The 113,831-nt window shown below is 70.5% G+C and carries 99 protein-coding genes and 3 pseudogenes; 44 read left to right on the forward strand and 58 right to left on the reverse strand.

Annotation, left to right across the window (positions count from 1 at the left end):
- Positions 1-207: 207 nt before the first annotated feature.
- The 3 genes from ACIBK0_RS34820 to ACIBK0_RS34830 all read right to left on the reverse strand — a co-directional run bounded on the left by ACIBK0_RS34820 (position 208) and on the right by ACIBK0_RS34830 (position 3,304).
- Positions 208-801: a TetR/AcrR family transcriptional regulator gene (locus tag ACIBK0_RS34820; RefSeq protein ID WP_327427538.1), complete on the reverse strand. Its 594-nt coding sequence runs from the start codon at positions 799-801 to the stop codon at positions 208-210.
- Between the two features lie 80 nt (positions 802-881).
- Positions 882-2,543, reverse strand: coding sequence for a class I adenylate-forming enzyme family protein (locus ACIBK0_RS34825; RefSeq protein ID WP_399088659.1), 1,662 nt, complete (start codon positions 2,541-2,543; stop codon positions 882-884).
- The gene (locus tag ACIBK0_RS34830) at positions 2,540-3,304 is read right to left on the reverse strand and encodes an SDR family oxidoreductase (protein ID WP_399088661.1); all 765 of its coding nucleotides are present in this window, start codon (positions 3,302-3,304) and stop codon (positions 2,540-2,542) included. Before ACIBK0_RS34830 ends, ACIBK0_RS34825 begins: the two co-directional genes overlap by 4 nt.
- Before the next feature lie 216 nt (positions 3,305-3,520).
- Between ACIBK0_RS34830 and ACIBK0_RS34835 the strand changes: the two genes are divergently transcribed.
- Together ACIBK0_RS34835 and ACIBK0_RS34840 are read left to right on the forward strand one after the other, a co-directional pair.
- On the forward strand, positions 3,521-4,759 hold the full coding sequence (locus tag ACIBK0_RS34835) for an exo-beta-N-acetylmuramidase NamZ domain-containing protein (RefSeq protein WP_399088663.1): 1,239 nt from the start codon (positions 3,521-3,523) through the stop codon (positions 4,757-4,759).
- Positions 4,760-4,852: 93 nt separating this feature from the next.
- A complete protein-coding gene (locus ACIBK0_RS34840) occupies positions 4,853-6,175 on the forward strand; it encodes a serine-threonine protein kinase (protein ID WP_399088665.1) in 1,323 nt (440 codons plus the stop codon).
- 248 nt (positions 6,176-6,423) lie between these two features.
- Here the strand turns inward: ACIBK0_RS34840 and ACIBK0_RS34845 are convergent, their stop codons facing one another.
- A complete protein-coding gene (locus ACIBK0_RS34845; RefSeq protein WP_399088668.1) occupies positions 6,424-9,210 on the reverse strand; it encodes a penicillin acylase family protein in 2,787 nt (928 codons plus the stop codon).
- A gap of 288 nt (positions 9,211-9,498) precedes the next feature.
- Here ACIBK0_RS34845 and ACIBK0_RS34850 point away from each other — a divergent pair, with 288 nt between their 5' ends.
- The 3 genes from ACIBK0_RS34850 to ACIBK0_RS34860 all read left to right on the forward strand — a co-directional run bounded on the left by ACIBK0_RS34850 (position 9,499) and on the right by ACIBK0_RS34860 (position 12,160).
- A complete protein-coding gene (locus tag ACIBK0_RS34850) occupies positions 9,499-10,101 on the forward strand; it encodes a hypothetical protein (protein WP_399088670.1) in 603 nt (200 codons plus the stop codon).
- 136 nt (positions 10,102-10,237) lie between these two features.
- Positions 10,238-10,966, forward strand: coding sequence for a 3-keto-5-aminohexanoate cleavage protein (locus tag ACIBK0_RS34855; RefSeq protein ID WP_399088672.1), 729 nt, complete (start codon positions 10,238-10,240; stop codon positions 10,964-10,966).
- A gap of 126 nt (positions 10,967-11,092) precedes the next feature.
- A complete protein-coding gene (locus ACIBK0_RS34860) occupies positions 11,093-12,160 on the forward strand; it encodes an RNA ligase (ATP) (protein ID WP_399088674.1) in 1,068 nt (355 codons plus the stop codon).
- Positions 12,161-12,236: 76 nt separating this feature from the next.
- Here the strand turns inward: ACIBK0_RS34860 and soxR are convergent, their stop codons facing one another.
- The gene (soxR, locus tag ACIBK0_RS34865; protein WP_399088676.1) at positions 12,237-12,746 is read right to left on the reverse strand and encodes a redox-sensitive transcriptional activator SoxR; all 510 of its coding nucleotides are present in this window, start codon (positions 12,744-12,746) and stop codon (positions 12,237-12,239) included.
- A 107-nt stretch (positions 12,747-12,853) separates the two neighbouring features.
- Between soxR and ACIBK0_RS34870 the strand changes: the two genes are divergently transcribed.
- On the forward strand, positions 12,854-13,315 hold the full coding sequence (locus ACIBK0_RS34870) for a MaoC family dehydratase (RefSeq protein WP_399088678.1): 462 nt from the start codon (positions 12,854-12,856) through the stop codon (positions 13,313-13,315).
- A gap of 88 nt (positions 13,316-13,403) precedes the next feature.
- Here ACIBK0_RS34870 and ACIBK0_RS34875 read toward each other — a convergent pair whose 3' ends face one another.
- From ACIBK0_RS34875 to ACIBK0_RS34885, 3 genes and pseudogenes are all read right to left on the reverse strand, one after another.
- A complete protein-coding gene (locus ACIBK0_RS34875; protein ID WP_399088903.1) occupies positions 13,404-14,030 on the reverse strand; it encodes a TetR/AcrR family transcriptional regulator in 627 nt (208 codons plus the stop codon).
- Positions 14,031-14,113: 83 nt separating this feature from the next.
- A pseudogene (locus ACIBK0_RS34880) lies at positions 14,114-14,323 on the reverse strand (YiaA/YiaB family inner membrane protein); the annotation flags it as partial.
- Between the two features lie 102 nt (positions 14,324-14,425).
- Positions 14,426-15,577: an acyl-CoA dehydrogenase family protein gene (locus ACIBK0_RS34885; protein ID WP_399088680.1), complete on the reverse strand. Its 1,152-nt coding sequence runs from the start codon at positions 15,575-15,577 to the stop codon at positions 14,426-14,428.
- 111 nt (positions 15,578-15,688) lie between these two features.
- Between ACIBK0_RS34885 and ACIBK0_RS34890 the strand changes: the two genes are divergently transcribed.
- The 3 genes from ACIBK0_RS34890 (at position 15,689) to ACIBK0_RS34900 (ending at position 18,373) form a co-directional block, all read left to right on the forward strand.
- On the forward strand, positions 15,689-16,330 hold the full coding sequence (locus tag ACIBK0_RS34890) for a TetR/AcrR family transcriptional regulator (RefSeq protein ID WP_399088682.1): 642 nt from the start codon (positions 15,689-15,691) through the stop codon (positions 16,328-16,330).
- 199 nt (positions 16,331-16,529) lie between these two features.
- Positions 16,530-17,255, forward strand: a complete 726-nt coding sequence (locus tag ACIBK0_RS34895; protein WP_399088684.1) for an ArsR/SmtB family transcription factor — start codon at positions 16,530-16,532, stop codon at positions 17,253-17,255.
- Between the two features lie 152 nt (positions 17,256-17,407).
- A complete protein-coding gene (locus ACIBK0_RS34900) occupies positions 17,408-18,373 on the forward strand; it encodes a DMT family transporter (RefSeq protein ID WP_399088686.1) in 966 nt (321 codons plus the stop codon).
- 23 nt (positions 18,374-18,396) lie between these two features.
- Here the strand turns inward: ACIBK0_RS34900 and ACIBK0_RS34905 are convergent, their stop codons facing one another.
- The 12 genes from ACIBK0_RS34905 to ACIBK0_RS34960 form a co-directional block, all read right to left on the reverse strand.
- Positions 18,397-19,773: an MFS transporter gene (locus ACIBK0_RS34905; RefSeq protein WP_399088688.1), complete on the reverse strand. Its 1,377-nt coding sequence runs from the start codon at positions 19,771-19,773 to the stop codon at positions 18,397-18,399.
- A gap of 194 nt (positions 19,774-19,967) precedes the next feature.
- On the reverse strand, positions 19,968-21,050 hold the full coding sequence (locus ACIBK0_RS34910) for a Zn-dependent alcohol dehydrogenase (protein WP_399088691.1): 1,083 nt from the start codon (positions 21,048-21,050) through the stop codon (positions 19,968-19,970).
- A 15-nt stretch (positions 21,051-21,065) separates the two neighbouring features.
- On the reverse strand, positions 21,066-22,454 hold the full coding sequence (locus tag ACIBK0_RS34915) for an aldehyde dehydrogenase family protein (RefSeq protein ID WP_399088693.1): 1,389 nt from the start codon (positions 22,452-22,454) through the stop codon (positions 21,066-21,068).
- Between the two features lie 125 nt (positions 22,455-22,579).
- Complete coding sequence (locus ACIBK0_RS34920) at positions 22,580-23,035, reverse strand: DUF3574 domain-containing protein (protein ID WP_399088695.1); 456 nt, start codon at positions 23,033-23,035, stop codon at positions 22,580-22,582.
- A 19-nt stretch (positions 23,036-23,054) separates the two neighbouring features.
- Entirely contained in the window at positions 23,055-24,398 is a 1,344-nt protein-coding gene (locus ACIBK0_RS34925) for an ABC transporter ATP-binding protein (protein ID WP_399088697.1), read from the reverse strand.
- Between the two features lie 273 nt (positions 24,399-24,671).
- Complete coding sequence (locus tag ACIBK0_RS34930) at positions 24,672-25,439, reverse strand: class F sortase (protein ID WP_399088699.1); 768 nt, start codon at positions 25,437-25,439, stop codon at positions 24,672-24,674.
- Positions 25,426-26,049: a hypothetical protein gene (locus ACIBK0_RS34935; RefSeq protein ID WP_399088701.1), complete on the reverse strand. Its 624-nt coding sequence runs from the start codon at positions 26,047-26,049 to the stop codon at positions 25,426-25,428. The genes ACIBK0_RS34930 and ACIBK0_RS34935 overlap by 14 nt, the downstream gene beginning before the upstream one ends.
- A gap of 102 nt (positions 26,050-26,151) precedes the next feature.
- Positions 26,152-27,381 carry an MFS transporter gene (locus tag ACIBK0_RS34940; RefSeq protein WP_399088703.1) on the reverse strand — a complete coding sequence of 410 codons (1,230 nt, stop codon included), beginning with the start codon at positions 27,379-27,381 and terminating at the stop codon, positions 26,152-26,154.
- A gap of 99 nt (positions 27,382-27,480) precedes the next feature.
- Entirely contained in the window at positions 27,481-28,902 is a 1,422-nt protein-coding gene (locus ACIBK0_RS34945; protein WP_399088705.1) for a CitMHS family transporter, read from the reverse strand.
- Positions 28,903-29,024: 122 nt separating this feature from the next.
- Positions 29,025-31,292 (reverse strand): molybdopterin oxidoreductase family protein, encoded by a 2,268-nt coding sequence (locus ACIBK0_RS34950; protein WP_399088707.1) that lies wholly within the window; start codon positions 31,290-31,292, stop codon positions 29,025-29,027.
- 134 nt (positions 31,293-31,426) lie between these two features.
- Positions 31,427-32,044: a TetR family transcriptional regulator gene (locus tag ACIBK0_RS34955; protein ID WP_399088709.1), complete on the reverse strand. Its 618-nt coding sequence runs from the start codon at positions 32,042-32,044 to the stop codon at positions 31,427-31,429.
- Positions 32,041-32,640 (reverse strand): hypothetical protein, encoded by a 600-nt coding sequence (locus ACIBK0_RS34960; protein ID WP_399088711.1) that lies wholly within the window; start codon positions 32,638-32,640, stop codon positions 32,041-32,043. The genes ACIBK0_RS34955 and ACIBK0_RS34960 overlap by 4 nt, the downstream gene beginning before the upstream one ends.
- A 217-nt stretch (positions 32,641-32,857) precedes the next feature.
- Between ACIBK0_RS34960 and hmgA the strand changes: the two genes are divergently transcribed.
- The 3 genes from hmgA to ACIBK0_RS34975 are packed head-to-tail and all read left to right on the forward strand — an operon-like array spanning position 32,858 to position 36,182.
- On the forward strand, positions 32,858-34,186 hold the full coding sequence (hmgA, locus tag ACIBK0_RS34965; protein WP_399088713.1) for a homogentisate 1,2-dioxygenase: 1,329 nt from the start codon (positions 32,858-32,860) through the stop codon (positions 34,184-34,186).
- A 49-nt stretch (positions 34,187-34,235) separates the two neighbouring features.
- Positions 34,236-34,985: a GntR family transcriptional regulator gene (locus ACIBK0_RS34970; protein ID WP_399088715.1), complete on the forward strand. Its 750-nt coding sequence runs from the start codon at positions 34,236-34,238 to the stop codon at positions 34,983-34,985.
- Between the two features lie 12 nt (positions 34,986-34,997).
- Positions 34,998-36,182, forward strand: coding sequence for a type ISP restriction/modification enzyme (locus ACIBK0_RS34975; RefSeq protein WP_399088717.1), 1,185 nt, complete (start codon positions 34,998-35,000; stop codon positions 36,180-36,182).
- A 22-nt stretch (positions 36,183-36,204) separates the two neighbouring features.
- Here ACIBK0_RS34975 and ACIBK0_RS34980 read toward each other — a convergent pair whose 3' ends face one another.
- The gene (locus ACIBK0_RS34980) at positions 36,205-36,918 is read right to left on the reverse strand and encodes a TetR/AcrR family transcriptional regulator (protein WP_399088719.1); all 714 of its coding nucleotides are present in this window, start codon (positions 36,916-36,918) and stop codon (positions 36,205-36,207) included.
- A 63-nt stretch (positions 36,919-36,981) separates the two neighbouring features.
- Between ACIBK0_RS34980 and ACIBK0_RS34985 the strand changes: the two genes are divergently transcribed.
- The gene (locus ACIBK0_RS34985) at positions 36,982-37,950 is read left to right on the forward strand and encodes an ATP-binding cassette domain-containing protein (protein WP_399088721.1); all 969 of its coding nucleotides are present in this window, start codon (positions 36,982-36,984) and stop codon (positions 37,948-37,950) included.
- Positions 37,947-38,729: an ABC transporter permease gene (locus ACIBK0_RS34990; RefSeq protein WP_399088723.1), complete on the forward strand. Its 783-nt coding sequence runs from the start codon at positions 37,947-37,949 to the stop codon at positions 38,727-38,729. Before ACIBK0_RS34985 ends, ACIBK0_RS34990 begins: the two co-directional genes overlap by 4 nt.
- A 58-nt stretch (positions 38,730-38,787) precedes the next feature.
- Here the strand turns inward: ACIBK0_RS34990 and ACIBK0_RS34995 are convergent, their stop codons facing one another.
- Positions 38,788-39,183: a hypothetical protein gene (locus ACIBK0_RS34995; protein WP_399088725.1), complete on the reverse strand. Its 396-nt coding sequence runs from the start codon at positions 39,181-39,183 to the stop codon at positions 38,788-38,790.
- A gap of 253 nt (positions 39,184-39,436) precedes the next feature.
- Between ACIBK0_RS34995 and ACIBK0_RS35000 the strand changes: the two genes are divergently transcribed.
- The gene (locus ACIBK0_RS35000) at positions 39,437-40,645 is read left to right on the forward strand and encodes a CaiB/BaiF CoA transferase family protein (protein WP_399088727.1); all 1,209 of its coding nucleotides are present in this window, start codon (positions 39,437-39,439) and stop codon (positions 40,643-40,645) included.
- Positions 40,646-40,813: 168 nt separating this feature from the next.
- Here the strand turns inward: ACIBK0_RS35000 and ACIBK0_RS35005 are convergent, their stop codons facing one another.
- From ACIBK0_RS35005 to ACIBK0_RS35020, 4 genes are all read right to left on the reverse strand, one after another.
- On the reverse strand, positions 40,814-41,083 hold the full coding sequence (locus tag ACIBK0_RS35005; RefSeq protein WP_399088729.1) for a hypothetical protein: 270 nt from the start codon (positions 41,081-41,083) through the stop codon (positions 40,814-40,816).
- 115 nt (positions 41,084-41,198) lie between these two features.
- Entirely contained in the window at positions 41,199-41,987 is a 789-nt protein-coding gene (locus ACIBK0_RS35010; RefSeq protein WP_399088731.1) for an anti-sigma factor domain-containing protein, read from the reverse strand.
- Entirely contained in the window at positions 41,984-42,208 is a 225-nt protein-coding gene (locus ACIBK0_RS35015; protein WP_399088733.1) for a hypothetical protein, read from the reverse strand. The genes ACIBK0_RS35010 and ACIBK0_RS35015 overlap by 4 nt, the downstream gene beginning before the upstream one ends.
- A complete protein-coding gene (locus ACIBK0_RS35020; RefSeq protein ID WP_189191544.1) occupies positions 42,205-42,747 on the reverse strand; it encodes a sigma-70 family RNA polymerase sigma factor in 543 nt (180 codons plus the stop codon). The genes ACIBK0_RS35015 and ACIBK0_RS35020 overlap by 4 nt, the downstream gene beginning before the upstream one ends.
- 289 nt (positions 42,748-43,036) lie before the next feature.
- On the opposite strand from ACIBK0_RS35020, the gene ACIBK0_RS35025 reads away from it, so the two are divergent.
- The 4 genes from ACIBK0_RS35025 to ACIBK0_RS35040 all read left to right on the forward strand — a co-directional run bounded on the left by ACIBK0_RS35025 (position 43,037) and on the right by ACIBK0_RS35040 (position 49,668).
- A complete protein-coding gene (locus tag ACIBK0_RS35025) occupies positions 43,037-44,575 on the forward strand; it encodes a DUF4331 domain-containing protein (protein ID WP_399088735.1) in 1,539 nt (512 codons plus the stop codon).
- Positions 44,576-44,710: 135 nt separating this feature from the next.
- Positions 44,711-46,270, forward strand: coding sequence for a tetratricopeptide repeat protein (locus ACIBK0_RS35030; RefSeq protein ID WP_399088737.1), 1,560 nt, complete (start codon positions 44,711-44,713; stop codon positions 46,268-46,270).
- Positions 46,267-47,979: a nickel transporter gene (locus tag ACIBK0_RS35035; protein WP_399088739.1), complete on the forward strand. Its 1,713-nt coding sequence runs from the start codon at positions 46,267-46,269 to the stop codon at positions 47,977-47,979. Before ACIBK0_RS35030 ends, ACIBK0_RS35035 begins: the two co-directional genes overlap by 4 nt.
- Before the next feature lie 45 nt (positions 47,980-48,024).
- The gene (locus ACIBK0_RS35040) at positions 48,025-49,668 is read left to right on the forward strand and encodes a serine/threonine-protein kinase (protein ID WP_399088741.1); all 1,644 of its coding nucleotides are present in this window, start codon (positions 48,025-48,027) and stop codon (positions 49,666-49,668) included.
- 8 nt (positions 49,669-49,676) lie between these two features.
- Here the strand turns inward: ACIBK0_RS35040 and ACIBK0_RS35045 are convergent, their stop codons facing one another.
- Positions 49,677-50,486 (reverse strand): SGNH/GDSL hydrolase family protein, encoded by an 810-nt coding sequence (locus ACIBK0_RS35045; protein WP_399088743.1) that lies wholly within the window; start codon positions 50,484-50,486, stop codon positions 49,677-49,679.
- A gap of 190 nt (positions 50,487-50,676) precedes the next feature.
- On the opposite strand from ACIBK0_RS35045, the pseudogene ACIBK0_RS35050 reads away from it, so the two are divergent.
- From ACIBK0_RS35050 to ACIBK0_RS35080, 7 genes and pseudogenes are all read left to right on the forward strand, one after another.
- Positions 50,677-50,859 (forward strand): annotated as a pseudogene (locus ACIBK0_RS35050) (S8 family peptidase); the annotation flags it as partial.
- A gap of 175 nt (positions 50,860-51,034) precedes the next feature.
- Positions 51,035-51,460 (forward strand): hypothetical protein, encoded by a 426-nt coding sequence (locus tag ACIBK0_RS35055; RefSeq protein ID WP_399088745.1) that lies wholly within the window; start codon positions 51,035-51,037, stop codon positions 51,458-51,460.
- Between the two features lies 1 nt (position 51,461).
- Positions 51,462-52,556 carry a GNAT family N-acetyltransferase gene (locus ACIBK0_RS35060; RefSeq protein ID WP_399088747.1) on the forward strand — a complete coding sequence of 365 codons (1,095 nt, stop codon included), beginning with the start codon at positions 51,462-51,464 and terminating at the stop codon, positions 52,554-52,556.
- A 373-nt stretch (positions 52,557-52,929) separates the two neighbouring features.
- A complete protein-coding gene (locus ACIBK0_RS35065; protein ID WP_399088749.1) occupies positions 52,930-53,748 on the forward strand; it encodes a glycosyltransferase family 2 protein in 819 nt (272 codons plus the stop codon).
- Complete coding sequence (locus ACIBK0_RS35070; RefSeq protein WP_399088751.1) at positions 53,745-54,758, forward strand: glycosyltransferase family 2 protein; 1,014 nt, start codon at positions 53,745-53,747, stop codon at positions 54,756-54,758. The genes ACIBK0_RS35065 and ACIBK0_RS35070 overlap by 4 nt, the downstream gene beginning before the upstream one ends.
- Positions 54,755-55,552: a polysaccharide deacetylase family protein gene (locus tag ACIBK0_RS35075; RefSeq protein ID WP_399088753.1), complete on the forward strand. Its 798-nt coding sequence runs from the start codon at positions 54,755-54,757 to the stop codon at positions 55,550-55,552. Before ACIBK0_RS35070 ends, ACIBK0_RS35075 begins: the two co-directional genes overlap by 4 nt.
- Entirely contained in the window at positions 55,545-59,381 is a 3,837-nt protein-coding gene (locus ACIBK0_RS35080) for a lipopolysaccharide biosynthesis protein (protein WP_399088755.1), read from the forward strand. The genes ACIBK0_RS35075 and ACIBK0_RS35080 overlap by 8 nt, the downstream gene beginning before the upstream one ends.
- 50 nt (positions 59,382-59,431) lie before the next feature.
- On the opposite strand, the gene ACIBK0_RS35085 is transcribed toward ACIBK0_RS35080, so the two are convergent.
- Positions 59,432-60,847: a xylan 1,4-beta-xylosidase gene (locus ACIBK0_RS35085; RefSeq protein ID WP_399088905.1), complete on the reverse strand. Its 1,416-nt coding sequence runs from the start codon at positions 60,845-60,847 to the stop codon at positions 59,432-59,434.
- Positions 60,848-61,015: 168 nt separating this feature from the next.
- Here ACIBK0_RS35085 and ACIBK0_RS35090 point away from each other — a divergent pair, with 168 nt between their 5' ends.
- Both ACIBK0_RS35090 and ACIBK0_RS35095 read left to right on the forward strand, forming a co-directional pair.
- Positions 61,016-62,110 (forward strand): DUF5925 domain-containing protein, encoded by a 1,095-nt coding sequence (locus ACIBK0_RS35090; protein ID WP_399088757.1) that lies wholly within the window; start codon positions 61,016-61,018, stop codon positions 62,108-62,110.
- Positions 62,111-62,166: 56 nt separating this feature from the next.
- Entirely contained in the window at positions 62,167-62,937 is a 771-nt protein-coding gene (locus ACIBK0_RS35095; RefSeq protein WP_399088759.1) for a DUF72 domain-containing protein, read from the forward strand.
- Between the two features lie 192 nt (positions 62,938-63,129).
- Here ACIBK0_RS35095 and ACIBK0_RS35100 read toward each other — a convergent pair whose 3' ends face one another.
- Positions 63,130-63,498 (reverse strand): GntR family transcriptional regulator, encoded by a 369-nt coding sequence (locus ACIBK0_RS35100; RefSeq protein WP_369245504.1) that lies wholly within the window; start codon positions 63,496-63,498, stop codon positions 63,130-63,132.
- A 71-nt stretch (positions 63,499-63,569) separates the two neighbouring features.
- Between ACIBK0_RS35100 and ACIBK0_RS35105 the strand changes: the two genes are divergently transcribed.
- Together ACIBK0_RS35105 and ACIBK0_RS35110 are read left to right on the forward strand one after the other, a co-directional pair.
- Complete coding sequence (locus ACIBK0_RS35105) at positions 63,570-64,499, forward strand: GNAT family N-acetyltransferase (protein ID WP_399088761.1); 930 nt, start codon at positions 63,570-63,572, stop codon at positions 64,497-64,499.
- Positions 64,480-64,980, forward strand: a complete 501-nt coding sequence (locus ACIBK0_RS35110) for a DUF402 domain-containing protein (RefSeq protein WP_399088763.1) — start codon at positions 64,480-64,482, stop codon at positions 64,978-64,980. Before ACIBK0_RS35105 ends, ACIBK0_RS35110 begins: the two co-directional genes overlap by 20 nt.
- Before the next feature lie 74 nt (positions 64,981-65,054).
- Here ACIBK0_RS35110 and ACIBK0_RS35115 read toward each other — a convergent pair whose 3' ends face one another.
- Complete coding sequence (locus ACIBK0_RS35115; RefSeq protein ID WP_399088765.1) at positions 65,055-65,672, reverse strand: class I SAM-dependent methyltransferase; 618 nt, start codon at positions 65,670-65,672, stop codon at positions 65,055-65,057.
- A 136-nt stretch (positions 65,673-65,808) separates the two neighbouring features.
- On the opposite strand from ACIBK0_RS35115, the gene ACIBK0_RS35120 reads away from it, so the two are divergent.
- Positions 65,809-65,943, forward strand: a complete 135-nt coding sequence (locus ACIBK0_RS35120) for a hypothetical protein (protein WP_399088767.1) — start codon at positions 65,809-65,811, stop codon at positions 65,941-65,943.
- Between the two features lie 48 nt (positions 65,944-65,991).
- Here ACIBK0_RS35120 and ACIBK0_RS35125 read toward each other — a convergent pair whose 3' ends face one another.
- Complete coding sequence (locus tag ACIBK0_RS35125) at positions 65,992-66,441, reverse strand: GNAT family N-acetyltransferase (RefSeq protein ID WP_399088769.1); 450 nt, start codon at positions 66,439-66,441, stop codon at positions 65,992-65,994.
- A gap of 108 nt (positions 66,442-66,549) precedes the next feature.
- Entirely contained in the window at positions 66,550-67,287 is a 738-nt protein-coding gene (locus ACIBK0_RS35130; RefSeq protein WP_399088771.1) for a flavodoxin family protein, read from the reverse strand.
- 220 nt (positions 67,288-67,507) lie between these two features.
- Between ACIBK0_RS35130 and ACIBK0_RS35135 the strand changes: the two genes are divergently transcribed.
- Complete coding sequence (locus tag ACIBK0_RS35135; protein WP_399088773.1) at positions 67,508-69,199, forward strand: acetolactate synthase large subunit; 1,692 nt, start codon at positions 67,508-67,510, stop codon at positions 69,197-69,199.
- 370 nt (positions 69,200-69,569) lie between these two features.
- Positions 69,570-70,574, forward strand: coding sequence for a lytic polysaccharide monooxygenase (locus ACIBK0_RS35140; RefSeq protein WP_399088775.1), 1,005 nt, complete (start codon positions 69,570-69,572; stop codon positions 70,572-70,574).
- Positions 70,575-70,863: 289 nt separating this feature from the next.
- Here the strand turns inward: ACIBK0_RS35140 and ACIBK0_RS35145 are convergent, their stop codons facing one another.
- Together ACIBK0_RS35145 and ACIBK0_RS35150 are read right to left on the reverse strand one after the other, a co-directional pair.
- Positions 70,864-71,724 carry an esterase/lipase family protein gene (locus ACIBK0_RS35145; RefSeq protein ID WP_399088777.1) on the reverse strand — a complete coding sequence of 287 codons (861 nt, stop codon included), beginning with the start codon at positions 71,722-71,724 and terminating at the stop codon, positions 70,864-70,866.
- A gap of 170 nt (positions 71,725-71,894) precedes the next feature.
- On the reverse strand, positions 71,895-72,341 hold the full coding sequence (locus ACIBK0_RS35150) for a MarR family winged helix-turn-helix transcriptional regulator (RefSeq protein WP_399088779.1): 447 nt from the start codon (positions 72,339-72,341) through the stop codon (positions 71,895-71,897).
- Positions 72,342-72,456: 115 nt separating this feature from the next.
- Between ACIBK0_RS35150 and ACIBK0_RS35155 the strand changes: the two genes are divergently transcribed.
- Complete coding sequence (locus ACIBK0_RS35155; RefSeq protein ID WP_399088781.1) at positions 72,457-72,831, forward strand: cupin domain-containing protein; 375 nt, start codon at positions 72,457-72,459, stop codon at positions 72,829-72,831.
- Positions 72,832-72,988: 157 nt separating this feature from the next.
- Here ACIBK0_RS35155 and ACIBK0_RS35160 read toward each other — a convergent pair whose 3' ends face one another.
- The 9 genes and pseudogenes from ACIBK0_RS35160 to ACIBK0_RS35200 form a co-directional block, all read right to left on the reverse strand.
- Positions 72,989-73,963 (reverse strand): DNA polymerase thumb domain-containing protein, encoded by a 975-nt coding sequence (locus ACIBK0_RS35160; RefSeq protein WP_399088783.1) that lies wholly within the window; start codon positions 73,961-73,963, stop codon positions 72,989-72,991.
- Positions 73,960-77,385, reverse strand: a complete 3,426-nt coding sequence (locus ACIBK0_RS35165) for a DNA polymerase III subunit alpha (protein WP_399088907.1) — start codon at positions 77,383-77,385, stop codon at positions 73,960-73,962. The genes ACIBK0_RS35160 and ACIBK0_RS35165 overlap by 4 nt, the downstream gene beginning before the upstream one ends.
- Before the next feature lie 233 nt (positions 77,386-77,618).
- Positions 77,619-78,701 carry a S1 family peptidase gene (locus tag ACIBK0_RS35170; protein WP_399088785.1) on the reverse strand — a complete coding sequence of 361 codons (1,083 nt, stop codon included), beginning with the start codon at positions 78,699-78,701 and terminating at the stop codon, positions 77,619-77,621.
- A gap of 298 nt (positions 78,702-78,999) precedes the next feature.
- Complete coding sequence (locus ACIBK0_RS35175; RefSeq protein ID WP_399088909.1) at positions 79,000-79,881, reverse strand: slipin family protein; 882 nt, start codon at positions 79,879-79,881, stop codon at positions 79,000-79,002.
- 175 nt (positions 79,882-80,056) lie between these two features.
- Complete coding sequence (locus tag ACIBK0_RS35180) at positions 80,057-80,956, reverse strand: S1 family peptidase (protein ID WP_399088787.1); 900 nt, start codon at positions 80,954-80,956, stop codon at positions 80,057-80,059.
- 262 nt (positions 80,957-81,218) lie between these two features.
- Positions 81,219-82,001: a DUF1684 domain-containing protein gene (locus ACIBK0_RS35185; RefSeq protein ID WP_399088789.1), complete on the reverse strand. Its 783-nt coding sequence runs from the start codon at positions 81,999-82,001 to the stop codon at positions 81,219-81,221.
- Positions 82,002-82,005: 4 nt separating this feature from the next.
- Positions 82,006-83,114 (reverse strand): annotated as a pseudogene (locus ACIBK0_RS35190) (NtaA/DmoA family FMN-dependent monooxygenase); the annotation flags it as partial.
- Between the two features lie 342 nt (positions 83,115-83,456).
- A complete protein-coding gene (locus ACIBK0_RS35195; RefSeq protein ID WP_399088791.1) occupies positions 83,457-85,241 on the reverse strand; it encodes an FAD/NAD(P)-binding protein in 1,785 nt (594 codons plus the stop codon).
- A complete protein-coding gene (locus ACIBK0_RS35200) occupies positions 85,238-86,098 on the reverse strand; it encodes an amino acid ABC transporter permease (protein WP_399088793.1) in 861 nt (286 codons plus the stop codon). The genes ACIBK0_RS35195 and ACIBK0_RS35200 overlap by 4 nt, the downstream gene beginning before the upstream one ends.
- 398 nt (positions 86,099-86,496) lie before the next feature.
- Between ACIBK0_RS35200 and ACIBK0_RS35205 the strand changes: the two genes are divergently transcribed.
- Positions 86,497-87,450, forward strand: a complete 954-nt coding sequence (locus ACIBK0_RS35205) for an ABC transporter substrate-binding protein (RefSeq protein WP_399088795.1) — start codon at positions 86,497-86,499, stop codon at positions 87,448-87,450.
- Between the two features lie 124 nt (positions 87,451-87,574).
- Here ACIBK0_RS35205 and ACIBK0_RS35210 read toward each other — a convergent pair whose 3' ends face one another.
- Positions 87,575-88,798, reverse strand: coding sequence for a DUF5685 family protein (locus ACIBK0_RS35210; protein WP_399088797.1), 1,224 nt, complete (start codon positions 88,796-88,798; stop codon positions 87,575-87,577).
- A 290-nt stretch (positions 88,799-89,088) separates the two neighbouring features.
- On the opposite strand from ACIBK0_RS35210, the gene ACIBK0_RS35215 reads away from it, so the two are divergent.
- Complete coding sequence (locus ACIBK0_RS35215; protein ID WP_399088799.1) at positions 89,089-89,526, forward strand: cell division protein SepF; 438 nt, start codon at positions 89,089-89,091, stop codon at positions 89,524-89,526.
- A 49-nt stretch (positions 89,527-89,575) separates the two neighbouring features.
- On the opposite strand, the gene ACIBK0_RS35220 is transcribed toward ACIBK0_RS35215, so the two are convergent.
- Both ACIBK0_RS35220 and ACIBK0_RS35225 read right to left on the reverse strand, forming a co-directional pair.
- On the reverse strand, positions 89,576-90,766 hold the full coding sequence (locus ACIBK0_RS35220) for an acyl-CoA dehydrogenase family protein (RefSeq protein ID WP_399088801.1): 1,191 nt from the start codon (positions 90,764-90,766) through the stop codon (positions 89,576-89,578).
- Positions 90,767-90,945: 179 nt separating this feature from the next.
- Positions 90,946-92,550 (reverse strand): MFS transporter, encoded by a 1,605-nt coding sequence (locus ACIBK0_RS35225; RefSeq protein WP_399088803.1) that lies wholly within the window; start codon positions 92,548-92,550, stop codon positions 90,946-90,948.
- A gap of 255 nt (positions 92,551-92,805) precedes the next feature.
- On the opposite strand from ACIBK0_RS35225, the gene ACIBK0_RS35230 reads away from it, so the two are divergent.
- Positions 92,806-93,987, forward strand: a complete 1,182-nt coding sequence (locus tag ACIBK0_RS35230) for a mannosyltransferase family protein (protein WP_399088805.1) — start codon at positions 92,806-92,808, stop codon at positions 93,985-93,987.
- Between the two features lie 251 nt (positions 93,988-94,238).
- Positions 94,239-95,267, forward strand: a complete 1,029-nt coding sequence (locus ACIBK0_RS35235) for a phosphatase PAP2 family protein (RefSeq protein WP_399088807.1) — start codon at positions 94,239-94,241, stop codon at positions 95,265-95,267.
- 121 nt (positions 95,268-95,388) lie between these two features.
- On the opposite strand, the gene ACIBK0_RS35240 is transcribed toward ACIBK0_RS35235, so the two are convergent.
- The gene (locus ACIBK0_RS35240) at positions 95,389-95,604 is read right to left on the reverse strand and encodes an I78 family peptidase inhibitor (protein ID WP_399088809.1); all 216 of its coding nucleotides are present in this window, start codon (positions 95,602-95,604) and stop codon (positions 95,389-95,391) included.
- Between the two features lie 405 nt (positions 95,605-96,009).
- Between ACIBK0_RS35240 and ctaD the strand changes: the two genes are divergently transcribed.
- Positions 96,010-97,701 (forward strand): cytochrome c oxidase subunit I, encoded by a 1,692-nt coding sequence (gene ctaD, locus ACIBK0_RS35245; RefSeq protein WP_399088811.1) that lies wholly within the window; start codon positions 96,010-96,012, stop codon positions 97,699-97,701.
- Here the strand turns inward: ctaD and ACIBK0_RS35250 are convergent.
- The 3 genes from ACIBK0_RS35250 to ACIBK0_RS35260 form a co-directional block, all read right to left on the reverse strand.
- A complete protein-coding gene (locus ACIBK0_RS35250; protein WP_399088813.1) occupies positions 97,583-98,620 on the reverse strand; it encodes a helix-turn-helix transcriptional regulator in 1,038 nt (345 codons plus the stop codon). The two genes, ctaD and ACIBK0_RS35250, sit on opposite strands and share 119 nt — an antisense overlap.
- A gap of 304 nt (positions 98,621-98,924) precedes the next feature.
- Entirely contained in the window at positions 98,925-100,211 is a 1,287-nt protein-coding gene (locus ACIBK0_RS35255; protein WP_399088815.1) for an ABC transporter substrate-binding protein, read from the reverse strand.
- Complete coding sequence (locus tag ACIBK0_RS35260) at positions 100,186-100,722, reverse strand: hypothetical protein (protein WP_399088817.1); 537 nt, start codon at positions 100,720-100,722, stop codon at positions 100,186-100,188. The genes ACIBK0_RS35255 and ACIBK0_RS35260 overlap by 26 nt, the downstream gene beginning before the upstream one ends.
- 122 nt (positions 100,723-100,844) lie before the next feature.
- Between ACIBK0_RS35260 and ACIBK0_RS35265 the strand changes: the two genes are divergently transcribed.
- The 3 genes from ACIBK0_RS35265 to ACIBK0_RS35275 are packed head-to-tail and all read left to right on the forward strand — an operon-like array spanning position 100,845 to position 105,231.
- Complete coding sequence (locus ACIBK0_RS35265) at positions 100,845-101,327, forward strand: hypothetical protein (RefSeq protein WP_399088819.1); 483 nt, start codon at positions 100,845-100,847, stop codon at positions 101,325-101,327.
- The gene (locus ACIBK0_RS35270) at positions 101,327-104,506 is read left to right on the forward strand and encodes an ATP-binding cassette domain-containing protein (protein WP_399088821.1); all 3,180 of its coding nucleotides are present in this window, start codon (positions 101,327-101,329) and stop codon (positions 104,504-104,506) included. Before ACIBK0_RS35265 ends, ACIBK0_RS35270 begins: the two co-directional genes overlap by 1 nt.
- Positions 104,503-105,231: an ATP-binding cassette domain-containing protein gene (locus ACIBK0_RS35275; RefSeq protein ID WP_399088823.1), complete on the forward strand. Its 729-nt coding sequence runs from the start codon at positions 104,503-104,505 to the stop codon at positions 105,229-105,231. The genes ACIBK0_RS35270 and ACIBK0_RS35275 overlap by 4 nt, the downstream gene beginning before the upstream one ends.
- Here the strand turns inward: ACIBK0_RS35275 and ACIBK0_RS35280 are convergent.
- Positions 105,119-105,802 carry a transglycosylase family protein gene (locus ACIBK0_RS35280; protein WP_399088825.1) on the reverse strand — a complete coding sequence of 228 codons (684 nt, stop codon included), beginning with the start codon at positions 105,800-105,802 and terminating at the stop codon, positions 105,119-105,121. The two genes, ACIBK0_RS35275 and ACIBK0_RS35280, sit on opposite strands and share 113 nt — an antisense overlap.
- 119 nt (positions 105,803-105,921) lie before the next feature.
- Complete coding sequence (locus ACIBK0_RS35285) at positions 105,922-106,590, reverse strand: transglycosylase family protein (RefSeq protein WP_399088827.1); 669 nt, start codon at positions 106,588-106,590, stop codon at positions 105,922-105,924.
- Between the two features lie 537 nt (positions 106,591-107,127).
- Here ACIBK0_RS35285 and ACIBK0_RS35290 point away from each other — a divergent pair.
- Positions 107,128-107,901 (forward strand): hypothetical protein, encoded by a 774-nt coding sequence (locus ACIBK0_RS35290; RefSeq protein ID WP_399088829.1) that lies wholly within the window; start codon positions 107,128-107,130, stop codon positions 107,899-107,901.
- A 171-nt stretch (positions 107,902-108,072) separates the two neighbouring features.
- Complete coding sequence (locus tag ACIBK0_RS35295; protein WP_399088831.1) at positions 108,073-108,519, forward strand: hypothetical protein; 447 nt, start codon at positions 108,073-108,075, stop codon at positions 108,517-108,519.
- 75 nt (positions 108,520-108,594) lie between these two features.
- Here ACIBK0_RS35295 and der read toward each other — a convergent pair whose 3' ends face one another.
- From der to ACIBK0_RS35325, 6 genes are all read right to left on the reverse strand, one after another.
- Complete coding sequence (der, locus tag ACIBK0_RS35300) at positions 108,595-110,070, reverse strand: ribosome biogenesis GTPase Der (protein ID WP_399088833.1); 1,476 nt, start codon at positions 110,068-110,070, stop codon at positions 108,595-108,597.
- A gap of 78 nt (positions 110,071-110,148) precedes the next feature.
- Positions 110,149-110,862: a lysophospholipid acyltransferase family protein gene (locus tag ACIBK0_RS35305; RefSeq protein ID WP_399088835.1), complete on the reverse strand. Its 714-nt coding sequence runs from the start codon at positions 110,860-110,862 to the stop codon at positions 110,149-110,151.
- A complete protein-coding gene (gene cmk / locus ACIBK0_RS35310; RefSeq protein WP_399088837.1) occupies positions 110,820-111,512 on the reverse strand; it encodes a (d)CMP kinase in 693 nt (230 codons plus the stop codon). Before cmk ends, ACIBK0_RS35305 begins: the two co-directional genes overlap by 43 nt.
- 227 nt (positions 111,513-111,739) lie before the next feature.
- Complete coding sequence (locus tag ACIBK0_RS35315) at positions 111,740-112,825, reverse strand: prephenate dehydrogenase (RefSeq protein ID WP_399088839.1); 1,086 nt, start codon at positions 112,823-112,825, stop codon at positions 111,740-111,742.
- Complete coding sequence (aroH, locus tag ACIBK0_RS35320; RefSeq protein ID WP_399088841.1) at positions 112,822-113,184, reverse strand: chorismate mutase; 363 nt, start codon at positions 113,182-113,184, stop codon at positions 112,822-112,824. The genes ACIBK0_RS35315 and aroH overlap by 4 nt, the downstream gene beginning before the upstream one ends.
- A 118-nt stretch (positions 113,185-113,302) precedes the next feature.
- The gene (locus tag ACIBK0_RS35325; RefSeq protein WP_399088911.1) at positions 113,303-113,767 is read right to left on the reverse strand and encodes a YidB family protein; all 465 of its coding nucleotides are present in this window, start codon (positions 113,765-113,767) and stop codon (positions 113,303-113,305) included.
- Positions 113,768-113,831 lie beyond the last annotated feature (64 nt).

Raw genomic sequence — 113,831 nt, forward strand, 5'->3', positions numbered from 1 at the left:
GGGGGGGGGGGTGGATAACAGCTTTTGGGTGTGGGGGGGGGGGGGGGGGGGTTATTATTCCCCCCCGCCCTATAAAATCCGGGCCGGCCCCCCCCCCCGGGGGGGGGGGGGGGGCACCGCCGCGATCAGCCCCCACCCACCCGCAACCGAAAGGCTGACAGGGACGGGCAGGGGCGGAGGGGGCGAAAGAACTCACCCCCACCCCAGCTAGGGGCGCAGCGCTCGCAGCAGCAGGTCCGCCAGGTGGTCGGCGACCTGCTGGGGAGTGAGCGGGCCGTCGGGGCGGTACCACGTCGACAGGTGGTGCACGGAGCCGAAGTGGTAGTCGACGACCAGGTCGGCGGGGGTCGCCGTGGAGAAGACGCCCTTCTTCTGGCCCTCTTCCACGAGCGCTCGGAACCGCTCGTGGTAGCGGCGCCGCTCCGCACGCACCTGCTTGTCCTTCTCGGGGCTGAGGTGATGCATCGAGCGGAAGAAGATCGACGCGTCGTCGAGGTTGTCGATCGTGGTGACGACGACGTCGGCCGCGGCACCGCGCAACCGCTCCTCGACCGGCGCGTCGGCGTCCGCGAAAGCGTCCAGGCGCTCCTGCTGGATACGCAGCACGCGCGCGTACACCTCGTGCAGGAGGTCGTCCTTGGAGCCGAAGTAGTGGTAGAGCGCCCCCTTGGTGACACCCGCCGCCTCGACGATCTCCTGCACGGAGGTGCGGTCGTAGCCCTGCTCCGCGAAGAGCCGGGTGGCGGCGGCCAAGAGCCGCTGCGGGACGGGCGTACCGTCACCGTCCGTCGTCCTGGGCACTGCCGCCACCTGCCTTCCAAGCGTTGTCGTCCGAAACACTCCAGTGAGTCCTGGTGCGTTTCGATGCGTTCCCGAGCGTTTTACCGGGTCTCCGCGGACCGGGAACGAAGTTCCCGACGGAGGATCTTCCCACTCGCCGTCTTAGGCAAGTCGGGCAGGATCTCCACCTGCCGCGGATATTTGTAGGCGGCCAGTCTCTCCTTGCAGTACGCGGCGAGCGCGTCGGGGTCCTCTTCGGCCCCGGGGCGCAGGCTGATGTACGCCTTGACAGTCTCTCCGCGGTAGCCGTCGGGTATCCCGACCACGGCCGCCTCACGGACCGCGGGGTGCGTGTAGAGGACGTCCTCGACCTCGCGCGGCCACACCTTGAAGCCGGACGCGTTGATCATGTCCTTCTTCCGGTCGACCACGTAGAGCCAGCCGTCGGAGTCCATGAAACCGATGTCGCCGGTACGCAGCTCGCCGTCCGGGAAGGTCTCGGCGGTGGCTTCCGGGCGGCGCCAGTAGCCGGGCACCACCTGTGGCCCGCGTACGAGGATCTCGCCCTGCTCCCCGAACGGCACCTCCTGGCCCTGCTCGTCGACGATGCGTACGACCGTGTCCGGGCCCGGTACGCCGACGGCCAGCGTCCCCGAGACCGGGTCGACGGGAGCCTCCCGGCCCGGGGGCACGGAGGCGCAGGGCGCGGTGCACTCGGTGAGCCCGTATCCGTTGCGGATGTACGGACCGAAACCGGCCCGGAATTTCTCCACCAGGGCCGGCGGCAGCGGGGCTCCGCCGGAGGAGATGATCACGAAGGAGGAGAAGTGGTCCGGCGTGACCGCCGGGTGCGCGGCCAGCGCCATGAAGGCGGTCGACGGGCCCACCGTGTACGCGGGCCGATGCTCGGCGAACGCGTCGAGGACGACCCCCGCCTCGAAGCGGTACGCGAGGACCAACGTGCCCGAGCTGTTGAGGCAGGCGACGAGCTGGCAGACCATCCCGGTGATGTGGAACAGCGGCGCCATCGCGAAGTAGACGGGAGCCTCGGGCAGCCCCAGGCCCGTCCGCTGCCGCTCGGCGTTGTACATGATGTTGCCGTGCGCGTTGGTGGCCCCCTTGGGGGTTCCGCTCGTGCCGGAGGTGTAGCTGATCAGCGCGATGTCGGAGGGTCCGAGGTCGCGGCCCTCGGGGGCCTTGTGGCCCTGCCGCGCGACGGCCACGAGGTCGTCGGTGCCCTCCGCGACCGGCAGCCGCTCGAAGCTCAGTACGCGCGCGTCGTTGCGGGCCTGGAGATCCAGCTCACACGCCGTCAGCACGATGCGTACGGGTGAGTCGGCGGCCGTTTCGCGCAGATACGACTCCCATGCGCGGTCCGAGCACACCAGGGCGCTCACTTCCGCGTCGTGGAGTACGTGCCGGACCTCGCCCGACTTGTACATCGGGTTGACGGGCACGACCGTCGCGCCGGCCTTCCAGGCACCGAGCAGGGCCAGCACGAAGTGCGGGGAGTTCTGCAGCAGGATCGCGACCCGGTCGCCGCGCTCCAGGCCGCGGGCGGCGAGGTGCCCGGCGATCGAGTCGCTCAGCTCGTCCACCTCGCGGTAGCTCAGCCGCCCGTCGAAGTAGGCGAGCGCGGTGCGGTCCGGGGTGCGCCTCACGACCTCTCCGAGGGCGTGCACCAGGGTGTCGGCGGGGCTCACCGGGCCCCGCTGGGCGTCATTGAGCAGGGCCACCCAGGGCCGCTCGGCGTAGGTGGTCACCGGCCCGCCTCCCACTTCTGCTGGATGTGGTTCATGTTGGTCAGCCAGCGGTCGGGCTCCGCGGCCCGCAGCTGGTAGTACCCGGCCACCTCGGGGTGCGGCAGGATCAGGAAGCGATCCTCCTCCATCCCCTTGAAGAGCGCGTCGGCGACGTCCTCGGGCTCGATGGCGGTCGGCTGCAGGACGAGGTCGCCCGCGCTGCCGGTGGCGTCGAGCATGTCGGTGCGCACGCCCTGCGGACAGATCGCGTGCACCTTGAGGCCCCGGTGGCGGTACGTCAGCGACAGCCACTCGGCGAAGGCGTACGCGCCGTGCTTGGTGACGCTGTAGGGCGCGGCGCCGATCATGGTGAGCAGTCCGGCGGCCGAGACCGTGGAGACGAAGCGGCCGCTACCGCGCTCCAGCCAGGCCGGGAGCAGTTCCTGGGCCGCGCGGACGTGCGCCATCACATTGACGTCCCAGGCGAGCGCCCAGACGTTCTCGCCGACCGCCTCCGAGCCGCCGGAGGCGACGCCGGCGTTGGCGCAGTACACGTCGACCGTGCCGCCGAGGGCTTCCCGGGCCTCGTCCACGATCGTGGACGCGTCGCCCGGGACCGCGATGCCGCCGATCTCGTCGGCCACGGCCTTGGCCTTGGCGGCGTCCAGGTCATTGACGACGACCCTGGCCCCCTCGGCCGCGAAGCGACGGGCCAGCGCGGCCCCGATACCGCCCCCCGCTCCGGTGACGACCACTCCGGCATCCTGCACGGCTTCCACCATCGGTCTCCTTCGACGCGACGCGAATCGGCTCTGCTGCGACGCCAGACTAACCAGTCGGTATGTAACTAGGGAAGGGTGACCGTGCCCATAGCGGGAGCGCCCCGCGGGGGCACGGAGAACCGCGCGACAAGCCACGACCGACGCGCAGCCTACGAACTTCCACCGGGAGCGCCTAGCGTGCCTATGCCAACGTTCCGCGATCACGGAGGTCACACCATGCGCATGTCGAGACGCACGCTGCTCGCCGCGGGCACCGCCGCAGCGGCACTGACACCGCTGGCGGCGAAGGTGGCCGAGCAAGGCGGCCACAGCCTGCGCACCGGCTTCGAGCGCCTCCAGGCGGACGGCTACGCCACACTCCAGGGCCGACGGCTCGGCATCGTCACGAACCCCACGGGCATCACCAGAGACGTACGCCACATCGTCGACGTCATGCACGCCGACGACCGCGTGAACCTGGTCGCCGTCTTCGGCCCCGAGCACGGCTTCCGCGGCACCGCGCAGGCGGGCGGCTCGGAGGGCCGCTACGACGACCCGGCGACCGGGCTGCCCGTCTACGACACGTACCTCAAGAACGGCCGGCCGCTGGCCGACATCTTCACCGCCTCCGGCGTGGACACCGTCGTCTTCGACATCCAGGACGTGGGCGCGCGCTTCTATACGTACATCTGGACGCTGTACGACTGCATGGAGGCGGCCCAGCTCGCGGGCAAGCACTTCGTGGTGCTCGACCGGCCGAACCCGGTGACCGGGCGGGCGGCCCAAGGACCCGTTCTGCACAAGGAGTTCGCGACCTTCGTCGGGCGGCAGCCGATCGCGCAGGCGCACGGGATGACGGTGGCGGAGCTGGCGCGGCTGTTCAACGAGGAGTTCCTGGCGGCGCCGGTGGCGCTGGACACCGTACTGATGTCGGGCTGGAAGCGCTCGGACTTCTACGACGCCTCCGGGCTCCCCTGGGTGCCGCCCAGCCCGAACATGCCGACGGCGGACACCGCCCTGGTGTACTCGGGGACCTGCCTCTTCGAGGGGACGAATCTGTCCGAGGGGCGCGGCACCACCCGCCCGTTCGAGCTGCTCGGCGCGGACGGCATCGATGGACGCTGGGCCCTCGAAGCCGGTCGACTCGGCCTCCCCGGCGTGCACTTCAGGGAGGCGTACTTCGCTCCCACCTTCTCCAAGTTCCAGGGCAAGACCATCGGGGGCGTGCAGATCCATGTGCACGACCGGGCGGCGTACGACCCCGTACGCACCGGCATCGCCCTCCTCGTGACCGCCAAGAAGGTCTGGAGCGGCTTCACTTGGCGCTCCGACAACTGGATCGACAAGCTGACCGGCTCGACGCTGGTGCGCACGATGATCGACGCGGGCGCGACGGTCGACGAGATCGTGGCGGCCTGGCAGGACGAACTGAAGGCATTCCAGCGCGTACGGAAGGACTACCTCCTCTACGGATGAGGTACGGATGAGTCGTGACGTATGGCCAACCTTCGCCCCTGGTAGGACGATGCGCCCAGATCGCACCGCCCGCGGGGGACGAGGGGGCTTGTCATGGCCGATCCGGCAGTGAGTGTTTCTCCTTACTGGGAGCTCACCTTCGACGCGGACGGGGACGTCGACGGCCGGGAACGGGACCGGCTGCTGCGGGAGGTACCGCAGCGCAAGGTCCGTGACCTGGTCGTCTTCGCGCACGGCTGGAACAACGACCGCTCGGGCGCCACCCGGCTCTACAGCCACTTCTTCGAGCCCGTCCCCGGGCTCGCGCCGACCGCGCGCCTGGGATACGTGGGAGTGGTGTGGCCCTCGATGCGGTTCTCGGACGAGCCGATCCCCGACTTCCCGGCGTCGGTGGCCGCCGACATCGCTCCGACCGCGCGGCCCGTCCTCGACAAGAACACCCGGCACGCGCTTCTGGAGGTGTTCCCGGGCCGTGCGACGGTGGTCGAGCAGATCGCCCGGCTGCTGGACCAACAGCCCGACGAGGGCGCCTCGCTGGAGGAGTTCGGACGTCTCGTACGGCTGCTCGTCGAGGTCCGGCCGCAGGGGCCGCAGGCCGCCTTCACCGCGGACACGCTGGCGGAGGGAGTTCCGGAGAGCGACCCCGAGATGCTCTTCGGGGACACGGCGACGGTCTGCGGCGAGTTCGCGCAGGCACTGGCGGAGGCCGAGTCTCCCGGCGCCGCCTCGTTCGCGCTGCCACGGCTGTGGGACGGCGCGCACGAACTGCTCCGCCAGGCCACGTACTACGCGATGAAACGGCGCGCCGGCACGGTCGGTGAGCGCGGGCTCGGGCGCGCGATCGGACAACTCGCCAAGGCGGCGCCCGATGTGCGCGTGCATCTCGTCGGACACAGTTTCGGCGGGCGCCTTGTCTCCTTCGCGCTGCGCGGTCTGCCCGAGGGGGTACACACGGTGAAGTCGGTGACGCTGCTCCAAGGGGCGTTCTCGCACTACGCGTTCGCGGCGCGGCTACCCCATGACGCACGGTCGAGCGGTGTGCTGGACGGCCAGCAGAACCGCATCGACGGTCCCCTGGTGTGCTGCTACTCCCACTTCGACTCGGCGCTCGGCACGATCTATCCGCTGGCCTCGCGGATGGCGGGCGACTCCCGGACGGTCGCCGCGGGCTTCGACATCGGCCGCGCCCTGGGCGCCCAGTGGGGCGCGATGGGCCACGACGGGGTGCAGGCGGTGGCGGGCACGAAGTCGTACACGCTGGCCGACGCCCTCAGTACACGGCTGCCCACGTCGGGGTGCGTGAACATCGACGCCGCAGCGGTGGTCCGGCACGGCGGTCCCCCGTCCGGGGCGCACAGCGACATCTGCCACCGGGAACTGGCGCGGGTGGTGCTGGCGGCGGGCCGTATTCAGTGACCCGCCGCCCAGCGACGTTGGCCAACCGGTGTTGACCCACCACCGTTGGCCGGCCCGCGTAGGCCATCCGGCGTTGCCCGCCGGGCATTGCCCAATCGACGTCCGAACCTGCGTAGGCCAACTCACGTTGACCAACAGGCGTTGACCAACAGGCGTTGACCAACGGACGTGGGCCAACGGACGCCAGCCAACCACGTGGGCCAACGGACGTGGGCGAAACGCCCGTTGGCCAACACCCGTGGGCGTCGTCACCGATGCGACGTGTACTCCACCACCTGCTGATAGGTCGGCCGGTTCTGCCAGCTGATCTTGCCGTGCTTGATGCCGCCGAGCGTCCGCTGGACGATCGAGTCGGCGCACCACTGGTCGCCCGCCGAGCACTGGTCGTCACCGGGGTAGACGTCGGACGCGGTCTTGCCGGCCGCCTCCTTGAGCGTGCTGATCAGGGTGTCCCGGCAGGCGCTGAGGCTGCCGCCGCCGCAGTACTTCTGCGAGAGACCGCCCTGCACCGACTCCCCGAGGACCGCCCGGATGTCCTTGTCGACATAGCTCCACCAGCCGTACTGGAAGGAGCTTCCGGCGTGCGAGCCGGTCGGGCCGTGCGCCGCCGACGGTGACTCGTCGATGGGGAGGTTGTTGCCGAACGCGGTGTACAGGTCGCTGCCGAGCCCCGGCTCGAACTCCGCCTTCACCAGCAGCGGCCACCAGGCGTCCAGGATGCGGATCGCGTCGGCGTCGGCATAGGTGTGGGATCCGGACGACGTCTCCGTCCGCTTCGCACCCGCCGTCACCCACGCGGACAGCTTGCTGACGGCCGCCGCGGCCGTCGAGTCCGTCACCGTCGAGCTGTTGACGACCTTCAGCAGGTCAGGCAACACGTCCTCGGCCCGCAGATCGGCGAGCGCCGCGTCGGCCATGGCCTTCACCAGCGAGGACCTGGTGACACCGCCCGCCGCGACCAGTTTCTTCACCCGGTCTTCGAGCAGGTTGCCGCGGTGGACCGAGCCATCACCCCAGGAGGCCGTCGTGTAGCCCTTGGCCTGCTTGTTGTTCCAGGAGATGTAGTAGTCCTGGTCGATGGAGTTGGGGTGAGCGGAGGCCGCCGTGTAGTCGGCGGTGTTCGTCGTGGGGTTCCAGTTCTTCCACTCGTACGCCGACCGCGCCCACACCGGGAACTCGGCGTCGACACCGGTGGCCCGCACCGGGTTGTCGCCGCTGTTGTAGTACGCGGTGTGCGAGGAGTCGGCGTAGAACCAGTTGAACGTGTAGTTGATGTGCTGCACCGCGCTCTGGAAGGTGGCCGGGTTCTTGACGTAGTCCGGGTCGTTGAGCATCTGGAAGCCGATGATCGAGTCGGCCTCGTGCAGGAAGGAGGAACGCAGGGTGGTGTACGCGACCTTCTTGCCACCTATGGTCGCGCGGTACTCCACCGGGCCGTACTTGGTGCGGTAGACCTGCATCCGGTACGAGCCCGCGGCGGTGCCGTCGGCGACGGTCGGCTTCCACGAGTTGGTCTGCTCGACCTTGTCCATGGCCGTGCAGGTGCCGTGGTACAGGTAGTGGTAATCGTCCTGGCACAGCTCGACGGCGTAGGTGTCGATGATGTCCTGGCCGGAGGTCGTCGCGCTCCAGGAGTAGTCCTGGCCGCGGCCGAGTTCGACGTACATGCTCAGACCCGCGAAGGAGGCGCCACGAGCGCTGATGCCCGGGCCCTGGATCTCCTGGAGCATGAGCAGTTGTGGCGCGAAGTAGCCGGTCTGCGGGCCGAAGACGGCGATCGGGTGGCCGCCGGCCGTGTGCTTGCCGCTCACCACGAGGGCGTTGGACATACCGCGCTTGGCCGAGGTGAGGGACGTGGTGGCCGCCGTGGCCGAGGCGCTGGTGGCGGTGGAGGTGGCGGCGCTGCCCGTACGGTCGTAGACCAGCTGCTCCTGGGTCACCGAACCGGCGTCGGGCAGGGCCTCGCCCTGCGGGGAGTCGGGCTTCGCGGCGTACGGGAAGCTCTCGCCGTTGTGGACGGTGAGGACCGCTTCGGGGTCGTTGCGCTCGCGGAAGGACTCCCAGATCTTGGTGCCCTCGGTCACGCCGTACTTGGACTGGGCGGCGAGCAGCGAGAGGGCGTTGTTGACCTCGCCGCCGCCTCCGGAGCCGAAGAGGGCGCCGATGACGGAGGCCAGCGCGACCAGGTCGGTGAGCTTGAAGTGGTCGATGGTGCCGGCGTTGGTGACGGAGTCCTTGTGGCCGGTCAGGACGTACTCGCCGGGGAAGTAGCGACCGCCGTCGGAGGCGTCGATGTAGGCGTTGATGCCGTCGAGGTAGGCGTTGGCGTCGGCGAGCGCCTGCTGCCCGCGCTCGCCGTTGCCGGCGATGGCGTTGTCGATCTGGGCCTGCAGATCGGCCTCGGTGTAGGGCGCGTTGCGCCAGAACTCCTGCTCGAGGCCCTGGTTGGACGCCGCGCCGCCCGCGAAGGTGGTCAGCTGGCCGCGTCCGACGTGCCGGAAGACGTCCATCAGCCACAGCCGGTCCTGGGCGGCGGCGTACCCGGCGCCGTACTCCGTCCCGTAACGGGTGGTGCCCGTGATGTGCGGCACACCGGTCTTCTTGTCGCGGACGATCGTCACGTCGGTGCGCGGCTTCGTGGTCGAGGCGACCTGGTCCGAAGCGACCCCGAAGGACGCGTCGTTGAAGAAGGTGTTGATCTTCGCGTCGGTGAGCGTGGAGGCGCCGGAAGGCAGGTTCCCGTAGGGGGCGAGCTGGTCCTCGGCATGGTCCGGCTGGGTGCCGAAGGCCTGGTTGAGGAGGATCTGGGCGAGGGTCGCGTTGCCGTTCTCGCCGGGCGGGAGGATGTCCGAACACTGGCCGCCGCAGTAGTCGTTCGCGGCCGCCGTGGTCGACGTGTCGGCCGCCGCCGCCTGGGAAAGGGGCGACAAAAGACCGGCAATGAGGACGCATATGGATGCGGCCTTGAGGAACTTGGGGAATCTGCGGGGAGTTCTCAGTCTGTCGAGCGTGGTGCGTGGGGTGCGCCGTGGCATGGCAGCTCCTCCCGACGGGGGTGGGCCGGACGTTACCGCCGGTATCCCCGAGATTGAAGATGAACATGCGTCAGTTTTTGGGATTCATCGCGTCCGGACAGCGCCGTCGACAGGCGGCTGACAGCGGCAGGAGGTAGGCCGGGGGCAACTCGGCGGGTGGCTTATGGCGGTCATCGGAAAATGGATGGAGCCGAATCGCTTGTCGATACGTCTATTCGGCGACGTCCATACGACGACGACGCCGAAGTGACCGAAGTTCAGGTGCAGGTGTGACGGAGGTGCAGGGCGATGGCCGGTTTCCGGAGTCTGGCGAGACAGGTGCGAGATCCGAGGTGCGATCTGGCACTGCGGCGCTACTCACTGCGCAAGTGCCTTGAGAAGTTCGCCCCTTACGGGCATCGGGCGACCTGGGACCATCTGTGCTCCCGGGCCGGGTTCGGTCCCGAGGACCGGTCCCCCGATCCGGCGCGGCTCGTGGCCGCACTGGACGAGTTGGAGGAGGCCCGCTCCGTCTGGCTCGCCTACGAGGCCGAGTTCGCCCAGCGTCGCAAGAAGGAGAAGCACGACGGGCTGCGCAGCCCGGGCAGTGTGGACGACTGGCACCGGCTCACCTGGGGCGGCTTCGGGGTCGCGTGGTGCGACGACCCGAGGATCCACCCCCATGAACCACTGACCGAGGTGCTGCGCCGGCTGATCGCCGCGCTGGAGCGCGAGCCGGGCGCGGTCTGCCCGGTGTGCGCCTGGGAGCGCCTCACATGGAAGTACGACCTGGCCCACGAACCCTCGTCGGGTCCGGTGTGCGCACGGTGCGGAATCGTGGTGCCGCGCCCCGTTCTGACGCCCGAGGCGCTGGCGGAGGCCAGGCGCGGACGGATGCTCGTATCGGCGTGAGCACGACGGGGGTGCGCCGACGATGCCGCACCCCCGTGCGGGTGCCCGCGGCACCCTGACCCTGTACACCCACCCGCGCGGCCGTTCGTCCGGTCGCTCCCGCATGGTTGTCAGTGGCGCCTGGCACCATCGAGGCATGGTGCAGGTCTGTGTGAACGGAGCTCGCGGAGCGGCGGACGGCGCCGTCGTGCCGATGTCGCCCGCAGCGATGGCCCAGTCCGCGGCCGAGGCCGTCTCGGCCGGGGCGTCGGACATCCATGTCCATCCCAAGTCACCCTGTGGGCAGGACACCTTGTCGTCCAAGGCGGTCGCGGCGACTCTCGAGGCGATACGGGCGCGGGTGAGCGTCCCCGTCGGCGTGACCACCGGTGCGTGGGCCGAGTCGGATCCCGCCGCCCGCGTCGAGCGCGTGCGTTCCTGGACCGTCCTGCCCGACCACGCCTCGGTCAACTGGCATGAGCCGGGCGCCGAGGAGGTGGCGGCGGCGCTCCTCGACCGCGGGATCGGTGTGGAGGCGGGCGTCTGGTCCGACACCGAGGGCCCCGCGCGGTTCGCCGCGTCACCGCTCGCGCCCCGGGTGCTGCGGGTCCTGGCCGAGGTGATGGACACCTCCGCTGGGACGGCCCAGGAGTCGGCCCGAGCCCTCCTCGCCGACCTCGGCACACACCACGGCCGGCCCGTCCTGCTGCACGGCATGGAGGGCGGCACCTGGCCGGTGCTGCGACTCGCGGGGCGGCTGGGGCTCGCCACACGGATCGGCCTGGAGGACACCCTGGTCCTGCCGGGCGGGGAGCGGGCGATGTCCAACAGTGAGTTGGTGGCGGAGGGCTTGGTTCAGTACGAGGCGGCCCGGCGCTTGCCGTAGGAGCGGTCGACCACTTCGGCGCGGGCGGCCCGACGGTACCAGCCGCAAATCCACTCGCTCCAGCGCTTTCTCCTCCGGACAGTTGGGGGCGATGAAACCCAGCTGAGGAACCCGAGGAGTCCCGCCATGTCGACGCTGCGCGTCACCGCCGAAGTGCTGACCATCCATGAGCATCCGAACGCCGACGCGCTCGAACTGGCCCAGGTGGGCCTGTATCGAGCCGTCGTCGCCAAGGGCGCCTACCGCACCGGCGAGCGCGCCGTCTACATCCCGGAGCAGTCCGTGCTCCCGGCCGAGTTGATCGAGGAGCTGGGGCTGACCGGGCGCCTGGCGGGAAGCACATCGGACCGGGTCAGGGCCGTACGACTGCGCGGTGAGCTGTCGCAGGGGATCGTGTGCCGCCCGAAGGCACTGGCGGACGTCGACCTGGCGAAGGCCGCCGAGGAGGGGACCGACTTCGCCGAGATGCTCGGCATCGTCAAGTGGGTGGCGCCGATCCCGCCGACGATGGACGGCGAGGTCGAGTCCGCGCCCGATCTGCTGCCCTGGGTCGACATCGAGAACATCCAGCGGTACCCGGACATCTTCACCCCGGGCGAGCCCGTCGTCCTCACCGAGAAACTGCACGGTTCGGCCTGCCTGCTGACCTATGTCGCCGACGAGGGCCGCGCGCACGTCTCGTCGAAGGGCTTCGGCGCCAAGTCCCTGGCGCTGAGGGAGGACCCGCGCAATCTGTACTGGCGCGCCGTCCATGGCCACGGGGTCGCGGAGGCCGCGGCCCGGCTCGCCGAGCGGCTGGGCGCGCGCCGGGTCGGCGTCTTCGGCGAGGTGTACGGGGCGGGCGTACAGGACCTGTCGTACGGCGCAGACGGCCGCCGCGAGACGATCGGTTACGCCGTGTTCGACGTGTCCGCGGAGATCGACGGCGAGGTCCGCTGGCTGGACGCGGCGGCCCTGCTGGACGGTGAACTCCCGCTGGTGCCACGGCTGTACGAGGGCCCGTACGACATCGGGCACGTCCTGGAGGTCGCCTCGGGCCGGGAGACCGTGTCCGGGCGCGAGCTGCATCTGCGCGAGGGCGTCGTGATCCGTCCTGCCATCGAGCGGTACAGCCCGGTCACGGGCGGCCGGGCGATTGCGAAGGCGGTCAGCCCGGCGTATCTGACGCGCAAGGGCGGCACGGAGTACGAGTAGACGGTGGGCGTACGGAGCCTGTGGGGCTCCGTACGCGCGCGGTCACCGTGTCACCGTGCGGGGCCCGCCACGGCGGTCAGCGGGCGTCCTCGGGCTCCCGCTGCCTCTCCTGCTGGCTTCGCTGGGCGCCGGGGCGTTCCACCAGGAGCCGGGAGCCGGTCAAGCGCTCACCGAAGACGTCGTCCGGGTTGGAGAGCACACAGTTCTCCAACGACAGACAGCCGCAGCCGATGCAGTCCGTGAGGTGGTCCCGCAGCCGGCTCAGCTGATTGATGCGCTCGTCGAGCTCCGAGCGCCAGGCCTCCGAGAGCCGGGCCCAGTCCTCCCGCGTCGGGGTGCGCTCCTCGGGGAGTTCGGCGAGGGCCTCACGGATGGTGGCGAGCGGGATGCCGACGCGTTGCGCGGCGCGCACGAAGGCGACGCGGCGCAGCGCGTCCCGGTGGTAGCGGCGCTGGTTTCCTGTGGTGCGGCGGCTGCTGATCAGGCCCTTGGACTCATAGAAGTGCAGGGCGGAGACGGCGGCGCCGCTGCGGGCCGACAGCTGGCCGACCGTGAGTTCGTGGATCTTCTCGGGAATCTGGGGCACCCCTCGAACCTAACCCACCTCGGCACACCTGCGGTGCGTTGACAGAAGCCCCTCACCCGAGCATGCTAAGCAGTCGCTTAGACATTGCGACGCGGGAGGCCAGGGACATGGCAGAGCCGAAGATCTTCACGTCCGCCGACGAACTGAAGGCGGCTGTGGGCGAACAGTTGGGTCACAGCGACTGGCTGGAGGTCGACCAGAAGCGGATCGACCTGTTCGCGGACGCCACGGGCGACCACCAGTGGATCCATGTGGACCCGGAGAAGGCGGCCGCGGGCCCCTTCGGCACGACCATCGCGCACGGCTATCTCACGCTGTCGCTGCTGCCCGCACTGGTGCCGCAGGTGATGCGCGTCGAGGGTATGAAGATGGGCGTCAACTACGGTTCGAACAAGGTGCGTTTCCCCGCGCCGGTACCGGTGGGGTCCCGGCTGCGCGCGACCGCGGTCCTCCAGGAGGTCACCGAGGTCGGCGGCGGAGTCCAGGTCACGGCTGCGGTGACCGTGGAGCGCGAGGGCGGGGACAAGCCGGTGTGCGTGGCCGAGTCGGTGTCTCGGTACTACTTCTGAGAGCGGCGCCCACAACTGCGGGCCGTCCACGGACGGCCCGCCGTCCGCGGCTGGTCGCGCAACTCCCCGTGCCCCCTACGGGGCACGGTCACTTCTTGGCCCCGACCATCCGCAGGACCAGGTCGGCGTAGAGCGCGCCGACCTCGTCCGGGGTCCGGCGTCCATTGACGTTGAACCAGCGGGCCACGTCGATGCAGAGGGAGAGGATGGCCAGCGTGGTGCCGGGAATGTCCGGGACATCGAAGTCGCCCGCGGCCACACCCTCCTCGATGATGCCCCGCACCTCGGCGTCGACCTGGCGGCGCAGGCCGATGATCTCGGCGCGGGCATCCGGGCCGAGCGAGTCCAGTTCGTACTGCACGACCCGTGCGGTGGTGCGGCCGCCCGCGTGCCACCGAACGAAGGAGCTCACGGCGTCCGCGAGGCGCTCGGTCGCCGTGCCCTCGCCCTGGGCGGCGGTCTGCAGGATGTCGAGGGCCTTCTCGTGGCCGATCCTGCTGATGCGGTGGAGCAGCTCTTCCTTGGTCTTGTAGTGGATGTAGAGCGCGGCCGGGCTCATGCCCGCGCGGCCCGCGATGTCCCGGGTCGTCGTCGCGTGGTACCCACGTTCGGCGAAGGCCTCCACGGCGGCGACGAGCAGCCGTCGGGCCGCGTCCGGGGTGACCTCGGCCCACGGCTGCACCTCGGCGCCGGCCGTCTCCTCCGCCGTACTCATCGCTGTCCGCCCCTTCTCCACTGCCAGGGTGAACACCATACCCCTGAACCTGAGCGAGCGCTTAGTGTCCCCGTTCAGCGCACCGCTTCCTGGCGGTCCCTGATCACCTTGGCCAACGTGAAGGACGAGGTCACCAGATAGAGGACGGCGACACCCAGGAAGGAGCGTACCCAGGCGTCGGCCTCCAGCTTGAAGATGCCGATGGCGGTCGCGACGATGGCGACGGAGAACGAGGCGACCGCCTGGCCGTAGAAGGCCGCGGTCGACTGCTGCTTGACCGGTGTCCCATTCATGTTCATGCGGACCAGGGTCGGACGATGCGGCTGCCACCACATCCGTTCGGATACTCAGCCCACGTACTCAGAACGTCGAGAGCGCTGCTGCGGCGGCGCTCCTCAGAAGGCCGAGACTCCCGTCAGCGCACGCCCGACGACCAGCTTCTGGATCTGGCTCGTGCCCTCGTAGAGGGTCATCACGCGGGCGTCGCGCAGCAGCTTCCCCGCCGGGTACTCGTCGATGTAGCCGTAGCCGCCGAAGACCTGAAGGGCGTTGTTCGCGGCGCGCACGGCGGCCTCGGAGGCGAAGAGCTTGGCCTTGGAGGACTCCGTCGCGAACGGCAGGCCGCGGTCGATGAGATCCGCGACCCGCCAGGTCAGCAGGCGGGCCGCGTCCACGTCGACGGCGATGTCGCTGAGCAGTTCCTGCACGAGCTGGTGATGGGCGATGGTCTTTCCGAACTGCTCGCGCTCGGTCGCGTAGGTCACCGCCGCGTCCAGTGCCGCCTGGGCTATCCCGACGCAGCCCGCGGCCACGGACATCCGCCCCTTGGCGAGTGCGGACATGGCGACGGCGAACCCCTTGCCCTCGGGCGCGATCATGGCGCTCGCCGGCACGCGTACATCCTCGAGGACCAGCTCGGCGGTGGCCTGTCCGCGCAGACCGAGCTTGCCGTGGATGGTGCGGCGGGACAGGCCGGGCGCGTTCGTCGGCACGAGGAAGGCGGAGACACCCTTGTGGCCCGGGTCGTCGGTGGAACGGGCGAAGAGCAGCACGACGTCGGCCCAGGTGCCGTTGGTGATGAACATCTTGGTGCCGTTGATGACGTAGTCGTCCGCGTCGCGCACGGCCTTCGTCGACAGATGGCCCGCGTCCGAGCCGGTGCCGGGCTCGGTGAGCCCGAAGCAGCCGACGTACTCGCCGGAGGTGAGCCCCGGCAACCACCGCCGCTTCTGCTCTTCACTCCCCCAGTACGCGATCGACTTGGCGACCAGACCCAGCGAGACGGAGACGATTCCGCGCACCGATGAGTCGCCGCGCCCCAGCTCCTCCGTGACGAGGCAGTACGCGAGATGGTCGCCGCCGCTGCCGCCATACTCCTCATCGATGGTGAGCCCGAGGAAGCCGACCTCACCGAGCTTCTTCACGAGGGACCGGTCGACCTCTTCGGCGCGGTCCCACTCGATGACATGGGGGGCGATCTCGCGGTCCACGAAGTCCTTGGCGAGTTGCCGGACAGCGGTCTGCTCCTCGCTGAGCTCCAGGTTCATGCCGAGTCACCCCACAGATAGACGGACAGCGGCCTTCGGAAGCCATCCATTGAAAGCCGTACATTTAAATTAGCACTGCTAGTTTCCAGGTGCAGCCCTACTATGTGCGCCATGGCCCGACCGCGCAAGCCCCTGCTCAGCACCGACCGCATCGTCCAGACGGCACGGGCCCTGGTGGACGCCGAGGGCCTTGCGGCCGTCTCGACGCGCCGGCTCGCCGCCGAGCTGGGGGTGAGCGGGCCGTCGCTCTACAACCACTTCCGCACCAAGGACCAGATCCTGGAGGCGGTCGCGGACTCGGTGAGCGCGCAGGTCGACCTGTCGATGTTCGAGGACGGCCGTGAGTGGCGTACCGCCCTGCACGACTGGGCCGTCTCCTACCGGGCGGCGCTGCGCGACCACCCGAACATCGTCCCGGTCCTCGCGCGCGGGCCCGGGCGCCGGCCCGCCGGGCTCCGTCTTGCCGACGCGGTGTTCGGGGCCATGGTCGATGCGGGGTGGCCGGCGGCGCAGGCCACGTCGATCGGGGCGCTGATGCGGTACTTCATCATGGGGTCCGCGCTCGGCTCGTTCGCCGGCGGCTTCGTCGACGACGCGACCGCGTACGATCCCGCCGACTATCCCCACCTCGGGCAGGCTCATCTCCTTGCCGAGCAGCAGGAGAAGATCGACGAGCGGGCGTTCGAGACGGGACTCAGCGCGTTGCTGGACGGGCTGAGCCTGCAGTACGAGCGGGCGACTCGGGGGGACTGAGGTTTTTCGCCCCCTCCGCCCCTACCCGTCCCGTACCTGGGGGCTCCGCCCCCAGACCCCCCGTATCGCGCTGACGCGCTCGTCTTCAGGGGCTTTGGGTGGAGCCCCCAGTGACGGGATCGGACAGGGACGGAGGGGGCCGGCAAACCCCATGCCCCGGCGCCCAACCTTTCGGTCTCCGCCGAAGCGTTCATGTCGCATGCTGGGGAGCATGACGAGGCCGAAGGATCCTGTGGGCCCGGGGCTCGCGGCGCTGGCCGGGCTGATGGCGGACGAGACGCGCGCCGGGTTCCTGCTGGCGCTGCTCGACGGGCGGGCGTGGACAGCGGGTGAGCTGGCGCGGTACGCCGGAGTCGCGCCGTCGACCGCCAGCGAACACCTCGGCAAGCTGGTGACCGGCGGCCTGCTCACCGAGGAACGACAGGGCCGCCACCGCTACGTTCGGCTGGCCGACGCCCGCGTCGCGCAACTCGTCGAGGACCTCGCCGCCCACGTGAGACCACATGCGGCCGAACGCCCACGCACCCTGCGGGGGTCCAGCGCGGGCTCGGCCATGGCGCGCGGTCGCACCTGTTACGACCACCTCGCCGGACGACTCGGCATCGCCCTCACCGACGCTCTGACCGGGCGCGGACTGCTCCGCCAGGACACCGGGTTCGCGCTCACCGACGCGGGATTGCGGTGGTTCGACACCGCGGGAATCAGCCTCGACCGCACCGGCCGCCGCCCGCTCACCCGTGCCTGCCTCGACTGGACCGAGCGTCGCCCCCACCTCGCCGGTACCGCCGGCGCGGCACTGTGCCGGCACGCCCTCGACGCACAGTGGTGCGTGCGCATCGGGTCGGAACGGGCGGTCAAGGTCACCTCCGAAGGCGAACGCGCCCTCGCGGACCTGCTGGGGATCGAGCCGACGGCGCTCCACTGATCAAGCGGAACGCCCTTGTTCATGCGCCGCGATTCATGCGTCACGCAGACGTCTGATGGCGAGCGAAGACGCCCTGCCCCTGCCTGCACCTCTCACCATCGCGTCCGAAATCCGCCAGCCCCCACCCCGCGCCCCCGCCTAGCCTCAGGAGCATGATGACCACGACCCGACTCGCCCCGCACCCCCGCCGCGCGGAACTGCTCGCCGCGGGTGCGGCAACCGTCACCGTCGTCCTGTGGGCCTCGGCCTTCGTGTCGATTCGGAGCGCGGGTGCCGCGTTCTCGCCGGGCGCGCTGGCGCTGGGACGGCTGCTCGCGGGCTCCGTCGCGCTCGGGGCCGTCTGCCTCGTGCGCCGAGAGGGGTGGCCGCCGCGCACGGCCTGGCGCGGGATCGCCATATCCGGACTGCTGTGGTTCGGCTTCTACATGGTCGTCCTCAACTGGGGCGAGCAGCAGGTGGACGCCGGCACGGCGGCACTGGTGGTCAACATCGGTCCGATCCTGATCGCCCTGCTCGGCTCCCGACTGCTCGGTGACGCGATGCCACCGCGGCTGCTGGCGGGGATGGCGGTGTCGTTCGCCGGTGCGGTCGCCGTGGGGCTGTCGATGTCCGGCGAGGGCGGTTCCTCGATCCTCGGGGTCGTGCTGTGTCTGCTCGCCGCCGTGGGCTACGCGGCCGGGGTCGTCGCGCAGAAGCCGGCGCTCGGGCGGGCGAGCGCACTCCAGGTCACGGCGTTCGGCTGCCTGGTCGGGGCCGTCGCCTGTCTGCCCTTCGCCGGGCAGCTCGTCCATGAGGCCGCCGACGCGCCCGCCTCGGCCACGCTCAACATGGTCTACCTGGGCGTCTTCCCGACCGCGCTGGCCTTCACGACGTGGGCGTACGCCCTCGCCCGTACGACCGCGAGCCGCATGGGCGCGACGACGTACGCGGTACCCGCCCTCGTGGTGCTGATGTCCTGGCTGTTCCTCGACGAGGTCCCGGGGCTGCTCACCCTGGCGGGCGGGGGGCTGTGCCTGGCGGGTGTGGCGGTGTCCCGTTCCCGTCCCCGGGCGGGAAAGGCCGCGGCCCCGGAGCGCACTCCGGAACCGCGGCCCGAGCCCGAGCCGGAACAAGCCTGACGGCAGGGCTCGTCAGCCGTGGGTCAGCTCTCGCGGGCCGACACTGCAGGCACTTCCGGCCCTTCCGGCACTCGGCCTTCTCCCGCCGCCGCCCGGCCCGCGAGGATCCTGATCGAGACGAGGGCGATCGCCGCGAGCCCGATGATGTACGCGGACACGGCCATCGATGTGCCGGTCGCCTCGAGGAGCAGGACCATCACGAAGGGGGCCAGTCCGCCACCGAACACGGCCGCGATCTGGTAGCCGAGCGAGGCGCCCGTGTAGCGCATCTCGGGCGTGAACAGCTCGGCGAACAGGGCGGCTTGAGGCCCGTACATGATGCTGAGGAAACAACTGGCGACGAATGTCCCGACCGCCAGCCACACCAGCGATCCCGTGTCGATCAGCAGGAACAGCGGCACGGCCCACAGCGCGATGCCGGCCGCCCCGAGCGCGTAGATCCTGATGCGCCCGATGCGGTCGGAGAGCGCGGCAGACGCGGGGATCAGCACGAGTTGAGTGAGGCTGACGCAGAGCGAGACGGTGAGCACCGCGCTGCGTTTCATGTCGAGTTCGCGGGTGGTGTAGTCGAGGACGCCCGTGATGAGGATGTAGAAGGTCGCCGTGTTCACGGCGAAGGAGCCGCCCGCGAGGAACACCGTGCCGAGGTGCCCGCGCAGGATCGTGCGCAACGGCGAACCCTTCTCGCCCTGCTCCTTCTGTGCCAACGCCCGCTCCGCTTGGCGGAATTCGGGGGTCTCCTCGACGCGGGTGTGGATGTACCAGGCAAGTCCGAGGACGAACAGCCCGACCAGGAATGGCACGCGCCAGCCCCAGGCCGCGAACGCGCTCTCGCTGGTGGCCGCCCCGACGACGAGGAAGACCGTGTTGGCGGTCACCACGCCGATGGGGACGCCGAGTTGGACGAAGCTGCCGTACACGCCCCGCTTGCCCTCGGGGGCGTACTCGGTGGCGAGCAGCATGGCGCCGCCCCATTGCGCGCCGACGGCGATGCCCTGCACGACGCGCAGGGCGACGAGCAGGATCGGGGCGGCGATGCCGATGGTGTCGTACGTGGGGAGCAGGCCGATGCCCGTGGTGGCCAGGCCCATCAGGGTCAGGGCGAGGACCAGCATCGGTTTGCGGCCTCGCTTGTCGCCGAGGTGGCCGGCGATGACGCCGCCGAGCGGACGGGCGAGGAAGCCCACGGCGAACGTGGCGAACGCGGCGAGCACTCCGGTGGAGGAGCCGCCCGCGGGGAAGTACAGGTCGCCCAGTACGAGGGCGGCCGCGATACCGAAGACGAAGTAGTCGTACCACTCGACGGCCGACGCGAGGGCGGCCGCGGTGGCCACCTTGCGGCGGTTGCGGGTGTCGGGAGCGGAGGTCGTGGCGGGGAGAGCGGAAGGTGCCGTGTCCATGCGTGCACACTCCGGTGGGTGCGGGGACGGAACGGGGGGTGGCCGCGGTTCCGGGGAACGTACTGACCGGACGGTATGGACGTCAACGGGTCCTGCAGCAGCAGTTTTTACCTGCACATGGCAACCAGTGGCGGGGCATGGGCACGCCGAAGGCCCCGGCCGCGCAATGCGGCCGGGGTCCCGGTGGCCGCGGGCTAGAAGACGACCAGGGCGCGCCCGCCCTTGCCCGCGATCATGTTCTCGAAGGCTGCCGGAATGCCCTCGAGGGCGATGCGGTCGGTGACCAGGTCACCGAGGTCGAGGCGGCCGGCGCGGATGTGCTCCGCCAGGACCGGCAGATCCCGCGCCGGATCGCAGTTGCCGTACACGCAGCCCGAGAGCGTCCTGCCCCAGTGGAAGATCTCCAGGGCGTTGAAGGTGACCTGCTGGTCCTTGCCGCCGATGCCGACGACCGTGGTGCGGCCGCCGCGCCGGGTGGAGTCCCAGGCGGTACGGATGGTCACGGCGCGGCCCACACATTCGACGGCCACGTCGACGCCCTGCTTGCCGGTGAGGGCGCGGATCTCGCGTGCGGTGGTGTCGGAGGCGACGACGTAGTCCGTCGCGCCCGCCGCGCGCGCCAGCGACTCCTTCTCCGGCGAGACATCGACCGCGACGATCTTCGACGCGCCCGCGATCCGGGCGGCCTGAAGGGCAGCCAGCCCGACCCCACCGACCCCGAACACCGCGACGGTCTCGCCCTGTCGGACCCCGGCGGAGTGGTGGACGGCCCCGTATCCGGTGAGGACGGCGCAGCCCAGGAGGGCGGCGTCGGCGAGGGGCACGCCGTCCGGTACGGGGAGGACGCATCCGGCGGCCACGACGGTCTCCTCGGCGAATGCGGCGACGTTCAGGCCGGGGTGGAGGTCGCTCCCGTCGGAGGCGCGGCGCGCGTACACGTTCCCGGCGCCGGTCAGCGCGTTGGCGCACAGCCAGACCTCGCCCAGCGAGCAGGCGTGACAACTTCCGCAGGAAGGCGCCCAATTGAGGACGACACCATCGCCGGGGACGACATGGGTGACGCCCTCGCCGACGGAGACGACGGTGCCGGCGCCCTCGTGGCCGAGGACGGCCGGGACGGGCACCCGCATGGTGCCGTCGGACAGGGAGAGGTCGGAGTGACAGACCCCGGCGGCGGCGAGCCGGACGCGGACCTGGCCAGGGCCGGGTTCCGGCAGGTCGATCTCGGCGATCTCCAACGGAGCGCCCACGGCGGGAAGTACGGCAGCGCGAACCACGTGAATGCTCCTGGCCTAGAACTGAAGGGACTTGGACTGGAGGTACTCGGACAGTCCGTGCGATCCCAGCTCGCGCCCCACGCCCGACTGCTTGTAACCCCCGAACGGGGCTGCGGGGTTGAAGCGTCCGCCGTTGATGTCGACCTGACCGGTGTCGAGCCGCCGAGCGAAGGCGACCGCCTCGGCCTCGTCGCCCGCCCACACCGCGCCCGCGAGCCCGTACACCGTGCCGTTGGCGATCCGGAGGGCGTCCGCCTCGTCCTCGTACCGGAGGATCGACAGCACCGGTCCGAAGATCTCCTCCTGGGCGATCGTCATGTCGGGTGTGACGTCGGCGAAGACGGTCGGGCTGACGAAGTACCCCTGATCCCGGGGCGCTTCGGGGCCACCCGCGACGATCCGGGCGCCCTCGGCGACGCCTTTCTCGATGTAACCCCGCACCCGTGCCTGCTGCTTGGCGTTGACGACCGGGCCGATGCGGTCGCCGTACTTCGCCGCGGCGGCCGCGGCCAGCTCGACCGCCTCGTCGTACCTCGCGGTGTGCACCAGCATGCGGGTCCAGGCGCTGCAGGTCTGGCCGGAGTTGGACATCACGTTGGCGACGCCGACACCGACGGCCTTGGCCAGGTCCGCGCTCGGCAGGACGACGTTGGCGGACTTGCCGCCGAGTTCGAGGGCGACCCGCTTGATCGCGGCGCCCGCGGTCGCGCCGATCCGCTTGCCGACGGCCGTGGAGCCGGTGAAGGAGACGAGATCCACGTCCGGGTGTTCGGCGAGGGCCTGTCCGGCGACCGGGCCGAGGCCGGTGACGAGGTTGAAGACACCGGCCGGGACGCCCGCCTCGGCCACGGCCTCGGCGAAGAGCTGGGCGGTGAGCGGGGTGTCCTCGGCGGGCTTGAGCACCACCGTGCAGCCCGCGGCGAGCGCCGGGGCGACCTTGGCGACGATCTGGTGCAGCGGGTAGTTCCAGGGCGTGATCGCGCCGACGACACCGACGGGCTCCTGGTAGACGGTCGAGTTCCCGACCTTCTCCTCGAAGGCGTGGGTCGCCGCCAGTTCGGCGTACGAGCCCGCCACCGCGATCGGCACGCCCACGTGCACCATCTGCGAGAACGGCAGCGGCGCCCCGAGTTCGGCCGTGACGGTCTCGGCGATCTCGTCCTTGCGGGCGACGAGCACGTCATGCAGTGCGGTGAGCGTGGCGGCCCGTTCGGCGGGCGGGGTCGCGGCCCATCCGGGGAGGGCGGCACGTGCGGCCCGTACGGCGATGTCGACATCCTCGGCGGTGCCCGCCGGGACCCGGCCGATCACCTGCTCGTCGACCGGGTTCACGACCTCGATCGTGTCCGCGCCGGCGGCGGGGCGCCAGGCGCCGTCGATGTACATGCCGTCGTGTGCCTTCATCGTGTTCCTCCCGAGCGGGGCCGCGTCGTCCGCACCCTAAACTAGCGATGATAGTTTTCGGGCGCCAGAGGGACCCGGCGGAACCGGCCCGCCCCGGCTTCACGGGCACCCTCGGCCCAGAGGACTCAGAAGTCGACCCTAGTCGGTTCGTCCACCCTGGCCACGGACTCCTGAGCGAAGGCCTTCTCGTACGCGCGCCGGATCTCCTCGATCTTCTTGTCGCTCGCGCGTGCCTGCGCCACCGGATACATCAGGATCAGCTCGTACGACCGCTCGCGCTCGATCGTGCCGCGCGCGTCCCGCCACTGCCCGCGCCCGTTCTGCACGGTGAGTCCGTCGGGAAAGTCCGGCGTCACCTCCTTGTCGACGAAGGCCATGAACTGCCGGTCGGTGACGACCGCGCCGCCGTCGGGCCGCTCCGTCCCGAAGAAGAGCCGACTCTCGATGTACGCCTGGCCACGGACCGGGGCCCGCGGCTCCGGGTCGCCGAGGAGCGCGTACGCCGTCGGGGCGCCGGCGGCGAGCAGGGCGGTGGCGGTCACGGCAGCCGGACGGGAGCGAGTGCCGCTGTACGGAGTCATGCCGCCTGCCTAGCGGAACCTACTCCTCCAGATCCGGCAGCCGCGCCGGAGCCGGGCAGATGCGTTCACCGTGCTGGTCGAAGACGAACAGATGGGCGATGTCGACGAGGAGGGGCACCTGCATGCCGTGGCGGAGTTCGATGTCGGGGGTGGTGCGGACGACGAGATCACCGGGCAGACGGCCGTCCGGCGGCGCCGGTTCGGGGTAGTCGGGTCCCGCGTCCCCCGGATGCTCCAGGACCACGACCGGCCCGGCCCGCAGCGCTCCCGCGCGCTCCCGCAGCCGGTCCAGGACAGTGCCCTCGCGGCGCCGTCGCCGGGCCGGACGGGTCGGGCGCGGTGCCTCCAACTCCGGTACGACGGCGGGCCGCGAGCCGGTGTTGAAGTGGACGAGGACCTCGTGCCCCTGGAACTCCACATGCTCGACGAGCCCGCTGATCGCCACCTCACTCGGCCGCGCGGCGGACGGCTTGGCGAGCCGGATCGCCTCGGAGCGCAGCCCGACGATGACCTCGCGGCCCTGCTGCACCCGCAGCAACTGGTGGTCCAGGGAGAGCGGTTCGGGCAGTCTCAGGTACTGCTTGCCGAGGCTGATCGACATGGCCCCGTCGAGCGGCGCCCGGACGAGGCCGCGCAGCAGGTTGATCCGCGGGGTGCCGATGAAGGCGGCGACGAAGACGTTCGCGGGCAGCCCATAGACCGTGCGCGGTGTGCCCAACTGCTGCAGAACTCCGCCGCGCAGCACCGCGACACGGTCGCCGAGCGACATCGCCTCGGCCTGGTCGTGGGTGACGTACACCGTCGTGGCACCCAACTCCCGGGTGAGCCTGGAGATTTCGGCCCGCAGGTGATTACGGAGCTTGGCGTCGAGGTTGGACAGCGGCTCGTCCATGAGGAAGGCGGAGGGATGGCGGGCGATCGCCCGGCCCATGGCGACACGCTGGCGTTCGCCGCCGGAGAGCTGGTTGGGGAAGCGGTCGAGGAGGTCCTGGATACCGAGCATCCGGGCGGTGGCGTCGACGCGCGGACGCGGATCCTCGCCGGGCGTCTCGATGCGCAGCGGGAAGCCGATGTTGTCGCGGCTGGTCATGCTCGGATAGAGGGCGAAGTTCTGGAACACCATCGCCATGTCCCGCCCGGACGGCGGCAGATCGTTGGCGTACTCGCCGTCGAGGCGCACCTCGCCCTCGGTGACCTCCTCCAGCCCGGCGATCATTCTCAGCACGGTCGACTTGCCGCAGCCGGACGGCCCGAGCAGCACGAGGAACTCGCCCGGCCGGATGTCGAGCGACAGCCGCTCCACCACGCGGACACCGCGGGTGTACGACTTGCTGACGTTGTGCAGAGAGATGGCGCGTGTCATGACGGGTGCCCCCGGGGGCTCACGGGACTCTGGTGCTCCGCGGTCGAAGTCCCGTGCGGGTCGTACGGGACGTATGAGTCACGGAAGTTAACGGACCGCGCATGCCCGGGGGAAGATGCACGGCGGGATCGGACGGTCCGGTTCGACACGGGCGGAAACGGACGATCGCCTACCGGTGGAGCGGAGGACCGGGTGCGGGGGGAAAGCGGACGATCGGCTACCGGGGAACCGAGTCCTCGATCGCGCGCCGCCGGGCTCGACGCGGCGGGTGCCTCACCTGGTGTCGGCCCGCCTCCGGGTCTCCGTGAGGTGCGCGAACACGACGACATTGCCGGCATAGCCCCTCTTGCGGTCATAGACACCGCCGCACGTAATCAGACGCAGCTCGGGGCGCCCCCTGTCGCCGTACACCTCCTTGTCGGGGAAGTGCGCCTTCTCGTACGTCTTCACGGCGTCCACCGTGTAGACGGCGGTCCGCCCGTCGGCGCGCCGGACTTCGACTAGCCTGCCGGGCCGGAGCTGGCCGAGCGCGACGAAGACCGCGGGCCCCGTCCTGGTGTCGCGGTGGCCGACCGCGACGGCCGTGCCCGACTCGCCCGGCGTCGGCCCGCCCTCGTACCAGCCGACCAGTTTCGGATTGTTCACGGGCGGCGCGGCGAGCCGCCGCTCACGGTCGAGCCGGAGACCGACGATCGGGGCCTCCAGGCCGAAGTACGGGATGCGGAGCGAGGTCGCCGGGGAGCGCGGGAGAGGTTTGGGCGGGGGTGCGGGCCGGACCGGCCGGGCGGGCGGGAGACGGCGGGGCTTGGCGCCGCGCTCGTCGCCGCCAGCCCGGCGGGAGTTCGTCCCGCCGGCGAGTCGGCCTGCCACGGCCGGGTCGGCGAGTTCGGCGCCGGCCGCGACGACGGGCCCGGCGGGCTCGTCGTCCCCCGCCCACCGGACGCCGCCCACCACCAGAGCGACGACGACCACGACGGTCCGCGTCAGGCGGTAGGCGCGCGTCCGGTACCAGGGCCTGCGGGAGCGCCTACGCGGCGCCATCGGGGCGGCGGCGCAGCCGGAGGTACACGACTCCCCCGGTCACGACGAGGCCCACGGCCACCGCGCCGGCGACCGGCGAGAAGTCCCGGGGGGCGACACCGCCGCCGCCGGCGGGGGGTCCGCCGTTCGGGCCGCCGGGTCCGCCGCCGAGCGGAGTCCCGGTCGGCGGGCTCGGGGTGCCGGACGCGCAGTCGACCTCGAAGACCTTGTGCCTGCCCGCGCCGTTGGCGCCTTCGAAAGTCCAGGTGAGCCTGTACTGGCCGTTCGGCAGTGAGAGATCTTTGGTCCAGCCGTGGCCGGAAGGAGGAATGGCGATGTCGCCCGCGAGGGCCACACCGTCCGCCACTTGAGCTTGGGTCTCGATGGACCAGCTGACGTTCTGCAGGCCGCCAAAGTTGAAGGCGTCGAGGTAGAACCCGCACACCGTCGGATCGTTGTTCTGAGAGTCGACGGGCACGGTCGCCTTGTGGATCTTTACGTCTCCGTTGTCACCAGGAGCTGCGACGGCGGCCGGTGCCCCCATCAGGGCGGCGCCCGCGGCGGTGAGGGCCGCCAGGGTGGCGGCGCCCGTGCAGGCGCCGACGCGGCGCTGAAGAGACGAGGTGGGCATGCTCAGTCCTCCGAGTCAGATGATTGTCATACAAGTCCAACTGTCATCTGACTGCCTCTCACATGTGCCCCGGTGATCTCGGCAACAGCGCCCTGCGCCCCGTCAGATATCGCTCTTCCGGCGCAACGGCACCCTGGCCCGCGGAGCCTCACCACCGACTCGTGCGGGCTTCTCCGGCGAGCGCAGCGCGATCCCCGACGACAGCAGCAACAACGCGCCCAGCATCACGAACGGCGCGGCCACGCCCGCGACACCGGCGACCAGGCCGGCCGTCGCGGGGGCAGCGACCTGACCGAGCCGGTTGCCGGTCAGGCGCAGGGCGAGGGCCGTGGAACGGGCGCCGTCAGGAGCGGCCTGGACGACCGTCGTCATGGAGAGCGGCTGACCGACACCGAGACAGAAGCCGAGCACGATGAGCATCAGGGCCAGCGCCCACACCGGCACCGGCAGCGCGATGCCCGCGCACAGCAGACCCCCCAGCAAACACGTCACGGTGAGCAGCAGAGACCGGCCGAGCAGCCGCAGCAAGGGCGTCAGCACCAGGCGGCAGGCAATGGTGGCCGCCGCCCGCAGACTCAGCAACACACCGATCGCCGACGGCGCGATGTCCCGATGCTCGCCGACGACCGGCAGATACGCGGTGAGAATGTCCGTCGCGGACAGCACGGCGAGGCTGATGAAGATGCCCGCCGGCACGCCCCGGGCCCGCAGAATGCGCTGGACGGGCACGCGTTCGCCTTGTCCGGTACGGGACTTGACGGCCGTTCGGTCCTCGATGCGCCACAGCGAAGTGAACGAGACCGCGGCGACCGCACCCGCCACGAGCAGCGCGAGCGCGCTGCTGCCCGCCATGTCGGGACCGCCGATCAGCACGCCCGCCGCGATCGGGCCGATCAGCTGGCCGAGCGAGACCCCGATGGTGAACTGGGCGAAGTTGCGGTCCTGTTCGTGCGGGGCGGACTGGCGGGCGACAAGCGATTGGCCACCGATCACGAAGCAGAGGTGGCCGAGGCCCATGACTCCGCTCCACGCCGCCATCGCGGGCAGCGAGTCCGCCCTACCGCTCAGCGCGCAGCCGCCGGCTATGAGCACGACACCGGCGGGCAACAACGGCGCACAGCGGCCGTGGTCCGTGCGACGGCCCAGTGGTACGGCGGCGAACAGCGGCAACAGCGCGTACACGGCCGCGATCACACCGACCGCGCGCTCGTCCGCGCCCAGCGCGAGGGCCCGGTAGGAGACAGCGGGCCGGGCCATCGACACCGCTCCCTGTGTGAAGGTGAAGGCGATGACGAGGCGCAGCAGCCAGCCGCGATTCCGACCGGGCTCCACGGTGATCCTCCGATGACGGACGACAGATGACAGGTGGCGAGTGGAGGGTGACGGTTTCCGGCTGACAGATGTCGATGTCTGTCAGCCGATGACCGCCGATCAGATGATGCCGAACAGAATTCCGGCCCCCAGCACCACCAACGACGTGAGCGCCGCCCACTTCACCACGAACCGCGTGTGGTCGCCGAACTCCACCTTCGCCATGCCCACCAGGACGTATACGGCCGGCACCAGCGGGCTCGACATGTGCAGCGGCTGCCCCACGAGCGAAGCGCGGGCGATCTCCAGGGACGAGACCCCGTGCGCCTGCCCCGCCTCGGCGAGGACGGGAAGGATGCCGAAGTAGAAGCCGTCGTTCGACATGAAGTACGTGAGCGGAATGCTCAGGACGCCGGTGACGAAGGCCATGTGCGGGCCCATGCCGGCCGGGATGTTGGAGACCAGCCACTTGGCCATGTGGTCGACCATGCCGGTGCCCTGGAGGACGCCGGTGAAGACCGCGGCGGCGAAGACCATGCCGGAGACGTTGAGGACGTTCTCGGCGTGGGCGCCGAGGCGGGCCTTCTGGTCGGGCATGTGCGGGAAGTTGACGGTGAGCGCGAGCGCGGCGCCGAGCAGGAAGAGGACCGGGATCGGCAGCCACTCCATGATCATGGCGGTGAGCAGGGTGACCGTGAGGAGCGCGTTGAACCAGTAGAGCTTGGGGCGCAGGGTCGCGCGGTTCGGGTCGAGCCCCTGGAAGCCGTCGTCCTCGGAGGAGTCCGCCTCCGGGGCGTCCGCGTCCGTACCGGAGCCCGAACCGCCGGTCGCCACGGCCTTCTTGCCGGCGGAGCCGGACCCCGAGCCGCCCGCGCCGACCAGAACCGTCTCCGCCTCCTGCGGCTCCAGCACCTCGTCCAGCGTCAGCACGCCCAGCCGCTTGCGCTCGCGGCGGCCGAGGACGTACGAGAGGGCGAAGACGCCGAGGAGACCGACGGCGAGGGCGGGGATCATCGGGACGAAGATGTCGCTCGCGTCGAGCTTCAGCGCGGTCGCGGCGCGGGCGGTCGGGCCGCCCCAGGGCAGCGTGTTCATCACGCCGTTGGCCATCGCGGCGACACCGGTCATCACGACCAGGCTCATCTTCAGGCGCTTGTACAGCGGGTACATCGCCGAGACCGTGATCATGAAGGTGGTCGAGCCGTCCCCGTCGAGGGAGACGATCGCCGCGAGGACCGCCGTGCCGACCACGATCCGCAGGGGGTCGGCCTTGCAGAACTTGAGGATCCCCCGGACGATCGGGTCGAAGAGACCGACGTCGATCATCACACCGAAGTAGACGATCGCGAACATCAGCATCGCCGCCGTGGGAGCGAGGCTGGTGACGCCGTCGATGACGTAGTCACCGAGCTTGGCGCCCTTTCCGACGAAGACACAGAAGAGTGCCGGGATCAGCACGAGCGCCGCGATCGGCGACATCTTCTTCAGCATGATCAGGACCAGGAAGGTCGCGATCATGGCGAAGCCGAGGATGGTCAGCATGAAATGGATACCTAACGTTCGCCCTTGAACTCCCACCAGGGCCGGCGGTAGGGCGACGTTAGGTCGGGCCCGCAAGCGTTAACAAGACGTTGACACGCGAGCAATAAGCGCAAAACTCCAGGTCACAGGCCTGTCTCGGTGAGCGCGAGCTCCACGGGCACGCCGTTGAGCACCGCCGTGCCCGACAGCGGATCAAGAAGCGAGCCGTCGAGGAGCTGATTGACGTTGACGCCCGGGTCCAGCGCTGCGTGGCTCATCCGGGTGCCGGGGCGGTCGTGCCCCCAGCCGTGCGGCAGGCTCACCACACCGCGTCGTACGGCGTCGGTGATCTCGGCGGGGGCCGTCACCTCTCCCCCGGCGCCCTTGACGCGTACGGCAGCCCCGTCGGCGAGCCCGAGGCGTTCTGCGTCCTCGGGGTGGATGTGCAGAGTGCAGCGGTTGGAGCCGCCGGTGAGGGCGGGCACGTTGTGCATCCAGCTGTTGTTGGAGCGCAGATGGCGGCGGCCCACCAGCACCAGGGCCGCCGGGCGCTCGCGCAGGGCGTCGCGCAGTCGCGGCAGATCGTCGACGATCGGGCCGGGCAGCAGCTCGATCTTCCCGCTGGGCGTCTTCAGCGGCTGCGGCAGGCGCGGCCGCAGCGGTCCGAGGTCGATGCCGTGCGGATGGGCCAGCAGCTTCGCGAGGCTCAGCCCGTCCGGCCTGGCGCCGAAACCGTCGCCGTACGGGCCGAGGCGCAGCATCATGTCGAGCCGCCGCTCGGGGCCGTTGACACCGGTGAGCCGGTCGGCGAGTTCCTTCGGGTCGCGGCCGTGCACCGGGGAGTGTGCCTCGGTGACGGACTTGCCGAGGGTGGAGTCGATGACCATGGCGTCCACGGCGGACGGGTCGGCGCCGTGCATACCGGTCGCGGCGAGGACGAGCCGGGCGAGGATCTCGGTCTCCGCCATGCGGCCCTGCTCCAGGGGAACGGCCGGGCGGTTGTAGCGGACCTGGTTGCGTACGGCGAGGGTGTTGAAGGCGAAGTCGTGGTGCGCGCTCTGCGAGGGCGGGGGCGGCGGCAGGACGACGTGGGCGTGGCGCGAGGTCTCGTTCAGGTACGGGTCGACGCTGACCATGAAGTCCAGGGCGCCCAGCGCCTTGTCGAGGCGGTCGCCGTCCGGTGCGGACAGTACGGGGTTGGCGGCGACGGCGATGACGGCGCGGACCGGGCTGCCGTCCTCGGTGGCGGTGTCGATCTCCTCGGCGAGGGCGGAGAGCGGCAGTTCGCCCTTGGCTTCGGGGTGGCGGCTCACCCTGCTGTGCCAGCGGCCGAGCGCGAAGCCGTGTCCGGGGCCCGCGGGCCGGGGCGTCCTGTCGGTCGCGGCCTGCGGGAAGAGGGCACCGCCGGGCCGGTCGAGGTTGCCGGTGAGGATGTTGAGGACGTCGACGAGCCAGCTGGCGAGGGTGCCGTGCGGGACGGTGCAGCTGCCGATACGGCCGTAGACGGCGGCGGTGGGCGCGGCGGCGAGCTCGCGTGCCAGTGCCCGGATGGTGTCCGCGTCGACGTCGCAGGCCTGGCTCGCGGCCTCGGGGGGGAAGTCGCGTACAGCGTCGGCGAGTTCGTCGACGTCCCGGACGTGCGGGGCGAGGGCTCCGAGGTCGACGAGCTTCTCCTCGAAGAGGACGTACGCCATCGCCGCGAGCAGCAGTGCGTCGGTGCCGGGTCGGATCGCCACGTGACGGTCGGCGAGCTTGGCCGTACGCGTCCGGCGCGGGTCGATGACCGTCAGCGTGCCGCCGCGTGCGCGCAGCGCCTTGAGCTTGCCGGGGAAGTCGGGGGCGGTGCACAGACTCCCGTTGGATTCCAGGGGGTTGGCGCCGATGAGCAGGAGGTGGTCGGTGTGGTCGAGGTCGGGCACGGGGATCGCGTTGGCGTCGCCGTACAGCAGCCCGCTGGAGACGTGCTTGGGCATCTGGTCGACGGTGGAGGCGGTGAAGACACTGTGGGTGCGCAGCGCGGTGAGCAGGACGGGCGGGTAGAGGGCGCCGGCCATGGTGTGCACGTTCGGGTTGCCGAGGACGATGCCGACGGCGTGCGGCCCGTACTGCTCGACGACCGGCCGCAGTCCCGCGGCCACCGCGTCGAACGCCTCCTCCCAGGTCGCCTCCCGCAGTTCGCCGCCCTTGCGGACGAGGGGGGCGCGCAGCCGGTCCGGATCCCCGTCGACCGCCCCGAAGGAGGCGCCCTTCGGACAGATGAACCCTTTGCTGAACACATCGTCACGGTCGCCCCGGGCACCGGTCACCCGGGTGCCCTCGATGGTGAGCGTCAGCCCGCAGGTGGCCTCGCACAAGGGGCACACGCGCAAGGCGGTGCGGGAGTCGGGGGTGGTGCCGGAGGTGCGGGACACGGGTCCTCCCGGAGGGCGGTGGCGGCGGTGGCACACGGACTGGGCCGAGCATACCGACCGGTATGCATGGAGGGGAGGGGTCACTGGGGGTGCGGTCGGAAATTTGCCAGTGGTTCACCGCCCACGTGAACCCTTCAGTCCAGGACCCTGGCCAGGTACGCCCGCAACAGCTCCCGCGCCTCCTCGATGATCCGCTCGTCTCCGTCCGGCGCGATCCGGAAGGCCAGGTGGACCAGGGTGTCCGCGGTCTCCACGGCGATCAGGAAGGTGCGGCGGAGATCCTCGTCGGGGGTGCGGTCGAGGTAGCCGGAGAGCAGTTCGGTGAGGCGGTCGGCAACTCGGGTGTTGGGCTGGGCGGCTCCGGAGCCGACGGGGATCTGGTTGCCGAAGTCGACGAGGGAGAAGCCGGGCGCGGTGCGCTTCATGGCGAGGTATTCGTCGAGCACGGCGTCCATGGCCGCGCGCCAGCCTCCGCCGCCCGCCTCCTGGAGGCGCTCGGTGACGCGCTCGGCATAGCGCTCCAGGTTGCGCTGGGCGAGCGCGTCGGCCATGGCGCGCTTGTTGCCGAAGAAGCGGTAGACGGAGCCGATGGGCACACCGGCCCGCTGGGCCACGGCACGGGTGCTCAGGGCGTCGTAGCCGACCTCGTCGAGGAGGTCGGCGCAGGCGTCGAGGATTCTGGTCAGTCGTTCGGCACTGCGCCGCTGTACGGGCGCTCTGCGCAGCGAGGTCGCATGGGGCACGGGCTTCATGATGCCTTTCCGCCGGGGTCCGGTGAACCTCCCGTATCAGTACGGGCCCCGATGCCGGTCCCACTCATGGTCGTGGTCGCGGTCGGTGGCACCGCCGACCCGGCCTTGGACGCCGTGATGTCGGCGGTGCTCTCGACCGGTTTGCCGTGGACGGCCCACACGGTGCCGTCGTCCGCGTACAGACGCGCGGTGACTTGGTGGGTGCCGCGCGGGACGAGGTCGCCGGCCAGGTGGTACTCGGCGGTGCGGAGCCGGGCGATGGTCCGGCCGTCCACATACAGGTGGGCGATGCCCCGGCCGGCCACCGGCACGGGGCGGGTGCCCTTGGGTGAGAAGCGGAAGCGGTGGACGGTCAGTGTCACGTCCCAGCTGTCGTCGGAGTCCGGCTGGACCTCGATCTCGACCTCCGGTGCACCCTTCTTGTCCACTTCACGGTAGAGCCGCCCTTCCTCGTCGGACTCATCCAGCAGCTTGCCCACGGGGGAGGCCGACATTCCGTCCTTGCGCTCGTGCGCGTCGCTGGTGGCGCAGCCCGCCGATCCGACGAGCAGGGCGCAGACCGCGAGCGCGGCGAGCAGTCCACGCTTCCACGACATGCCGGGGAGCGTAGAACACCGCTCCGACAGCCGGATCCCCCTGGAGTCGGGTTCTTGGGCGGTACGCCAAGCCCTGGGTAGTACTCCGGGAGACGATTTCACTCACTGCGGTACGCCACCCATGGCCGATCCCGTGCGATGCGCGGAGTCCACCCCTTGCGCGCGGAAAACCTGAATCCTACGGTGATGCATAGGAATCAGGCGCGAGGGAGCGATCATGAGCGGGGACGCGAGGAAGACGGCCGAGGGGCTGACCTACTTGTCCGGTTTCGGCAACGAATTCAGCTCGGAGGCGGTTCCGGGGGCACTGCCGAACGGCCGCAACTCGCCGCAGCGCGCACCGCTCGGGCTGTACGCGGAGCAGCTGAGCGGTACGGCGTTCACCGAGCCGAGGGCGCACAACCGGCGCTCGTGGCTGTACCGGATCCGTCCGTCGGCCGCACACCCCGCGTTCGCCCGCGTGGACAACGGCGCGCTCCGCACGGCTCCCTTCACGGAGGCGGCGCCCGACCCGAACCGGCTGCGCTGGAACCCGCTGCCCGAGCCCCCGGCCGGGACGGATTTCGTACAGGGCCTGTGGACCCTCGGCGGCAACGGCGACGCGACCCAGCGCACCGGCATGGCGGTGCACCTGTATCACGCCAACTCCTCGATGGAGCGGGTGTTCAGCGACGCCGATGGTGAACTGCTGATCGTGCCGGAGCGCGGCGGGCTGCTGCTGCGGACCGAATTCGGCCTGCTGCATGTGGAGCCGAGCCAGGTCGCGCTGATTCCCCGTGGTGTCCGCTTCCGTGTGGACCTCCTGGATGACTCCGCCCGGGGCTATGTGTGCGAGAACTATGGGGCGCCCTTCCAGCTGCCCGACCTCGGCCCGATCGGCGCCAATGGCCTCGCCAACGCCCGCGACTTCCTCGCACCCGTCGCCGCGTACGAGGAAGTCGAGGGCCCGGTCGAGGTGGTGAACAAGTTCTGCGGCAACCTCTGGACGGCGACGTACGACCACTCGCCGCTGGATGTGGTCGCCTGGCACGGCAACCATGTTCCGTACATCTATGACCTGCGCCGCTTCAATGTGATCGGCACCATCAGCTACGACCACCCGGACCCGTCGATCTTCACGGTGCTGACGTCCCCGTCGGACACTCCGGGCCTGGCCGGCGTCGACTTCGTGGTCTTCGCGCCGCGCTGGCTGGTGGGCGAGGACACGTTCCGGCCGCCGTACTTCCACCGGAATGTGATGAGTGAGTACATGGGGCTCATCGAGGGCGCGTACGACGCGAAAGCGGAGGGCTTCGTTCCGGGCGGCGGCTCGCTGCACAACATGATGTCGGCGCACGGGCCGGACCGGGAGACCTTCGACCGGGCGAGCGCCGCGGAGCTGCGCCCGCAGAAGATCAACGACGGGCTCGCTTTCATGTTCGAGACGCGCTGGCCGGTCACCGGGACGGCCCAGGCGCAGCGGGCGGAGCATCTGCAACAGGGGTACGACGGTGTGTGGCAGGGCCTCCAGCGGCACTTCCGGCCGGGCTCCCGCCCGGTGGACTGAGATTCACTGCCCGTTGCATTCACGGCCCGCGACCGGTACGGATACCCTCGTGACCTCCTTCGCCCCGGACTCGATCGTCCTGAACCGCAAGCTTCCGCTCTGGTATCAGGTCTCGCAGTCCCTGCGTGCCTCGATACTCGGCCGCTCGCCCCAGGACCCGCTGCGGCTGCCCACGGAGGAGCAGCTCGCGGGGCACTACGGGGTGAGTGTGCTGACCATGCGGCAGGCGCTCAAGGAGCTGGAGGACGAGGGGCTCATCACACGCCATCGCCGGCGAGGCACGTTCATCGAGCCGAGCGCTCAGCGGGGCGCGCCCGTGCGCCTGCTCGGCTCGGTGGACGCGATCGTCGCCCAGCAGTCCGGCATGGCCACCGAGCTGCTGGAACAGGGGAAAGCTCCGGTTTCGGCAGAATTGATGGAGTATTTCCCGGATGTGGACGAGGTCGCGATGTATCACCGGTTGCGCGGCGACGAGAAGACGGGCGAGCCGACGAACCACGCGCGCAACTACATCAGGCCGGAGCTGGCGGAGCGCATCGACCGCGAGGATCTGATCCGCTGGCCGATGACCAAGGTGCTGCGGGACGTGATCGGCGTCAGCATCAGCCGCATCACCGACACCGTGGAGGCGCGGCTCGCGGACCCGGAGACGGCGCGGCTGCTCCAAGTACCGCTGCTCAGCCCGATCCTGCGCTACACGGGCGTCATCTACGACCAGGAGGGGCGGGCCCTCGACGTGGCCGTCATCCACTACCGCGGAGACCGCTTCTCCTTCACGGTCACCCTCGACACCCACTGATCACGTCGTACGATGCCGAGCGTGACGCACGACGACGCTCCGCTGCTCGCGGACCTCATGCCGTGGTCCGTCGCACCGCCGAGGCTGGGCCGGGGGTGGCCGACGGCGCCCGACGCGGCGACCCTGAGGGCACGCTGGGACGCCTTGATGAAGGCCGAAGGGCCGGACCGCGAGACGCTGTTCGGCCCGACGCGCTCGCGCACGACGCACTCGGCGGTGGCGCAGCTGCCGGGGCAGTCCACCGGGACGGGTCGGCTGGCGCGCGAGTCGGGTCCCTGCCCCGAGCCGGTACGCGTCCTGCACGGCCCCTTCGACGAGCAGTGGCTGATTCCCGACCACCGGCTGATCGACGCGGCGCGCCCCGAGTTGTGGCGGGTGGCCGATGACCTTCAGGTGTTCGCGGTCGAGCAGACGGTGGTTCCCGATGCGTCGGGGCCGGTGCTGCTGGCCGCCTCCGCGCTGCCCCTGAGCGCCGGTCGCGCGGGCCGCGTCCGCCCCCTCTACCGGCGCCCCGCCGGCCTCGAACCGAATCTGACTCCGGGCCTGTTGGAGCACCTCGGCACCCGCCTGGGCCACTCCCCCACCCCCGCCGACGTCCTCGCCTGGACGGTGGCGGTCGCGCGCGCCGGCCGCGACGGACGGGTCGTCCCGCTCACCGCCACCCCCGAGGTGTGGGCGCACGGCGTCGAGTTGGGCCACCGGATGCTGTGGCTGATGCGCCGCCACGGCGAGCGCCCCAAGCTTCCCGGCGGCCGCCGCCCGTACGTCCGCGCCCCGCTCCCGGCCCGCCCGCTGGAGATGCACTACGACCGCGACGAGGAGGCCCTCCACCTCGACGAGGGCCGGGTCTCGCCCGTGCCCCCGCAGGCCTGGGACTTCGAGGTGGGCGGAGTGCGCGTACTGGAGCAGTGGTTCTCGGCCAGGACGGAACTGCCGCCCGACCCGGGCACCCTGGAGGCGATCCGGCCCGCCACCTGGCCGCAGGCCTGGACGTCCGAGCTGCTGGAACTCGTCACGGTACTCGCGCTGCTCGCGGAACTGCGCCCCCAACAGGCCGAATTGACGATCGAGTCACCGATCACGCGGGCCCAGCTGCGCAAGGCCGGCGTGCTCCCGGTTCCGGACACGGCGCGTCGGCCGGCCTCCGTCCTCGACCACCACGAAGAGGGCCCCGAAGGGCAGTTCGCCCTGATCTAGGGCCTGTCGTTTGGATCAGGCCCTAGCCCTTCGGCTCGAACGCGTCGAGGACCCGCCCCAGCGCCCGCTCGAACACCGCCTCCAGGTCGATGGGCCCGGCGTCCTGCATGAAGGCCGCGGCCATACGCGGATAGGCGCCGGTCGCCATCTGCGACCCCAGATAGGCGATCCGGACCGCGTTCTCCTGCTCCTCCGACCAGGGCAGCGAACGGGAGCGTTCGGCGGTGGCCAGTTCATTGCCGACGTAGGTCGTCACGACCCCGTTGACCATGGCGATCAGCTCGAACTTCGTGCCGTACCGCGCCTCCAGCGGGTCGAGGCAGGCAAGGCAGTGCTCCAGGTAGCGCAGGGCGTTGGGGCTGAAGCCGTAGACCGGGGACATGAGACCCGGCAGCCAGGTGTGTCGGTGCATGAGGGCACGGGTCTGACGGGCGACCCGGAGCATGTCGGCGCGCCAGTCGCCCGAGGGCTCCTGAATGTCGTGCTCGCCGCTGATGGCGTCGACCATCAGCTCGTACAGGTCCTCCTTGCGCGGCACGTAGTTGTAGAGCGACATCGTGCCGCAGCCCAGCTCGGCGGCCACACGCCGCATCGAGACCGCGTCGAGCCCCTCCGTGTCCGCGATCCGCACGGCGACGGCCGCGATGTCCGCACGGCTGTACGCCGGCCGCGGACCACGGCCCGCGCGCTCGGGACGAGCCCAGATCACTTCGGGTACGGCGTTGCGCCCTGCCATTGGTCGATCACCTCGCGACCATCCTAGTTACGTACGGCGTACGTAGTGCGCTATGGTCACCCCATGACTACTACGTACGCTGTACTTAGTGAAGGGCTGGAGAAACGCTTCGAGGACGTCCATGCCGTGCGCGGCCTGGACCTGGCCGTGGCACAGGGCACGGTCTGCGGAGTGCTGGGACCGAACGGCGCGGGCAAGACCACGGCCGTACGGTTGCTCACCACACTGCTGCGACCCGACGCAGGGTCCGCGCGTGTCGCCGGGCACGATCTCGCGCGGGAGGCCGCGGCCGTCCGCCGGAGCATCGGGGTCACCGGGCAGTACGCCTCGGTCGACGGCGACCTCACCGGGCGCCAGAACCTGCGGCTCTTCGCGAAGCTGCACCGCGTGCGGGACGCGGGGGTACGGGCCGCCGAGCTTCTCGACCGCTTCGGGCTGGCCGAGGCCGCCGACCGGTCGGCGTCCACCTACTCCGGCGGCATGCGGCGCCGGCTCGACCTGGCGGCGAGTCTGATCCGGCGCCCTGCGGTGCTCTTCCTGGACGAGCCCACCACCGGGCTCGACCCCGCCAGCCGCAATCAGATCTGGGCGGCCGTGCGTGCGCTGACGCGCGAGGGCACGACCGTGCTGCTGACCACGCAGTACCTGGAGGAGGCCGACCAACTGGCCGACGACATCGTCCTCGTGGACCACGGAAGGGTCGCCCACTCCGGCTCGCCCGCCGAACTCAAGGCGCTCATCGGCTCGTACGCCGAAGTCGTCGTCGCCCACGCGGACGCCATGGTTCAGGCGGCCGCAGTGCTGGACCGACTCACCGGCCGCGAGCCCACGTTCGACCAGGAGCGGCACGTGGTGGGCGCCGTCACCACCGACCCGACGCTGACGCTGCCCCGGCTCGTCCGCGAACTCGACGCGGCGGGCGTGCCGCTGCTCGACGCCGCCCTGCGCCCGCCGACCCTCGACGACGTCTTCCTCCGACTCACCGAAGGCCGGAACGAAGCCCCGACCGGCCGCAAGGAGCTCGTGACATGAGTACGTTGGCATACGACGGGACCGCGATGCTGGGCCGCCAGCTGCGGCGGATCCGCAACAATCCGGGCCTGGCGATCCTCACCCAGACCATGCCCATCACCATGCTGCTGTTCTTCGGGTACGTCTTCGGCAGCGCTCTCGCGATGCCCGGCGAGGAGTACCGCGCCTTCCTCGTACCGGGGTTGCTGGTGGCGACCGCGGCCAACGGGATCATGACAGGCATGTTCCAGGCGGCCCAGGACTCGCACCGGGGTGTGATGGACCGCTTCCGCACGCTGCCCATGAGCCGTGCGGCCGTCCCGCTCGGGCAGGCGGTGGCGGACCTGGTCGTCACGGCCGCCGGGACGGTACCGCTGCTGCTCGTCGGACTCGCGGTCGGCTGGCGGATCGAGGGCTCGGCACTCGAAGCGGCGGGCGCCGTAGGGCTGTTGCTGCTGTTCCGGTTCGCGGCCACGTGGATCGGGATCTTCCTCGGCCTCCTCTCCCGGAGCGAGGAGGCCGCCGGCCAACTGGGCAGCGCGACCTTCATGCTGCCTCTGCTGTCCAACGCGTACATCCCCACCGACAATCTGCCGGGCTGGCTGCGCGTGATCGCCGAGTGGAACCCGATCAGTGCCGTCACCACCGCGCTGCGGGACCTGTTCGGGAACGCCCCCGTGCCCGAGGGGGCCGCCTGGCCCGTGGCCCACCCCGTGGCCGCGTCGCTGATGTGGTGCGCGGTGCTGATCGCGGCGTTCCTGCCGGCGGCCGTCCGCCGGTACGCGACCGGCGGACGGTGAGCGGCGTGCGCAATGCCCACATCTGGTCACCGAGCCACTGCCCCCGGACCTCGACCCCCTACCTCTGACCGGCGAGTTCGGAACCGAGGGACGAGAACCTCTCCTGGAACACCACCCTCTTGGGGGACCAAGTGATGCTCTTCGGCGGCCACTTCTGGCCGGTCTTCTTGAGGAACCACTCCGGGGGCTCGTACATCGGCGTCTCGTAGCCGTCCGGAAGCGCCGTCTTCCAGTCGACGTCCTTCGTCCGCTCCTTGGACTCGCCCTTGATCGCCCTGAGCCGCTCCGGCTGAGTGAGCAGGTCGACGGCGGTCGCCGCGAGGTACTGGGCGGCGACGACGGCAGTTTGACCGGGGGCCGCGGCCGCGCAGGACGCGGTGGACCAGGTGTGCATCTCGGTGCCGAGCAGGGTGCCGCCGTGACCGGCGACGCCGAGGGAGGTCACGGCGGTCATCGCGGCGGTGGTGACTCCGGCCGCGCCGAGCAGCCGCTGATGCGGCGGCGGCTCAGCGCCTGGCCGCTCGCGGTCGTCGACTCGTGTTCATGCTGGTCGTGCAGGTCACACACGCGCACCTCCGGGTGAGGTTGGGTGCATCGACCAATGAATCGTGCAAACGATCAGCCACCGCGGCCCCAGAAGATTGCCCCGTCGACATCCACGCATGACAGTCGACATCCACGCATGACAAAGGTCTTACCCACAGGCCATGATCCAGCGCATGCAGCCACTCCCCCTGCCCTTGGAGGGCATCACCGTCGTCGCCGTCGAGCAGGCCGTAGCCGCGCCCTTCGCAACCCGCCAGCTCGCCGATCTCGGCGCCCGGGTCGTCAAGGTTGAGCGGATCGACGGCGGGGACTTCGCCCGCGGATACGACACCGCGGCCGCCGGACTCGCCTCGCACTTCGTGTGGTGCAACCGGGGCAAGGAGTCCGTCGCCCTCGATCTGAAGGACCCGCGGGGGCTCGACGTCGTACGCCGTCTGGTCGCGGACGCGGACGTGTTCGTACAGAACCTCGCCCAGGGTGCGGCGGCGCGGCTCGGCCTGGACGCGGCGACGCTGTGCGCCACACATCCACGACTCATCGCCGTGGACATTTCCGGGTACGGGGACTCGGGACCGTACGCCGACAAACGCGCGTACGACATGCTCGTGCAGTGCGAGGCCGGGCTGGTGTCGGCGACGGGGACACCGGAGCAGCCGGTGAAGGCGGGGATCCCGGCGGCGGACATCGCGGCGGCCATGTACGCGTTCTCGGGGGTGCTCGCAGCGCTGGTGCGGCGCGGCACGACCGGGCGCGGGGGGCCGGTGGAGGTGTCGATGCTGGAGTCGCTCGCCGAGTGGATGGGGCATCCGCTGCACCATGCGATGCACGGGGGAACACCCCCGGCGCGTACGGGCCTCGCGCACGCCGTCATCGCGCCGTACGACGCCTATCCGACGGAGGACGGCGGGCGGGTGTTGCTGTCGGTGCAGAACGACCGGGAGTGGCGACGGCTCGCCGAGCGGGTATTGGGCGAGCCGGAGTTGGCGGACGATCCGGCGTACGCGACGAACGCGGCGCGTGTCGAGAACCGGGAGCGCACGGACGCGCTGGTGGCGAAGGCGCTGGGCGTGCTCCGCGCCGACGAGGCCGTGGCCCGGCTGGAGGGGGCGGGCATCGCCTGCGCCCGCCTGAGGGACGTACGGGACGTGGCGGAGCATCCGCAGCTGGCGGCCAGGGACCGATGGCGGACAGTGGGGTCACCGGTGGGGCCGCTGCGGGCGTTGCTGCCGCCGATCACGCTGCCGGGTGGGGAAGAGGCGCGAATGGGGGCCGTTCCCCGGCTCGGGGAACACACCGGGGCGGTGTTGCGGTCGCTGGGGATGACGGATGCGGACGTCACGGAGTTGGTGCGGGACGGGGTGGCCCGCTGAGCGTGCCGGGCGCGACAACCTGCCGAGTGTGGTGACCCGCGCCCGGCATGGTGACCCACCGGGCGCCGCTGCCTGCCGTGGGGATGACGGACGCGGAAGTGCAGCGTGGCGCCGGGTCGGTGGGTTCGCCGGAGCGCGGGTCGTGGAATGCCGGTGTCGAAGTGCTGCTCAGCGGCTGCCGAAGAGCGTACGACGCAGCCGCTTGAGTGGTGCGAAGAGCGAGACCCGCCTCACCCGCGCGACCCTTCCGCTGCTGTCGTGCGCGGTGTCACGCGCGGTGAGCTCACGCATCAGCGAGGTCGCCTCGGCCGTTTCGCGCTGCGGGATGGCAGGGCCGCCCAGCACCGCGAGATGGCGGTCGAGGCGCGAACTGGTCGCGCTGCTCCCGCAGGTGATCGCAGGGACACGTGCCCTGCTGCGCACTGTTATCTGTTCCATGTCACTCCCCACCCGTACGAGTCCACCCGGCCCGGGCAGGCTAACCCTATCGCTCCCTCGTGGCACTCGTGTATCGCGGGCACAGGATTCACCTTCCCCGTAAGGGTGTTGACGATCACTCTCCGAATCCAACCGATTCCAGGGCGAGTTGGACAACTGGTGTAGTGGTGGGCTGGACTGAGCCTCCGTGAGGTTCGACGGTCACAGCGAGTGACGTGGCATTCGTATTCAGTCCGTCGGCGACCAAGGGCGTGTCGCCGTCGAAGAGCCCGAGGGAGCGCGGATTCTCGTTGGGGCGCATGAGCCACAGCTGGTGCACCCGCCCCCCGGAGGGAGTACCGAGTCCGCTCACCGTCACGACGGCGCGCCGCTCCGACGCGGAGGCCACCACTCCGATTCCGCGTCCGTGTGCGTCCCGTTCACTGGTCGCGCGTGCGTCGGGCGCCGCGAGAACGTGGGCGATCTCACGTGCCTGGGCGCGCTCCTGGTCGAGCTTGTCCTGGGTCTGTGTCGCCTGTACGGCGAACAGGGACGCGACGACGAGGGCCGCGGCGGCCGTGGTGGTGGCGAGCGGGGCGAGAAGGGGACGGAAGCGGGGGGCACGCGCGCGTGAGGGCTGCAGAGGAGCACGCGCGCGTAGTGCCTCCTGACGCGGCGCCTCCTGCGCTGTGGTGCGTACGGCGGTCAGCACCCGGTCCCGCAGCGCGGCCGGCGCCGGTGCCGCCGTCGACCAGGCGAGCCGCACCGCGTCCTCGGTCAGCGCCCGCACCTCGGCGGTGCAGCGCCCACAGCCACTCAGATGGCGTTCGAAGCGGCGGCGCTCGTCGGGTTCGAGGGCGTCGAGGGCATAGGGGGCGGCGAGCGAGTGCAGATCGCGGCGCAGGAAGCGGTCGAGCAGGCTCATGCGATGCCTCCCGAGCGCTCCGGGACGTTGCCCGGCCGGTGCGGAGCCCGGCCGAGGCGGTCCAAGGCGCCGGTCCGCCGGTTCCGGCTCCCGCCCCTGAGGTCCAGGGCGTCGCGGAGGCGCAGCACGCAGCGGTCGCCGCGGTGCGCGGAGCCGTCGCCGTGGTCCGCGGAGCAGTCGAGGCGGTCCGTTGGGGCGGCCACGCGGTACAGGGCGCTCATGCGGCACCTCCCAGGCATTCGCGCAGGCGCGTGAGGCCGTCGCGCATACGGGTCTTGACGGTGCCGAGGGGCAGCTTGAGCCGTTCGGCCACTTCACGGTACGTGTAGCCGTCGTAGTAGGCGAGGGTGACGGACTGGCGTTGCAGGGCGGTGAGTCGGTCCAGGCAGCGGCGCACCCACTCGCGTTCGAGCCCGGCCTCGACCTCCTCGGCGACCTGGTCGAAGGCGGGGTGATGGGCCCGCCGCCCCTCGCGCTGCTCGCGTTCGGTGGCCGCGCGGGCGCTGCGGACCCGGTCGACGGCGCGGCGGTGCGCGAGGGTGAGGATCCAGGACAGGGCACTGCCGCGTCCGGGGTCGAACCGCGCGGCGGAGCGCCAGAGTTCGAGCAGCACCTCCTGGGCCACCTCCTCCGTCTGGGCGGGGTCCCGGACCACCCGGCGCACCAGTCCGAACACCGGCCCGGACACCAGTCCGTACAACTCCTCGAATGCCTTCTGGTCACCTCCGGCCACGAGCACCAGAAGTTCGTCCGCCTCCACCCGTCCCCCTCTCCGGCCGCACACGGCCCGTCCTTTCCCCTACGTGTTCGCAGCGAGCGTGTCTACGGATGGGGTTACGGATCAGCGAACCGAAAACGCGGGTCCGTCTCCGAACAGTTCTGAGACTGCCGCCGAACAGTTCCCGGGTCCGCCGGCGAACGAACAAACGAGCTCGTCGATGAAACAAGCCGACCAAGCCGCCGTAAGAACGTTTGGGATTCGACCAATCCACCCCGGCGACCGCTCCGAATGGCGTGCGTCAGGCAATTGGGACGTGAGGACGGACGGCATGACACCTTTCTCCAGGAGCGGCGCGGGACGCAGGAGTCTCGCGACCCTCGTATGTGGTGCGCTGGCCGCCGGGGGGCTCGCAGCCGCCGGCATGACCGCGCTGGAACCGGGGGCGGCCTCCGCCTCCAGCCACCGGGAGGCCCCCCTGATCTCGGGGCAGCCCCAGTACGACAACACGGACGTGTACGCGTTCGTGAGCCCCGACAAGCCCAACACCACGACCGTCGTGGCGAACTGGATTCCCTTCGAGGAACCGGCCGGCGGACCGAACTTCTACACCTTCGCCGACGACGCCCAGTACGACATCCATATCGACAACAACGGTGACGCACAAGGTGAGTTGATCTACCGCTACACCTTCAAGACGCACCGCAAGAACGGCGACACCTTCCTCTACAACACGGGTCCGGTCACCAGCCTCGACGACCCCGACCTGAACATCACGCAGACGTACGACATCGATCTGCTGCGGCTGCACAACCAGAAGCTGGTGTCGCGCACGAAGGTCGCCGACGACGTTCCGGTGGCCCCGTCGAACGTCGGCAAGGCATCGATGCCGGACTACGGCAAGCTGCGCGACCAGGCCGTTTACAAGCTCGCGGGCGGTTCCACGACGTTCGCCGGGCAGGCGGACGACCCGTTCTTCCTGGACCTGCGCGTCTTCGACCTGCTGTACGGCGGGAACCTGACCGAGGTCGGGCGGGACACCCTCAAGGGCTACAACGTCAACTCGATAGCCCTGCAGGTCCCGAACGACATGATCCGCGAGTCGGCCGGACAGCCGATCGTCGGCATCTGGTCCACCACCCAGCGCAAGGACACGCACGGCGACTGGACGCAGGTCTCCCGGCTCGGCATGCCGCTGGTCAACGAGGTCGTCAACCCGCAGAAGGACAAGGACAAGTTCAACGCGTCCGCGCCGTGGAACGACGGTCAGTTCCTGAAGAACGTGACCAACCCGGAGCTGCCGAAGCTCATCGAGGCGATCTACAAGATCAAGGCTCCCACGGAACCCCGCAATGACCTGGTCGATGTGTTCCTGAAGGGCGTGAAGGGCCTCAACCAGCCGCCCAACGTGCGCCCGGCGGAGGAGCTGCGGCTCAACACCTCGATCAAGCCCACCATGCATCCCAAGCGGCTCGGAGTGCTCGACGGCGACAACGCGGGCTTCCCGAACGGACGTCGGCTCACCGACGACGTGATCGACGCCTCGCTCCAGGTCGTCGAGGGTGAACTGGTCGGTTCCAAGAACGACTTGGGCGACGCGGTCGACAAGAACGACAAGAAGTTCGAGAACTACTTCCCGTACGTGGCCGAGCCGACCTCGGGTTCGCGCGGAGCGCTCGCCAAGGGCACCACCAGCGGGACCGACGTGCGCAACCAGCTCGGTGACGCGCTGAAGCCCGCGGGCTCCTCCGGCAGCGGCACCGACACCACGCTGATCGCGGCCTCCGCGGCGGCGGGCGCGGCCGGGTTCCTGCTGATCGCCACCGGCCTCATGTGGTGGCGCCGACGGATGCACAACCGGGCCTACTGACCCGGCAGCACAGCCGGGCCCCGCGGCCCGGCTCACCGACTGGCGCGGCCCGCACGTACCCATCCCCCACGGTGCGGGCCGCGCCGCCCCCACCCCCGTAACGACCGTTTCCGCCAAGGATCTTGAGGAGAGGGCATGTCCCCGCGTACGAACGAGAGCGCGACGCCGGACGCCGAGGAGGCCACGCCCGACACGGGCGCCGTGGGGGCCGCGGAAGCGCCCGGCACAGGCACCGTGGAGGCCTCGGAAGCACCCGCCGCAGGCACCGTGGAGGCCGCTGAGGCCCCCGGCATCGGCACGGTCGGGGCCCCGGAAGCGCCCGCCGACGAGCGCGTCGCCGCTGTGCGACGGCTGTCGGCGTCTCAGCGACGCTGGCGTGCGGCCCAACTCATCGCCTGCTCCGCCGCGTTGGCCGTCGCGCTCAGCGCGGGTGCGGTGGTGCTCGGGGCCGTCCGGGACGACGGAACGACCTCCACCGTGGCATCCGCGCCCACCGGCATATCACCACAGCTGCTCGCCGGCGGGGATCTGGACGCGAGCATCACCTCTCTGCAGGCCCATCTCAAGGCCCAGCCCAAGGACTTCGGCGGCTGGGCGACGCTCGGGCTCGCGTATGTGGAGCAGGCCCGCACCAAGGGCGATCCCTCCCGGTATCCTCAGGCCGAGCAGGCGCTGGACCGATCCCTGGAACTGCGCCCCGCCAACGAGTCCGCGCTCGCGGGGCGCGCCGCCCTAGCCGCGGCCCGGCACGACTTCACCGGCGCCCTCAAGTACGCGGACAAGGTACTGAAGGAGAACCCGTACAACGAGCGCGCCCTGTGCTCCCGCGTCGACGCCCTGGTCGAACTCGGGCGCTACGACGAGGCCTCGAAGGCCGCCGACGTGGCCGACTCGCGCCACCCGGGCGTGCCCGTCTTCACGCGGTACGCCTATGTGCACGAGCTGCGCGGCGATGTGAAGACCGCCCGCCGGGTCCTTCAGCAGGCGCTCACTACGGCGACGACCCGCGGCGACGTCTCGTACGTGGCGACCGCGCTCGGCCAACTCGCGTGGAGCCAGGGCGAGTACGGCACGGCGCTCACCTACTACGCACGGGCGCTCGGCGCCGACGACACCTACCTCCCCGCGCTCGAAGGCCGCGCCCGCGCGCAGGCGGCGCGAGGGGACCGCGCGACGGCGATCCGTGGCATGGAGCGGATCGTGGACCGCTATCCGCTGCCCCAACCTCTTGTGGAACTGGGAGAGTTGTATGAGGCGCGCGGCAAGAAGGGCGACGCCCGGAAGGCCCGTGATCAGTACTCCCTGGTGAACGCCTGGGTCTCGCTGGCCCGCGCCAACGGCGTCAACGCCGACCTCGACACCGCTCTGGCCGCCGCCGACCACGGCGACCGCGAGGCCGCGCTGAAGGCGGCCCGTGCGGAGTGGGCCCGCCGCCACACCGTGCACACCGCGGACGCGCTCGCCTGGGCCCTGCACGTCAACGGCCGCGACGCGGAAGCCCTGCAGTATGCCCGCCGGGCGACGGCCACCGGCTACCGCAACGCGTCCTTTCTCTACCACCGCGGCATGATCGAGCGCGCCACCGGCCACCCGAAGGAGGCCCGTGCCTCGCTGACTTCGGCCCTCGACCTGAACCCTGGCTTCTCACCGCTGGGCGCCCATGGGGCCCGTAAGGCACTGGAGGCCGCGAAGTGAAGACCCGTCGCGTCCTCGCCTCCTGCGCGGCCGTCCTCACGGCCGCCTGCGCACTCGTGTTCGTGCCCTGCGGGGCCGCGAGCGCGCACCCGCTCGGCAACTTCACCGTGAATCGGTACGACGGACTTGTCGCCGCCCCGGGGCAGTTGCGGGTCGATCACGTCGAGGACCTCGCGGAGATCCCGGCCACACAGGCCCAGCCGCAGATAAAGAAGCTCGGCATGGCGGACTGGGCCCGCGAGCGGTGCGCGTCGGCGGCACGCGGCAGCGAGGTCACCGTGGCCGGGCGCGAGGTGCCGCTGACGGTCGGCGCGAGCCACGCGCGCGTGCGGCCCGGGCAGGCGGGTCTCAACACCCTGCGTGTGGAGTGCCGGTTGACGGCGCCGTTGCCCAAGGGGGACACCGTTTCCCTCGGCTTCCACAGCGCCGGGGCCGACCGGGGGCCCGGCTGGCGCGAGATCACCGCGCGCGGCGACCGGATGACGCTCACCTCGTCGGACGTACCGAAGAAGTCGGTGTCCAAGGAGCTGACCGACTACCCCAAGGCGCTGCTCTCCTCGCCGGCCGACACCGCGAAGGCGTCTGTGCGGATCCGCCCCGGCGGCCCCGCCCTCGTCGAGGAGCGGCGGGACGCGCCGGCCGCCATCGTACTGCCGCGCGGCGCCGACCGCTGGACCCAGGCGCTCGACGGGCTGGTGGCCCGCCATGATCTGACGTTCGGTTTCGCCGCGCTCGCCCTGCTCATCTCGGTGGGCCTGGGCGCGATGCACGCGCTCGCGCCGGGCCACGGCAAGACCCTGATGGCCGCGACGGCGGCGGCACGCGGGGGCACGGCGCGCCTGAAGGACGTGCTGCCCCTGGCCGCCTCCGTGACGGTCACTCACACCCTGGGCGTCGTCGCCCTCGGCCTCCTGGTCACGGCCGGTTCAGCGGCGACGCCGTCCGTGATCGCGTGGCTGGGGATCGCGAGCGGCGCCCTGGTGACGACCGCGGGCGTGACGCTCGTACGCCGGGCCTGGCGCAGCCGCCCGCACGGGCACGCGCACGGGCACTCCCATGGTCACGGACATACCCACGATCACGGCCATGACGACGGACACACGCACGATCACGACCACGCCCACGACCACGACCAGGCCCACGATCACGGACACCCGCACGACCACGACCACCACCCCCGCGAGCACGCAGAAGAACACGAACGTCCCTTGGTCCTCGCGCACGCCCACGCATCCCCCGCGACGGACACCAACGGCGGACCCCACCCCCAAGGCCGCCCGCATGCATACACGCACACCCCCGCCGCCCCCTCCCCCACCCTCGAACACACACATGGCGGCTTCACCCACACCCACTCCATCGCCCCCACCGTCCGCGGCACGATCCTCCTCGGCTTCGCCGGAGGGCTCGTGCCCAGCCCGTCCGCCGTCGTCGTGCTCGTCGGCGCCGCGGCCCTGGGACAGGCCTGGTTCGGTCTCCTTCTCGTCCTCGCGTACGGCGTCGGGCTCGCCCTGACGCTCACGGCGGCCGGTTTCGCCGTCGTCAAGCTGGGCGGCGGGGTGACCCGGGCTCTGGCCCAGCGCCCGCGGTGGGCCGAGGGACGCGTCGTGGCCCTGTTGCGCAGGAGCGCACCGCTGGGATCGGCGTTCGTCGTCGTAGCGCTTGGGGCCGGATTGGTGTTCAAGGGGGCGGCATCCGCACTCGGCTGAGCTACTTTTGTGGAGAAATCGCGCGGATGCGAATGGGGGACGCACGTGTCCGAAGATCCGGGCAGTGAGCGTGTGATCGCGGGGCGCTACCGTCTGCTGTCGCCCTTGGGCGAGGGCGGCATGGGAACGGTGTGGCGCGCCCGCGACGAAGTGCTGCAGCGCGAGGTCGCCGTCAAGGAGGTCCGCGCCCCGGCCGGACTTCCGGCGCACGAGGTCGAGCGGATGTACGCGCGGCTGGAACGCGAGGCCTGGGCCGCCGCCCGCGTCTCGAACCGCAATGTGGTGACGGTGTACGACGTGGCCACCGAGGACGGCCGGCCCTGGATCGTGATGGAGGTGATCCGTGGCCTCGCCCTCTCCGATCTGCTGGACGCCGAGGGCCCGCTGTCCCCGCAGCGGGCCGCGCACATAGGCGCCGAGGTGCTCGCCGCGCTGCGTGCCGCGCACGAAGCGGGGGTCCTGCACCGCGACGTGAAGCCGGGCAACGTCCTGATGGCGAACGACGGACGGATCGTCCTCACGGACTTCGGTATCGCGATGGTCGAGGGCAGTTCCGCGCTGACGATGACCGGCGAGGTCATCGGCTCACCCGAATTCCTGGCTCCGGAGCGGGCGTTGGGCCGCACACCCGGACCCGAGTCGGACCTGTGGTCACTCGGGGTGCTCCTGTACGCGGCCGTCGAGGGAAACTCGCCCTTCCGTCAGAACACCCCGCTGAGCACACTGCGGGCCATCGTCGACGAGCCGCTTCCGACGCCCCGCCGCGCGGGCTCCCTGGGCCCCGTGATCGAGAGGCTGCTCGCCAAGGACCCGGCCGAGCGGTTGGGCGCCGAAGAGGCCGAGCACGAACTGCGGATCGTCGCCGCTGGTGGCACACCGCCCGCTCCGCCCCTGGGCGTACCGTCCCCCGGCCCCTTCAACACGGAGACGCGCGCGGCGTTCCCCCAGCCTCCGCCCGGACCCACGCCACAGCCTGGGTTCGGGCCGGCCTCGGCCACCCTGCCCGCGACCGCCACCACCCCCGAGCCCGCCCGCAATCGCCGCGCCGCCGTCGTCCTGATCGCGGGCATGGTCGCGCTCGCACTCGCCCTCGGCGGACTGACGTACGCCCTGCTGAACCGCGACGGCGGAGACAGCGGCAACGGCGGGAGCGCCAGCACCAGCAACAGCGGCCCCGACAAGGCATCCAGCGGCGGAAGTTCCGGTGGAGGACACAGCAGCAGTGGGAACGGCAGCACCGGCGCGGCCGGTGGGGGAAGTCCCTCCACAAGCGCTCCCGGCGGCGGCCATACGACCACGCCCCCGCCCGCCCAATCCGTACAGGTGACGATCACGGGCCGGCACACCGACTACTCCGGTGCCTGTCCGCCGCCCGCCGACCAGGCACCCGCCTTCACCGCGACGTTCACGGTGGGCCGCGTACCGGTGGACGTCGAGTACCGCTGGGTGACGAAGTCGGGCGATGTCACCGACCCGGGATGGAAGACGCTCTCGTTCCCCGCCGGGGGCGGCAGGACCCAGCAGAAGACGGTGGTGGCGTCGACGTACGACACGAGCGGGACGTTCCAGAACGAGATCAGCGTGGAGGTCCGCAGTCCCGTCCGTGTGACGTCCAACTCCGTGCCATTCTCGATCACTTGCGCGACGGAGACCCCGACGGACGAGGCCTCCGCTTCCACGTCACCCTAGGCGGATGTTCAAGCCACGCCGTTGAAGACCGGCAGATACCCGCCGGACTGGCCGGCCGCGGTCGGGTGGTAGGACTCGCCGATGTTCAGCCAGTTGAGGCTGTGCAGCCAGGCGTCGCTGGAGCAGATCTCATGGCCGGTGAAGGTGCCTCTGACGTCGCCGAAGGTGAAGCCGTGGTCGGCGGCGCGCTTGGCGATCGCACTGTCCAGGTAGTCGGCCGCGCCGTTGATCGCGGACCGCTTGGTCTCCGAGAGGCCCGCCACGCAGGAGCCACTCAGCTTGTAGAAGCGGGGGTAGCCGATGACGACCACATGGGCGGCCGGGGCTTTCGCGCTGATCGCCGAGTAGACGGTGTCGAGTTGGCCGGGGAGCGTCGAGTCGACGTATGCCTTCGCCGTGGCGATCCGCGCGAGGCAGGAACTGTCGGACTGGAGCACACACGTCGTCATGACGTCGGAGAAGCCCGCGTCATTGCCGCCGATGCTGATCGAGACGAGGCCGGTGGAGGAGTTGAGCGGGCCCAGCTGGTTCGCCAGGACATCACCCGTGCGAGCACCCGAGCAGGCGGTGAAGTCGAAGGACGAGGGCGAGTGGGCGGCAGCCCAGAGATAGGGGTACGCCTTCGTGCTGCGCTTGCAGTCGCCGCTGGAACTGATGTAACTGCCCGAGCCGACACCGGAGGAGTAGGAGTCGCCGAGGGCCACGTAGCCGGTGGTCACGGCGGTTTGGGACGCCTGCGCTGTCGCCGCCCCGGTGAGGGCGAAACCGACGGCGAGGAGGAGTGAGGTCACGTATGCCGTAATTCGGGAACGTCTCATGGAACCTCCCTTTAGCAGGATCTCTGCCACAACTGTCGTAGCAGCTACGCGTGTTGACTGGAAGTGTCCATGCCAAGACTTTTCGGCCCCTACCGGTTCCCACCCTGCGCATTCACCATGCGTTCGATTGCGTGTACATGGCACCCATGCGCCAAGGCGTCAACTCCCTTGAGCACACCGATCGATCGCGACGCGCTCGGGCACCTCGATCGCCACCCAGGACGTCGCGGGCGCGGTCGCCGTCCACCTCGCGGGCCACACCTCCGCGACCCCGGCGCAGGTCGCCGCGGCCCTGGTGAACGGCGCCACCTCCGGCGCGGTCACCAGTGCGGGCACCGACTCGCCGAACAAGCTCCTGAAGATCGTGTCGTAGTGCGCCAACTCGCCTGACCTGGCTGGCAGTTCCCGGAGGCAGTCGGCGCCTCCAGGGAACACCCGTTCAAAGGAGGCCGAGAACCCGCACGAGCGTCTTCCGCATCTTGACTACCCCCCGGCCACTGCGCGACATTGAAGCCCGGCATCCGGCGCTTCAGGGGGCAAAGTCGCCAATGCAGACCATACGCATCAAGACACCTTCATCAGGGGACGCGGAGCGGTCGGGACAGGATCCGGGGAGGGACCTGTTGCCGCTGCTCGCGGGTGCCGCGACGGTGGTCGGGGTGGTCGGTGCGGTCCTCGCGCTCGCCGATGTCGACTCACCGCTGCGCGGACCGTTCACGCTGTTCTTCCTGCTCGCGGCGCCGTCGGTCGCCATCGCGGCCGCGCTGCGCGGGCTGGAACCGTTCGGCCGCATCCTGGCATCGGTCGCGGGCGCGGTCGTCGTCAACATGCTGGTGGCCCAGGGCATGCTGGCCGTGCACCGCTGGTCGGTCCGGGGCGGGATCGCAGCCGTGACCGCGATCAGCAGCGTCATTCTCCTGCTGGTGCTGGTACGGCGCATCCGCGGCCGTACGGCGGGAACACGGGCCTCCTGACGTGGACATCAGCGTGTACCGCCCGGGTGAGCTGAGCGCAGCCGACCGGGCGGCCTGGACCGATTTCCAGTCCAAGGCCCACCTGAACGGCTCGCCGGGGCTGGCGAACCCGTTCCTCTCGCCGGAGTTCACGCTCGCGGTGGGCCGCTGCAGACGCGGCGTACGGATCGCGGTGGTACGCGAGGGCGGCGAGCCGGCGGCGTTCTTCCCGTTCCAGAGAACCACCACCGGCGTCGGACGGGCCGTCGGCCTCGGCGTCACCGACTGCCAGGGCCTCGTGCACCGCCCCGGTTTCACCTGGCAGGCCCATGACCTGCTGCGGGCCTGCGGGCTCGCTGTCTGGGAGTTCGACCATCTGGTGGAAGGCCAGGAGCCGTTCGAGGCGGGAGCCTCCGGCACCTTCCCGTCCCCGGTCATGGACCTCGACCAGGGCTACGAAACGTATCTGCGCCGACTGCGAGCCCGGTCGCCCAAGTTCACCCGGACCACCCTCGCCAAGGAGCGCAGGCTCGGCCGGGACGCCGGCGCGGTGCGCTACGTGCACGACGAGCGCGACCCGGCGATGCTGCGCACACTGATCGACTGGAAGTCCGGGCAGTACCGCAGGACCGGGCGCAGCGACCGCTTCGCGCACTCCTGGATCAGCCACCTGGCCCAGCAGCTCTACCACACCCGCTCCGAACCCTTCGCCGGGCTCCTTTCGGTGCTGTACGCGGACGGCAAGCCGGTCGCCGCACACTTCGGGCTGCGCACCGAAAGGGTCATGGCGTGCTGGTTCCCGGCGTATGACCCGGCGTTCGCGAGATACTCCCCCGGCCTGATCCTGCATTTACGCATGGCCGAGGCGGCCGCCGCCGACGGAATTGCATATGTGGATCTTGGGCGGGGCCAGAAGGATTACAAGGACTCCCTCAAGACACGGGATCTTTCCGTGTCCGAGGGGTGGGTGACACGACGTCATCCCGTCGCATTCGGGCACCGGGCGCACCGCGCCCCGGCCCGGGCACTGCGCAATGCGGTGCTGTCTCGGCCGCAGCTGTTCGAGCCGGCCGACAGGATGCTCAAACGGATGGGGAAAATCCGTTCGAGGTGTTAGGTAACGGCCATACCAACAAAAAGGTGAGGCCTCGTTCCAGGTCTTGCCATAGGGACGCAATCGTCAATACCGTCATACATCTCACCCGCATCGGTCCATCTTGCTCGTGCGATCTAGGGGAGGGCTCAAGATCGCGAAGAGGGCCCGGCGCGGGGCGCGGTAGGGGGGTGCCGTGCTCGGTGACCACATCTGTGCCGAGTCGTGCCGCGCGACCGGCTTCCGCTTTTCCGAAAGCCGGCCAGCTTTGCCAGCTCACCCGGCAGGCACGGAGATCCATTTCGTCATGCCGTAAGTGAGAACCCCCCTTTCGAACCGGACAAAGAGCCGGACTGCCCAGGGGCGGGCGGTCCACCGGACGAGAGGGACCAGACTCATGAGCTCAGTCCTGCGCCCAGCCTTTTCGGGCCAAGATCCGTTAATGGCCAGCAAGTACCGGCCCATCTCCTCTCACCTGGCCATCGCGCCACCGGTGAGTGTCGTGATTCCCGCCATGAATGAGGCCGAGAATCTCCCGTACGTCTTCAAGACCCTTCCCGGCTGGATTCACGAAGTGGTTCTTGTGGACGGCAATTCCACCGACAACACCGTCGAAGTGGCCCGCGAGCTGTGGCCGGACGTCAAGGTCGTCGAGCAGCGCGGAAAGGGCAAGGGCGACGCCCTGATCACCGGATTCGAGGCGTGCACCGGCGACATCATCGTGATGGTCGACGCGGACGGCTCGGCCGACGGCAACGAGATCGTGTCGTACGTCTCCGCGCTGGTGTCCGGGGCGGACTTCGCCAAGGGCTCCCGCTTCGCCAACGGCGGCGGCACGTCCGACATGACACCGATCCGCAAGCTCGGCAACCACGTGCTGTGCGCGGTCGTCAACGCCAAGTTCGGCGCCCGCTACACCGACCTCTGCTATGGATACAACGCGTTCTGGCGGCACTGCCTCGACAAGATCGACCTCGACTGCACCGGCTTCGAGGTCGAGACCCTGATGAACATCCGGGTGGTCAAGGCGGGGCTCAAGGTGCAGGAGATACCCAGCCACGAGTACCTCCGCATCCACGGCACCAGCAATCTGCGCGCCGTGCGGGACGGGTTCCGGGTGCTCAAGGTGATCCTCAAGGAGCGCTCCAACCGGCGCGCGCTGCGCCGCAGGCCGCACGCCGCGCAACTCAACTCGGGCCAGGGAGAGGTGTCTTGAGCGGGCCGCACATCGCGCGCATCTCGGTGGTCGTCTGCGTCTACACCGAGGACCGCTGGGAGGACATCCTCGCGGCGGTCTCCTCGGTGCGGGCGCAGTCCCTGCCCGCCCTGGAGACGCTCCTGGTCGTGGACCACAACGCCACGCTCCTGGAGCGGCTGACCAGGGAGTACAAGGAGACCGACGGGGTGCGGGTGCTCGCCAACGCGGGCCCCCGCGGGCTGTCCGCGGGCCGCAACACCGGGATCGCCGCCTCGCGCGGCGAGATCATCGCGTTCCTCGACGACGACGCCGTGGCCGAGCGGGACTGGCTGCGGCACTTCGCCGCGGGGTACGCGGACCCACGTGTCATGGCCGTCGGCGGCCGTACGATGCCGATCTGGGCGTCGGGCCGCCGCCCGGCCTGGTTCCCGGAGGAGTTCGACTGGGTGGTGGGCTGCACGTACAAGGGGCTGCCGCAGGGCCGCGTACAGGTCCGCAACGTCCTCGGCGGAAACGCTTCTTTCCGTCGTACGGCGTTCGACGCGGCGGGCGGTTTCGCGACCGGCATCGGCCGTGACGGCGACAAGCGTCCGCTGGGCTGCGAAGAGACGGAGCTGTGCATCCGCCTCACCCGCGCCAAACCGGACGCGATCCTGCTGATCGACGACCGGGCGGTCATCCATCACCGGGTGCCCGAGGCGCGCGAGCACTTCGGGTACTTCCGCACGCGCGCGTACGCCGAGGGCCTGTCCAAGGCGCTCGTCGCCCGAAGCGTCGGCTCCGACAAGGGACTCGAGTCGGAGCGCCGCTATGCGACCCGCGTCCTGCCCGCCGGCGTCGCGCGCGGGCTGCGTGACGCGGTGCTCGCCCGTCCGGGCGGCGCGGGCCGGGCGGGCGCCATCCTGGCCGGGGTTCTGACGGCGGCCGGTGGGTACGTACTCGGGAGCGTCCGGGCGCGCAGGGGTGGCGCCACCTTCTCCGTGGTGGAGATCGAGGAGGTCCCGGACGGCGAGGGGGCTTCAGCATGAGCGAACCTGTGCCGATTCTCATGTACCACTCGATCGCGAGCGCGCCCAACGACGCGACCCGCGCACTCTCCGTCGCGCCCGAGGCCTTCGCCGAGCAGATGGCGCTGCTCGACGATCGCGGCTTCACCCCGGTCGACACGGCCCGGTTGGCGGCCGGCTGGCGATCCGGTGGCCCACTGCCGGCGCGTCCCGTCCTGATCACCTTCGACGACGGCTACGAGGGCGTGCACCGCCACGGCCTGCCCGTGCTCGCCAAGCACGGCTTCGCCTCCACGCTGTTCGTCTCGACGGGGTGGATCAAGGGCGCGTACGACACCGGGGGCGGCCTCGACACCATGCTGGACTGGGACCAGGTGCGCAGGCTCGCCGAGGAGCAGGTCGAGATCGGCGGGCACAGCCACACGCACCCGCAGATGGACCAGCTCCCCGACGACGCACTCTGGTTCGAGCTGCTGCGCTGCAAGGAGATCATCGCCGAGGAACTGGGTGCCCGCCCCGTTTCGTTCGCGTACCCGTACGGCTACTCCAGCCGCCGGGTGCGCCGTACGGTGCGCGAGGCGGGGTTCGCCCAGTCGCTCGCCGTCGGCAACGACCTCGCGCGGCGCCAGCAGGGCCCGTACGCCCTGCAGCGCGTCACCGTGCGCCGCAGCACCGGTATCGAGGAGTTCGAGCGGCTGGTCGAAGGCCGTGCGATCGCTCGCAACTTCGCCCGGGACCGCGCCCTCACCAAGGGGTACGCCATGGTCCGAAGAGCACGACAGGTCCGCCGGAAGGCCATCCGTTCCCGTGTCTGACACGACGACCACAACCCAGGCTTCCACACCCACGACCGAGGCACCCGAGCAGCAGTCGGGGCGCCGCCTCCGTCTGCCCGGCAGGGGCCGCAAGGGTGCTGGAGGGGGCAACCAGCTGTTCCGCAACGCCTACGCCCTGATGCTGAACACCGGGATCTCCGCGGTGCTCGGGCTCGGCTACTGGCTGGTCGCCGCCCGCTACTACTCCGAGTCGGCGGTCGGCCAGGGCTCCGCCGCGATCGCCGCGATGAAGCTCCTCGCGGGCCTCACCGCGGTGACGCTGACGGGCGCCCTGGCCCGCTTCATCCCCGTCGCCGGGCGTGCCACCGGACGACTCATCCTCCGCACGTACGCGGGCAGTTCGGTGGTCGTGGCGCTGGCCGCCGTGGTCTTCCTGCTCACCCTGAACCTGTGGGGACCCTCGTACCGCTTTCTGCACGGGCCGCTCAACGGCCTCGGCTTCATCCTCGCGGTCGTCACCTGGTCGCTGCTGACGCTCCAGGACGGTGTGCTGACCGGGCTCCGCAGCGCGCTGTGGGTGCCGGTGGGCAACACCGTGTTCTCCGCGGCGAAACTGCTGCTGCTCGTCGGCCTCGCCGCCGCGATCCCCACCACGGGCGTCTTCGTCTCCTGGGTGGCGGCGATCACCCTGTCAGTGGTGCCGCTCGGACTGCTGGTCTTCCGGCGCCTGGTGCCCCGGCACATCAAGGCGACCGAGGAGCGCGCGAAACCGCCCTCCTTCAGGGAGATCGGGCGCTTCCTGGCCGGCGACTACACCGGATCCCTCTTCTCGCTCGCCGTGGTCTACCTGGTCCCGGTGATCGTCGCTTCGCAGGTCAGCTCCGCCGACAACGCGTACTTCTACATCACCACCACGATCGGCGGCACGGTCAACCTGCTCGCCATCAACATGGGCGCCTCACTCACCGTCGAGGGCTCGCACGACCCGGCGCGGCTGGCCGCCAACACTCGGGCCGCGCTCAAGCGGATGGCCCGGATCATGCTGCCGGTGTGCGGGCTGCTGTTCCTCGGCGCACCGTTCATCCTGCACGTCTTCGGCGAGGGCTACGCGCACGCGGCGACCCCGCTGCTGCGCTGGTTCGCCGTCGGCGCGGTGCTGCGGGTTGTCATGGAGACCTACTTCGCGGTGCTGCGCGCCCAGAGCCGCACCTCCGGACTCGCCTATCTGCAGGGCCTGTTGTGCGTACTGGTGCTGAGTCTCACGGTGATCCTGCTGCCGCGCATGGGCCTGACCGGCGCGGGCGTCGCCGAGATCTCCAGCCTCGCGGTGATCGTGGCGATCGCCGCGCCCAAGCTGTACAAGATCGTGCGGACCGCGCCGCCCGCGGAGGTCCCCGTGGACGCGGCGCCGGACGGGGACCTCGCCGACCTGGGGGCGCGCGAGGTCCCCGCGACGAAGAGCAGTCCTTCCTGGGCGAAGAAGCTGGACGCCGACACCCTCGCGCTCGGCATCCACGTCGACTTCGACCACCAGGAACGCAGGCCCGACGTACGACCGGGACCGGGCACGCCGCCCACCGGGACACCCTCGGCAGGGCCGGACCACCGCCCGACATGGGCGCTGCGGCCGCAGGTGGGACTGCCGGTCGAGGCACGGGAGCCGGGTTCGGAGGCCAGCCTGGGCCCGTCCGAGGCGCCGGAGGTGGACGCTCCGTTCGAGACGGGCGAGCAGGTGAGCGCTCCCGCAGGGGCGCGGGGCGTGACATCAAGCGGCTCCGCCGCGGGGGCGCGACCAGCCACAACGGAACCGCAGCCGACGGACAACCCACCCCGATCCCTTCGGGAGCGCTTGACGCACCCGTCCAAACCGGGTGTCGTCCTCGGCTGCCTGCTGATCTCCGCACTACTCCTCTACTGGGTCCCCGCAGTGGGTCTCGACGACGGCTCCCTCGCCCGCATGGGCGGCCTCGGCCTCATCTCGGTCCTGCCGCTGCCGACCCTGGTCGGGGCCGCGTTGCTGATCACGGTCTTCGCCTCGCTGCTCTGGATGAACCGCGAGCACAAGGGACTCCTGCTCATCACCCTGCTCGCCACCGTGGTCTCGCTGCACGCGCTCCCCGCGGTGATCGAGACCGAGCCGCGGTTCGCGACGGCCTGGCAGCACCTCGGGTTCCTCGACTACATCGACCGGACGGGCTCGGCCGTACCCGACCTGGACGCCCGCTGGAGCTGGCCCGGCTTCTTCGCCGCGGCCGCGTTCATCGCGAAGGCCTGCGGAGTCACCGACCTCACCGAGGTCATCCGCTGGTGGCCGCTGACCATCCAACTCCTCTACCTGGCACCGATGTTCCTGCTCATGCGCTCGATGCGGGCGAGCTGGCGGGCCAAGTGGACCGGCATCTGGATCTTCGTGCTCAGCGGCTGGGTCGGACAGGACTACTTCTCGCCGCAGGGCTTCACATATCTGCTCTATCTGGTCTTCGTGGCGGTCCTGCTCGTGTGGTTCCGGGAGCCGCGCGTGCTGTGGACGAAGGCACGCCCCGGCGAGGTGGAGGTCGAGCCGGCCAACCGCCGTCAGCGGGCCGTCCTCCTCATGATCCTGATAGGGCTGTTCGCGGCGACCGTCCCGGCGCACCAGCTCACGCCGTTCGTGATGCTGGGCGTGCTCGCGGTCCTCGTCCTCATCGGCCGCTCCGAACTGCGCGGCCTGCCGATCCTGTTCGCCGTGCTGGTCTCGGTCTGGATCTCCTTCATGGCCGAGCCGTACTGGTCGGGTCACTTCAACGACCTGTTCGGCGGCGTCGGCGGCGTCGGCGGCAATGTGTCCTCGTCCGTCTCCGGCCGTATCCAGGGCGGCAGTTCGACCCACAAGCTCGTGCTCTACACGCGCGTGCTGCTGGCCGGCAGCGTGATGGCCTTCGCCTGCTGGGGCTGGTGGCGCCGCCGCGACCACAAGTACCGGGAGCGCTCGCTGCTCGTCCTCACCTTCGTGCCGTTCCTGGGCTTCGGCATGCAGTCCTACGGCGGCGAAATGGCCCTGCGTGTCTTCATGTTCGCGCTTCCGGGTGCGGCCCTGCTCGCCGGTCTCGCCCTCTTCCCGCGCACCGGCGTCACCGCGAAGGAGCGGGAGAAGGACCGGGTGAGCCTCGCCCCGCTCGCGGCCCTCGTGGCGGGCCTGCTCCTCATGGGCGGCTTCCTGGTGGCCCGTTGGGGCAACGAGCCCTTCGAGCGGATCAGGCCGGGCGAGGTCGCGGCCATGAACTACGTGTACGAGCACGACGACCCGACCGTACGGCTGCTGTGGCTGAGCAACGACACGCTCGACAACGTGACGCCGGCGATGCCGTGGGGCGCACGGGACATGGAGAAGGTGAACTACGTACCCACGCTGGCGCCCGCCGACCCGGTGCTGGTGTCCGGGCTCGTCAAGGCGCTCAAGGACGCGGGCCCGAACTCGTATCTGATGATCAACCGCAGCCAGGTGGTCTACCTCGAGATGGACGTGGGCTATTCGGCGAGCTGGGAGTCGAGGCTGATCACCAACCTCGACGACCGGCAGGAGCTGAAGAAGGTCCTCGTCAACGACGACGTGACGATGTACGCGCTGCGCAAACAGCCCGCGGGCAAGGTCCCGAAGGCCGATCCGGGCCCCATCGGGCCCCAGGTGACCTGGACGCCGTGGTCGGTCGTCGGTGGTCTGGCGGCGATCGCGCTCATCGTGCTGCTGACGGCACGAGAGGTCGTACGGGTCGCAGTGCGGCCGAGCGTGCGGCAGCTGCGCTGGCTGCAGAGCAGCTTCTGGTTCTCGCTGCCCCTGCTGGCGGTGTTGCTGGCTTCGATGGTGCAGCGGTTCCTGACGATGAAGTAGGACGACGAAGTAGTACGTCCCTACGCGGGCGCTGAAGTGGCTCACCGGACTTACCGGGTGAGCCACTTCACCTCGTACGCCCGCATCTCGAACCGCTTGCCGTCCACCTTGGCGCTGATCGAGCGGTCCAGGGTGTTGACCACGAGGGCGACCTTGTCGGTGGCCAGGACACGGACGTTGGGCACGTCGTCGGCGGCGACGGACACGGTCTCGTACTCGGTCCCTGGCGGGAACTCCTTGCCGAAGCGGGACACCAGGTCGTACATGGGGAGTGTCTTCCCGCCGTCGGCGCCGTCGGTCGGCGTCCACAGGCAGCCCGCGCAGTCGGCGCCCTTCTCCGTCTCCGGGTTCCAGTAGAAGCCGGAGGAGGCGCCGCCCTTGACCATCGCGATCATTCCGGCGGCCTGTACGGCGGCACGGTGGATCTCGGACCAGCCCTTGCGGTCGTCGTTGCCGTCGGCCGGTTCGACGTAGTACTCGGCCCACCACAGCGGCAGGTCGTGCGTCTGCTCACGCACCCACTTCCCGACGGCCGTGAGCTTGTCCGTGGCGGCGAACTCATTGGGCAGCATGTCGTCGTCGTTGGTGTAGCTGGAGCCGTCCACGACGACGAAGTCGGCGCCCACCTTGTTCTTGTTCCAGTAGTCGAAGGCGTCGAGGACGCGCTGGTCCATGGCGCCCCAGGTGCCCTTCACGGCGGTGGACGCGTTGTCCGTCTGACGCGGGTCGAAGCTGTCCATGACCAGGTAGGGGCCGCCCACCATGATGTCCTTGTCGACCTTCTTCAGGGCCTTGTAGACCAGGTTGTAGAGCTCGGTGTAGCCCTCGTAGTCCCAGCGGGCCTTGCTGTCGTTCCAGAAGCCCTTGAACTCGTTCCAGACGATGAAGTGCCGTACGTCGGGATAGCGCTTGGCGACGGTCGCGGCGAGCGCGGCGAAGTCCTTGTAATGGGCGCGGTCCGGGGCGGTCTCCAGGGCTGCCTGGCTCCAGTCGGTGACGCCGGACTTGCCGCCCTTCATCCAGTCCGGGGAGCAGCACAGAGTGACGATCGGGGTGCCGCCGGACTTGCGGATGAAGTCGATACGGCGGTCCATCTCGGAGAAGTCGTAACGCCCCTTGGACGGCTCGGGGTTGCTCGCGCCCCAGCCCATGATGTGCTGGTTCTGCGGCAGCGACTGCTTCTCCAGCAGCCCCTCGACGCGCTCGGTGGCGTCGGCGGCACCCTCGTCGGCGCTGAACTGGGTGTGGGTGAAGCCCCAGCCCACCTCCGGCCGCGGCGTTTCGGGCGGGGTGACCGGTGTGCCGTGCACCTTGTCCCCGTCGCGGGTCGTGCCCGCGGCGCTCCCGCCGTCTCCCGGCAGGGTGTTGAGCAGGGTCACGACCAGGGCCAGAGCGGCCGCACCGACACCGAGCAGCGCGGTGAGCCGCCACCGTCCTGCCCCCGAATTCCACCCATGACGTCCCATCATGGGCAACAGTAACGGTGGGGATCGGCCGTAGGACAGATCCCGTAACACCACAGCCCTGTAACAGGACGGAGGGGGATACACCGGAAGCGGTGGACAACAGCCGACACACGGGACGCACTGCGGAAACCGGGTGCACGGGGCGCCCGCGTGACGGATCATGGCGGCATGTCTGCGAACCCACACGACGCTCTGCCGATCAGGCTCAACGTCGACGACAGCGACTCACCGCCGGACGTCGTCGACGCGCTGTTCCTCGGCCGCTTCGCGACGGGCGAGCAGCCACACTCGCACGCGGCGAACATCGACCGCGTACGGGCCGGAGCGACCCTGCTCCCGCCGGGCGCGCGCGTACTGCGCTCCGCCCGCGACGACGACCGCAGCGCGACCCTCGCCGAGGGCGACGGCTGGACCCTCCTGGTGTCCCGATGGAACCGCGGCGCCGACGTCACGGTGACCGCCACCAGCGAGGAGCTGGCGGAGAAGGTACTGAACCAGGCGACGGACGGCGCGGCGGACGAGCCGGAGCCGCAGCCGGAGAACGTGACGATGGGGTTCTGGTACGTGTCGCCGCGCCGGGGCCCGCACCGCACGACACGCCAGATCTCGGCGGGTACGTGGGAAGAGGTCCGCCCCAACTACACGGCGCCGGTGGCGGACGCGATGGACCGCCTGATGAAGACGACGCCGGAGGACATCGCGGGCCGTCTGCTGCTGTTGCACGGGCCGCCGGGCACCGGCAAGACCTCCGCGCTGCGCACGCTCGCCCGCTCCTGGCGCGACTGGTGCCAGGTCGACTGCGTCCTGGATCCCGAGCGGCTCTTCTCCGACGTCGGCTATCTCATGGACATCGCGATCGGCGAGGAGGACGGCACGGGCAAGGGCCGCTGGCGGCTGCTCCTCCTGGAGGACTGCGACGAGCTGATCCGCGGCGAGGCCAAGCACACCGCGGGTCAGGCGCTCTCGCGCCTGCTCAACCTCACGGACGGGCTGCTGGGACAGGGGCGCAATGTGCTGGTGGGCGTCACCACCAACGAGGACCTGGAGCGCCTCCACCCGGCCGTCGTCCGCCCCGGCCGCTGCCTCGCCCGCATCGAGGTCGGCCCGCTGACCCGCCGCGAGGCGGTGAACTGGCTGGGCACCGAGGAGGGCGTCTCGCGCGAGGGCGCGACCTTGGCGGAGCTGTACGCGCTGCGCCGGGGGACGACTCCTACGTCGGTACCGGACCAGCGCGAGGGTGCGGACGCAGGGCTGTATCTGTAGCTCCGCGTCCGATCTGTGGCGCCGCATCCGCCCGCCTCCGGTGCTTTGATGGAGGTATGACCCTGTACGTCGGCACGTCGGGGTGGCAGTACAAGGACTGGCGCGGGGTCCTCTACCCGGATCGGCTGCCCCTGCGGCTCTGGCTGGAGGAATACGCGGCGCGGTTCGCGACGGTCGAACTCAACAACGCCTTCTACCGGCTGCCGTCGCGGCAGAACTTCGAGGGCTGGCGCGAGCGCACTCCACCGGACTTCGTCGTCGCCGTCAAGGCGAGCCGCTATCTGACCCATATCAAGCGGCTGCGGGACCCGGCGGAGCCGGTGCACCGCCTGATGACCCACGCGGCCGGCCTGGGCGACCGGCTCGGCCCGGTCCTGCTCCAGCTTCCGCCCACGCTGCGCGCCGACCCCGCGCTCCTCGACGACTGCCTCGCCCACTTCCCGTCCGGCACGCGGATCGCGGTCGAACCCCGCCACGACTCCTGGTGGGCGCCCGAGGTGCGCGAGGTGCTGGAATCACGGGGCGCCGCCCTCTGCTGGGCCGACGTCCTGGCCCGCCCGGTGACCCCCCTGTGGCGGACCACCGACTGGGGCTACGTCCGCTTCCACCAGGGCCGCGCCCTGCGGTGGCCGCATTACGGGCGGCGGTCCCTGACGACCTGGATACAGCGCATCGCGGACACCTGGCCGGACGACCACGACGTGTACGTGTACTTCAACAACGATCCGCACGCGGCGGCCGTCCAGGACGCGGTGATGTTCGCCCGGGCGGCGAGGGCGGCGGGCCTGACGGTGACGCGCACGCCGGGCCACATGCCGGCGTCGTGAGGTGACGCCAGCCCTGCACTCACCGCGGCTCCCCTTACCGGCTTTCCGCCTTTCCGGCCTGCGGGCCTGCGGGCCTGCGGGCCTTCCGGCTTTCCGGCTTTCCGGCGTTCTCCGCCTGGACGGCGCGGCGCTCCGGCACGGCGGCGTACCCGGCGGTGCCGACATCGGCTCAGCCGCGGCGGCGGCATCCTCCTATCCCCCGTAAGCCGCCCGCAGGGCATCCCGTACGGCGTCGAGCGCGGCCGACTCGGTGAGGCCGAGGCGACGCGCCCGGTCGGCGTAGGCCTGCGCGGCGGTCGCGGCCTCGCGTGACGCGGCGTCGCCGGCGGCGGCCACGAACGTTCCGTTGCGCCCCCGCGTCTCGATCACCCCGTCCGCCTCCAGGGCCCGGTACGCCTTGGCGACGGTGTTGGCCGCGAGGCCGAGCGACTCGGCAAGGCCGCGCACCGTGGGCAGCTTGTAGCCGACCGGCAGCGCGCCGGACCGGGCCTGCTCGGAAATCTGGGCGCGCACCTGCTCGTACGGCGCGGCCCCCTCAGCGATGTGGATCTTCAGGGTCACGCAGCGATTGTCCCGCACCGACCGGAAAATGAGAGGCATCCGCACACGACCCACGCGTAGCGTGCGGCTCCATGACCGTGATCGTTCGCGAACTGCGCCGCGGGGACGGGGCGGACGCCGAGGCCTTCGCCCGCATCCGTCACCTGGCCCTCCCGTTCATGCTCTTCACCCCCGAGTCCATCGCCTACGACCTTGAGCACGCTCACCCCGACTCGCACTACCAGCCGCTGCTGGCCGAGGAGGACGGCGAGCCCATCGGCACGGCACAGGTGGGCGTCGTGTACGACAGCCCGGAGCCCGGCCAGGCGTACGTCAATGTCTATGTGCACCCCGAGCGGACGGGCCGCGGCGCGGGCGCGCTGCTGGTACGCGCGGCCGAGGAGCGGCTGAGTGCCCTGGACGCGACCAGGCTGCACGCCTGGGTCCTGGACGAGCCCGGGAACCGCGCCTTCGCGGAGAAGCGCGGCTACCGCTCCGCCCGCTCCGCGCACTTCCTCCGCCTCGACCTGGCGAACGGCACCCCGCCGCCCCTCCAGTCGCCGCCGCCCGGCGTGGAGCTGCGCACCGCCGCGGACTTCGCCGATGATCCGCGACCGCTGTTCCGCCTGGACGCGGAGACGCTGCTGGACGAACCGAGCGACGTCGACCGGGAGTTCACGGACTACGAGGCCTGGCTGACGGAGACCTGGCGCCACCCCCTGTTCAGCCCCGAGCTGACCTCGGTCGCCGTGGTCGACGGCCGCCCCGCCGCGTTCAGCGCGGCCCGCACCGACGGCGGCACCCGCTACGGCACGGTGATGACGGGCACCGCGCGCGCCTTCCGGGGCCGCGGCCTCGCCAAGCTCGCCAAGAACGCCTCCCTGCACCACGCCCGTTCCGCCGGCCTCACGGAGGCATTCACGGGCAACGACTCCGGAAACGGACCGATGCTGGCGATCAACAAGTGGTTCGGATACGAGATCTGCGCGACGGAGGTGAAGTATGTCCGCGACCTCCCCTGACAACCCTGCCTCGCTGGAGGTCGTCCTTGTCAAGTACGGCCGCACCAAGATCAGTTACCCCGCCGAGCTGCTCGCCGACGACGGCACTCGGGTCACCGTGCGCGCGCCGTGGGCGGGCGACGGCGTACGCGACTTCGGCTTCGTACGGTTCGAACAGGGCGATGTCTTCACCGAGTACTACTGGCGGGACCGGTGGTACTCGGTGAAGGAGGTCCGTGACAGCCGGGGCGTGCTGAAGGGCTGGTACTGCGACATCACCCGCCCGGCCACCGTCCGTGGCGGCGAGCTGGTCGTCGAGGATCTCGACCTCGACCTGTGGCGCTCGGCCGACGGCAGCACCGTACTCCGCCTGGACGAGGACGAGTTCGCGGCGAGCGGTCTGGCGACCACCGATCCGCAGGCCGCGACCGCCGCCGAGAACGCCCTGGACGAACTCGAACGGCTGGCCCGCGAGGGCGACTTCGAATCGTTGCTGGCCTAGGCCTGCCGTCACGTTCGCGCCGTCCGGCCGCGGGGCGGCGGGAACGTGACGACAGGCCCCGGCCCCCCGTCCTCTCACTCGACGGTGGCCACCACCGCGTACCGCTCGTCCTCGACCTCCCGGCCCCACAGCCGCGCGTCGTCCGACAGCGGCTCCACGCGGAGGTGGCTCACCAGAGGGTCGACGAGGGCGGTCAGCCGGTCGGCCGGTATGCCGACCGGGCTCACGGTCCCCCAGACACCCTCGACCAGGACGAGCCGCCCTCCTGGGCGGAGCAGTCCGCGCCAGTGCCGCAGGACGCGCTCGGGGTCCGGCAGCGCCCACAGCACATGGCGGCACAGCAGCACGTCGAACCGCTGCTCGCCGACGGGCGGCGCCACCGCGTCGCCGACGAGGAACACCGCGTCACGGCCGGCCAGCTTCGCGCGCGCGAGGTCGATCATGCGCGGCGAGCTGTCGACCCCGGTGACCCGGTGCCCCCGCTCGGACGCGAGCAGTGACAGGCTGCCGGTGCCGCAGCCCGCGTCGAGGACGTCGGCCGGGCGCTCCGGCAGCCACGCCCGCAGACGGGCGGCCCAGGCCTCCCTTACGACGAGGTCGCGCAGGCCGTGGTCCGGCTCCTTGTCGAATGTGACGGACTCCGCGTCCCAGTCGACGCCCGCCCCCGGATTCATGTCACTGTTACTCGTCATGCGCCCCAGGGTGACACCCGCCACTGACAGTCGATTCGTGACAGCCGCCACAGACAGATCCCGACCGATGAGGAACTCTCCCGGAAAGGGTCTACCTCCGTACACAGCGGAACCCGGTAGGCCCAAGGAGGCAGCCATGCGCCGTGTGACCGTGCAGAAGCCCCTGAGGAAGTCGGACTCCCGCCGTGTGCGGGACGAGGCCGACGAGCGTCCGGCCGAGCGCCAGGAGGTCCGAAAGGACATCGCGCGCACGTGGTGGCCGGACGGCTGAGCCGCCACGACCACCACGAGGACCAGACCGGCGCCAGAACCGGAACCGTCAGACCAGCCGCTTGCGATAGTGGATCCGGTCGTACGGACCGTCGACGCGCCGCTCGACCACCTCGTACCCGTATCTCGGGTAGATCTTCTGGTTCTCCCACATCAGCGCGTTCGTCAGAAGCCTGATCTCGGGCAGTCCGAGCTCACGCGCGCGTGCGTCCACGAAGTGCAGCAGCCGGCGCCCGATGCCCTTGCCATGGGCGTCGGGGTGGACGGCGATGATGTCGAGGTACAGGTGATCCTCGCGCTCCTCGACCACCACGATCCCCGTCACCGGCTCCCCCGTCAGGAACACCTGCCCCGCGGCCACGTGCGCCGCGTGATCAGCCTCCATGGGCGCCGGAACCAGCCCGATGCGCTCGATGTAGGGATGGAACGCCGCGTCGATCACGGCCTTCACGACCGGCACATCGGCGGCGACGGCCGACCGGATCTCCTCGTCTGTCATGCCGCGAACGCTACCTACCGACCAGGGAGCCACGGCACGTGGATCAGACTGCTTCCGGGGGCTCTCCGCCCAACGCATCGTCATCGTCTCCTGGCGGACAACCAGTTCCTACCGGTGCTCGGGGTTTTCGTAGTCGCGGCGACAGCCGGCGTCCCACGCGGTGCGCTGGTTGCCGTATGCGGGGATGCCACCGAGATCCTTCAACGCCCGGGCCAGGTGCAGCAGATTCCAGGTCATGAAGGTGGTGTTGCGGTTGGTGAAGTCGTTCTCCGGGCCGCCCGAGCCGGGGTCGAGGTACGACGGGCCGGGGCCTGCCGCGCCGATCCATCCGGCGTCCGCCTGGGGAGGGATGGTGTATCCCAGGTGCTGCAGGCTGTAGAGGACGTTCATGGCGCAGTGCTTGACGCCGTCCTCGTTGCCGGTGATCAGGCATCCGCCGACGCGGCCGTAATAGGCGTACTGTCCGGCTTCGTTGAGCAGGCTGGAGCAGGAGTAGAGACGTTCGATCACCTGCTTCATCACGGAGCTGTTGTCGCCCAGCCAGATGGGGCCGGCCAGTACGAGGATGTCGGCCGCCAGGACCTGCTGGTAGAGGTCCGGCCAGGCGTCCGTCTCCCAGCCGTGCTCCGTCATGTCGGGCCACACACCGGTGGCGATGTCGTTGTCCACCGCCCGTACGACATCGACGTGCACTCCCTGCGCGTCCATGACGGCGATGCTGCGGTCGATCAGTCCCTGGGTGTTGCTCGTCTCCGGCGAGCGCTTGAGGGTGCAGTTGATCACCAGAGCACGCAGGTCGTCGTACCGGGCCGGCGGTGCATCGGTGGCAGGCGCCGAAGCGGTCACACGGTCCTCCCAAAGGTCTGCCGCCGCACGGCCGGGCGGCGCGTCCACATCTGGATCCAGCGTGCGGGCCGACCGCGGCGGGCGCCACCGCTATACCTCCGAACAGCCGCGGCGTCGCTTGCGCGCGTGGGCTCAGGTGCCGGGTCGGCACCCGTCACCGGCCAGCCCGGTCGGCGGCTGATCAGTGGCCGGGGCAGGCGGACATGCCTACTTTCGTCTCATGGGCATCCAAGGCGCGGCCGAGTCGCGGAACACGACCGCAGTGGGGGACGTCGCGCACCTGTTGGTGCGCTGTCTGCGGGCCGAGGGCGTGGAGTACGTCTTCGGGATTCCCGGTGAGGAGAACATCCGCTTCGTTGACGCGCTGAACGACTCCGGGATCCGGTACGTCCTGGTACGCCACGAACAGGCCGCCTCGTTCATGGCGGAGATCTACGGGCGGCTGACCGGCCGGGCCGGAGTGTGCTCGGCCACGCTGGGGCCCGGCGCGATCAATCTGCTGCTCGGTACCGCGGACGCCATGACCAACAGCGCGCCGATGGTGGCCCTGGCCGCTCAGGGGTCGCTGCGCCGTATCCACAAGGAGTCGCACCAAGTCATTGATCTGGTGTCGATGTTCGCTCCCGTCACCCAGTGGGCGGCCCAGATCACGTGTCCGGACGCGGTGCCGGAGATGACACGCAAGGCGTTCAAGACCGCGCAGAGCGAGCGCCCCGGCGCCGTGTTCCTGGCGGTGCCGGAGGACATCGAAGCAGAGCGTCCTGCCGAGCCGCCGGCACCCTTGCAGGTCGACGCGGTGCGCGCCGATGCACCGTCGCCCTCCCAGATCGCGCGGGCCGTCGAGGTGCTGGCGGCAGCCCGGCACCCTGTCGCGCTGGCAGGCCACGGTGCCGCCAGAGCCGGGGCCTCGACCGCCCTGGTGCGGTTCGCCGAGCGGCTGAACATCCCGGTCGCGACCACGTTCCACGGCAAGGGCGTCTTCCCCGACGATCACCCGAACGCGCTCGGCGCGGTCGGCTTCATGCGCCACGACTACGGCAACTTCGGCTTCGACGCGGCCGACGTGCTGATCTGCGTGGGCTACGAGATCCAGGAGTTCGACCCAGTCAAGATCAACCCGAACGGCGACAAGCGGATCATTCACATGCACCGCTGCCCCGCCGAGGTGGACGCCCACTACCCGGTCGCAGTGGGCGTCAAAGGTGACCCCGCTCAGGCGCTGGACACACTCGCGGCGGCACTGCCCGAAGGACTCACCTACGACCTGGGAAGCAGCGCGAAGATCCGTACGCTGCTCGATGAAGAACTCCGGTACGGACGCGACAACGACGCGTTCCCTCTGGTGCCGCAGCGCGTGGTGACCGATGTCCGCACCGCGCTGGACCGCCACGACATCGTGCTCGCGGATACCGGCGCCGGAAAAATGTGGATGGCCCGCCTCTACCCGACCTACGAACCGGACACCTGCCTGGTCTCCAACGGCCTGTCCACCATGGGCTTCGCACTGCCGGGCGCGATCGCCGCCAAGCTCGCCCGGCCGGACCGACGAGTCCTGGCGATGATGGGCGACGGCTCGTTCCTGATGAACTCCCAGGAACTGGAGACCGCTGTCCGCGAAGGCGTCCCGCTGGTCGTCCTCGTCCTGGTGGACGAAGAATACGGCTTGATCACCTGGAAGATGGAACTCGAACTCGGTCGCCACAGCCATACCCGGTTCACCAACCCGGACCTGGTCGCCTACGCCGAAAGCTTCGGCGCACGCGGCTATGCGATCGAGGCCGCCGACCAACTGCTGCCCGTGCTGCGCCGCGCCCTGGACGACGACACGGTTTCCGTGATCGCCTGCCCCGTCGACTACTCCGAGAATCTGCGTCTGACCGACAGACTGGGCAGTCTCCACGGCCCGTTCTGACCTCACGGACCGTGCTGTGGGCGGTGCGCCGGCCTCTCGATCCCCTCTGACTCGGCCTGTGCCGTCGCGTCGGCGTGATTCCGGCCCGGCCGGGTCAGGAGGCTGGACTCTTCGACGGGCGGCAGCCACCCCGGAATCCGAGATGGCGGGACAGGCTCAGCGCTCCCAGGGCGATCCGCTCGCCCGCAGGTGAGGAAGGGCGCTTCAACGGCCCTTCCTGAGCCCCCAGTTAGCCCCGCCTTAACAGCGCCATAAGGATCTCCACCACCCGCCTACGGCAGGCGATTCCACGGTTTCTTGGGGCTAGCTTGCTGATCACCCCCCGCGGGTTCGCCGCATGTCCGAAGGACCGTTTCGAGGAGTTCCCCCCATGTCTGCTCGCCGCAAGGCCGCCGCCGTCGCCGTCGGCATCGCCCCGCTCGCCCTGACCGCGCTGGGCGCCGCGCCCGCGTCCGCGCACGGCACGATGGGTGACCCGGTCAGCCGGGTGTCCCAGTGTTATGCGGAGGGCCCCGAGAGCCCCAGGTCGGACGCCTGCAAGGCGGCCGTCGCGGCGGGTGGCACACAGGCGCTCTACGACTGGAACGGGATCCGGATCGGCGACGCGAACGGGCGGCACCAGGCGCTGATACCTAACGGCAAGCTGTGCAGCGCGAACAACGACGAGTTCAAGGGGCTCGACCTGGCGCGCGCCGACTGGCCGGCGACCGGTGTGAGCAGCGGCTCGTACACCTTCAAGTACCGGGTGACGGCCCCGCACAAGGGCACGTTCAAGGTGTACATCACCAAGGCGGGTTACGACCCCTCCCAGCAGCTCGCCTGGGACGATCTGGACCTCGATCACCCGGTCGCGACGGCCACCGACCCGGTCGCCTCGGGCGGCTTCTACACCTTCGCCGGAACGCTCCCGGAGCGCTCGGGCAAGCAGCTCCTGTACGCGATCTGGCAGCGCTCGGACAGCCCGGAGGCGTTCTACTCCTGCTCGGACGTGGCCTTCGGCGGAAGCGGCAACACCGGCAGCGGTGGTACCGGGAGCAGTTCCTCCCCCGCTCCGACCGCCTCCGCGCCCTCCGAGGAGCAGATCGAGGACGGTGCCGACAAGTCGACCGTCGAGCACCACGGTCACGGTGACAACGACGCCAGTACGTCGGCGGAGCCGACGACTGCGGCGAGTACCGCGAGTGCCGCCGCCGGCACGGACACGGCGAACCAGCCGAAGGCGGACGGTTCGTCGCAGAACCTCGCCGAGACCGGCGGCGACTCCTCCACGTCGTACATCGCGATCGGCGGGGCGACCGCCCTGGCGCTCGGTGCCGCGGCGCTGTTCGCCTCGGTCCGGCGGCGCGCGATGTCGAGCGGCCGCCACGACCGCTAGTGCCGCGTCAGCCAAGGTTTGCCCGTTGAGGAGCGGCGTCCGGTGCGTGCTCTGGGGGTCCCCCCGGCCGAAGGCTGGGGGAGTGCCGGCCGGAAGTCCTCGTACTGGATGTACTTGGGCTTTCGGCCGGAGCGGCGAGTGGGGGCACCTCCCACGCCCTCAAGGCAGTGGGGGAGCGTGCCGGGCGTCGCGACGGGGCGAACCTTGGCTGACCCGGCACTAGGCCCTGTCGGCGCGGGACTCCGGGGTCTGTCCGGCGGCTCAGGCCGGACAGACCCCGGCGGCGTGCTCAGCTGAACACGGACGCACAGGTGGTCGCGGTGGCGTGCGACGGATCGAGGGCGTTGGCCACCTCGTGGAACGCGATCCGGTCGAGGAGACCGATCGCCACGTGCTCGGAGAGGTCGACCGAGCACAGGTTCTGCAGCAGGACGTTGTGCACGTCGGAGCCGCTGAGGAACTGGGTGTCGTACGGCGTGGCCACCTCGTCGTACTTGGTGGCGATGACCGTGTAGTGGACGCCCGAGACGGTGTCACCGCCGGCGTTGAGCTTGGTCAGGAACGCGGATCCGGCGACCTGGTCCGCGAGTCCGGGAGTGGCCGCCGAGAGCAGGTCCTCGGCGCCCGGGAAGTACGGCAGCAGGTTGGCGAGACCGCTGAGGGTGGTGCCGTGGTTGTCGGGCGCGATACCGACGAGCGCGTTCACCTTGGCGGCTCCGCCGAGGAACTTGAGGTAGTAGCGGGGCATCATGCCGCCCTGTGAGTGACCGACGAGGTCGGCCTTGGTCGCGCCGGTCGCGGCGAGTACCTTGTCGACGAATGTCTGGAGCTGTTCGGCCGACTTGTCGATGGGGCCCAGGCCGTTGAAGAGCGGGACGCCGGGCAGTTGCCCGTAGTCGAGGGAGTAGACGCAGTATCCGCGGTCGACCAGGTAGGGCGCGAGGGACAGCCAGTTGTCGACGGAGTTCCCGAAGGTGCCGTGGACGAGGACGACGGGGCGGGGGTGGGTGGCGGACGGCTTGCAGGAGTAGTTGTTCCAGCCCCGGCTGGGGGCGGAGTCCGCCCGGGCGGTGGCGGCGGGGACGACTGCGACAGCGGCGGTCAGGAGCAGCGCGGTCAGGGGTCTGAGCACTCGCTTCCAGGGCAGCATCGGGTGATCTCCTTGCGGCTCAAGGGAGTTGCGACGACGTACGCCCTGTGATCCGGATCACGAGGATGCTGTTCACTCGTCAAGTTACGGGCGAGTAGCTCAGGTGTGAAGTTACGCGTCAGTAAAAACTTCCAGTGGTAACCAGGGCAGTGAGCGCAGTCGCCGAACCGTCACCAGGCGGGCCTGATGGGACCGTAGGGCGCGATGCGCACCAAGCGGTCGCGCAACGCGCGCATTTCACCCTCCCCGAGCAGTCCACTCCACCCACGCACGACATCGGCGGCCGCCTCCTCCGCCGCGCGCGTGCAGGCCCAGCCGCGCTCGGTCAGCACGATCAGCCGGGCGCGCGCGTCGTCCGGATGCGGGCGCCGCTCGACGAACCCCTTGCGGACGAGCTCCTCGACGAGCTGACTCGCCGCCTGCTTGGTGACCCCGAGGTGGGCGGCGAGGTCGGTGACCGTCGCACCGTCCGGGGCGAGCCGCGTGAACGCGAAACCGTGCGCGGGTCGCAGCCCCTCGAACCCCCGGGCGACCACGCCCTCATGAATACGTTGCGTCAGCTCACCGGCGACGGCGAGCAGCGCGGCGGACAGGGCCATGGCCTCGGAGTTCTGCACGCATGCATTGAAACACCCTTGACGAATTGGTCAAGCAGCTTGACCATAGGGGGCGCAGTCATAGTCAAGCGGCTTGACCATCTCTTCTTGTCCATCCACCTCCCCGGAGGCTCCCGTGCCCGTCATCCGTCCGTCCGAAGCCGTCGTCCACGAGATCCACGGAGCCCGTTTCATCTCGCACGCCACTCCCCTGAGCGGCAGCAAGGAGCTGTGCGCCTGGCGCGGCGAGATACCCGCGGGAACCAAGGCCCCCGTCCACACCGTCAACCGCGAGGAGATCTTCCATCTCCTCGCCGGAGAACTGCTGATCACCCTCGACGGCCGCACCGAGCGGATCGTCGCGGGCGACACGGTGATCATCAACCCGGGCGCCACGCTGGGCGTCGAGAACCCGACCGGGGAAACCGCGATCTCCTGGGTCACCACATCCATCGGCCTCCAGGCGGAACTGGCCGACGGCTCGGTCCTCACGCCGCCGTGGGCGAACTAGGGGCCCTACGGGGTTTTCGCCCCCTCCGCCCCTACCCGTCCCGTACCTGGGGGCTGCGCCCCCAGACCCCCCTATAAGATCGCGCAGTTCCCCGCGCCCCTAAAGGGCGCGAGGAACTGCGCGATCAGCCCCTACCGGTAGGGGCTGATCGTGCCCGTCACGCCGCCAATGTCCCCGGCCCGATCACATGGGGGCCGAACTTCGCCCGGGCCCTGTCCGCGACCTCCTCGATGCGGCGGACCTTCTCGTCCACCGGGTCGAAGGTGAGCTGGTAGGAGGCTTGTCCGGCAGGGGTCAGGCCCTCGGCGCGCAGGGCGATCGCGCGGACTCGGGCGCGCTGCAGGCCGAGTGCCTCGTACATGCGGTACGCGGTGTCGGTGAGCGTCGACGAGTGGGCGGTGGGCTCCTTGAGGGTACGGCTGCGGGTGGTCGTGGAGCGGTCGGCGTAGCGGACGGTGAGGGTCAGCGTGCGGCAGACCTTCTCCAGGGCGCGCAGCCGGGTGCCCAGTTCCTCCGCGGCCGAGAGCAGGGCGCGGCGGTGCCGGGACGGGTCCAGCTCGTCGCGGGAGAAGGGGCGTTCGGTGGCGAGGGAGCGTGAGGTGGCGTTCGGGACCACCCTGCCTCGGTCGATGCCGGACGCCCTCTCGTGCAGCTCGCGGCCGGCCCGGGCGCCGGTGAGGCGCTGCAGTGTGGACAGGGGGGCGGCGGCGACCTTGCCGATGGTGTCGAGGCCGTACTCGCACAGGGTGCGGGCGGTGGCGCCGCCGACTCCGGGCAGCGCGGCGACGGGCCGCTCGGCGAGGAACTCCGCGACGGCGTCCGGCTCTTCGGGCACCACGCGGGTCACCCCGGGCGCGGCGTCCCGCAGGGCCATCCGCGCGAGCATCGGCCCCGGGCCGGCGCCGATCACACAGTCGATCCCGTGCAGCGCGAGCGCCCGCACCCGAATCAGCGAGGCGAACTCCACGGCACCGCGCCCGAAGTACCGTTCGGCGCCGCGCAGATCCAGCAGCGCGCCGTCGGGCGGCAGCGCCTCGATGACGGGGGTGAACTCCTCGAGAAGCGCGAGGAGTTGAGCCAACGCCGCCTCGTGCATCGGAGGCAGCTGGAAACGTACGCAGAGGATGGTCATCCCGCACTCCCCGGACTCTGGTGCCACAACTTCTTTCCCCCCGCGGGCCCTTCGCCCGCGGGACGCAGATCGGCCCAGGGGTGCATCTCGTACCCCGTGGACATGCGGATCTTCCGGCCCTCAGCCGGATCGCCGTCACCGGGCTTCTCCGGTACGGGCTCCGCCAGCCGCGCCGCCACCACGTCGAGGCCGCCCTCGGCACGCAGTTCGACCAGCTCGGCGAGGTTCCAGGCCGCCGCGCCCACCACGCTGAGGCTGCGCGGGCCCCGGCGCTGCACCACCCCGCGCACCAGCAGCAGCCAGGAGTGGAAGACGGTGTGGGCGCAGGCGTCGTGCGAGTCGTCGAAGAAGGCGAGGTCGACCAGGCCGGTGCCGTCGTCCAGGGTGGTGAAGATGACGCGTTTGCCGGAACGGATCGGCGGGGTCTGGGTGGCCGCCTTGGCGCCCGCGACCAAAACCGTCTCACCGTGCCGCGCCTCCCGCAGCTTGCGCGCCGTGACCACCCCCAACTCCCCCAGGAACTCCCGGTGGTCGTCCATCAGATTGCGCGAGGCATCCATGGAGAGCACGCCCAGCTCAGCGCTGAGCCGCTCCGCCGAGGAGAGGTCGGGCAGCCCGGCAGAGGCGGTCTTCTGCCCTCCGGCCAGGGGGAGTTGGCCCCCGCCCGCACCCCGGGAACCCCGGTGCAGCTCGGTCAGGTGCAGTTGCAGATCGCGGCGGTTGGCGCCGAAGGAATCCAGCGCGCCGACCTGCGCGAGCCGCTGTGCGAGCGGCCGGCTCGGCCGGGCCCGCTCCCAGAAGTCGAGCAGCGAGGCGTACGGCTGCCCGTCCGCGATCCGCGCGGCCTCGGCCGCACTGATGCCGTGCACGTCGGAGAGCGCCAAGCGCACTCCCCACACCCCGGATTCAGACACCAGTTCGATACGGTGGGCGACCGCCGACCGGTTCACGTCCAACGGCAGGATCGGCACCCCTCGCCGCCGCGCGTCCGCGAGCAGCAGCCGCTTCGGGTACATCCCGGGGTCGTGCGTGAGCAACCCCGCGTAGAAGGCCGCTGGGTGATGGGCCTTCAGCCACGCCGACTGGTACGTGGGCACGGCGAAGGCCACCGCGTGCGCCTTGCAGAAGCCGTACGACCCGAAGGCCTCGACGATCTCCCAGGTACGCGCGATGGTCTCGGCGTCGTACCCCTTCGCCGCCGCGTGCTGGGCGAACCAGAAGCGGATCCGCCCCTGCGACTCGGGGTCGGAGAGCCCGCGGCGCACCCGGTCCGCCTCGTCGCGTCCGCAGCCGGTCATGATGTCGACGATGTCGATGATCTGCTCGTGGAAGACGACGACTCCGTACGTCTCCCTCAGCGGCTTCTCCAGGTCCGGGTGTGGATAGCGGATCGGCGCCCGCCCGTGCCGTGCCTCGATGAACGGCCGCACCATGTCGGCGGCGACCGGCCCGGGGCGGAAGAGCGAGATGTCGACGACGAGGTCGTGGAAGGTCGCGGGCTGAAGCCGCCCGACCAGGTCCCGCTGGCCCGGCGACTCGATCTGGAAGCAGCCCAACGTCTCGGTGGACTGGATGAGCCGATACGTCGCCGGATCGCCCGGCGGTACCGCGTCGACGTCCGGCCGTTCCCCCGTGGCCCGCTCCACCTCGGCCACCGCGTGCGCCATCGCGGACTGCATCCGCACGCCCAGGACGTCGAGCTTGAGCAGCCCGAGGTCCTCGACGTCCTCCTTGTCGAACTGCGACATGGGGAAGCCCTCGCCGCTGGTCGGCATGACCGGCGTACGGGCGAGCAGGGAGGCGTCGGAGAGCAGCACCCCGCACGGGTGCATGGCAATTCCGCGCGGGAGCGCGTCGAGGGCCTCGACGAGCTCCCACAGCCTGCCGTACCGCTCCCCTTCCCGTTCGAACTCCCTTGCCAACTCCCGCAGTTCGGGCAGCTCCTCCATCGCCGCCCGGGCGTCGCGGGCGCGGATGTGCGGGAAGGACTTGGCGATCCGGTCGATGTCGGCGGGGTCCATGGAGAGGGCGGCGCCCACATCGCGGATGGCATGCCGCACCCGGTAGGTCTCGGGCATCGAGACGGTCGCGACCCGCTCGGTGCCGAACCGGCCGATGATCGCGCGGTAGACCTCCAGGCGGCGCGCGGACTCCACGTCGATGTCGATGTCGGGCAGCACCGAGCGACGCTTGGACAGGAAGCGTTCCATCAGGAGCCCGTGCTCGACGGGGTCGGCGTGGGCGATGCCGAGGAGGTGGTTGACGAGGGAGCCCGCGCCGGAGCCGCGCGCGGCGACCCGGATGCCCATCTTCCGTACGTCGTCCACCACTTGGGCGACCGTCAGGAAGTAGGAGGCGAAGTTGTGGTGGGCGATGATGTCCAGCTCGCGGTGCATCCGCTCCCAGTAGGTACGCCGGTCGGCATAGCCGCGCAGCACCATCCCCGCCGCCGCCCGGGAGGCCAGGGCGCGCTGGGCGGTGCGGCGGCCGGCGCCTACCAGGTGCGGTTCGGGGAAGTGGACCGTGCCGATGCCGAGGTCGTCCTCGGGGTCGACGAGGCACTCGGCGGCGGTGGCCTGCGTCTGTTCGAGCAGGCGGTACGCGGCGCTGCGGCGATAGCCCGCGGACTCGACGATCCGCTCGGCGGCACCGATCATGGCGGCCTCGTCCTTGAGCCAGGCCTCGCCGGAGTCCAGCTCGCGCCGGGGGTCGACGGGGACGAGACGGCGGGCGGCGTCCAGGACGTCGGCGACCGGGCCCGTGCCGGGGTCGGCATACCGCACGGCGTTGCTGAGCACCGGCCGTACCCGCTGCTCGGCGGCGAAGCCGACGGTGCGGGCGGCAAGGCGCAGGGAGCCGGATCCCGTACCCGTGCGGCCGTGCCACACCGCTTCCAGGCGCAGGGCGTCGCCATAGATCTCCCGCCAGGGCGCGAGCAGCTTCGCGGCCCGGTCGGGGCGCCCGGCGGCGAGCGCGCGGCCGACGTCGGAGGCGGGGCCGAGCAGGACGGTCAGGCCTTCGGCGTGGTTGTCCGACCAGGGCAGCAGTGGCTGGCCCGCGTCTCCCGCATGGACCGCCGTAACGATTCTGCAGAGGTCGGCCCAGCCCGCCACGCCATCCCGGGCCAGGAAGGTCACGCGGGGTGTCGACTCGTCGATGAAGGCACCGCCACGCACCGGAGTGCGGCGCCGCTCCCCCCGTACGGGTTCCCCGACCGCCACCTCCGCGCCGAACAGCGGACGGATGCCCGCCTTCGCGCAGGCCTTGGCGAACCGGACGGCGCCCGCGAGGGAGTCCCGGTCGGTGAGGGCGAGGGAGTCCATGCCCCGCTCGGAGGCGCGCTCGGCCAGCCGCTCCGGGTGCGAGGCCCCGTACCGCAGGGAGAACCCGGAGGCGGTGTGCAGATGCGTGAACCCCGGCACTCGCACCTCCCGCACCCATGGGCTCCGACAAGCCCTCGAACATTTGTTCCCAACTACCTCACCCCCACCATAGACCAATTCTCGAACTCTTGTGCGACATCCGTTCGAGCCCGCCCCACCTGCGCAAACACCGGGCGCGGGGCGTCGGCGTCGGCCTGCCCCGCGCCCCGCGCACACCGGAGCCCCGCCCCCGCACAAGGCGGGAGCGGGGCTCCGTCGAGGGGTGCCTGCCGTCAGCCGATCTGGGCGCCGAACGTCGAGAGCGCCTCGGTGACCGGCTGGAAGAAGGTCTCGCCGCCCGAGGTGCAGTCGCCGCTGCCGCCGGAGGTGAGGCCGATCGCGGTGTCGCCGTCGAACAGCGAGCCGCCGCTGTCACCGGGCTCGGCGCAGACGTCGGTCTGGATGAGTCCATTGACGATGTCGCCGTTGCCGTAGTTCACGGTGGCGTCCAGGCCGGTGACCGTGCCGCTGTGCACATGGGTCGTCGAACCGCTGCGGGTCACCTTCTCGCCGACGGTCGCGTCGCCCGCCTTGGTGATGGGCTGCGCGGAGCCGTTGTAGAGGTCGACCTCGCTCGGGTGGTCGACGCTCCCGGTGTACTTGACCAGGCCGAAGTCGTTGTCCGGGAAGCTGGACTGCTCGTTCGTGCCGATCTGGTTGCCGCTGGAGTCCGACCAGGTGGAGATCGCCTCGGTGCAGTGCCCGGCGGTGATGAAGTACGGCTGCCCGCCCTTGACCACGTTGAAGCCGAGCGAGCAGCGCCCGCCGGAGCCGCTGATGGCGTCGCCGCCCGCGATGAAGGGCTTGAACTCTCCCTTCGTGCGCTGGAGTTCGGCCTTGGCGCCGAGACCGTCGATGACCTTGGTCAGCTTTTCCAGAGCGGCGCCCTTGACCGTACGGTCCGCGGTGACGACGACCTTGTTGGTCGCCGGATCGGTCGCCCAGGACGTGCCGGGGATGGTCGCGTCCTCCTTGAGCGTGGTACGGGCGCCCTTCAGCTCGTCGAGGGAGTTCTCGACGATTCTGGCCTTGGCGCCGGCCGCCGCGACGGTCTTGGCCGCGCTCTCGTCGAGCACGTTGACGACGAGGTGCTGGGACTTCGCGTCGTAATACGTTCCCGCCGCGTCGGCACCCAGGTCCTTGCCGAGCGTCGAGGCAAGCTTTCCGGCCGCCGCGACCGAGAGCGTGTGCGGCGCGGAAGCCTTGGGCGCCTCACTCGCGTTCGCAGTCTGGAAGGTGACTCCGGCGGCGACGAGTGCGGCGATGCCCGCACCCGTCATGACGGCACGCCGCTTGGGTATGCGTCGATGCTTCAACTCACGTCCTCCTGTGGGGGGTCGGTCGCGGAGGTTGTGGGGACCTCCGCGACCGGAAGGCGTACGGACATGGACCCGGCGCACGACAAAAAATCGCGCCAAAGCGCGTCAAGCCGTGTCCATGCCAGTTGTTCGCGGCCCACTATTCCGAGGCGCACAGGGGGCACACAAGGTCGACTTCAGGACGCGCGTACGCCAATGGGCGTACGCCCCCTGCGCCTTGACTGTGCGTGGTCACACCACGTCGGTTCCCAGTGCAAACACTGGGTGCGCGCGACGGTCGTACAGCCTGTGAGGTCTAGTCCTGTCTCGTTTTTGATCCCTCGGCGCCCTGATCCAAGGAGGCGTCCAGCGACGGTGGTTGCTCCTGCACCGGTTGCTGAACCGCGGGCGGCGCCTGCTCGGGTGCCGGGGCGGCCGACTGTTGCGCCCGCTCGAGGAAGCGCAGCAGCTCCACCGGGAAGGGCAGTACGAGCGTGGAGTTCTTCTCCGCCGCGACGGCCACCACCGTCTGCAGCAGCCGTAGTTGGAGCGCCGCGGGCTGCTCCGACATCACCCCGGCGGCCTCCGCCAGCTTCCTGGACGCCTGGAGTTCGGCGTCCGCGTTGATGACCCGGGCCCGCCGCTCACGGTCGGCCTCGGCCTGCCGGGCCATCGACCGCTTCATCGTCTCCGGCAGCGATACGTCCTTGATCTCCACGCGGTCGATCTGCACACCCCAGCCGATCGCCGGGCTGTCGATCATCAGCTCCAGCCCCTGGTTGAGCTTCTCGCGGTTGGACAGGAGGTCGTCGAGGTCGCTCTTGCCGATGATCGACCGCAGCGAGGTCTGCGCCATCTGCGAGACCGCGAAACGGTAGTCCTCGACCTGGATGACCGCGTTCGCCGCGTCCACGACCTTGAAGTAGACGACCGCGTCGACCCGCACCGTGACGTTGTCCCGCGTGATGCCCTCCTGGGCCGGCACGGGCAGCGTCACGATCTGCATGTTGACCTTACGGAGCCGGTCCACGAAGGGCACGACCATCGTGAACCCGGGCCCGCGCACCTCCGAGCGCAGCCGGCCCAGCCGCAACACCACGCCCCGTTCGTACTGTTTGACGACACGGGCTCCGGCCATCACATAGACCAGCCCCACGGACGCGACGGAGACTCCCGCCGCCACCAGCTCCTCGACCATCACGGCCCCCCAGGGTCCGAAGTGGCGCATCAGGCGTGTAAGCGTGTACTTCGACGGTAACTCCGTCACCTGACCAAGGGCGAGCCCCCGCACACCAGTTGCGTGCGGGGGCTCTCCTGCTGCCGGCTGCAGGTCTGGCCGTGCGGAAGCCGCGTGGGGGGTAGCAGCCGGTCGGTCAGCCGACGCTCACGCCGTAGTAGTTCAGCGCCTCGACGACCGGCTGGAAGAAGGTCGTACCGCCGGAGCTGCAGTTGCCGCTGCCGCCGGAGGTCAGACCGTAGGCGACGGAACCGGCGTACAGCGGGCCGCCGCTGTCGCCGCCCTCGGCGCAGACCGTGGTCTGGATCATCTGGTAGACCACGTCGCCGCCGCCGTAGTTGACCGTGGCGTTCAGGGCGGTGACCCGGCCGCTGTGCGTGCCGGTGGTCGAGCCACGCCGGTAGACGGTCGTGCCCACGCTGGGCGTGGCGGCGCTGGTGATGGTCTGGCTGCCGACCGCGCTCGGGTGGGCGATCGAGGAGTTGGTGTAGCGGACCAGCGCGAAGTCGTTGGTCGGGAAGCTGTAGCTGACGTTCGTGCCCAGCGTCGTGGTGTGCCCGGAGTTGGAGTACCAGGTGGAGGCGACCTCACCGCAGTGGCCGGCGGTCAGGAAGTAGTAGGTGCTCCCGCTGTGCACGTTGAAGCCGAGCGAGCAGCGGTACTGGCCGCCGTAGATGGCGTCGCCACCGGTGATCAGCTTCTTGAACGTGCCGGGGGTGTGCTTGATGGTGAGGGCTGCGGCGTTGCCGCCCGCGTCCTTCTTGATCTTCGCGATCTCGGCCTTCGAGACCGTGCTGTCGACGGTGACGACCACACGGTTCGTCTTGGCGTCGACCGCCCAGGCCGTGCCCGCGACGTCGGACTTGAGGACCGACTTGTTGACACTGCTCAGCTGAGTGGCACTGAAGGTCTGGACGTCGGACGCGTTCGCGCTGGGGACCGCGAACGATGCGGCGGCCACGAGGCCGGTGGTGACGGCGATCAGCCGGGTCCGTCTCGTTATGCCGCTGCGGGGAGTGGTGCGCTTGATCCTCACGTTCGTCCCTCCGAAGGGAAGTCGGGGGCCCTCGTGTCGTGGGGTAGGGGCCCGTGAGGCGCAGCCGGGGGCCGCCCATCCGGATTCCGGACAAGCCGTGCCCCTGACAAGCGCTGTGGGGGAGTATTCGGCTGCACGACCGACCGGCGCAAGGGCACCTTTCGGCCGTGCAGCGTTCAACTTGCTGACGCCCCACGGCAGTTGATCTCCAGCCCCCGAAAAGCCTCGGAGCCCCCACGAGCCTTCGGAAGTCCCGGCAGCCTCAGCGCAGGTGGCGCTCCCCCGCCGCGATGGCCGCGCCCAGCGTATTCCCGGGCGGCGGGAAGGGGCAGATGAAGTGGTCGGCGAATGCGCACGGCGGCAGCACGGCCCGGTTGAAGTCCACCGTCGTACGCCCCTGCGCGTCGGGCGCCGCGGGGCGCAGGAACCGGAAGCGGTAACTGCTGTCCCCGCTGGTGGCGTCGGCGAAGACGGCCCACAGCGAGCCGTCGCTCTCGACCGACACCTGGAGCGTGAGGTCCTCTTCGTCCAGGGTGAAGGCGAGGACACCGCCGAGGCCGAGGCCGCGGGAGACTCCGTCCGCGTTCTCCACACGTACGGTGCGGTCCTCGCCGTACGGCGTGAAGTGCCCGGGCACCGACCAGCGCGGATCGTACTCAGTCGCCTCGATGCCCTGGAAGGCCCCCCGCGCGGGTGCGGCGGGATCGTAGTCGCGTACGCCCCAGATCCCCTCGCGCACCAGGACGACGAACCGGTGCTCGCCGCGCCCGACGCGGGCCCCGGCCACCGGCCCGAGGTCGGCGTCGAGCACGACCTCGCCGGTGAAGGGCTCGCCGTCGACAGTGAGTCCGTCCTCGGCCGTCGCCCTCAGGACGACGGCGTCGTCCTTGGCGGCCCAGTGCCCGGGGATGTCCGGAAGTCGCCCCTCCGGATAGTCCTCGATCCAGTGCGTGCCCGTGAGCGCGAGCGGTCCGTAGGGCGCGGACACCGTCTCGGTGCGGTGCTCGTGCCAGTGCTTCCAGTCCTCGGATGCGTCCGTCGTCATGTGATCAACCCTTCCATACGGGCTGTGCCAACCCGAGGTGCGAGCGCAGCGTCGTGCCCGTGTATTGCGTGCGGAACGCGCCGCGCTCCTGGAGCAGCGGCACCACCCGGTCCACGAACTCGTCGAGTCCGCCGGGTGTCAGATGCGGTACGAGGATGAAGCCGTCGGCGGCATCCGCCTGGACGAACTCGTCCAGCTCGGCGGCGACGGCCTCCGGGGTGCCGATGAAAGACTGCCGCCCGGACGCCTCGATGACCGCCGGCCGGATGGACAGGCCCTTCTCGCGCGCAAGGGCCCTCCATTTGCCGGCGACCGCGAACGGGGCGGCGACGCGCACCCGGCCCTGCACCAGGGTCGACTCCGGGTCCGGGTCGATGTCGGTAAGCGGCCCGTCGGGATCGTACGAGGAGAGGTCGACGCCCCAGATCTGCTCCAGAGTGAGGAGCGCGTTCTGCGGAGAGATCTGCTGCCGCCTGATCTCGGCGGCCCGCTCCTGCGCCTCGGCGGCCGTGCCGCCGAGCACGAAGGTGACCCCGGGCATGATCTTCAGGTCCTCGAGCGCCCGCCCGTACCTGGCCGGCCGTCCTTTCACATCGGCATAGAACTCCCGGCCCGCCTCCAAGGTCCCATGCCGCGTGAAGATGACGTCGGCGGCGGACGCGGCGAACTCCCGTCCCTCCCCCGAGTCGCCGGCCTGAATCACGACCGGGTGCCCCTGCGGCGAGCGCGGCACGGTGAACTCGCCCGCGATGTCGAAGTGCCCGCCCCGGTGCGCGAAGGGGCGGGGCAGTCCGTCGGGCGTCCAGGAATCCCACAACTCCCATGCGGTCAGCACGATTTCGGCGGCACGCGCGTAGCGATCGGCGCGGTCGAGATAGCCGCCGCGCCGGAAGTTCTCCCCGGTGAAGGCGTCCGACGACGTCACCACGTTCCAGGCGGCCCGGCCCCGCTGAGATGGTCCAACGAGGCCATTCTGCGGGCGAGTTCGTACGGCTCGTTGAAGGTCGCGTGGACCGTGGCCGCGAGCCCCAGCCGCTCGGTGACGGCGGCGAGGGCGCTCAGTACGGTGAGGGACTCCGGGCGTCCCACGACGTCGAGATCGTGGGGGGACCCCCAGCTGCTGACGGCCGGAGAGCTGCTTCGGGTAGGCGTTCGCCTTGTCGGCGAGCCCGACCCGGTCGAGCAGCTTCCGCGCGGCCTCGACGGCGTCCTTGCGCGGCCGCATCAGGGCGAAGACCGGTGCCTCGACGAACTTGTCCAGCACGGTGAGGTGCGGGAAGAGGTCAAGTGAACCGAAGCTCTTGCGGACGGACCTGATGTCGACCATGGCCGCGGCGCCGACCGGATCGTCCTTGGTGAGTGACGCGCTCATAGTCAAGTTCCTCAGGGGTGTGGGTGGTCCGGGAAAGGCATGGGTGACCCGGGCGGGGTGTGGTTGACCTGGGCGGGACGCGTTCAGCCGGCGGCGCGACAGGACAGCGCGCGCAGGAACGCCAGCGCGGCACGCGCCGTCGCGTCGTTCTGCCGGAAGGCGGGGCCACCGGTGCGCGGCCGGGTGAACGCGCCCGAGCCCCGGGCATCGGTGTGCGGGCCGAGCGCGAAGCGCCGGGGGTGCGGGATGCCGGAGCGGTCCAGGACCCGTCCGTCGGCGGCATCCACGGCGAGCAGTCCCTCGGGGGTCGCGGCGGCCCCGTCGGCGTACAGCTCCCGCAACAGGGAGTCCCGCGTGCGCTCCACCGTGGGATGCGGCAGCCTCGCTTCGACGAGTGCGCGTGCCTCGATCGTCGCGCCGGGCACGGTGGCGCTGCCCGCCCGGAAGACCCCGCCCTCGGCGGTGACGGTCATGTCGGCGCCCACGAACTTCAGGATCCCGGCCCGCGACAGCGCGAGCATCTGACGCAGCCGCGGCCCGGGGGGCCCCGACGCCAGGTAGCTGAAGAAGCCGTGCCACCAGGAGCCGATGTCACCGAGCCGGACCAGCTGCCCGTAGACGGAGAGCAGTCCAAGAAAGACGGCCAGGTCGGGGCTGTGCGAGGGATCGTGACGTCTTCTCAGGTCCCCCTCGATGTACCCGCGCAGACCGTTCTGGAGCTCCTCGTACGAGGTGTGCCGCACCCCGTCCAGCGGGTGGTCGAGAGCGGCGAGGTCCAGCCGGTCGGCGGGGTCCGGCACGGCGGACGCGACCAGGGCCTGGATCTCGACGCCCGCTGCGGCCGCGTACTTCTCCTCGAAGTCCGTCCAGGCCATCCGGGTGCGCTCGGGGTGCGCGGCGAACAGCCGGTGGTAGTGCGCGAACCCCAGCTCCTTCTCGACCAGCGGCCAGACGTCCCGCCGGAAGTCGAAGCCTCCCCCAGGGCGCGCGAGGAGCTCGTCGACCTCGGCGGGCCCGAAGAACCGTGGCAGCGGGGGCCGTTCGCCCTCCCAGCCGTAGCCGATCTTGGAGTGGTAGGGGACGCCGCGCCGCGAGCCGACGTGCAGGATCGGCTCCCGCCCGGACGGGTGGTACGTCTGCCCGTCGTAGCGCCCGCCGCGCCCCTCCGTCAGCAGCACCATCAGGTCGACGAAGGCGAGCCCGAAGCCGCGGACGAGGACGGGTTCGCCGGGGGCGAGGGCGGACAGGTCGCTGTCGGCGGTGAAGTCCGGCGGCAGATGGACCAGCCCGTGCTCGCGCGCATACGTGGCCAACTGGCGTTGTTCGTCGTCGAGTTCGGCGTCGAGGTGGCCGAGGGACAGCACCACGAGGTCGGCGAGGAGCGGGCGCGACCAGCCCTGGAGCCACACCTGCTGGCGGCCTTCGCGGGGGCCATTGACGCGCAGGGCGCGGCGCGGATGGTGTTGGACCCGGATGCCCGGCGGCAGGGCGGCCACGGCCCGCTCGTACACCCAGCGCATGTACGCGCCCTGTCGTGGCCGGTCCGCGAAGGTGCGCCCGTCGAGGCTCGCCCACTCGTGCAGGGTGGGGCCTTCGAGCACCGGCCCGGCCATGTCCACCGTGTCGTCGGTGAACATCGTGACGTCCTGGGCCTCGGAGTTCATCCACAGCAGCGGCGACTGCTCCTCGCGCCAGATGCGTCCGGCGCCCGGCGGATAGGGGTCGACGACATGGATGTCGAAGCCTTCGAAGCCATCGGTTCCCGAATCGCCGTACAGCTCGGGCGCGTTGGCGGCGATCCTCTCCAGGAGACCGGTCCCCCGCGGCCCGGCACCCACGATCACCAGCGAGGGACGTCCTGTACTCATCGGCCGCGCTCCGAACCGCGCGCGTAGTGCTTCTCGACGTAGTACTGGCCGACGCTGAGCACCGAGGTGATGATGACGTACCAGAGCGTGGCCACCATCAGCAGCGGCATGACCTGGTAGGTGCGGTGGTAGACGAGCTGCACGGAGTAGAGCAGGTCCTGGACGGCGATGACGCTGACGATGGAGGTGCCCTTGAGGGTGCCGATCAGCATGTTCCCGGCCGCCGGCACGATGGAGCGCATCGCCTGCGGCAGCACGATCTTCCACCAGCGGCGCCACCGGCTCAGGCCCAGCGCCTGCGCGGCCTCGATCTGTCCGCGGTCGACGGAGAGGATGCCACCGCGCACCACCTCGGCGGCGTACGCGGCCTCGTGCAGGGTGAGGCCGACGACGGCGACGGTGACCGGGCCGAGCAGATTCACCGTCTTCACGCCGAGGATCTGCGGGTAGAGCGCCCCGATGTTGAACCAGAACAGCAGCTGTACCAGGATCGGCATCGACCGGAACAGCCAGACGTATCCCCAGCTCACCGCCCGTAGCACGGGGTTGGCGGACAGCCGGAAGGCGGCGAGCAGAGTGCCGAGCGCGAAGCCGAGGGCCATCACGACCGCGGTCAGCCAGAGGGTGAGCCAGAGGCCGCGCAGGACGGAGGCCGAGGTGAAGTAGTCGCCGACGACGCCCCACTGGAACGCGTCATTGCGCACTACGGAGTTGAGGCCGAGCCCGAGCAGGGCCAGGACGACGGCGGCGGCGGTCCACTGGCCGAGACGGCGCTGCGGGACGATGCGCAGGGGCGCCGCTTCTTCCGGGTCTTTCGGTGCGGCCGCGGCGGCCTTGGTAAGGGTGTCGGAGGACATGCGAAGGCTCCGTGATGCGTCGGGATCGAACGCGGCTGATGCCTTCACACGGAGCGCCACGAGGCGCGTACGGCCGAGCCCCTCAGCAGGACCGTCCACCGAGAGTACGGGGACGTTTCCCCTCACTGTCAAGGCTGTCCGTACTGTGAGCGTTACGTCTCAGTGCAGTTGACGCGGAAACGGATGCCTGTTCCACTTGGGCCCATGAATCGGCAGCAGTGGCTGGTCACGCGCTCCCACATCGACTTCGGTCGAGTGTGGTCCTCGTCCTGTTGAGCTGACCCCCTGCGCGCCCGCTTCCGACGGGCGCCTTCGCGTTCTCTCCCTTCGCCTTCACACGCGCACCCCTCCCCTCGCGCTTCCTCATCTCCCCTTCTGCTTCCAGGAGACCGCACACCATGCGTACGCCCACGCGTGCCCGCAATCGATATTTTGTACCCTTTGCCCTGATCACATCGGCGACTCTGCTTCTCGCCGGGTGCGGCTCCGGCTCGGACGACTCCGCCGACGGCACCGCCCAAGCCGCGGCCGAAGCGGACAAGATCCCCACCGCTGACGTCGTCTCCGCCGTCGAGAAGAACGAGGCCGCCGCCGAGCTGCTGCCCTCCGGAGTGCGCAACCTCACCCTCGCGGTCAGCGTCGGCGGTACGCCGCCAGGCACCACGTACCTGGCCGACGGCAAGACCCTGACCGGCCAGGACGTCGACTTCGCGCACGCCGTCGCCAAAGTGCTCGGCATCGAACTCACCACGGAACAGGCCTCGTTCGAGGCGATCCTGCCGGCTCTCGACAGCGGCAAGTACGACGTCGGGGCCAGCAACTTCGGTGTGACCGACGAGCGCCGCAAGGTGATCGACTTCGTCACATACATCAATGACGGCCAGGGCTTCGCCACCCGCGCGGACAGCAAGCTCACGAAGGTCACCGACCTCAGGCAGCTGTGCGGCCTGAACGTCGCGACCGCCGCGGGGACGACCTTCGAGGCGACGCTGGAGGAGAACAAGAAGCTCTGCTCCGACTCCGGCAAGAAGGCGTACAAGGTGCAGACCTACAGCGAGCAGGGCGCGATCTGGTCCTCGCTGCAACAGGGCCGCAGCGACATCGTGATGAGCACCATCAACGGTCTGCGCTACGCCGTCGCCCACCAGCAGGGCGTCAAGTTCCTCAACGAGTTCCACCGCCTCGATGTCGGCTTCGCCTTCAAGAAGGGCACGAAGCTGGCGCCCGCCTTCCAGGCCGCCGTGAACGAGCTCATCGCCGACGGGACCTACGAGAAGATCCTGAAGAAGTGGGGCACGACGGGTTCGGCGATCGAGAAGTCCCAGATCTCCCCGCCGGAGCTGAAGAACTGAGGCGTACGGTGCCTTCCCCGCGCCCTGTGCGGGAGCGTCCCCTCAGGGGCGCGGGGCCGCGGCATCATGCGCCTCCGCCGCGTGGGCGCGACCAGCCGCTCCGGCCTCGCCGCTTACGCGATACTCACAATCCGCAGTCGCAGCACGAGCAGCACTCACAGCATTCGCAGCACTCGCAGGCCTCGCAGCAGCCGCAGTCACAGTCACAGTTGCTCAGACACCCCTCGCGCTTCCTGCGCGACCAGGGGCCCTCGTACTCGTCGGCACAGCACACCTTGCAGGTGCAGCACAGCCCGATCGCGGCCGCGCACCCGGCCCAGAAGCCGCGCTTGCCGGGTCCCGGCGGCTGGAGGGAGGGCCCGCCGCCGAAGGGGTTGCCGCCGCCGACATACGGATTCTGCTGGGGCGGGGGACCGAAGGAAGCGTCGGGCCCGAACGAGCCCTCCGGCGCGTGCCCGCACCCCGACGTCCCGAACGCCCGGTCCACCGACCGCCCCAGCTCGTGGACGAGCAGCACATGCACCAGCTTGCTGTCGGTGCTGTGCTTTCCCGGGGAGACCCCGGACCCCCAGGCCACCTCGCGCAGCGCGAGCCGTATCCCGTGCAGGGCATCATCGGCGAGCCGGCGCGCCTCGGCCGACGACGTCCCCGTCGCCGTCAACGGGTTCCACGCCCCCGACGCGGCGTCAGTTTCCCTGTCCTCCACGGCATCCAGGAGATGCGCGAGCCGTCCGAAGAGCCGTCCGGCCTCGGCGAGCGGCTCGGCGTTGCCGGGGCGCCCGGCCAGCACGGCGGTGTGCGCGAAGGCCGCGGCGGTGGCGGTCTCGGTCGGTTCGGTGACGGTCAGCAGCGGCGTACCGAGCCCGGCCAGCGCCTCGATGCCGATCTGCCGGTCCACGGCGTCGACGAGTACGGCGGTGTCGAAGCCGACGTCGGAGCCGGTCCGCGCGCCGGCCTTGCCCCAGCTCGCGGCGACCCGGCGTGCGGCGAGCGCCACCGGCTTGCGGGCCAAGAGACCGTCGCCGTCGGCGACATGGTCACGCACCTTCGCCGAGGCGAGCACCAGCGAGACGGCGGCGGCGAGCCGGGCGCCCTCGCCCTGCGCGACGGACGCGGTGCGCATGCCCCGCAGCGGACAGGGCCCGGCGGTTCGTCGCCATCCCGTCGTGCGCTCGGCCTGAGCCTCCGTCAAAACCGATATCAGCAGCCCGTCGTAGTTGGTGACGACCCTGGCGAACTGGCCGTGGTCCCCGCGCAGCGCGAGGCACAGCCCGCACAAGTGCGCCATCCATTGGGTCTTGAGTCCTTCACCGAGGCGGTGGCTGCAGGGCCTCACGATTCCGAACACGACACTCCCCCGTGACACGTACGACGTTGAGCTGCGGCATCGTATCGACCACCCCGTTCACCCGTACGCACCGACCGTCACCCGAACGCCGTGGGAAATCATATTTCACTCTCAGTCAGCAGCCGTACACAGCAGGACCCTTGGGACACGCGGGCTCTCGACGGATTCGCTGTGCACCAGTACCGTCACGAAACCCCCGCGCGGCGTCTATCCACTTGGCGCGACATCCGCATCATGGACGACCATGGGGATGCGGAAGGCAATAAAGACCGCTGTGAGAGGAGGCGTCCATGGGATCGGTGCGCAAGGCGAGTGCCTGGCTTGGCCTCGTCGACGACAACGATGACGAGCGTTACTACGACGACGACTACGCCGAGGGTCAGGAATCCGGCGATGCCTGGGTCACCGACCCGCGGGTAAAGGTCGCGTCCGAGACTGCGGAGGAGAAGGGCCGCCGGATCGGCACGGTCACCCCGGACAGCTTCCGGGACGCGCGCGGCATCGGCGAGCTCTTCCGGGACGGTGTCCCGGTCATCATCAACCTCACGTCCATGGAGCCCGCCGACGCCAAGCGCGTGGTGGACTTCGCGGCCGGCCTGACCTTCGGTCTGCACGGCACGATCGAGCGGGTCGCCACCCGTGTCTTCCTGCTGACGCCTGCCAACACGGAGATCGTCAACGGCGAGGCCGCGGGCCGTCAGACGGACGGTTTCTTCAACCAGAGCTGAGGCAGGGCCGCTCACCGGCCCTGCCCGCTCGGGGTCCCCCACGGGGCCTTTACCGGAAGGCATCGAGTCCGGTGAGCGCCTTGCCCAGCACGAGTTGATGCATTTCCACGGTGCCTTCGTAGGTGAGCACCGACTCCAGGTTCGTGGCGTGCCGCATCACGGGGTATTCGAGCGAGATGCCGTTGGCGCCGAGAATCGTCCGCGCGGTACGGCAGATCTCGATGGCCTCGCGTACGTTGTTGAGCTTGCCGAAGCTGACCTGTTCGGGACGGAGCCGTCCCGCGTCCATCCGCCGCCCCAGGTGATGGGCGAGCAGAATCCCCTTGTGCAGCTCGACCGCCATGTCGGCGAGCTTGGCCTGGGTGAGCTGGAAGCCGCCGATGGGCCGTCCGAACTGCTCGCGCGTCTTCGCGTACTCCACGGCGGCCTCGAAGCTGGCCCGCGCAGCGCCCATCGCCCCCCACACGATCCCGTACCGCGCGTGCGAGAGGCAGCTGAGCGGCCCCTTCAGCCCGGTCACGTCCGGCAGCACGGCGTCTGCGGGCAGCCGTACGTCGTCGAGGATCAGCTCGCTGGTGACGCTGGCCCGCAAGGACCACTTGTGCTTGATCTCGGGAGCGGAGAAGCCGGGCACATCCGTGGGCACGACGAACCCGCGGATCCCGTCGTCGGTCTGCGCCCAGACGACGGCGACCCCGGCGACGGACCCGTTCGTGATCCACATCTTCCGCCCGTTGAGGACCCAGTCCCCGCCGTCGCGCTTGGCGTAGGTCCGCATGGCGCCCGGGTCGGACCCGTGGTCGGGCTCGGTGAGCCCGAAGCAGCCGATGACCTCGCCGGATGCCATGTCCGGCAGCCACCGCTGCTTCTGCTCCTCACTGCCGAACCGGTGAATGGCGTACATGGCAAGGGAACCCTGCACGGACACGAGCGACCGGATCCCGGAATCGGCGGCCTCGAGCTCCAGACAGGCAAGCCCGTACTGGACGGCACTGGCCCCCGCGCAGCCATACCCCTGGAGCGACATCCCGAGCGCCCCGATCCCGCCCAGCTCCCGGGCCAGTTCCCGGATCCCGGGCAGCTCCCCCTTCTCGTACCACTCGGCGACGTGGGGCAGCACCCGGTCCGCCGCCCATGTCCGCACGGTGTCCCGGATCGCCAGATCCTCGGCGTCCAGGAGATCGTCGATACCGAGGGGGTCGGCGGGGTCGAAGGGGGGCAGCTTGGGGGACGCGGACATGGCACAAGCCTCCGGCACGCTAAAACTAGCACCGCTAGTTACGGTTTCGATCCGACGTTACGACGCAGTGTCCCGCAAGTCCAGAGCCCACGAACCCGCAGCCGCCAACGGCGCACGGCGCCCCACGGGAGACCAGCACTTCTCGACAGAGCGAAACGAGCTGTGCGCGGGCGCGAGAACTACGCGGACACGCGGGACTCGGCAACTTCCCTGGGCGCAGGGATCGCCGAGCCCGCCGCGGGCGCCCCGCATTCCATGACCCGCGGCAACCGCAGCGCCATCACGGCCCCCAGCAGCAACAACCCCGCGCTGACCAGCAGCGTCACATGCAGCCCGTGCACAAAGGAGTCCCGAGCGGCATGCCTCAGGGCCGCTCCGGGAGATCCCCCGAGCCGCCCGGCCACCTCGTACGCCTCCCCGAGCGAGTGCCCCGCGGCACGGGAATCGGCCGCCGGAACCCCGGGAACCGACGACAGCCCGGGCGCGTACGCCGCGTTCATCACGCTCCCCAGGAGCGCTATGCCGATCCCGGCACCCAGCTGGTACGAGGTCTCGCCTATCGCGGCGGCCCCACCCGCCTGCTCCGGCGGCGCCTCGCTGAGCATCGACTCGTACGCCCCGAAGAGCGTCGTCTCCAGCCCGAATCCCAGCAGCACGAACCCGAAGAGCAGCAGCCCCGTGTTGTCGTCCCCGCCCATCGCCGTGAGCGTCACCACCGCGGCCGCGGTGAGACAGAACCCGAAGCAGACCATCGCCCGCGGGCCGAACCGCCGCAGCATCTTCGCCCCGGCGAGCCCCGATGCCATCGCGGCGACGGTGAGCGGCAGCAGCCGCAGCCCGGTCTCCAGCGGCGACAGCCCGAGCACGAGCTGCAGATACTGCGCGGCGATCAGCTCGAGCCCGACCAGGGCGAGCATGGCCAGCACGATGCATCCCACCGACGTACTGAACGCGGGCCGCGAGAACATCCGCAGATCGACCAGCGGCTGCGCTCGTCGCCGCTGCCGCCGTACGAACCCGGCCATCAGCGCACCGCCCACGAGCAGCGGCACCAGCGTGAACGGACTGAAGGGCGCCTCACCGCCACCGAGCCGCTTCACTCCGAGGACGATCCCGAAGAGCCCGGCGGCGGCCATCAGCGCCCCGACCACATCCCAGGGACCGTTCCGGTCACCCCTCGACTCGGGCAGCAGGAGCCGCCCGATCGGCAGGCTGACCAGCATCAGGGGGATGTTGACCAGGAAGACCGATCCCCACCAGAAGTGCTCCAGGAGGAAGCCGCCCAGCAGCGGCCCCACCGCCGCACCCACCGCGGCGACCGCGCTCCAGATGCCGATCGCGAGCGCCCGCTCCCGCCGGTCGGGAAAGACCTGGCGCAGGATCGACAGTGTCGCGGGCATGATCATCGCGCCGCCGACGCCGAGCAGGGCGCGCGCGCCGATGAGGACCTGGGCGTTGTCGGCGAGGGCCGCGATCCCGGAGGCGACGCCGAAGAGCCCGTACCCGAGGAGGAGGATACGTCGGCGACCGACGCGGTCACCGAGCGTGCCGAAGAGGATGAGGAGCGAGGCGCAGACGAGCGGGTAGACGTCGACGATCCAGAGCAGTTCTATCGCGCCGGGCCTGAGGTCCTCGGTGACGGCGGGCACCGCGACGTGCAGCACGGTGGCGTCGAGGGCGACCAGCAGGAGGCTGACGCAGAGGACGACGAGAACGACCCAGCGGTTGGCACCGGCCCCGGCCTCCCGACGGCATCGCGCAGCGGCCGTGGTCGTCCCGGACATGTACGTACCTCCAGAGGTTCCCTCGCGTTCGGCGGTCCGCAGGGTGGGGACTCCCTGGGGCTGCGGCCTGGGGAGCGGAATCCCGGCCCACGCAACAAAGGCGAGTGAGCGGCCAGACTACGCGAGTTCCCGTCAATGACGCGTGGCGGACCTCTCACGTTCTTCCCGCAGAGCGTGTGGCGTGCGCCACGCTCCCCTTGGTGCACCACGCCCCGCGGGGCCTGCCGGTTCCGGGCGACATCGATAATCGAGCCCGTGACCGATCTTGAGACGCCTGTCGCGACACCGCCCCGCACGGGCCCCCTGCGCCGGGCCGCGCCGGCCCTTCTGGGGTACGTGGGCGTCCGCGCCCTGGGCCTCATCGCCCTCGCCCTGTGGAGCGCGGCGAACGGCAAGAGCGCCCACACGCTGCTGACGGCGCGCTGGGACTCGCTCTGGTACACCCGGGTCGCCGACCTCGGCTATGGCTACGAGGTCCGCCTCCCGAACGGCGACGTGCACTCGAACCTCGCGTTCTTCCCGCTGCTGCCGTGGCTGGAGCGGCTCGTCTCGGCGATCACACCGTTGTCGTACGCGGACGCGGGCCTGCTGGTCGCCACGTCGGCCTCGCTCGCCGCGGCCTGGGGGATCTTCGCGGTCGCGGACCACCTCCACGGGCCCCGGGTCGGCGTCTGCGCCGTACTCGTGTGGGCGGTGCTGCCGGTCGGCATCGTGCAGTCGATGGCGTACAGCGAGTCCCTCTTCACGGCGCTCGCCGCCTGGTCGCTCTATGCGGTGCTGACCGGCCGCTGGCTGACGGCCGGCCTGCTCGCCTCGCTCGCCGGGCTGACCCGCCCGGTGGGCATCGCGGTGGTCGCGGCCCTGTGGGCGGCGGCGATTACCTCATTCGCGGGAGAACATGCACGGGATCGGAGCGCGGCGCGGACGGACGGCGCACGAGTGTGGCCGCGCGCCCTCGGAATGCTCCTCGCGCCCCTCGGCGCCGCCGGCTATGTGCTGTGGGTCGGCCACCGCACCGGAAAGGGCCCGCTCGGCTATCTCGACGTCCAGGCCGGCTGGCGGAACGGCTTCGACGGCGGTTACGCCTTCGCCCGCTTCGTCGGCGACAAGTTCACGTCGTTTCCGTCGGCCCTGGCCGGTGTCGGGCTGATCGTCGGGGTCGCGCTGATCGTCTGGCTGTACGTGACGTGCGTACGTCAGGGGCAGCCGCTGTCACTCCTCGTGTACGCGGGCGTCGTCACCGCGCTCGCCCTGTGCGCATCGAGCTACTTCGGCTCGAAACCACGCCTCCTGCTGCCCGCCTTCCCCCTTCTCCTGCCCCTCGCACTGGCGCTGGCCCGACTACGTACGTCCAGGTCAGCACTGATTCTCGGCGGTGTGGCGGTGGCTTCGGCGGTCTACGGAGCCTTCTGGCTGAACGGCTCCGGGCCGCCATGATCCACTCCCCGGGATCCGGCAAGCGGACGGTGAGCTGCCGGAGAATTCCACGCCAGGATTCGGTGAACGAATATATAAGCGCCTTAAAACCGAAGGCCGTGCGAGATCAATGGAATTGAAGGATCCGGACGCCGATCATTAGGGATTCATTGGAAATAAACATGGTTCTGAGAGGAATCCCACATCACATCGTCATCACAAAGCGAGTGATTCGGCCTGGACCACAGCTCACTCGCTGTAGCGTCGATTGAGTGCGTACCGAACGAAACCTCACCCGTCTGGACCGGGTCTTCGCCCGGCTGGACCGTGAGCCGGAACGACCGGCCCACATCGATGTGCCGAAGATGAGCCGGCACAGGGTTGTGCTCTTCGGAGCCACCCTGGCCTTCTACGTGGCCATTGTGTGGGCCGTGGCGATCACGTCATGGCTGGTCCGGTTCGACTGGCAGGTCATGTTCTTCCGGCCCTATCAGCAGTGGCCGGAGATCCACGCGTTCCTCGACTACTACGTGGTGCTCGGCCAGCGCGGCCCCACCGCCGTGATGGTCGCCGCCTGGCTGGGCTGGCGCTCCTGGCGGCAGCACACCCTGCGCCCGCTGCTCACGCTGGGCGCCTCGCTGCTGCTGCTCAACATCACGGTGGGCGCCGCCAAGCTCGGCATGGGCCGCCTCGGCCCGCACTACGCCATCACTATCGGCTCGAACGAGATGGGGCTCGGCGGCGATATATTCCCTTCGGGCCACACCGCGAACGCCGTCGTGACCTGGGGAATCCTGGCCTATCTGGCCTCGACCCCGAGGGCCAGGCGCTGGCTGTCCGCCCTCTCCGCCGTGACCTCGCTGGGCGTCGGCCTCACCACCGTGTACCTCGGTACGCACTGGCTGAGCGATGTGCTCCTGGGCTGGGCCGCGGGTCTGCTGATCCTGCTGGCGCTGCCGTGGGTCGAGCCACTGATCGCCCGCGCCGAAGCCGGGATCTTCTCGCTGCGCGACTCCTGGCGCGCCCGTCGCGGCCGCACCGCGCCTGCTCCGGCCGCCTCGCCGGTCGCCGCGTCCGTCATGGTTCCGCAGCCCGCCGCCGCGGACGGGGAGGTACCGGCCCGCGAGACGGTCGGCGCCGCGCGCGCTCCCCGGGCGCCCGTCTACCTGGCCCCCGGACCGCACACGGCCCGCTCGGAACGCACCCCGGTCACGCCGGTCGGCAGCCGCCGTCCGCCGCACCCGGACCGTGTCGCACGCGGGACCACGACCGCCTCGGCCCGTCCCCTGACCGGCGGCTGAGGGCGACACGGCGAAGGGGACAACAAAGACAGCGGGGCCGGTACGCACAGCCTCTCCCCGCACCGCGAAGGCCCCCGACTCCTGACGAGTCGGGGGCCTTCGCACATTCCGTGAGATGCCGTCAGCCCTTCCAGCAGCGGGTCACCCTGCCGTCGCTGACCTCGAAGTTCAGCCGACCGAAGCGGTACTCCATGGTGATGATCGCGCCGGGCGGCAGCGCACGCACCGAGGACCAGCCGTGCTCCCGGGCACGACGCTCGGCGCTGTTCGCCTCCAGCCCGACATAGCTATCCGGGCTGTCCTGCGGCTCTGCGGGAGGGGTGGGAATGGGTGCCATGACCGCCACGTTAGGCCGCGTGCCTCGGCCGGGGAAGCCCGAACCCGCCACCGGGCGTCACCCATCCCCCTCCGGTCACGCTTCTGTCACAGGATCACGACACTCGTTTCGGCCGAACTCCGTCACACGTACGAGGGCTTCCCCACGTGTTCCGCACGCCTTCGAACGTAATTCGGAGCTACCGTGACGCAGTCCCGAATAGCCCAATGCAATGTGCGAATCCGGCGGCGCGGCCAATCCTTTTCCATCCGATTCCGGGGCACGCCACAGATGCTGACGCCGCATAGGAAATACACGGTTCCAGCACACAACCCCCGCACGCCCCCTGTCGCGGCACGGGGCGGCGCGAGCATCATGGCGTGAGCTTCAGCAGGCCCAGAACGCGCGACGGCGAAGGGGCGAGCGATGGGGACGGACACCGCGCAGGCGACCGCGCGACGCGTACGGACCGATCGGCCGGGGCGACTGGTCGTCGACTGGCTGACGACCACCGATCACAAGAAGATCGGCCACCTCTACCTGATCACGTCGTTCGTCTTCTTCCTGATCGGCGGCCTGATGGCGCTGGTGATGCGCGCCGAACTCGCCCGGCCCGGCCTGCAGATCGTGGACAACAACCAGTTCAACCAGCTGTTCACCATGCACGGCACGATCATGCTGCTGCTCTTCGCGACGCCGACGTTCGCGGGGTTCGCCAACGAGATCATGCCGCTGCAGATCGGCTCCCCGGACGTCGCCTTCCCGCGGCTGAACATGCTGTCGTACTGGTTCTTCCTCTTCGGCGGTCTGATCGTGCTGGGCTCGCTGCTGGTGCCCGACGGACCGGCCGCCTTCGGCTGGTTCGCCTACGCCCCGCTCAACAGCCTGGAGCGCTCGCCCGGCATCGGCGCCGACATGTGGATCATGGGCCTCGCGCTGGCGGGCTTCGGGACGATCCTCGGCGCGGTGAACTTCATTACGACCATCATCGGAATGCGCGCGCCCGGCATGACGATGTTCCGGCTGCCGATCTTCACCTGGAACACCCTCTTCACCTCGATCCTGATCCTCTTCGCGTTCCCGGTGCTCGCGGCGGCGCTGCTGGTCCTGGAGGCGGACCGGAGGTTCGGCTCGGTGGTGTTCGACGCGGCCAACGGCGGCGCGCTGCTGTGGCAGCACCTGTTCTGGTTCTTCGGCCATCCCGAGGTCTACATCATCGCGCTGCCGTTCTTCGGGATCATCACGGAGATCCTGCCGGTCTTCAGCCGGAAACCGATCTTCGGCTATCTGACGCTGGTCGCCGCGACCATGGCGATCACCGGTCTCTCGATCGTCGTATGGGCGCACCACATGTTCGCGACCGGCGCGGTGTTGCTGCCGTACTTCTCCTTCATGTCGTTCCTGATCGCCGTGCCGACGGGCGTGAAGTTCTTCAACTGGTCCGGCACGATGCTCAAGGGGTCCCTGTCCTTCGAGACGCCCATGCTGTGGGCGACGGGCTTCCTGGTGTCATTCCTGTTCGGCGGCCTGACGGGCGTCATCCTGGCCTCGCCGCCGCTCGACTTCCACGTCACCGACTCGTACTTCGTGGTCGCTCACTTCCACTACGTCGTCTTCGGCACGGTCGTCTTCGCGACGTTCGGCGGCTTCTACTTCTGGTGGCCCAAGTTCACCGGCAAGATGCTCGACGAACGGCTCGGCAAGATCCATTTCTGGACGCTGTTCGTCGGTTTCCACACGACGTTCCTGGTCCAGCACTGGCTGGGTGCAGAGGGCATGCCGCGCCGGTACGCGGACTATCTGGCCGCCGACGGCTTCACGGCGCTCAACACCATCTCCACGATCGGCGCCTTCCTGCTGGGCATCTCGACGCTGCCGTTCCTCTACAACATCTGGAAGACCACCAAGTACGCCGCGAAGGTCGAGGTCGACGACCCCTGGGGCTTCGGGCGCTCCCTGGAGTGGGCGACCTCGTGTCCGCCGCCCCGGCACAACTTCGTCACGCTGCCCCGGGTCCGCTCCGAGTCCCCCGCGTTCGACCTGCATCATCCCGAGTACGCGGCGATTGAGCCGAAGCCCGGTCCAGAGCCCGAGACAGCCGGTCCCGGGACGTCCTGATCGCCTCGGTGAGTTCGGCTGGCTCGATGATCTCGAACTCGAAGCCCATCAGCATCACGTGAATGACCATCACGTCGAGGCTCGCCGCTCCGGTGCGCAGTACGCAGCTGTCCGTGCCGTCGGCCTCCAGGGTCCCGGCGGAGGGCGAGATCCGCTCGGCCGCCTCCTCCAGCGGCACGAGCAGCCTGATGACGGCGTGCGAGGCGTACGCGTGCGTGGAGACGCCCTTGGAGACGTAGGCCGCCAGGTCCTCGGCCGGTGGCGTACGGGGCGCACAGCGCGGTCCGTACGGTGGCTTGGGCGTGATGCGGTCGGCCCGGAACGTACGCCAGTCGTCGCGGTCGACGTCCCAGGCGACCAGGTACCAGCGGCGCTCGGTGCACACCAGGCGGTGTGGTTCGACGGTACGGCGCGTGACGGCACCGCCGTGGTTGCGGTACTCGAAGCGCAGCCGCTCCGAGTCGCGGCACAGATGGGCCAGCAAGGTGAGAACGGCGGGGTCGACGGCCGACGGCTGCGGGCCACGCAGCATCGGCACGGTGAACGCGTTCAGGGCGCCCACGCGGCGGCGCAGCCGGTTCGGCAGCACCTGTTCGAGCTTGGCGAGGGCGCGTACCGAGGTCTCGCCGATGCCCTCGATGCCCTGTCCGGCCGCCGTGCGCAGTCCGATCGCCACGGCCACCGCCTCGTCGTCGTCCAGGAGCAGTGGCGGCAGCTCGGCGCCCGCGCCGAGCTGGTAGCCGCCGCCCGTGCCGGGACTGGCGTTGACGGGATAGCCCAGCTCGCGCAGCCGGTCCACATCGCGGCGGACGGTCCTGGGCGTGACGCCGAGGCGGTCCGCCAGGTCGGCCCCGGACCATTCGCGGTGGGCCTGCAGCAGCGAGAGCAGGCGCAGGAGTCGTGCCGATGTCTCCAACATGGTTCCGAGTCTGCCAGCCCTTGCGGACAGTAACTGTCCGCAAGGGTTCCCACCGTAGGAGCCATGACAGACAACGCGGACACCACGGTGCACCCCTTCCGGATCGAGATCCCCCCAGGCACAGTTGGACGACCTGCACACGACGGCACGCTGCGGTGACTGTGGGCGGGGGCTCGCCCCTGAAAGGGGCGCGGGGAACTGCGCGACAAGCCCCCACCGACCCGCGGCCAAGTGACAGCCGAGGGGGTCTGGGGGCGCAGCCCCCAGGTACGGGAACGGGCAGGGGCGGCGTGGGTGAGAAGACTCAAGGCCGATACGACAGTTGCGGCACGTCGAAGCACGTGGTGTTCATGTCCCCTTGTGAGACCCAGCCCTTGTCGTCCTCCCAGCGAGCCACGGACAGACACGTCCTGCGGGTCTTCGGCGGCTCGGTAAACCGTTGGTAGCTGACAGGGAGCAGCAGCCCACCGGCGGTGTAGGGGACGCCCCGGTTCATGAAGTCGTCGACACAATCGCGCGTGACCCCCGTGCGCGCACAGGACTTCGCCGCGTCGGTGAACCACTTCGCGGCGGCCCACCCCTCCAACTGCCACTGGGAGTGAGTGCTCAGCCCCTTGGTCCCGTCCCGGAACTCCCGTACGGCCGGATCCCCCGTGTCCTCATAGTTGCGACTGGACCCGGTAGCCCACAGGGCGTTGCGGCACCGCGGCGAGTCCTTGTAGTCCTCGGGAACGGTCGACGTCCAGTTCTGCACATTGGTGACCTTGGCGATGACCTTGGCCCCGACGTCGTCCATCGCCTTGCACAGCTGCGCGTTCCCACGCGTGTCGACGGCGTCGAAGACGAGATCGGCGCCCTGCTCCTTCACATCGGCCGCGGCGGCACGGAAGTTGGGCAGCGCGAAGTCGACCTGTTCGGTGACCACCTTGTAGCCCTCGGCCTTCAGCTCCTGCGTGACGAGCCGGGCGTACGCGGCGGACGCGGACTGGTTGTAGGAGACGACCGCGGCGGTGCGGGCGCCCTGCGCGCGCTTGAAGTAGCGGTACACCTCGGTGCCGCCGTACAGCTTCCCGTCCCAGCCGGCCCTGCCGCTGCGCGGAGCGAGACTGCCGTAGATGCCGTACAGGTGCGGATACGTGTCGTACGCCGGGCCGATGGGCTGGCCTCCGATGTCGGGCACGCGCGCGTGGGACACACGAGAGGCACCCGCGTAGTCGAGGGCGGTGGTGGCGACGAGGGCGACGACCTTGTCCTCGTCGACGAGTTTGTGCACGCATTCGTTGTTGCCGACACCGCTGCCGCCGTCGTCGCACAGGCGCACCTCGACCGGGCGGCCCCCGATCCCGCCGCGTGAGTTGAGGCGTTCGAAGTACGCCTTCGCCCCGTCCCGCGGCCCGGTGAAGGCCGAGCCGCCGACCGGGCTCGTGGCGCTCGTGACGATGCCGACGCGGATCGGAGCGGTCCCTCCTTGCTGCGGCGGTGTGGAGCGGTTCTCGAAGTCGCTCTCGGGGAGGCGGCTGCCACAGGCCGTGCCGAGGAGGAACAGCAGGACCAGGGCAGCGCACTCAGCAGCCGGGGCCCGGCGACTCATTGCCGCTCAGCTGGACCAGCGCGCAGAGCGTCTTGACGGAGACCTTCCAGGTGCCGTCCTGCTCGACGGCCGTCCCGGAGGCGCCCGGCAGCGCGGTCGCGCCCTTCAGAGTCAGCGAGTACGTCACGTTCGCGTCGGTCGGCGAGGTGAACTCGACCTTCTCGACCTTCGCCTGCACTTCCTGGCCGCGCTTGTCGCCGTTGAAGCTCTGCAGGACCTTGGTCATCCGGTCGCCGTTCTCCAGGACGGCCTGCTTGTCCTTCTGCGCGACGGCGGGGTCGAAGAACTTCTCCCAGTTCTGCTTGATCTCCTGTTCGGCGGCCGCCGGATCGGACGGGGCCGTGGGGCTGGGCCGGGCGCTGGTGGACTGCTGCACGGAGGGGGTCGGTGGGGCGCTGCTCCCGCCACCGCTCTCGTCGCTGCACGCCGTGAGGGTCGCGGCGAGGACGAGAACCGCCACCGCTGCCGCGCCCCGGCCGTTCCCCCGCCTGAGGTCGCTCCCGAGAACCATCTGGCTCACCACCGGGTATCGGTCCGGGCCATGTGCGCCCGGAGCTTTCAGGGTCAGCTTCCAGAAGGCATAGTGCAAGCCATTGGCTGGCATGGACAGACATACGACGTCTGGGAGCCCGGATGCGGACAGCTCGACTGCGGACCGTGCACCCCGTCCTGTGGGCCGGATGGGCCGCGCTCGCCACCGGAGCGGTGCTGTGCGTCATCGGCTGGTACGGCATCTCGGGCGAGCGGTACGCGGAGCGGCAACTGCCCTACCTCGCCTCGTGCACGGTGCCGGGCGCGGCGCTGATCATCGCGGGTGCGGTGCTGCTCACGCACGGCAGGAACGCGCTGGCCGCGGCGCGCGTCGAGGAGTTGTACGGGCTGCTCGTGGCCGCCGAGCCCGCCGGCGTGGCCGAGTCCGGGCAGACTGCGGCCGCGCCGCTCGCCGTGAGCGGCGAGCTGCTGATGGTGCCGGGCGGCACGTTGTGGCACCGCGCGGACTGTCCGCTGGTCGCCGGGAAGCCGGAGGCCGTGCCGGTGGACTCGCGGGTGCTGGCGAGCGGGGAGTTGGGGCCGTGCCCGATCTGTGAGCCGTCCGCCGCAGATCCGGGTGACTGATGGCGTCGCTGACGTACGACCTCACGCTCGCCGGTCTCTCGGTCGGCAGTGCCGCCGCGCTCACCGGGATCGGCCTGATCGTCACCCATCGGGCGACCGGCGTGCTCAACTTCGCGCACGGCGCGATCGCGATGGTGTGCGCGTATCTGCTGCGCCAGTTCACGGTCGAGTGGGGCTGGCCCCTCGCGCTCGGTGCCGCCGTGACCCTCGTCGTCGTGGCCCCGGCCATCGGCACGGCCCTGGAACGCTTCGTCTTCCGTCCGTTGTCGGTGCTGGGCAGCGACCCGGCGCAGACGCTCGTCGCGTCCATCGGCGTCTTCGTCCTGCTGGTCGGCGGGGCCGCCCTGGTGTGGGGCACCGGAGCGCGCGCGGACGCGCCGACGCTGGTGTCGGCGGATCCCTGGGGGCAGTTGGCGGTGGCCGTCGCGCTGGCCGTGGGTGTCGGCGCGTTGACGCGCTGGACCCGGTTCGGCACGGAACTGCGTGCCGTCGTCGACGACCGCTCGCTCGCCGTGCTCGGCGGCATCGACGCGGACCGGGTCGCCGCGGCGGGCTGGGCCTTCGGCTCGTTCACGGCAGGACTGACCGGCGTGCTCCTCGCACCTTACGTGCGCCTCGACCCGTACGGCATGCCGCTGCTCGTCATGGAGGTGATGGCCGTGGCGGTGGCTGCCCGGATGCGCAGCCTGCCGGTCGCCGTCGTGGTGGCCCTCGGCATCGGGGTGGCCCAGAGCCAGCTGACGCGCCTGCACCCCTCGGGCTGGGCCGAACCACTGCTCCAGACGGTCGGCGCGAACCTGTTCGTGGTCGCACTGCTGATCGCGGCGCTCGTCCTGCCCGGCATCGGCACCCGCGACGCGCTCCCGCGTTCGGCGACGGCCCGCGTGGCGACGCCGCCGGGCGCGTGGATCGTGGCGGTCGTCCTCTTTCTGCTGCCCCTCGGTTTCGCCGGCTCCGACCTGCATACGTCGGTGCAGGTCCCGGCGTTGGGCGTGGTGCTTCTGTCGCTGGTCGTCGTGACGGGCCGGGGCGGCCAGATCTCCCTCGGGCAGGCCGCGTACGCCGGTCTGGGCGCCCTCTTCACGGCGCTGCTGGCGGCGGGCCGTTTCCCCGGCCTGCCGCGCCTGCCCGAACTCGCCGCGCTGGCGGTAGCCGTGATCCTGGTCGCTCCGCTCGGAGTCCTGACCGGCTGGCCGGCCATCGGCCGCCACGGTCTTGCCCTCGCGCTGGCCACCTTCGCGGTCGGCGTGGGCGTCAGCCGATTCGTCTTCGCCCAGCCGTACGCCACGTCGGGACTGTCCCTCGACCGTCCGGCCGGCTTCGACGGCGACCGCGCCTACTACGTGCTCGAACTGGCCCTGCTGGCCGCCGCGTTGCTGGCCGCGAACGCCCTGCGCAGAGGCCGTACGGGCCGGGCCCTGGCCGCGATGCGCGACCACGAGTCCGGCGCCTCGGCGGCGGGCGTACGGGTCCCGACCCTGAAACTGACCGCGTTCGTCGCGGGGGCCGCCCTGGCCGCGCTCGGCGGCGGCATGCTCGGGATGGGCCTGCGCGCCTTCGACGCCACGGCGTACGACCCCGTACGCGGGCTGCTCTGGTTCGCGGCGGTCGTCGTCCTCGGCGCCGACAGCGTCCTGGGCGCCCTGGCTGCCGCGGCCCTCCTGGTGGGGCTCGACGCGGGGGCCCGCGGCGGCGTGGCGGCCGCCCTGATCGGCGTACTGGCCGTCCTCGTCGGCCGCTTCCCCGGAGGCCCCTACGAAGCGCTGCGCACGGCGGCCTCCCGACTGCGACTGCGCCGCCGGGCGACGCTGACACCCTTGGGGGCACGGGTCGGGCGCCGACTGCGGCCGGTGGAGCCGAGGGGAGCCGGGGCGCTTGTGCCCACGGAGGCGCCCTCGTTGGCGTACGCGGGGAGGAGCGCATCGGGAGCATCGGGACGGCTCCCCGGAGCATCCGAACCACCCGCGTCCGGTCCGGACGTGCCCGGCCGGCCAAGCGGCCCGGCACCGCGGCCGACCGCGCGGCGCACCCCGAAAACACCCGCACCGCGAAGCGTCCGACACGCGCCGACCGAGCCCGCCCGCCCGAGCGACACGCCGCTGGAGCCCGCCGCCCCTGGGCCCGGCACGACCGGATGGCCCGGCATCGGCCGGACGAAGCGGGACACCGAGCGGCCGGACAGCAGGGCACAGCCACTGAGCGGGACTCCCGCCCGGGAGCCGGAGGAGCCCACGGACCACCCGGACGACGCCACACCACCCAGCGGCGTAGAGCTGGACAGTCCCCCGCAACCACCGGCCAGCATCCCGGCACCACGCGGCGACACGCCCCGCCAAGGACCCCACGCACCGCCGGACGGCCCCCGGACGACGCCCGGTCCGACACGTTCACCCGAGGCCGCCGCACCACGGCCGGGCCGCACGGGACCGGCTCCGGCCTCGCGCCCCGCGGTGGGCGGCCCCCGCCGTTCACGCCCTCTTGCCGGACCCATCCCCCTGTCCCTGACCGCCCGTCGGATCCATGTCGCCTACGGCGGCTTCACCGCCCTCGACGGAGTCTCGCTCGACATCGGGCCGGGACGCGTCACCGCGGTCGTGGGACCCAACGGCGCCGGAAAGAGCACCCTCTTCCATTGTCTCGCCGGGACGCTGCGCCCCTCGGGCGGGCAGGTTCTGCTCGGGGGGCGGGACATCACCCGGACGGCCGCGCACGCCCGCACCCGGCTGGGAGTGGCGCGGACCTTTCAGCAACTGGCGGTTTTCCCCTCGTTGACCGTGGCCGAAAATGTCCGCGTGGGTGCCGAACAAGGTCGGATCGCCGATCCGGGGGCGGTGGAGCGCTCGTTGCGGCTGCTCGGGCTCGACGGACCGGTGCGGGCGCTGCCCGCGGCGGGGCTGCCGACCGGCACGCTCCGGCGTGTCGAGCTGGCGCGGGCGCTCGCCGGGAGTCCGCGCGTGCTGCTGCTCGACGAACCCGCGGCCGGACTCGACACCGGCGAAGTGACCGCGTTGGCCCGCGTGCTGCGAGCCCTCGCCGCGGACGGCATGGCCCTGCTCGTCGTCGAGCACGACCTCGACCTGGTCACCGACCTGGCGCATACGGTCCATGTCATGGCGGCGGGCCGGATCGTCACCTCCGGCCCCGCCGACCGCGTACTGGAGACGAGGGCCGACGGATGAGCATCGCCCTGCGCCACGCGCGCGTGCGCTACGGCCCCCTGGAGGCCCTGCACGGCGTGACCCTCGTCGCGCCGGGTCCCGGCCTCACCGTGCTGCTGGGCCGCAACGGCTCCGGACGTACGACGGTGCTGCGCGCCCTCGCGGGAACCGTGCCGCTGTCCGACGGCGCCGTCGTCTGGGACGGCGCCGCCGTGACGCGCATGCCCGCCTACGAACGCGCCCGGCGCGGACTGTGCCTCGTCCCGGAGCGCGGGGCCGTCTTCCGCTCGCTCACCGTCCGTCAGAACCTGGAGCTGGCCGCGGGCGACCACACCGCCGCCCTCGACGCCTACCCGCAGTTGGAGCCTCTCCTTCCCCGCCGCGCCGGCACCCTCTCCGGCGGCGAGCAGCGGATGCTCGCCCTCTCCCGCGCCCTGGTGGCACGCGCGCGCGTGGTGCTCGTCGACGAACCCGCGCAGGGCATGTCGCCGTCGGTCGCGGCTCGGACGTACGAACTGCTGAGCGACCTCGACGCGTGCGTGGTGGTCGCCGAACAGCGGCTGCCGCCCGGCCTGCGCGAGCGGGCGGGGCGGACGACGTACGTCCATGAACTGCGCCGCGGCTCGGTCGTGTTCAGCGGAGAGGCGGCCGAGGTCGCCCGGGGGACGTGGGGTGCTTCGGAGCGAGGGGCGGACCGAACAGGGCGCGGTCCGCGTGCCGGGCACCCCCCGACCCCTTCGGGATGACGAGCAACGTGCCCACGCTCAGCCGACCCGGATTGCTGCCGACCATCTTCTTGTTGGCCTTGTACAGCGCCTTCCAGCCGCCCTTGACCCGATACTTGCGGGCAATGGACGAGAGCGTGTCGCCGCGCTTCACCACATGCATACGGCCCTTGAGTTTGTATTTCTTGGCACAGACGGGCCAGGCCTCCCACCCCTGGGCGGCGAGCACCTTCTCGGCGACCTTGATCTGCTCCGCGCGCGTGGCGAGATCCGCCCGCGGGGCGTACCCGAGCCCCCCGAACGCCTTCCAGGTCGACTGCCAGAACTGCAGCCCTCCGTAGAAGTCGTTCCCGGTGTTCGCGTCCCAGCGACCGCTGCTCTCGCACTCCGCGATGCAGGCCCAGGGCCACTGGTCCTTCACGCAGTCGTACCGCACTCGTAGCGAAATGGGCCCGGGAAGCGGGGGCGGCGGCGCGGCGGACGCCCCCGAGGGAGGGACGAGAACGGCCAGGACGGCTGCGACCACGGCCGCGTACCGAACGCGCCTGGTCGACAGGGTCGGCACGATCCGGGTAGTCGGCATCAGGAACATCCGGCCACGCTAAGCAGCGCGCCCGGCGCGCCCGTCGAGCCGCGCCCGGTGCGGCCGTGGGCCCCACCCGGTCGGAGGACCGGGCGGGGCCCCGTGCCCGGGGCTCGGGGGAGCGGGACTCAGAAGTCGAGCCGCTGCCCGGGCACGATCACATCGGGATCACCGCCGATGACCGCCCGGTTGGCGGCGTAGATCTCCCGCCAGGTGGTCCCGTGCCGCGCGGCGATACCGCTCAGCGTGTCTCCACTGCGGACGGTGTAGTCGCCGCGGGAGGAGCCGCGGTTGGTGTGGCCCGACGGACGTGCCGGCGCCTTCGACGGCTTCGACGTCGACGGGGCCGACTTGGGTGCTGACTTCGTGACGGCCGACCCTCCGGCCGGCGCGGCGCCCGAGGACGCCGGCGCGTTGCCGTACGCTCCGGCGCGCGCCGAACAGGTGGGCCACGCGCCCCATCCCTGGGAGCGCTGGACCTTGGAGGCGACGGCGATCTGAGCGGCCTTGGAGGCCTTGTCGGCGGTCGAGGCGTAGGCGGCGCCGCCGTACGCGCGCCAGGTGCCGGCGGAGAACTGGAGTCCTCCGTAGTAGCCGTTGCCGGTGTTGATGTGCCAGTTCCCACCGCTCTCGCACTTGGCGATGCGGTCCCACACTCCACTGTCGGCCGCTGCGGCATTGCCGGTCGCGGCGAGCAGTCCGAGCGGGGCGAGCAGTGCCGCCCCGGCGAGGACCGCCGTCGTACGAGCCTTGGTCGTCGTACGAGCCTTATGAGTGTTCTCGGCACATGCGGACATGTATTTCCCTCTCGAAACACCCGGGATCCCCCAAGGCGGGGCACGATTCCCTGCGCATAGGACGCGGTCGTCGCGCTCCGCCCCGTCCGCCGGAGGCTGTGCTGTGAGCTGGCTTGGTGCGGCCGGCGGACGTACCCGAGCGGTGCTCGTTGCACACGGCCGAGAAATCTAGGGAGCTTGTCGCCCCGATATCAACCAACTCCTTGTCATTCGAGGCCAGTTCGCCGTTACCGCGAGTATCGTCGATTTTCGGCCACCCACTTCATTGGGTGATTTCCGGATTTGTCGACCTGTCACCCCAGTGATCTGTGACTCACTTCACCGCCTCAACTTGCTTGGTAGTCCGAGAAGTTGACTAGGAGTAACCGATTCCGCAGATCACCTCACCCTGCGCGTCGGATGGTTCGATTCCGTTCGCTCTCGGGCGTGACTCCGGCCACAGATCGCCCGTTGTCATCTTCATGAGCCGGGGACCCCCCGGCCTCATGGGCCGGGAGCCACCCGGCACCGCCACGCACCGCATCCCGAGGAGCCACCGTGCCGCGCATGCTCGACGTCAGCGACGACGTACGCGCCGAGATCGGCGACGAAGAAGCCGACCGGCTGCTCGCCGGAGAGAACGCCCCCGGCAGTTACGACTGCACGTCCTGCCGCACCCCGGGCGACTCGGAACAGGAGCGCACCAGCACCGTCCTGTTCATCGGCGACGAGACCGCCGTCCTGGCCTTCGCCCACGCGACCTGCCTGCCCTCACAGGTCGTGCAGGTCACCGAGGAGCAACTGCAGGGCGCCGTCCGCTCGATCAACCCCGACGGCCCGCCCGTCGAGGCCGTGCCCGAGCAGGCCGTGCTCGGTGTCACCAGCGGACTCGTCCTGATCAACGGCGAGTTGCATCCGGCGCTCGTCGTCGAGCCGACCGGCCCCATCGTGCGCCCCGGCTCGACCGACGTCGGCGACGACTTCCTGCCCCTCCTCATCGAGCAGGGCTTCATGCCGGTGACCGAGCTGATCTCGGTGCCGCCGGTGCTGCACGGCTGGTCCGTGCTGCTCGCCATGGGCCAGCTGCACGCCGTGCTGCAGCCCGGCACCGGCGGCGGCTCGCCCGTCGCCTGGTGGCAGGCGCACCAGGCACTGCAGGTCGCCGAGAGCTGGCGGGCGGCCGCCAACAAGCACCAGCAGGTACTCCTGTTCGCCGCCCCGGTCGGCTCGATCGGCCGCCAGCCCCGCGAGGACCTGCTGCGCGACGCGCTGGACAAGGCTGCGGCCAACGGCAAGCTCGTCGCGGCCGCGATGCCGCTCGCGGGGACCTGAGCCGACCGCTGAGCCGACAGCTGAGCCGGGGACCGGAGCCCTATCCCGGGCCCGAACCCGAGCCCCGACCGGAGCTCGGACAGCTCGGGAGTGCGCCGGGCACACTCCGGTTGACCTGCGAAAGCGACACGGTGGCCGCATCCGTTGGGCGGCGGGGTCGTTGGCACATACGTGCACACCTACGACGTCCCCCGCCGCCAGTCCCTCCAGGCGAGCCCTCCCGCAGGCTCTCTGCTTCGTTCGAGCAGGGAGGTACCCCCGGCGCGACCGGCTCAGGATTCTCCGGGCGGACCTTCGGCCACGCCGATCTACGACGCGCTCTACGCCGAGTGGGTCAGATCCTTCAGGGCCCTGCCCGGCGACCGGCACGGCGAAGAGAACCTGGGCTTCACGGCTTTCGGGAGCCTCCCGCGCGGCATGACTTCGTACGGTGCGTCGAGCTCGTACAACTCCTACAGCTCGTACAGCGCGGGGGCGCACTCCGCACGTCACAGTGGAGCGCAGCACGGCCAGACCGCGACGGCGACCGCGATCTGGCAGACGAGCGGGCGGCAGCACAGCACGGGGATGCATCACATCCCGGCGGCGCTGCCTCCCGCACCCCGCAGGGGACACTGACGCACGCACGGGTAAGGGGCGGCTCCTCGAGGAGCCGCCCCTTACCCGTTGTTGTCCTTGCCGGTTGTCGCTACGTCACTTCTTCTTGGCGCCGCGCTTCTCGCGCACCCGCACCGAGATGTGGACCGGCGTGCCCTCGAAGCCGAACTGCTCGCGCAGTCGACGCTCGATGAAGCGCCGGTAGCCGTGCTCGATGAAGCCGGAGGCGAAGAGCACGAACCGCGGGGGCTTGGTGCCCGCCTGCGTACCGAAGAGGATGCGGGGCTGCTTACCGCCGCGGATCGGGTGCGGGTGGGCGGCGACGAGCTCGCCGAGGAAGGCGTTCAGCCGGCCGGTCGGAACGCGGGTCTCCCAGCCGTCCAGGGCCGTCTCGATCGCCGGGACGAGCTTCTCCATGTGCCGCCCGGTGCGCGCCGAGACGTTGACGCGCGGCGCCCACGCCACCTGGAGGAGCTCGGTCTCGATCTCGCGCTCCAGGTAGTAGCGGCGCTCCTCGTCGAGGGTGTCCCACTTGTTGAAGGCGAGGACGATCGCGCGCCCGGCCTCGACGGCCATGGTCACGATGCGCTGGTCCTGGACGGAGATGGTCTCGGACGCGTCGATCAGGATGACGGCCACCTCGGCCTTCTCGACGGCGGCGGCCGTGCGCAGCGAGGCGTAGTAGTCAGCACCCTGCTGGAGGTGGACGCGCTTGCGGATGCCGGCCGTGTCGACGAACTTCCAGGTGACGCCGCCGAGTTCGATGAGCTCGTCGACCGGGTCACGGGTGGTGCCCGCGATCTCGTTGACGACCACGCGGTCCTCGTTGGCCACCTTGTTCAGCAGGGAGGACTTGCCGACGTTCGGGCGGCCGATGAGGGCGATGCGGCGAGGGCCGCCCACCGCGGCGCCGAAGGTCTGCGCCGGGGCCTCGGGCAGTGCCTCCAGAACGGCGTCCAGCATGTCGCCGGTGCCGCGGCCGTGCAGCGCGGAGACCGGGTGCGGCTCACCGAGACCGAGGGACCAGAGGTACGAGGCGTCGGCCTCGCCGCTCGGGCCGTCGACCTTGTTGGCGCACAGGACGACGGGCTTGCCGGCCTTGCGGAGAAGGCGTACGACCGCCTCGTCGGTGTCGGTCGCGCCGACCTTGGCGTCGACGACGAAGACGACCGCGTCGGCCGCCTCGATCGCGTACTCGGCCTGCGCGGCAACGGATGCGTCGATGCCGAGGACGTCCTGCTCCCAGCCGCCGGTGTCCACGAGCTTGAAGCGGCGGCCCGCCCACTCGGCCTCGTAGGTGACGCGGTCGCGGGTGACGCCGGGCTTGTCCTCGACAACGGCCTCGCGGCGGCCGATGATCCGGTTCACCAGGGTCGACTTGCCGACGTTGGGACGGCCGACGACGGCGAGGACGGGCAGCGGGCCGTGGCCCGCCTCCTCGATGGCGCCCTCGACATCCTCGATGTCGAAGCCCTCTTCCGCGGCGAGCTCCATGAACTCCGCGTACTCGGCATCGCCGAGCGCCCCGTGGTCGTGCTCTGCCGAGCCCTCGGGCTGGATGTCGTCGTTCATGAAGTCCGTACCTCGTCGTTCATTCGTGGTGATCGGTGGACCGCCCGTATATCGGGCGATCCACTACTCAAGTGTCGCCTAGTGCCCGGTGGGGCGCCCGGCGTTTTCCCGGCGTCCGGTCAGACGCCTGGCGTGGTCCAGGTGGGCGCTGAGCTGCTTCTGGATGCGGGCGGTCGCCTCGTCCAGCGCCTTGCGCGTACGCCGTCCGCTGCCGTCGCCCGCCTCGAACGGGTCGCCGAAGACGACGTCGACCCGGCTGCGCAGCGGGGGCAGCCCCTTCATCAACCGGCTGCTCTTCTCGGAACTTCCCAGCACTGCCACCGGGACGATCGGCGCCCCGCTGCGTACGGCGAAGTACGCGAGCCCGGCGCGCAGCGAGGCGAAGTCGCCCTCGCCGCGGGTGCCCTCCGGGAAGATGCCCAGGACGCCGCCGTTGTCCAGGACACCCAACGCCTGGGTGATGGCCGTGCGGTCGGTGGTCTGGCGGTCCACCTTCAGCTGGCCGATGCCGAGCAGGAAGGGGTCGAGCGGGCCGATGAACGCTTCCTTCTTGATCAGGAAGTGCGTGGGCCGGGGCGCCACTCCCATGACCATCGGGCCGTCGATGTTGTGCGAGTGGTTCACCGCCAGGATTGCCGGGCCGGTCGCGGGGACCTTCCAGGCGCCGAGCACACGCGGCTTCCACAGCCCGTACATCAGGCCGACGCCGATGCGGCGCCCTACCTCGGCGCCCCTCTCGGAGGGTGCGGTCACTTGGCGGCTCGCTTCTCCTCGACGAGGGTGACGACGCACTCGATGACCTGCTGGAGCGTGAGGTCGGAGGTGTCCACCTCGATCGCGTCGTCCGCCTTGGCGAGCGGGGAGGTCTTGCGGCTGGAGTCGGCGGCGTCGCGCTTGAGCAGGGCCTCGCGCGTCTGGTGCACGTCGGCGCCCTTCAGCTCACCGCTGCGGCGGGCGGCACGCGCCTCCGGGGACGCGGTGAGGAAGATCTTCAGGTCGGCGTCCGGCAGCACGGTGGTGCCGATGTCCCGGCCCTCGACGACGATCCCGTACTCCGCGGATCCGGCGAGCGAGCGCTGCAGCTCGGTGATCCGGGCGCGCACCTCGGGCACCGCGCTGACGGCGCTCACCTTGGAGGTGACCTCCTGCGTACGGATCGGGCCCGCGACATCGGTGCCGTCGACGGTGATCGTCGGACCGGACGGGTCGGTGCCGGAGATGATCTCCGGCTTCCCGGCGACGGCGGCGATCGCGGACGGGTCCGTGAGGTCGATCCCGTTGTTGACCATCCACCAGGTTATGGCGCGGTACTGGGCCCCCGTGTCCAGGTAGCTCAGCCCGAGCTGCGAGGCGACGGCCTTCGAGGTGCTCGACTTGCCCGTGCCGGAGGGGCCGTCGATGGCGACAATCACAGCCGGGGCGGTCCGGGCGGCCTTTTCCACGGTGACGGACACCTTCCTGGTACGGGGTGGTGGGTATGTGCGGGACACGAACGCGCCCCGCACAAGGTTACTGGGTACACCGAGCCGCCCGGCACGGCGCTGCGATCGGGGGTTTCAGCCCGACGAGGCCCTTGAGGCCGAAGCGTGGGTCTGGAGGCGGCAGCCCGCAGATGCGGGACGGGCAGGGGCGGAGGGGCGGAAACCGACCTGACGCCGACCCCACGCGCCTACTGCCGCAATGCCCAGCCCCGCTCCCGCAGCGCCGCGCTCAGCACCGGCGCCGCCTTGGGCTCGACCATCAGCTGCACCAGACCGGCCTGCTGCCCGGTCGCGTGCTCGATGCGTACGTCCTCGATGTTGACCCCGGCCATCCCCGCGTCGGCGAAGATACGGGCCAGCTGTCCGGGCTGGTCATCGATGAGAACGGCCACGACCTCGTACGCGCGCGGAGCGGAGCCGTGCTTGCCGGGGACGCGGACCTGCCCCGCGTTGCCGCGCCGCAGCACGTCCTCGATGCCGTCGGCGCCCGTACGGCGCTTGGACTCGTCGGAGGACTGGAGGGCACGCAGGGCCTGCACGGTCTCGTCGAGGTCGGCGGAGACGTCCGCGAGGAGGTCGGCGACCGGCCCCGGGTTCGCGGAGAGGATGTCGATCCACATCCGGGGGTCGGACGCCGCGATGCGGGTCACGTCACGGATGCCCTGACCACAGAGCCGTACCGCCGCCTCCTCCGCGTGCTCCAGGCGCGCGGCGACCATGCTGGACACCAGGTGCGGCATGTGCGAGACGAGCGCGACGGCACGGTCGTGGGCGTCCGCGTCCATGACGACGGGCACGGCGCGGCAGTGCGAGACCAGCTCCAGCGCGAGGTTGAGGACCTCGGTGTCCGTGTCCCGGGTGGGCGTCAGGACCCAGGGGCGCCCCTCGAAGAGATCACCGGTGGCGGCCAGTGGACCGGACTTCTCACGGCCGGACATGGGGTGCGAACCGATGTACGAGGACAGGTCGAGGCCGAGCGCCTCCAGCTCGCGGCGCGGGCCGCCCTTGACGCTGGCCACGTCGAGGTAGCCGCGGGCCACCCCGCGCCGCATGGCGTCCGCGAGCGTCGCGGCCACGTGCGCGGGTGGGGCGGCCACGATCGCGAGGTCGACGGGCCCCTCGGGCACCTCGTCCGTGCCGGCGCCGAGCGCCGCCGCCGTACGGGCCTGCTCCGGGTCGTGGTCGGCGAGGTGCACGACGACGCCGCGCGCGGCCAGCGCGAGCGCGGCCGACGTACCGATCAGCCCGGTTCCGATGACGAGTGCGGTCCTCACTGGGCGATGTCCTTGCGCAGCGCGCCCGCGGCGCCCAGGTAGACGTGCACGATGTCGGCGCGCGGCCGGTCGGACTCGATGTGCGCGAGGACCCGTACGACACGGGGCATCGCGCCCTCGATGTCCAGTTCCTGCGCGCAGATCAGCGGTACGTCGACGATGCCGAGCTTGCGCGCCGCGGCCGCCGGGAAGTCGCTGTGCAGATCGGGCGTCGCGGTGAACCAGATGCTGATCAGGTCGTCCGTGGTGAGCCCGTTCCGCTCCAGGATGGCGGTGAGCAGCTCGCTGACCTGCTCGTCCATGTGCCCGGCCTCGTCCCGCTCCAGTTGGACGGCGCCCCGGACCGCTCGTACCGCCACGGTGATGCTCCTCGCTGATCTGCGTGCACGTCTTGTCGCACCAGCGTAGTCAGCCCGCAACGCGCGGGTGCGCGGCGCCCGCCTGACGAGACGGCCGCCGCGCACGCACCATGCAGTGTCAGACCTGCTGCGCCTTGATCAGGTCCTCCAGGGAACCGGACGGCATTTCGCCGTTGGGGGTCAGCTTGTCGACCGCCCGGGGCAGGGTCTCGGCGATCTGCGTCGCGGCCTGGTCCGGGGTGACACCGGCCTGTTCGGCGACCTGCTTGAGGGTCGCGTCGGGCAGCGCCTGCTGGATCTGCGCGCCGGTCACGGGCTGGTTGTCGCCGGTGCCGATCCAGGAGTTCTTCTGATCGGCGAGCCCGGCCTCGGTGAGAACGTCCAGCAGTGCTCCCAGTGGGTTGCCGCCGCTGCTCGAGCCACCGGCCAGCGACTGGAGCAGCGAGCCCAGGATGTTGCCGCCGGAGGCACCGCCCTGGCCGCCTCCGCCGAGGAGGCCGCCGAGCAGGCTGCCGAGATCGTTACCCGCCATGGTCACGCCTTTCGAGAGTGCGGCTGGGGGTACGTCACCGCCCGGCCTCAGACCCTGCCAATGTCACTCGAATCGCCCCATTCCGCCACTTGTAGTGAGAACGCACCCGTGCGCC

The organism is Streptomyces sp. NPDC050564 (genome assembly GCF_044457265.1).
In the GTDB taxonomy this organism is placed as follows: domain Bacteria; phylum Actinomycetota; class Actinomycetes; order Streptomycetales; family Streptomycetaceae; genus Streptomyces.

Excerpts from the sequence above, each read along its gene's own strand:
- ACIBK0_RS34830 (WP_399088661.1), bottom strand. The coding sequence starts at position 3,304 with ATGGTGGAAGCCGTGCAGGATGCCGGAGTGGTCGTCACCGGAGCGGGG.
- ACIBK0_RS34835 (WP_399088663.1), top strand. The coding sequence starts at position 3,521 with ATGCGCATGTCGAGACGCACGCTGCTCGCCGCGGGCACCGCCGCAGCG.
- ACIBK0_RS34840 (WP_399088665.1), top strand. The coding sequence starts at position 4,853 with ATGGCCGATCCGGCAGTGAGTGTTTCTCCTTACTGGGAGCTCACCTTC.
- ACIBK0_RS34845 (WP_399088668.1), bottom strand. The coding sequence starts at position 9,210 with ATGCCACGGCGCACCCCACGCACCACGCTCGACAGACTGAGAACTCCC.
- ACIBK0_RS34850 (WP_399088670.1), top strand. The coding sequence starts at position 9,499 with ATGGCCGGTTTCCGGAGTCTGGCGAGACAGGTGCGAGATCCGAGGTGC.
- ACIBK0_RS34855 (WP_399088672.1), top strand. The coding sequence starts at position 10,238 with ATGGTGCAGGTCTGTGTGAACGGAGCTCGCGGAGCGGCGGACGGCGCC.
- ACIBK0_RS34860 (WP_399088674.1), top strand. The coding sequence starts at position 11,093 with ATGTCGACGCTGCGCGTCACCGCCGAAGTGCTGACCATCCATGAGCAT.
- ACIBK0_RS34870 (WP_399088678.1), top strand. The coding sequence starts at position 12,854 with ATGGCAGAGCCGAAGATCTTCACGTCCGCCGACGAACTGAAGGCGGCT.
- ACIBK0_RS34875 (WP_399088903.1), bottom strand. The coding sequence starts at position 14,030 with ATGAGTACGGCGGAGGAGACGGCCGGCGCCGAGGTGCAGCCGTGGGCC.
- ACIBK0_RS34885 (WP_399088680.1), bottom strand. The coding sequence starts at position 15,577 with ATGAACCTGGAGCTCAGCGAGGAGCAGACCGCTGTCCGGCAACTCGCC.
- ACIBK0_RS34890 (WP_399088682.1), top strand. The coding sequence starts at position 15,689 with ATGGCCCGACCGCGCAAGCCCCTGCTCAGCACCGACCGCATCGTCCAG.
- ACIBK0_RS34895 (WP_399088684.1), top strand. The coding sequence starts at position 16,530 with ATGCTGGGGAGCATGACGAGGCCGAAGGATCCTGTGGGCCCGGGGCTC.
- ACIBK0_RS34900 (WP_399088686.1), top strand. The coding sequence starts at position 17,408 with ATGATGACCACGACCCGACTCGCCCCGCACCCCCGCCGCGCGGAACTG.
- ACIBK0_RS34905 (WP_399088688.1), bottom strand. The coding sequence starts at position 19,773 with ATGGACACGGCACCTTCCGCTCTCCCCGCCACGACCTCCGCTCCCGAC.
- ACIBK0_RS34915 (WP_399088693.1), bottom strand. The coding sequence starts at position 22,454 with ATGAAGGCACACGACGGCATGTACATCGACGGCGCCTGGCGCCCCGCC.
- ACIBK0_RS34920 (WP_399088695.1), bottom strand. The coding sequence starts at position 23,035 with ATGACTCCGTACAGCGGCACTCGCTCCCGTCCGGCTGCCGTGACCGCC.
- ACIBK0_RS34925 (WP_399088697.1), bottom strand. The coding sequence starts at position 24,398 with ATGACACGCGCCATCTCTCTGCACAACGTCAGCAAGTCGTACACCCGC.
- ACIBK0_RS34930 (WP_399088699.1), bottom strand. The coding sequence starts at position 25,439 with ATGGCGCCGCGTAGGCGCTCCCGCAGGCCCTGGTACCGGACGCGCGCC.
- ACIBK0_RS34935 (WP_399088701.1), bottom strand. The coding sequence starts at position 26,049 with ATGCCCACCTCGTCTCTTCAGCGCCGCGTCGGCGCCTGCACGGGCGCC.
- ACIBK0_RS34945 (WP_399088705.1), bottom strand. The coding sequence starts at position 28,902 with ATGCTGACCATCCTCGGCTTCGCCATGATCGCGACCTTCCTGGTCCTG.
- ACIBK0_RS34955 (WP_399088709.1), bottom strand. The coding sequence starts at position 32,044 with ATGAAGCCCGTGCCCCATGCGACCTCGCTGCGCAGAGCGCCCGTACAG.
- ACIBK0_RS34960 (WP_399088711.1), bottom strand. The coding sequence starts at position 32,640 with ATGTCGTGGAAGCGTGGACTGCTCGCCGCGCTCGCGGTCTGCGCCCTG.
- hmgA (WP_399088713.1), top strand. The coding sequence starts at position 32,858 with ATGAGCGGGGACGCGAGGAAGACGGCCGAGGGGCTGACCTACTTGTCC.
- ACIBK0_RS34975 (WP_399088717.1), top strand. The coding sequence starts at position 34,998 with ATGCCGAGCGTGACGCACGACGACGCTCCGCTGCTCGCGGACCTCATG.
- ACIBK0_RS34980 (WP_399088719.1), bottom strand. The coding sequence starts at position 36,918 with ATGGCAGGGCGCAACGCCGTACCCGAAGTGATCTGGGCTCGTCCCGAG.
- ACIBK0_RS34985 (WP_399088721.1), top strand. The coding sequence starts at position 36,982 with ATGACTACTACGTACGCTGTACTTAGTGAAGGGCTGGAGAAACGCTTC.
- ACIBK0_RS34990 (WP_399088723.1), top strand. The coding sequence starts at position 37,947 with ATGAGTACGTTGGCATACGACGGGACCGCGATGCTGGGCCGCCAGCTG.
- ACIBK0_RS34995 (WP_399088725.1), bottom strand. The coding sequence starts at position 39,183 with ATGACCGCCGTGACCTCCCTCGGCGTCGCCGGTCACGGCGGCACCCTG.
- ACIBK0_RS35000 (WP_399088727.1), top strand. The coding sequence starts at position 39,437 with ATGATCCAGCGCATGCAGCCACTCCCCCTGCCCTTGGAGGGCATCACC.
- ACIBK0_RS35005 (WP_399088729.1), bottom strand. The coding sequence starts at position 41,083 with ATGGAACAGATAACAGTGCGCAGCAGGGCACGTGTCCCTGCGATCACC.
- ACIBK0_RS35010 (WP_399088731.1), bottom strand. The coding sequence starts at position 41,987 with ATGAGCCTGCTCGACCGCTTCCTGCGCCGCGATCTGCACTCGCTCGCC.
- ACIBK0_RS35015 (WP_399088733.1), bottom strand. The coding sequence starts at position 42,208 with ATGAGCGCCCTGTACCGCGTGGCCGCCCCAACGGACCGCCTCGACTGC.
- ACIBK0_RS35025 (WP_399088735.1), top strand. The coding sequence starts at position 43,037 with ATGACACCTTTCTCCAGGAGCGGCGCGGGACGCAGGAGTCTCGCGACC.
- ACIBK0_RS35030 (WP_399088737.1), top strand. The coding sequence starts at position 44,711 with ATGTCCCCGCGTACGAACGAGAGCGCGACGCCGGACGCCGAGGAGGCC.
- ACIBK0_RS35045 (WP_399088743.1), bottom strand. The coding sequence starts at position 50,486 with ATGAGACGTTCCCGAATTACGGCATACGTGACCTCACTCCTCCTCGCC.
- ACIBK0_RS35055 (WP_399088745.1), top strand. The coding sequence starts at position 51,035 with ATGCAGACCATACGCATCAAGACACCTTCATCAGGGGACGCGGAGCGG.
- ACIBK0_RS35065 (WP_399088749.1), top strand. The coding sequence starts at position 52,930 with ATGAGCTCAGTCCTGCGCCCAGCCTTTTCGGGCCAAGATCCGTTAATG.
- ACIBK0_RS35075 (WP_399088753.1), top strand. The coding sequence starts at position 54,755 with ATGAGCGAACCTGTGCCGATTCTCATGTACCACTCGATCGCGAGCGCG.
- ACIBK0_RS35085 (WP_399088905.1), bottom strand. The coding sequence starts at position 60,847 with ATGGGACGTCATGGGTGGAATTCGGGGGCAGGACGGTGGCGGCTCACC.
- ACIBK0_RS35090 (WP_399088757.1), top strand. The coding sequence starts at position 61,016 with ATGTCTGCGAACCCACACGACGCTCTGCCGATCAGGCTCAACGTCGAC.
- ACIBK0_RS35095 (WP_399088759.1), top strand. The coding sequence starts at position 62,167 with ATGACCCTGTACGTCGGCACGTCGGGGTGGCAGTACAAGGACTGGCGC.
- ACIBK0_RS35105 (WP_399088761.1), top strand. The coding sequence starts at position 63,570 with ATGACCGTGATCGTTCGCGAACTGCGCCGCGGGGACGGGGCGGACGCC.
- ACIBK0_RS35110 (WP_399088763.1), top strand. The coding sequence starts at position 64,480 with ATGTCCGCGACCTCCCCTGACAACCCTGCCTCGCTGGAGGTCGTCCTT.
- ACIBK0_RS35115 (WP_399088765.1), bottom strand. The coding sequence starts at position 65,672 with ATGACGAGTAACAGTGACATGAATCCGGGGGCGGGCGTCGACTGGGAC.
- ACIBK0_RS35120 (WP_399088767.1), top strand. The coding sequence starts at position 65,809 with ATGCGCCGTGTGACCGTGCAGAAGCCCCTGAGGAAGTCGGACTCCCGC.
- ACIBK0_RS35125 (WP_399088769.1), bottom strand. The coding sequence starts at position 66,441 with ATGACAGACGAGGAGATCCGGTCGGCCGTCGCCGCCGATGTGCCGGTC.
- ACIBK0_RS35135 (WP_399088773.1), top strand. The coding sequence starts at position 67,508 with ATGGGCATCCAAGGCGCGGCCGAGTCGCGGAACACGACCGCAGTGGGG.
- ACIBK0_RS35140 (WP_399088775.1), top strand. The coding sequence starts at position 69,570 with ATGTCTGCTCGCCGCAAGGCCGCCGCCGTCGCCGTCGGCATCGCCCCG.
- ACIBK0_RS35145 (WP_399088777.1), bottom strand. The coding sequence starts at position 71,724 with ATGCTGCCCTGGAAGCGAGTGCTCAGACCCCTGACCGCGCTGCTCCTG.
- ACIBK0_RS35160 (WP_399088783.1), bottom strand. The coding sequence starts at position 73,963 with ATGACCATCCTCTGCGTACGTTTCCAGCTGCCTCCGATGCACGAGGCG.
- ACIBK0_RS35175 (WP_399088909.1), bottom strand. The coding sequence starts at position 79,881 with ATGGTCGAGGAGCTGGTGGCGGCGGGAGTCTCCGTCGCGTCCGTGGGG.
- ACIBK0_RS35185 (WP_399088789.1), bottom strand. The coding sequence starts at position 82,001 with ATGACGACGGACGCATCCGAGGACTGGAAGCACTGGCACGAGCACCGC.
- ACIBK0_RS35195 (WP_399088791.1), bottom strand. The coding sequence starts at position 85,241 with ATGAGTACAGGACGTCCCTCGCTGGTGATCGTGGGTGCCGGGCCGCGG.
- ACIBK0_RS35200 (WP_399088793.1), bottom strand. The coding sequence starts at position 86,098 with ATGTCCTCCGACACCCTTACCAAGGCCGCCGCGGCCGCACCGAAAGAC.
- ACIBK0_RS35205 (WP_399088795.1), top strand. The coding sequence starts at position 86,497 with ATGCGTACGCCCACGCGTGCCCGCAATCGATATTTTGTACCCTTTGCC.
- ACIBK0_RS35215 (WP_399088799.1), top strand. The coding sequence starts at position 89,089 with ATGGGATCGGTGCGCAAGGCGAGTGCCTGGCTTGGCCTCGTCGACGAC.
- ACIBK0_RS35220 (WP_399088801.1), bottom strand. The coding sequence starts at position 90,766 with ATGTCCGCGTCCCCCAAGCTGCCCCCCTTCGACCCCGCCGACCCCCTC.
- ACIBK0_RS35225 (WP_399088803.1), bottom strand. The coding sequence starts at position 92,550 with ATGTCCGGGACGACCACGGCCGCTGCGCGATGCCGTCGGGAGGCCGGG.
- ACIBK0_RS35240 (WP_399088809.1), bottom strand. The coding sequence starts at position 95,604 with ATGGCACCCATTCCCACCCCTCCCGCAGAGCCGCAGGACAGCCCGGAT.
- ctaD (WP_399088811.1), top strand. The coding sequence starts at position 96,010 with ATGGGGACGGACACCGCGCAGGCGACCGCGCGACGCGTACGGACCGAT.
- ACIBK0_RS35250 (WP_399088813.1), bottom strand. The coding sequence starts at position 98,620 with ATGTTGGAGACATCGGCACGACTCCTGCGCCTGCTCTCGCTGCTGCAG.
- ACIBK0_RS35255 (WP_399088815.1), bottom strand. The coding sequence starts at position 100,211 with ATGAGTCGCCGGGCCCCGGCTGCTGAGTGCGCTGCCCTGGTCCTGCTG.
- ACIBK0_RS35260 (WP_399088817.1), bottom strand. The coding sequence starts at position 100,722 with ATGGTTCTCGGGAGCGACCTCAGGCGGGGGAACGGCCGGGGCGCGGCA.
- ACIBK0_RS35265 (WP_399088819.1), top strand. The coding sequence starts at position 100,845 with ATGCGGACAGCTCGACTGCGGACCGTGCACCCCGTCCTGTGGGCCGGA.
- ACIBK0_RS35270 (WP_399088821.1), top strand. The coding sequence starts at position 101,327 with ATGGCGTCGCTGACGTACGACCTCACGCTCGCCGGTCTCTCGGTCGGC.
- ACIBK0_RS35275 (WP_399088823.1), top strand. The coding sequence starts at position 104,503 with ATGAGCATCGCCCTGCGCCACGCGCGCGTGCGCTACGGCCCCCTGGAG.
- ACIBK0_RS35280 (WP_399088825.1), bottom strand. The coding sequence starts at position 105,802 with ATGTTCCTGATGCCGACTACCCGGATCGTGCCGACCCTGTCGACCAGG.
- ACIBK0_RS35285 (WP_399088827.1), bottom strand. The coding sequence starts at position 106,590 with ATGTCCGCATGTGCCGAGAACACTCATAAGGCTCGTACGACGACCAAG.
- der (WP_399088833.1), bottom strand. The coding sequence starts at position 110,070 with ATGAACGACGACATCCAGCCCGAGGGCTCGGCAGAGCACGACCACGGG.